Here is a 115343-nt window from a genome sequence, read left to right as displayed (position 1 = left end):
GTACTACGCAGCTCGATAAGACACGTGGGTGCTTGAGCCGGCCGAAGGCCCGCACGAGAGGCGTCGGGGTTTCCCCGGCGCCTCTCGTCGTAGGATGGAGCGATGAAGAGACTGTCCTGGTTCCTGCTCGGCGTGATCGGCGGTTTCGTCGCCGCACACTTCATGAACAGGGATCCCCGCGGACAGGAGATCTTCGCCGACCTCGACGCCAGGCTGTCGCAGGTCACCGCCGTCATCGGCGACGCGTATCGGCAGCAGGAAGCCCGCCTGTCCGAGCCCGCAGACGACTGATCCCGATTCCACCCGCCGCGCGCACCGATGCGGCGCACCCACGCAAGGAATGCCCCGAGCTCTATGAAAACTGCGGAGATCGCGCAGCGGTACCTCGACTACTTCGAGAAGAACGACCACCTCATCGTCCCGTCGGCATCCCTGGTCAGCGATGACCCGTCGCTGCTCTTCACCGTCGCCGGCATGGTGCCGATGATCCCGTACCTCACCGGGGTCGTTCCCGCTCCGCACCCGCGCATCGCCGACGTGCAGAAGTGCATCCGCACGAACGACATCGAAGAGGTCGGGCGCACCGCGCGCCACGGCACGTTCTTCCAGATGCTCGGCAACTGGTCGTTCGGCGACTACTTCAAGGAAGGCGCGATCCGCTACGCCTGGGAGCTGCTCACCTCGTCCGAGGCCGACGGCGGCCTCGGCTTCGACGAGAAAGACCTCTGGGTCACCGTCTACGAGACCGACGACGAGGCCGAGACCATCTGGCGCGACATCATCGGGCTCAAGCCCGAGCGCATCCAGCGACTGGGCCGTGCGGACAACTACTGGAACACCGGGCAGCCCGGCCCCGGTGGCCCGGACTCGGAGATCTTCTTCGACCGCGGACCGGCCTACGGCAGGGACGGCGGCCCGGCCGTCGACGACTCCCGCTTCCTCGAGATCTGGAACCTCGTGTTCATGCAGGACTTCGTCGAGAACGTCCGCAGCAAGACCGAGTTCGACATCGTCGGTGAGCTGCCGATGAAGAACATCGACACGGGCATGGGTCTCGAACGCGTCGCCTTCCTCAAGCAGGGCGTCGAGAACATGTACGAGACCGACCAGGTGCGTCCCGTTCTCGACCGCGCCGTCGAGCTCTCCGGCAGGAAGTACGGCGCCGTCCACGAAGACGACGTGCGGTTCCGCGTGATCGCCGACCATGTGCGCTCGTCGCTCATGCTGCTCTCCGATGGCGTGCGCCCCTCCAACGAGGGCCGCGGCTACATCCTGCGCCGCCTGATGCGCCGCACCGTGCGGTCGATGCGCCTGCTCGGCGTCGACGCGCCGTCGTTCCCCGAGCTCTTCGAGGCATCGAGGGATGCCATGAGGACGGCCTACCCCGTGCTCGAGACGGAGTGGTCGACGCTCTCGGCCGCCGCGTTCGCCGAAGAGGAGACCTTCCGCCGCACGCTCGCTCAGGGATCCACGATCCTCGACCTCGCGCTGGACGACACGAAGAAGAAGGGCGGCGCGACCCTCAGCGGTTCCGAGGCCTTCCTGCTGCACGACACGTACGGCTTCCCGATCGACCTCACGCTCGAGGTCGCCGAAGAGGCGGGGCTCGACGTCGACCGCCCCGCGTTCGACGCACTCATGAAGGAGCAGCGCGACCGCGCGAAGGCCGACGCCCGCAATCGCAAGCGCCAGCTCGCCGATGTGTCGGTGTACCGCGAATTCCGTGCGCTCGGCGAGACCGGTTTCGCCGGCTACACCGACCTGCAGACGGAATCCCGGGTGCTCGGACTGATCGTGGACGGCGCGCCCGCGCAGACCGCATCCGAGGGGCAGGTCGCCGAGGTCATCCTGGCCGAGACGACGCTGTACGCCGAGTCGGGTGGCCAGGTCGCCGACAAGGGCGCGATCGTGGGCGCCGGGTTCGAGCTCGAGGTGCTCGACGTGCAGCGTCCGGTGCCGGGCCTCATCAGCCACACCGTCCACGTGGCCACGGGATCGGTCTCGGTCGATGACCGCGCGACCACGGTGGTCGACGCCGCCAACCGGCGTGCGGCTCGGCAGGCGCATTCGGCCACGCACCTCGTGCACGCGGCTCTGCGCGACACGCTCGGCAAGACCGCGACCCAGGCGGGCTCGCTCAACCGCGCCGGCTACATGCGTTTCGACTTCTCGTGGTCGACGCCGCTGTCGCTCGAGACCCGGTCGGAGATCGAGGAGATCACCAACCGCGCGGTGAACGAGGCGCTCGAGGTGACCACGCGCATCGTCTCGCTCGACGAGGCCAAGGAAGCCGGCGCCATGGCGCTGTTCGGCGAGAAGTACGGCGACGTGGTGCGCATGGTCGACATCGGCGGCCCCTGGTCGCGTGAGCTCTGCGCCGGCACGCACGTCGCGACGAGTTCGGAGATCGGGCTGGTGAGCCTCGTCGGCGAGTCGTCGGTCGGGGCATCCAACCGCCGGATCGAGGCCCTGGTGGGGCAGGACGCCTTCCGCGAACTGGCCGCCGAGCGCACCGTCGTCTCGCAGCTGACCTCGGCTCTGAAGGCGCCGCGCGACCAGCTCGGCGCGCGCATCGAAGAGCTGCAGGCGAACCTGAAGGCCGCCGAGAAGCGCATCGCCCAGTTCGAGGCGAAGGAGCGCGAGGGCCGCGTCCCGGCTCTGGTCGAGGCCGCTTCGCAGGTCGGCGGCTACCGTGTGGCGTCCTCCTCGCTCGGTGAGGTCGGCTCGGCCGACGACATCCGCACCCTCGCTCTCAGCGTGCGCGAGCGTCTCGGCTCCGACGCGGCGGTCGTGGCATTCGGCGGCATCGTCGGCGGCCGGCCGATCGTCGTGGTCGCGACGAACGACGCCGCCCGTGCTGCCGGCGCGAAGGCAGGTGCCCTCGTGCGCATCGCCGCCGGCATGCTCGGCGGCGGCGGCGGCGGCAAGGACGACGTCGCTCAGGGTGGGGGGACGGATGCTTCGGCTCTGGACGCCGCACTCGCAGGGGTCGTCTCGGAGCTCTCGGGAGCGTGACCGGCTTCCGTCGCGGAACCCGCATCGGGATCGACGTCGGGAAGGCCCGCATCGGCGTCGCCCGGTGCGATCCCGACGGCATGCTGGCCGTGCCGGTGGAGACCGTGCCGCGCTCCGACGCGTCGATCGACCGCATCCTGCAGCTCATCGCCGAATGGGAGCCGGTCGAGATCGTGGTGGGCCTGCCGGTGAACATGCGCGGTGAGGAGACGCTGTCGACCGCGGATGCCCGTGGCTTCGCCGCGGAGCTGCAGCGGCGTTCCGGCCTCGACGTGCGCATGGTGGACGAGCGACTCAGCACCGTCAGCGCCCACACCGCCCTGCGTGCTTCAGCGCGAACCCAGAAGAAGTCTCGTAGCATTGTCGACCAAGTGGCCGCAGTGGTGCTGTTGCAGCATGCCGTGGACACCGAGAAGAGCACCGGGATGCCCGCCGGTGCGTTGATCCCCTCTGCCCAGGAGCCGCCCCGCGATGTCTGACCCGAACGATCGCAGATCCGACTCGCTCGGCGATTTCTTCGACAACGTTCCGACGGCCTCGACGCCGCTGCCCGAGCGTGCGGCCGACGACGAACCCGCCCCCGGTTCGCGCCGAGCGCTGCGTCAGGCGGCCGCTCGCGAAGCCGCGGAGCGCGGGTCGACGCCAGGGAAGACCGCTGAGCGCGGGAACCCCGTCGAACCGACCGCGACGGAGCTGACGGCTGCCGAGTCGGCAGCGACCGATCCCGCGGTGTCCGAATCCGCAGTGTCTGCACCGCCGACGACCGGATCGGCGCAGCCGGAACAGGATCACCCGTCCCTCGACGCTCTGTTCACTCCGGAGGCCGCGACCCCCGTGCCCCGCAAGCGGCGCGGCCGCGGCTGCCTGATCGCCCTGATCGTGATGCTGGTGATCGGCGGCATCATCGCGGGGGCGGGCGTGTGGGTCTACAACACGTACCAGAGCCAGATCGACGACATCATGGGCTGGGGCGAGCCGAAGGACTACGAATCGGGCATCGCCACGGGCGAGGCGTTCGTGACGATCAAGAAGGGTGACACCGGGTCGCCCGTGTCGACGGCGCTGTTCCAGGCGAAGGTCACCAAGACCGACCGGGTGTTCTACGACTACCTGATCGAGAACGATCCCAACGCCACCTTCTACCCCGGGGTGTACAAGCTCCAGCAGAAGATGACGGCCGCGGCGGCGTTGAAGGCGCTGGCGAATCCCGAGAACCGCATGGCCAACACCGTGCGTATCGCCGAGGGCAGCACCGTCGCCTCGTCGCTGCCGCAGATCGCGGAGGGCGTCGGCATCCCGATCGAGGATCTGCAGGCCGCCGTTCAGGATCCCGCCGCGTACGGCGTCTCCGCGCAGAACCTCGAGGGCTGGCTGTTCCCGGCCGTCTACACGTTCGATCCAGGCTCGACCGCGAACGACGTGATCGCCGCGATGGTCGATCGCACCCGCGAATCGCTGTCGAAGGCGGGCGTTCCCGCAGAGGATGTGCAGCGGGTGCTCACGATCGCCTCGATCATCGAGCGCGAGGCGCGCACCGCGGACTTCCCGAAGGTGTCGCGCGTCATCGCCAACCGCGTCGCAGACGGCATGATGCTGCAGATGGACTCGACCGCGCAGTACGGGTACGGCGAGCTGCACGCCGGCAAGGCGAGCACCTCGGAAGCCGCGCAGCACGACGACAACCCGTGGAACACGTACGTGATCACCGGACTTCCGGTGACACCGATCGCGAACCCGGGGGATGCCGCCATCGACGCGGCCATGCATCCGGTCGACGGTCCGTGGCTGTACTTCGTCACGATCGACATGTCGACCGGTGAGACCCAGTTCTCGGAGACGTACGAGGAGCATCAGCAGGGCATCAAGAAGATGCGCGCGTGGTGCTCGGCGCATCCCGACTACACGGGGTGCTGACGTGACCGGGCGCACCCGGCTCGCCGTCTGGGGCGACCCGATCGGTCACAGCCGCTCACCGCAGCTGCACACCGCCGCCTACCGGCATCTCGGCCTCGAGTGGACCTACGAGCGCCGTCAGGTCGACCGGGCCGGGTTCCTCCCCGCACTCACCTCGCTCGACGACTCGTGGCGCGGACTGTCGCTGACCATGCCGCTGAAGGAGGTCGCGCACGACGCCGTCGACGAGCTCGACCGTCATGCGGCACTCACCGGCGCGGTGAACACGCTGCTTCTCGGCGAGACCCTGCGCGGATTCAACACCGATGTGGGTGGCATCGTCGACGCCTTCACCCACGCCGGAGTCGCCGACGTGCGACGCGGGCGCATCCTCGGTGCCGGAGCCACCGCGGCATCCGCGCTGGTCGCGCTGAGCGACCTCGGTGCGACCGAGGTGGAGTTCCGCGCCCGGCGTCCGGAAGCCGCCGACCGGCTGCGCCCGACGGCCGACGCACTCGGGGTGCAGCTGCGCACCGTGGACTTCGCAGCTCCGGCATCCGACGTCGACGCGACGGTCGCGACGCTGCCGAGCGGCACCGTGCTGGACCCCGACATCGCGATGCCTCTCGCCGCCGTCGGCGGCACGCTCTTCGAGGCGGCATACGCGCCGTGGCCGTCGGCCCTGGCAGCCCTCTGGCCGTCGCCGAACGTCATCTCCGGGTTCGAGATGCTGCTGTTCCAGGCCGTCCGGCAGATCCGCATCTTCCGTGACGGCGACCAGCAGCGCGAGCTGCCCGACGAGGCCGTCACAGTCGACATCATGCGGTCGGCGGGCATGGGAGACTAGAGCAATGCTCCGCGTGCTCACTGCCGGCGAATCCCACGGCCCCGAACTCATCGCCATCGTCGAGGGTCTGCCCTCGGGTGTGACGGTCACGGCCGAGGCCATCCAGGCCGACCTCCAGCGTCGCAAGCTCGGCTATGGTCGCGGCTCTCGCATGAAGTTCGAGCAGGATGAGCTGACCATCTCCAGCGGTGTTCGGCACGGACTCACCCTCGGCAGCCCCATCGCTCTGCGCATCGGCAACACCGAGTGGCCGAAGTGGACCGAGGTGATGAACCCGGCGCCCACCGAGCTGACCGAGAAGTCCCGCGGACGGGGAGCGGCGCTGACCCGCCCTCGTCCCGGTCACGCCGACCTCGTCGGCATGCAGAAGTACGATTTCGATGAGGCGCGGCCGATCCTCGAGCGCGCGAGCGCCCGAGAGACCGCCGCACGCGTCGCGCTCGGCGCGGTGGCCCGCTCGTTCCTGTCGGAGCTGGGCATCCGCCTGGTCAGCCACACCCTCTCGATCGGTCCGGTGCAGGCGCCGGATGACGCCGCTCTGCCCACGCCCGACGACGTCGAGGCGCTCGACGCCGATCCGCTGCGCTGCTTCGACGCCGAGACGTCAACCCGCATGGTCGCCGAGGTCGACTCCGCCCGCAAGGACGGCGACACCCTCGGTGGCATCGTCGAGGTGCTTGCCTACGGCCTTCCGCCGGGGATCGGCTCGCACGTGCACTGGGACCGCCGGCTCGACGGCCGCCTCGCGCAGGCGCTGATGAGCATCCAGGCGATCAAGGCCGTCGAGGTCGGTGACGGTTTCGAGACGACGCGCCGCCGCGGATCTGCCGCCCACGACGAGCTGTTCGCCGCGAACGACGGCATCACCCGGGCATCCGACCGCGCGGGCGGCATCGAGGGCGGCATGAGCACCGGCACGGTGCTGCGCATCCGAGCCGGCATGAAGCCCATCGCCACGGTGCCCCGCGCCCTGCGCACGGTCGACGTCGCCTCCGGCGAGACCGCCACGGCGCACCACCAGCGTTCCGACGTCTGCGCCGTACCGGCGGCAGGCGTCGTCGCCGAGGCCATGGTCGCCATCGAGCTCGCGAATTCGCTGCTCGAGAAGTTCGGCGGCGACAGCATCCGCGAGACACGACGCAACCTCGAGTCCTACCTGGCCGCGATCCCCGAGTCGCTGCGCACCGCACCCGCATCCGAGGCGGCACTGCTCGCCCATGATGAGCTCGTCTGACCATCCGCTGACCCTCGTGCTGGTCGGCCCGATGGCAGCGGGCAAGACGAGCGTCGGTCGCAAGGTCGCCCGCCTGCTCGACGTGCCCTTCGTCGACACCGACAAGCGCATCGCGGCCGAGCACGGCCCGATCCCCGAGATCTTCGCCGCACAGGGAGAGGCGCGCTTCCGCGAACTCGAGCGCGAAGCCGTCGCGGCGGCGATCGCCGAGGGCGGCGTGGTGTCGCTGGGTGGGGGAGCGGTGACGGATGTCGACACCCGAGCCCTGCTGCACCGGCATCCGGTCGTCTTCCTCACCGTCACCGCAGAGGCCGTCGAACGACGCATCACCGGAAGCAGCCGCCCGCTGCTGGCAGGCGAGGAGAACCCCGTGGAGAGGTGGCGCACCATCTTCGATCAGCGGCGAAGCTGGTACGAGGAGGTCGCCGACCTCACCGTCGACACATCACGCAGACCCATGCGGGCATTGGCGGAGAAGATCGCCGCCTGGAGGAGGAAGCAGCCATGACCACCACCACGATCAGCGTCTCCGGACAGACCCCCTATGACATCACGGTGGGGCGAGGCATCCTCGACCGGGTGCAGGCGGCTCTCGATCCCGCCGTGCGCAAGGTGCTCGTCGTGCATCCGCCCACCCTCGGCAAGCGGGCGGCCGAGCTGCGGGAGCGGCTCATGTCGGACGGCGGTCTCGAGGTGCTGCTCGCCGAGATCCCGGATGCCGAGGCCGGCAAGCGCATCGAGGTCGCGGCGTTCTGCTGGCAGGTGATGGGCCAGGCCGACTTCACCCGCACCGATGCGGTCGTCGGCTACGGGGGCGGGTCGGTGACCGATGTCGCCGGCTTCGTCGCCGCCACGTGGCTGCGCGGCGTGCAGGTCGTGCAGGTGCCGACCACGGTGCTCGGGCTGGTCGACGCGGCCGTGGGCGGCAAGACGGGCGTGAACACGGCCGAGGGCAAGAACATGGTGGGCGCGTTCTGGGCGCCGCGCGCGGTCGTCGGCGATCTGGACGAGCTGCAGACCCTGAGCGCGAACGAGGCGACGGCGGGGTACGCGGAGGTCGTGAAGGCGGGATTCATCTGGGCGCCCGAGATCCTCGACATCATCGAGGCGTCTCCTGAGCGGGCGGTCGATCCGACGACCGACGAGTTCCGCCGCACGGTCGAGCTCGCGATCGACATGAAGGCGAAGGTCGTCTCGGATGACTTCCGCGAGGCGGGTCTGCGCGAGATCCTGAACTACGGCCACACGCTCGGACACGCGATCGAGCACGCCGAGCGGTACCAGTGGCGCCACGGCGCGGCGATCTCGATCGGCATGATGTACGCCGCCGAGCTGTCGCGTCTGGCCGGTCGGCTGTCGGATGCCGGCGCCGACCGGCACCGCTCGGTGCTCGAGTCGCTCGGGCTGCCCACCAGCTACCGCGCGGGCGCCTGGCAGCAGCTGCTGGCGACCATGCAGCGCGACAAGAAGGCGCGGGGCGGGATGCTGCGCTTCATCCTGCTCGACGACATCGCCAAGCCCACCGTGGTGCAGGCGCCCGACGAGTCGCTCATGTTCGCCGCCTACCAGGAGATCGTGGGATGACCGAGCCGCGCAGGATGATGCTGCTGAACGGTCCGAACCTCAACCTGCTGGGCACGCGCGAGCCCGACGTCTACGGCACCGCGACGCTGGCCGACGTCGAGCAGCTCACCGCGGCGGCAGCGGCGGACGCCGGGTACGAGCTGCGCGCGCTGCAGAGCAACCACGAGGGCGTGCTGATCGACGCGATCCACGCGGCCCGGGAGGATTGCGCGGCGATCATCATCAACCCCGGCGGGCTCACGCACACCTCGGTGTCGCTGCGTGACGCGCTGACCGGAGTCGGCCTGCCGTTCGCCGAGGTGCACATCTCGGACGTGTACGCGCGGGAGGAGTTCCGGCATTTCTCGTACCTCGACGACGTCGCCGCCGTGCGCGTCGTCGGCGAGGGCGTCGACGGCTACGCGCGCGCCGTGCGCGAGCTGGCCGCCCTGATCTGACCTCAGTCGGTCCAGAACGGACGAGCTCGCGCGCTCAGCTCGGACACCGAGCCGACGCCGACGGTCACGCGCGTCTCGCCGATGCCGAATGCCGGCCATTGCATGACCACCTCGATCGGCCCGTCCGGCGGCAGCGGCCACAGCCAGAGATGATCGGCCGACGAGTAGGCGTGCGTGCCACCGCCGCCACCCTGCTCGCGTCGGCTGAGTGTGAATCCTTCAGGCTCAGCCATCGGATCGCCGCCACCGGAGAATGGGGAGACGCCGGTCACTTTCGTGCCGTCGGCCAGCACCAGCCCGATGCGGAAGCGCCCCGCCGGATTGGCTGAGCCGAAACCCATATGCTCCATGAAGGCGGCGGTCAGCTCGTTCCAGTCCTCCATCGCGATGCCGTTGCGGCGCACGCGCCGCTGAATGCGGAGCTCGATCCCATCGGAGTAGACGGCGACGGCGACGAGGGCCACCGCGACATGGTCGGTCACAGCCAGGACCTCGGCCGCCGGCACGAGGATCGGCAGCTCATCCTCGGGAGCCTGCCACCACCGCGGCTGCGGGGACTCGACGTCGTCGTCGTGCTCGGGCATCGGAGGATCAGGTGGGAAGAAGCTCACGCGGCCAGTTCACCATGGGATCTATGCTGCTGTACAGAGTTGCGGAGCAGTGCGGGCGCGCGCCCGTCGTCGCGTCGATTCCGGTGCAGTTCGGTACGCAGCTCACCGTCTCCGGTGTCGCACCCGATCGTCAGAAGGGCGGGGGTGCGGTGCTGGTGTAGCCGGTGGGGGTGACGACCTGGACGGTGCGGTCGGGGCGGGTGCGGTATCGGATGCGGGTGCGATGTCGCATGGTGTGATCGCGCGGGCAGAGCGGTCGGAGTTGGGTGAGGTCGGTGGTGCCGCCCCGAGCCCAGGGCCGGTCGTGTTTCGACTCTCTCGGCTCCGCCGATTTCGCTCAACAACCGGTTGCGCTCACGCGCGGCGCGAGCGCTATGAGGCGTCGACGGCGAGGTGGGTGCACCCGTCGCGGGAGCAGGTGCCGTGCTGCAGAGTCTGCCAGTCGCGTTGCGCTTGGGTGGGGCGGTAGGTGCGGCGGTCCATGTCGATGATCACGGCTTTGATCGGGTCGGTGATCACGCGGCGGAACCCTTTTGCGTCGAGGAAGAGCTGTTTCGCGGTGAGCGGGTCGATGGTGTCGCCGCCCACGATCGACGCCTGCTCGACGGGGACGGGTTCGCCGGCGAGGAGCTGGACGGGCACGGTGACGAAGAGCTTCGTCTTCACCGCGGTCGGCGTGCCGACGCCGCGCAGCCATGCGCTGAACAGGTCGGCGCGGATCTGATCCCGCGTGCGCCCGTCGCGGGCTCAGCTCGGACACCGCGCCGACGCACCGCGGGATTGGCTAGAACAGCGAGTTCATCGCGGCGTAGTCCACGGCGGGAGCCAGAGAAGCGTGCGTGCCAGTGGTCAGCAGTTCAGCTGCGGCCCGATGCGCGATGGCGTAACACGCCTGGGCCACGCCGGATCCGGCGCTCACGCGGGCGACGCCGAGCCGAGACAGGGCTGCCGCGGTGGGCGCGCCCGGTCCCACCATGACGTTGACGGGGCCGTCGACCTCCTGCACGAGCACCCTGATCGTGTCGACATCGACCACGCCCGGAACGAACACGCCGTCCGCTCCGGCGTCGAGATAGCGGCGCGCGCGCCGCAGCGTCTCTGCCAAGCGCTCCGCGGGAGCGGCGACGCCCCCGAGAAACACGTCGGTGCGGGCGTTGATGAACAGCGGCACACCCGAGCGGGCGGCGGCGCGCCGGGCGGCGCTGATCCGGTCGGCCATGTCGCCGGGGTGCAGGAGTCCATCCTCGATGTTGATGCCCACCGCACCGCTCTCCACGACATCCGCCACCGTACGCTCGACGCCGGCTGCGCTGTCCGCGTATCCGGCCTCGACGTCGACGGTGACCGGCACCGTGACGGCGGCCACGATACGAGCCGCCGCGGCGATCGCTTCCTCGCGAGCGAGGACGTTACCGTCTGCGCAGCCCAGTGACCATGCCACCCCCGCACTGGTCGTCGCGATCGCCGGAGCGCCGGCACTCTCGATGAGCCGCGCGCTGGCAGCGTCCCACGCGTTGGCGAGGAGAAGTGGCTGTCCTGGGTTGAAGTGCAGAGCACGGAAGGTGATCGCCTGGGCATGTCTGTGTCTGTTGTCCATCTGCTCAGTCCATCGCGGCCGGATGCCGAATGCTGGCGGGTTTCGGACGACGCAGTGCGTGCCGCAGCCGATTCGACCGGAGGTCCGTGGGGGAGTGGTCCGGTCGCGATAGGTGGAGACGTGAAGTGCGCCTCGGATCTGATCGCCCGATCCGAGGCATCCGATAGAATCGGTTTTCGGCCACCTTCTTGCGCGCAACCGCGCCCGGCCCTCGAAGCTTCTGAATGAACGGACCCGCATCACCATGGCATCCACCGCAGACATCAAGAACGGCGTCGTCATCAAGATCGACGGACAGCTCTGGAGCGTCGTGGAGTTCCAGCACGTCAAGCCCGGCAAGGGCGGCGCCTTCGTCCGCACCAAGCTGAAGAACGTCGTGACGGGCAAGTCGGTCGACAAGACGTACAACGCCGGCACCAAGATCGAGATCGAGAACGTCGATCGTCGCGACTTCACCTACCTGTACACCGATGGCGACAGCTTCGTCTTCATGGACCAGGAGGACTACGACCAGATCAACGTCGCCGCGGCCACCGTCGGCGACGCCAAGAACTACATGCTCGAGAACCAGCAGGTGCAGATCGCGCTGAACAACGGCATCCCGCTCTACATCGAGCTGCCCGCCTCGGTCGTGCTCGAGGTCACCTACACCGAGCCGGGTCTGCAGGGCGACCGCTCGTCGGCCGGCACCAAGCCCGCCACGCTCGAGACCGGCTACGAGATCCAGGTCCCGCTGTTCCTCGAGCAGGGCACGAAGGTCAAGGTCGACACCCGCACGGGTGACTACCTCGGCCGGGTCAACGACTGACCTTGAGCGCTCGCACCAAGGCGCGCAAGCGCGCCCTCGACATCCTCTTCTCGGCCGACGTGCGCGGCGAAGAGCTCTCGGTCGTGCTCGCCGCAGCCGCCAAGCGCGCTGCCAGCGAGCCCGCACGTGAGGCCTCATGGCTGTATGCCCGCGACATCGTCGACGGCATTCTCGACAACCGCGATGAGATCGACGAGCACATCACCACGCACAGCAACGACTGGAAGCTCGAGCGGATGCCCGCCGTCGACCGGGCTCTGCTGCGCATCGGCACCTGGGAGATCGTCTACAACGACGAGGTCCCCACGGCCGTCGCGATCGACGAGGCCGTGGAGCTCGCCAAGGAGCTCTCGACCGAGGACTCCGGCGCGTTCGTGCACGGGGTGCTGGCCCGCATCGCCCGATCGATCTGAATCGCAACCGGCGCTGAGCGAGTGTCGGTGGTGACGGGGAGGATGCTGTCATGAGCTCTCCCCGCCCGCCTGCGACGGCGCTGCGCGCCCTCGCGGGCGACGGCGGGTACCAGCGCGGGCTCGACTACGCTCGTCGCGGTCGCGTCGTAGAGGCGCGGTGGGATGCCGGATCGCAGACGCTCACGGCCGACGTGGCGGGCAGCGAACGCGCCCCGTACCGGTGCCGGGTGCGCTTCGACGAGCAGCGGATCATGACGACCAGCTGCACGTGCCCGGTCGCCGCGGCCTGCAAGCATGCGATCGCGGCGATCCTCATCGGTGCCGACGCGGATGAGACGCCCGGCACCGCAAGCGAGCCGCCCGTCGCGGTGCCTCCCGCGCCGCCACCGCCGCGCGAGCCGTGGGAGCAGTTCGGGGCGTTCGCCCGCCCCGTTCCGCCGCCGGCATGGCGTGCGCTGCTGAACGCTCCGCCCGCGGCGACGTCCGCGCTGCCGCTCGCTCTCGGTATCGAGCTGCGGGTGCGTCCGCGCCAGTCGTTCGACCGGTGGGGGCCCGCCGCCCTGCAGACGGCGACACCCCGCGACCTCGCCGGCGATCACGGTGAGATCCTGCTCTGCGTCCGCCCGCTCATGCGCAGCGCATCGACCGGCCGATGGATCCACGGCGACGCCTCGTGGGACTCCGTGCGACGCTCGTCGGGCCGCTTCGACCCGGATCAGGCGCGGTGGTTCACCGACTTCCTCAACATCGCGCGTGATTCCCTGCTGTCGGGCACCGCGGGCGACTGGATCGCGCTCGACCGTGTCGAGACGCCGTTGCTGTGGCAGCACGTCGACGCGCTGGCCGGCCTGGGCATCCCGATCATTCCGACGCAGAAGCACACCGCTGTGCACGTCGCCCAGGATGCGACGATCGGTCTGCGCATCGATCCCGCAGACAGCGGGGGCCTCACAGTCGGCGTCGAGGCGGTGCTCGACGGGCGGCCCGCGCCGGCCGAGCAGCTGCGCCCGATCGGGCGCATCGGACTCTACCGGTGGGAACTGGTGGGATCGGGCGTCGTCGTGACCATCGCGCGCATCGCGCTCGCACCCGCCGTGCTGAACGCCCTCAACACGCCGGCGTCGATCGACGTGCCGCCGAACGACCGGGAGAGGTTCCTCGCCGAGGCGTACCCCGTGCTCGCCAGGCAGACGCTGGTGACGGCCCCCGACCACCTCGCTCTGCCCTCGCTCGCCGTGCCCCAGCCGGTGCTGCGGGTGGCGTTCCGCGACGGGCACCGCGTCACGTATCGATTCGAGTGGGAGTACGCCGGGCACGGCTCGGTCGCCGTCGGCGAGGGCGCGGAGCCGTTCCGCGATCCGGATGCCGAGCGCCGGCGCCTCCGCGAGATCGAGACGATCTGGGCCGGTGCGACCCGCGACGAGTTCCGCCGTCGCGCGGACCTCGAGCAGATCGTCGCGGCGGAGTGGGCCGCGCACGTGCTGCCCGCGTTCGAATCGAGCGACGTGAAGGTCGTCGTCACGGGCCGCCGAACCCGGTACAGAGAGCTGACCGGGACGCCCGAGATCTCGGTGTCGACGGTCGAGTCGACCGACGCCGACTGGTTCGACCTCGGAGTGCTCGTGAAGATCGACGGGCACTCCATCCCGTTCACCCCGCTGTTCACCGCGCTGAGCATGCGACGCACCAAGCTCATGCTCGTCGACGGCACGTACTTCTCGCTCGCGCACCCCGCCCTGCAGCAGCTGCGTGATCTCATCGACGAGGCGGGCGCACTCACCGAATGGGAGACGGGGCCGCGGATCAGCCGCTATCAGACCGCGCTCTGGGAGGATTTCGAAGACCTGGCCGACGAATCCGAGCAGGCGGTCAGCTGGCGCGCCACGGCCGAGGGCCTGCGCGGCATCGAGCGCGTGCCCCGCACAGTGCCGCCTGCGGGGCTGCAGGCACAGCTGCGCCCCTACCAGCAGCAGGGACTCGACTGGCTGGCGTTCCTGTGGCAGCACCGGCTCGGAGGCATCCTCGCCGACGACATGGGCCTGGGAAAGACCCTGCAGCTGCTCGCGCTCGTCGCACACGCGGTGGAGGCGGGGGAGCGGCGGCCCTTCCTCGTGATCGCACCCACCTCGGTGCTCGGCACATGGCGCAGCGAGTCGAGCCGGTTCACCCCTGACCTGCGCGTTCGCGTCGTCGACGGCACCGGATCGCGTCGAGCAGACGAGATCTCCGCGATGGCCGCCGGGGCCGACATCATCGTCACCTCGTACACGCTGCTGCGACTGGATGCCGAGGAATACCGGGGCATCGACTGGGCGGGTGTGATCATCGACGAAGCCCAATTCGCGAAGAACCCCGCCACGAAGGTGCACCAGGCGATCGCGCAGCTGCGATCCGACGTCACGATCGCCGTCACCGGCACGCCGCTCGAGAACAGCCTGACCGACCTGTGGGCGCTGTTCTCGCTGACCGCGCCGGGGCTGTTCCCCTCGAAGCGTCGCTTCCGCGAGGAGTACGTGCAGCCGATCGAGCAGGGAAAGGTTCCGGAGAACGAGGAAGGGGCGCCGTACCGCCAGCGACGGCTCGAGCGCCTGCGCCATCGCATCCGACCGCTCATGCTGCGACGCACGAAGGAACTGGTCGCGAGCGACCTGCCCGAGAAGCAGGTGCAGGAGCTGTTCGTCGACCTGAGCCCCGCGCACCGAGCGGTCTACGACACCGTCCTGCAGCGAGAGCGTCAGAAGGTGCTCGGCCTGCTCGCCGACCTCGACCGCAATCGCTTCATCGTGTTCCGCTCGCTCACGATGCTGCGGATGCTTGCGCTGTCGCCGCGGCTGATCGATCCGGATGCCCATGACGCGACCTCCGCGAAACTGGACGTGCTGCTCGAGCACGTGCAGGAGCTGCGCGCCGAAGGGCACCGGGCGCTCGTCTTCAGCCAGTTCACGTCGTACCTCGACATGGCCGCAGATCGGTTGCGCGCCGCGGGCATCGCCTACGACTACCTCGACGGGTCGACGCGCCGCAGAGACGAGGTCATCGACGGGTTCCGCTCGGGTGACGCTCCGGTGTTCCTGATCAGCCTCAAAGCAGGCGGGTTCGGCCTCACTCTCACCGAGGCCGACTACGTGCTGCTGCTCGACCCGTGGTGGAACCCCGCGGCCGAAGCGCAGGCCATCGATCGCACGCACCGGATCGGGCAGACGCAGCGCGTGTTCGTGTACCGGCTGATCGCTGCGGGCACCATCGAGGAGAAGGTGCTGGCGCTGCAGCAGCGCAAGGCTCGACTGTTCACCGCGGTGATGGACGACGAGGCGCTGTTCTCGCAGGCGCTCACCGCCGACGACATCCGCGGGCTGCTGGAGCCGTGAGCGGCGCGCTGCGCGCATCCGGATAGCCACGGCCGGTCATCGGACGCGCTCAGCGAGCGCTCGGTAGAATCGACGTCGTCCAACCCTGAGGAGAGACATGCGGATCACGGGACTCGGCCACGCCGGGATGTTCATCGAGACGGTCGGCGGCAACATCATCTGCGACCCCGTTCTCGGGCCCTCCTTCTACGGCTCGTGGTTCCCGTTCCCCGACAACCGCGGCCTCGACTGGGAGCGCCTCGGACGCGAGGCGGACTTCCTGTACATCTCGCACCGTCACCGCGACCACTTCGACCCGAACCTGCTCGAGAAGTACATCTCGAAGGACATCGAGGTGCTGCTGCCCGAGTACGTCACCGATGACCTCGAAGTCGACATCCGGGCGCTCGGCTACAACAACATCACCTACGCGCCCGCCGGCCAGGTGATCGAACGCGGTGATCTGAAGATCATGATCACGCCGCTGCGTGCCCCGAGCGACGGCCCGATCGGCGACTCGTCGCTGAGCGTCGACGACGGCACGGCATCCATCCTCAACCAGAACGACTCGCACCCGCTGGATCTGGAGGCGCTGCTGTCGTTCGGCAAGCCCGAGGCGTACTTCACCCAGGTGTCGGGCGCGATCTGGTGGCCGATGGTCTACGACCTGCCTCAGGATGCCAAGCAGAAGTTCGCCGCTCTGAAGCGCGACGCGCAGAACAAGCGCGCCATGTACTACATCGAGAAGGTCGACGCGCCGCACGTCTTCCCGATGGCAGGGCCACCCATGTTCCTGCGCGACGAGCTGTTCCGCTTCAACGGCACCGGCCAGGACGACGACTCGATCTTCACCGATCAGAAGGAGTTCCTGGCGCACATGAAGCAGCTCGCGCCGCAGTACGACGGCCACCTCTTCATCCCGGGCACCGTCGTGGAGATGAACCACGGTGAGCTGACCGTCTCGCAGAGCCTGTACTCTCAGGACGAGATCGACCACATCTTCGACGAGAAGTGGGAGTACCTCGAAGAGCAGCGCGCGTCGCGCCAGCAGGAGATCCTCGACGAGGAGGCCACCCGTGCCGAGGTTCTCCCGCCGGCTGAGATGCTCGCCGCGATCAAGGAGTGGTGGGAGCCGCTGCTGAAGAAATCGCGCACCATCCGCCTCGGCGTCGGCGGCAAGGTGCGCTTCAAGATCGGCGAGCTGGACATGGTCGTCGACTTCCCGAAGGCGAAGGTCCGCGAATACGCGGGCGAGGAGTGCATCTACTGGTACACGATCCCCGCCGACCTCGTCTCGACGAACATCCGCGACCACGAGATCGACTGGTCGAACTCGATCTTCCTCTCGATGCAGTTCTCGGTCGGACGCAGCGGCAAGTTCAACGAGTTCCTCACCACGTTCCTCAAGTGCCTCTCAGTCGACCGCATCGAGTACGTCGAGAACTGGTACCAGGAGCAGACCGACCAGACCGAGGACACCGAGATCGACGACTGGGTCGTGCAGCGCCGCTGCCCGCACCTGCGCGCCGACCTCACCCGCACCGGCACGATCGAGGACGGCGTCCTCACCTGCTCGATGCACGACTGGAAGTGGGACCTGAAGACCGGCAAGTGCCTGTCGACGGCAGGTCATGAGATCCGTGCCACGAAGCTCGACCCCGTCACCGACGAGGCGCTCCGTATCGGGGCCTGAGCAGAAGCTCCTTCAGCGAGTTCGGGCGCAGATCTAGGGCGTTCAGTTCGTCACGCATGACGCGCTCCACGTCGTACCGACCGCGTGACGGGCCGTCGTATTCCGGGCCGTCGGCGCGCGTCGGATCGATGGACATGAGCGTCGCGGCATAGAACACCTCGGAGCGGGTGCTGTCGAGCTGGCGCTCGTGGAGCACTCCGCCGAGTTCAGCCGCAGCACCCAGCTCTTCGCGGAGCTCACGGCGCAGGGCATCCTCGTGCGATCGGTCGCTAAGCATCACCCCGCCGCCGGGCGTCGTCCAGTACGGCGCCTGCCCGGGGTGCGTGCGCTTGATGAGGACGAACCGACCATCGCCATCCGTCAGCACCGCGCGCACGCGCACCAGCGGGAGGGTGAGCTCGATCACCTCTGGGAACCGCAGCTGCTCCCAGAACTCGACCGCCGCGTCGCCGGACGGGATCAAGCCCTGGCCGACCATCCAAGCCGTCAGCACCATGCCATGGGTACCCACAATGAGGTGCTCGGCCTGATGCGTGAGCAGACCTTCGTGGAAACGCCGTGCCGCGGCATTTGGAGTCTCCCATCCTTCGTGACGCTCGTCGAGCCGCCCGCCGATCCAGGCGCGACGAGCGTCACGGAACCCGTCATGCACGCTCTCGACGCGGTCGACCTCGCGGAAGCGAGGATCCACCAGCATCCGCTCTGATCGAACGGCCGCCATGACAGTATCCGCAGCCTTCCGTTCGGGACTCGTCGAGATCACCGTGCACGGTCCCGCGTTCAGATCGAGAGCCGCTGCGGCAGTGGCGCCAGACGACGACAGCGGCCACGCCGAAGGATCCAGCGAAGGATCGACGTCGGGCTGAGCATGCCGAACGAAGGTGATCCGGGACATGCTGATCAGCCTAAGTGCGAGGAGCGCACCCCTCTGTACCACCCTGAGCCACAGCGGTACACCAGTGGCATGGCGACGACACTGCCGCGGATCCAGGTGACTCAGATGCCCTAACCGGCCGCGGGACTCGAACTGGCGGCGAAGGAGTGGCCCGGCGCCTCCCGCTCCGAGCTCTTCGTCCGATGAGCCCGTGCCGATCGCTCGACTCCGCGCGAAAACTCGACTCCGCGCGAAAACTCGAGTGAAGCCGCCTGACGTCTGTGTGCCGGCGGCCGCGATCCAGCACGAGGCGACGCTCGCCACCTTCGACAAGCGCCTCGCTGATGTCGGCCGCGCCCGCGGTGTCGACGTCCTCGGAGCATGACTCGAGTCGCTCGAACAGAACCATCAGATGGACCGCCGATGACCGCTCCGCGCCGCGGGGGAGTGCCCCTCCGATCGGCTAGACTCGATCGAAAGCAACCTTTAACACCGTCCGGAGAGGCGGAGAAGGGAGCGGCCGTTGTCTGCACGCACTGTGCTGCACGAAGCCGATATCGCGCGCGCTCTGACGCGCATCGCCCACGAGATCCTCGAGTCCAACAGAGGAGCCGACGGGCTCGTGCTCCTCGGCATCCCGACCAGGGGAGTGACGCTCGCCGATCGACTCGGCTCGGTCATCTCCGGCATCGCCGAGACCGACATCCCCGTCGGATCGCTCGACATCACGCTGTTCCGCGATGATCTGGCGAAGCACCCGACACGTGCCCCGAAGCGCACCGAGATCCCCGCCGGCGGCATCGACGGCAAGACCGTGGTGCTCGTCGACGACGTGCTGTTCTCGGGCCGCAGCATCCGCGCAGCGCTCGACGCTTTGCAGTCGATCGGCCGCCCGTCGGCGGTACGCCTGGCGATCCTCGTCGATCGCGGCCACCGCGAGCTGCCCATCCGACCCGACTTCGTCGGCAAGAACATCCCGTCGTCCCGCGCGGAGCGCGTCAACCTCCGCCTGCGCGAACTCGACGGAGCCGACGAGGTGACGATCGAATCATGAGGCACCTGCTCGACATCCGCACTCTCGATCGCGCGCAGGCGCTGCGCATCCTCGACGTCGCCGAGGACATGGCCGACACCCAGTCGCGCGAGGTCAAGAAGCTCCCGACGCTGCTCGGCAAGACCGTCGTCAACCTCTTCTTCGAGGACTCCACCCGCACCCGCATCTCGTTCGAGGCGGCGGCGAAGCGGCTCTCCGCCGATGTGATCAACTTCTCCGCGAAAGGCTCCAGCCTCTCGAAGGGCGAGAGCCTGAAGGACACCGCCCAGACCCTGGAGGCCATGGGGGCGGATGCCGTGGTCGTGCGCCACTCGGCATCCGGCGCACCGCGCACCCTGGCCACCAGCGGCTGGATCTCGGCCGGCGTGATCAATGCCGGCGACGGGACGCACGAGCACCCGACCCAGGCGCTGCTCGACGCGTTCACGATCCGCAAGCGCCGCCACGGCGGTGACAGTCGAGGCCGCGACCTGTCCGGTCTGCGCGTCGTCATCGTCGGCGACGTGCTGCACTCGCGCGTGGCCCGCTCGAACGTGTGGCTGCTGTCGCTGCTCGGTGCCGACGTCACGCTGGTGACACCGCCGACGCTCGTGCCGCAGAACGTGTCGCAGTGGCCGGTGCGGGTGCTCTACGACCTCGACGCCGCTCTCGCCGACGGTCCGGACGCCGTCATGATGCTGCGTATCCAGGCAGAGCGCATGCACGCCGCGTATTTCCCGACTGAACGGGAGTATTCCCGGCTGTGGGGGCTGGACGCCGTGCGCGCGGCGACGCTGCCGGACGATAGCATTGTGATGCACCCGGGGCCGATGAACCGTGGGCTCGAGATCTCATCCGAAGCCGCAGATTCCCCCCGTTCCACCGTGCTGGAGCAGGTCACCAACGGGGTCTCGGTGCGCATGGCCGTGCTCTACCTGCTGCTTGCAGGCGAGCGCAACGACGAAGAGGGGAAGTGAAGTGAGCCAGACCCTCGTCATCGAAGGCGTCCAGCTGCTCGGGCGCGAGAGCGCCGACATCGTGATCGAGAACGGTGTCGTCACCGAGATCGGCTCCGGGCTCAGCCGATCGGGTGCGCGCGTCATCGACGCCGCAGGCCTGATCGCGCTGCCGGGTCTCGTCGACCTGCACACACATCTGCGTGAGCCCGGGTTCGAGGCATCTGAGACCGTGCTCACGGGCACGCAGGCCGCGGCGGCCGGTGGCTTCACCGCGGTGTTCGCCATGCCGAACACCCAGCCCGTCGCCGACACCGCCGGTGTCGTCGAGCAGGAGCTCGCGCTCGGCGAGGCTGCGGGATACGCGACCGTGCAGCCGATCGGCGCCGTGACCGTCGGGCAGAAGGGCGAGCGCCTCGCCGAACTCGGCGCCATGGCCGGATCCCGCGCCCGCGTGCGCGTGTTCAGCGACGACGGCTTCTGCGTGTGGGACCCGCTGATCATGCGGCGTGCGCTGGAGTACGTGAAGTCGTTCGACGGCGTCATCGCCCAGCATGCGCAGGATCCGCGGCTGACCGAGGGCGCCCAGATGAACGAGGGCGTCGTGTCGGCCGAGCTCGGCCTCGCCGGCTGGCCGGCCGTCGCCGAGGAGTCGATCATCGCCCGCGACGTGCTCCTCGCCGAGCACGTCGGCTCCCGTCTGCACGTCTGCCACCTCTCGACCGCCGGGTCGGTCGACATCATCCGGTGGGCCAAGAAGCGCGGCATCCACGTCACCGCCGAGGTCACCCCGCACCACCTGCTGCTGACCGACGACCTCGTGCGCGACTACGACGCCCGGTACAAGGTCAACCCGCCGCTGCGCACCGCGGAGGACGTCTCGGCCGTGCGCGAGGGGCTCGCCGACGGGACGATCGACATCGTCGCGACCGACCACGCCCCGCACCCGGCCGAGAACAAGGCGTGCGAATGGCAGGCTGCCGCGAACGGCATGGTCGGGCTCGAGAGCGCGCTGCGGGTGGTGCATCAAGCGATGGTGCAGACCGGGCAGCTCGACTGGGCCGACGTCGCGCGCGTGATGAGCGCGACTCCCGCGCGGATCGGACGCCTCGACGGCTTCGGTGCGCTCGAGGTAGGGCGCCCTGCGCACGTGACGCTGTACGACCCGAGCGTGCCCGGTGTGTTCACCGAGGCCGACCTGCACGGGCGCAGCCACAACTCCCCGTACCTCGGCCGAGAGCTTCCCGGCCGCGTGCAGTGGACGATCCACGGCGGCGTCGTGACCGTCGACGGGGGAGCGCTCGTCGAGCAGCTCCCCGGCGGCGAGCAGAGCGGGACGAAGTGAGCCGTGAGCTCGCGGTGCTCGTCATCGCCGCAGTCGCCGCGCTCATCCTGCTCGCGATGTTCGTCGGCTGGCGCCGGCGACTCCGCCGCGACGCCGGGCTGACCGCCCCGCTCGGCGTGCCCGAGCACGCCGAGGTGACCGGCAGATACGAGATCCTGTACGTCGCCACCACCAAGCACGATCAGCCTCTCGAGCGGCTCGCCGTCAGCCCGCTGACGTACCGGGCTCGAGGCGAGCTCGTGCTCACGGATCGGGGCGTCGCCCTCAGCCTCGATGGCGCGCCGACCGTGTTCCTGTCATCCGCGCGGCTGCTCGCCGCCGACCGCGCGACCGTCGCCATCGACCGCGTCGTGGAGCGCGACGGTCTCATCCGCCTCGTCTGGCGGGCGACCGACGACATCCACGTCGATTCCTTCATCCGGCCCATCTCAGGTGGGCCCTCAGAAATCCTGCCGCAGCTCGAGCGCCTCTGCGCCGGCGCGGAGAACGGAGACAACTCGTGACATCGACCAACCAGGCGCCCCAGGGCCCTTCGACAGGCTCAGGGGCCCAGGGAACGCAGCACCCTGCTGTGCTCGTGCTCGAGGACGGCACCCGCTTCGAGGGGCGCGCATACGGCGCACGCGGCACCACGCTCGGCGAGGTCGTCTTCGCCACCGGCATGTCCGGCTACCAGGAGACGCTGACCGACCCGTCGTACGCCGGCCAGATCGTGCTGCAGACCGCGCCGCACATCGGCAACACCGGCATGAACCGTGAGGACCAGGAGTCGTCGCGCATCTGGGTCGCCGGCTACATCGTGCGCGACCCCGCGCGACGGGTGTCGAACTGGCGCTCGGAGGAATCGCTCGACGATGCCCTCGTGCGCGAGGAGATCATCGGCATCAGCGGCATCGACACGCGCGCTGTCACGCGCCGCATCCGCGATACGGGATCGATGCGCGGCGGCATCTTCTCGGGTGACGCCGCGGCGCTGCCCGCCGACGAGCAGCTGCGCCAGGTGACCGCCGCGCCCGAGATGGCCGGTCAGAACCTGTCGGCTGTGGTCTCGGTCACCGAGCCCGTCGTGATCGCCGCGACCACCGAGCGCATCGGGAACCTGGCCGTGGTCGACCTGGGCATCAAGCAGTCCACGATCGACAACCTCGCCGCGCTGGGCTTCGACGTGCACGTGCTGCCGCAGTCCGCCTCCTTCGACGAGATCGTGTCGACCTCGCCCGACGCCGTGTTCTACTCGAACGGCCCGGGCGACCCCTCGGCATCCGACGAGCAGGTCGCCGTGCTGCGACAGGTGCTCGACGCGCGCATCCCGTACTTCGGCATCTGCTTCGGCAACCAGCTGTTCGGACGGGCGCTGGGGCTCGACACCTACAAGCTGACCTTCGGCCACCGGGGCATCAACCAGCCGGTCATCGACAAGGCCACCGGCCGCGTCGAGATCACGGCTCACAACCACGGCTTCGCGGTCGAGGCCCCGATCGAGGGTGAATTCGACAGCCCGCACGGCTACGGGAAGGTCGAGGTGAGCCACGTGGGCCTCAACGACCAGGTCGTCGAGGGGCTTCGTGCGCTCGACATTCCAGCCTTCTCGGTGCAGTACCACCCGGAGGCGGCGGCGGGTCCGCACGACGCCCACTACCTGTTCAGCAGATTCCGCGAACTCGTCGTCGCAACCCTTCGACAAGCTCAGGGACCCAATCAGGAAGGCGGCAACTGATGCCGAAGCGTGAAGACATCAACTCCGTCCTGGTCATCGGCTCCGGCCCGATCGTGATCGGCCAGGCCTGCGAGTTCGACTACTCGGGAACCCAGGCGTGCCGTGTGCTGCGCGAGGAGGGCGTGCGCGTCATCCTGGTCAACTCGAACCCGGCGACGATCATGACCGATCCCGACTTCGCCGACGCGACGTACATCGAGCCGATCACCCCAGAGGTCATCGAGACGATCATCGCGAAGGAGAAGCCGGATGCCATCCTGCCGACCCTCGGTGGTCAGACCGCACTGAACGCGGCCATGGCGCTGCACGAGCGCGGCATCCTCGAGAAGTACGACGTCGAGCTCATCGGCGCGAAGGTCGACGCGATCCGTCGCGGCGAGGACCGCCAGATCTTCAAGGAGCTCGTCCTCGAGGCGGGCGCAGACGTCGCGAAGTCGGTCATCTGCCACACCATGGACGAGCTGATCGCCGGTGCGGCAGAGCTCGGCTACCCGCTGGTCGTGCGCCCGTCGTTCACGATGGGCGGCCTGGGCTCGGGCTTCGCCTACGACGAGACCGACCTTCGCCGCATCGGCGGCGCGGGCCTGCACGACTCGCCGACGAACGAGGTGCTGCTCGAGGAGTCGATCCTCGGGTGGAAGGAGTACGAGCTCGAGCTCATGCGCGACACCTCCGACAACACGGTGGTCGTGTGCTCGATCGAGAACGTCGACCCGGTCGGCGTGCACACGGGCGACTCGATCACCGTGGCCCCGGCGCTCACGCTCACCGACCGCGAGTACCAGAAGATGCGCGACATCTCGATCGACATCATCCGCTCGGTCGGCGTCGACACCGGCGGCTGCAACATCCAGTTCGCCGTCGACCCGAGCAACGGGCGCATCATCGTCATCGAGATGAACCCGCGTGTCTCGCGCTCGTCGGCGCTGGCGTCGAAGGCGACCGGATTCCCGATCGCGAAGCTCGCCGCCAAGCTGGCGCTCGGCTACCGCCTCGACGAGATCCCGAACGACATCACCGGCGTCACCCCGGCGAGCTTCGAGCCGACCCTCGACTACGTCGTGGTCAAGGTGCCCCGGTTCGCGTTCGAGAAGTTCCCCGCCGCCGACGCCACGCTCACCACCACCATGAAGTCCGTGGGTGAGGCGATGGCCATCGGTCGCAATTACACGACCGCGCTGCAGAAGGCGCTGCGCTCGCTCGAGAAGCGCGGCTCCAGCTTCCATTGGGGCGACGAGAGCCGCTCGGTCGACGAGCTGCTCGAGGTCGCGAAGACCCCGACCGACGGCCGCATCGTCGTGCTGCAGCAGGCGCTGCGCAAGGGCGCGACGATCGAGCAGGCTTTCGACGCCACCGCGATGGACCCGTGGTTCCTCGACCAGATCGTGCTGATCAACGAAGTTGCAGACAGCGTCGCCTCGGCGGGCGAGCTCGATCGCGCCACCCTGCGCCTCGCCAAGGAGCACGGCTTCAGCGACGCCCAGATCGCGCAGCTGCGCGGTCTCGACGAGGCCGAGGTGCGCGGCATCCGCCACGGTCTGGACGTGCGCCCGGTGTTCAAGACGGTCGACACCTGCGCCGGCGAGTTCCCGGCCCTGACCCCGTACCACTACTCGAGCTACGACTTCGAGACCGAGGTCGCGCCGAGCGAGCGCACCAAGATCGTCATCATCGGCTCGGGCCCCAACCGGATCGGACAGGGCGTCGAGTTCGACTACTCGTGCGTGCACGCCTCGTTCGCGCTGTCGGATGCCGGGTACGAGACGGTCATGGTCAACTGCAACCCCGAGACGGTCTCGACCGACTACGACACCTCCGACCGCCTGTACTTCGAGCCGCTGACGCTCGAGGACGTGCTCGAGGTGCTCGACGCGGAGGCGCGCAGCGGCACCATCCTCGGCGTCGTCTGCCAGCTCGGCGGCCAGACGCCGCTGGGACTCGCGAAGGGCATCGAGGCGGCCGGGTACACCGTGCTCGGCACCAGCCCCGCCGCGATCGACCTGGCTGAGGAGCGCGAGCTGTTCGCCCGGCTGCTCGACGACGCCGGCCTCATCGCCCCGCGCAACGGCACGGCGATCGACGTCGACGGCGCGGTGCGCATCGCCGAGGACATCGGCTACCCCGTGCTGGTGCGTCCCAGCTTCGTGCTGGGCGGTCGGGGCATGGAGATCGTCTACGACACCCCGTCGCTGCGCGACTACTTCGTGCGCACCGCGGGCGAGGTCATCATCGAGGAGGGCAAGCCGCTGCTCGTCGACCGATTCCTCGACGACGCGATCGAGCTCGACGTCGACGCGCTGTACGACGGCACCGACCTGTATATCGGCGGCGTCATGGAGCACCTCGAAGAGGCCGGCATCCACTCCGGCGACTCGAGCTGTACCCTCCCGCCGGTGTCGCTGGGCCGCACCGACATCGACCGGGTGCGCACCGCCACCCTGGCCATCGCTGAGGGCGTGGGCGTGCGCGGCCTGCTGAACGTGCAGTTCGCGATCAGCGCCGGCGTGCTCTACGTCATCGAGGCCAACCCGCGTGCGAGCCGCACGGTGCCGTTCGTGTCGAAGGCCCTGGGCATCCCGATGGCGAAGGCCGCGAGCCGCCTCATGGCGGGCGCGACGATCGCCGAGCTGATCGACGAGGGCATGCTGCCCGCGCAGGACGGTTCGCGGGTGCCGCTGGGCGCCCCCGTCGCCGTGAAGGAGGCGGTGCTGCCGTTCAAGCGCTTCCGCACCCACGACGGCAAGGTGGTCGACTCGGTGCTCGGCCCCGAGATGCGCTCGACGGGTGAGGTCATGGGCATCGACCGTGACTTCCCGACCGCTTTCGCGAAGAGCCAGTCCGCCGCGTACGGCGGGATGCCGACGTCGGGCACCGTGTTCATCTCGGTCGCCGACGCCGACAAGCGCGAGGTCATCCTGCCGGCGCACCGCCTGCAGCAGCTGGGATTCACCCTGGTCGCGACCGAGGGCACGGCCGAGATCCTCGGCCGCAACGGCATCACGGCGCAGGTCGTGGCGAAGTACAGCGAGACCAGGGAGAGCGGCGAGCGGAACATCGTCGATCTGATCAACGACGGGGAGATCGACATCGTCGTGAACACCCCGTCGGGCGGTTCGGCGCGCGCCGACGGGTACGAGATCCGTGCCGCGGCGGTCGCCGCCGACAAGGCGCTGTTCACCACCATGGCCGTGCTCGGCGCCGCGGTGACCGGCATGGATGCGACGCAGTCGGGCTTCGAGGTGCGCAGCCTGCAGGAGTACGCCGCCGACCGCGAGGCCGCCCTATGACCGACTCGTTCGGAGCGCGCCTGCGCACGGCGATGGAACGCTTCGGTCCGCTGTGCGTGGGCATCGACCCGCACGCGGCTCTGCTCGACCAGTGGGGTCTCGCGCAGGACGCCGACGGACTGCGCTCGTTCGGCCTCGCCGTGGTGGATGCCGCGGCGGGCCGAGCGGCCGTCGTGAAGCCGCAGGTCGCGTTCTTCGAGCGGTTCGGCTCGCGGGGGTTCGCCGCGCTGGAGGACGTCATGTCGGCCGCGCGGGATGCCGGCCTGATCGTCATCGCCGACGCCAAACGGGGTGACATCGGCTCGACCATGGCCGGCTATGCGGCGGCCTGGCTGGAGGCGGGGTCGCCGCTGGAGGCCGATGCCGTCACGATCAGCCCGTACCTCGGACCGGACTCGCTGCGCGACACGCTCACCACCGCGGTCCGTGCCGACAAAGGCGTGTTCGTGCTCGCGGCGACCAGCAACCCCGAGGCGGCGGCGCTGCAGACCGCGCGCACGGTCGACGTGGCCGGTGGCGACGAGCAGACCGTGGCCGCCCGGGTCACCCGGGACGTCACCTGGGTCAACCGCTCCGCGGCTTTCGCGGGGACGCTCGGCCCGATCGGCGTCGTGATCGGCGCGACGGTCGACCGCGCGGAGGTCGGCCTCGACGACGGTATCCTCGAGGGCACGCCGATCCTCGCACCCGGCTTCGGAGCCCAGGGCGCCACCGAGACGGATCTCGCAGGTCGATTCGGCGCGGTGGCGGTGAACGTGCTCGCGAGCGAGAGCCGCAGCATCCTGGCAACCGGAGCAGCCGGGATCGCCGAGACGATCAGCACCCGCAATGCGCGATACCAGGAGGTACTCCGTGGCTGAACGACCCGCTGTCCCTGACGTCGACCGCGTCGCCGCCTCCCGCCGCGCCCTCGAGCGCCGACGAGCGCGCGCCGCACTCAAGCGCGACCTCAGCACCCGGGTCGTCGCCCCGCAGGCCGTGCTGCGGCAGGCGACCGAGGACGGGGACTCCGACGCCGCCACCATGCGGGTCACCGACTTCCTGATGGCCCTTCCCGCGATCGGCGCGGGCAAGCGCGACCGGGTGCTCGAAGAGCTGCACATCGCGCCCGTCAAGCGGCTGGGCGGGCTCGGCGTGCGCCAGCGCACCGCGCTCGGGGACTGGCTCGACGAGCGGTTCCCGCCGCACCGCCCGCGCCCCGCCCGCAGTCGTCTGCTCGTGCTCGCCGGCCCGACCGCGGTCGGCAAGGGCACGGTCGCGGCACGCATCCGCGAGACCCACCCGGAGATCCACCTGTCGGTGTCGGCGACCACGCGCGCGCCGCGCCCGGGCGAGGTCGACGGGGTGCACTACTACTTCGTCGACGATGCCGAATTCGACCGCCTCATCGCCGACCAGCAGCTTCTCGAGTACGCGGTGGTGCACAACAGGCACCGCTACGGCACGCCGCGCGGCCCCGTCGACAGCGCGCTGGCCGAGGGCCGGACGGTGCTGCTCGAGATCGATCTGCAGGGCGCCAGGCAGGTTCGCGCGGCCGAGCCGTCGGCATCCCTCGTCTTCCTGCTGCCGCCCAGCTGGGACGAACTCGTGCAGCGACTCGTCGGCCGCGGCACCGAGGATGCCGAGGAGCGCTCCCGCCGGCTGCGCACCGCCCGGGTCGAACTGGCCGCGCAGAACGAGTTCGATTACCTCGTCGTGAACGCCGACGTCGCCACCGCGGCCGAAGAGGTCGTAGAATTGTCCACAGACTCTGCGCGTCGCTCGGCTTCCTGAGCCCTTCCGACCGCGTGCCGCATCGATTTCGCGACAGCTCGTCACTCCCGACGTCCGTCGCCAGACCAGGAGGTCCACCATGGCCGGACACAACAACGGCATCATCGACCCGCCCATCGACAACCTTCTCGAGCGCGTCGACTCGAAGTACGAGCTCGTGATCTACGCGTCGAAGCGCGCACGCCAGATCAACGACTACTACTCCGACCTGCACGAGGGCAACCTCTTCGACAACGTCGGGCCGCTCGTCGACTCCTCGGTCGAGGACAAGCCCCTCACGATCGCCCTGCACGAGATCAACGAGGACAAGCTGCGCATCCGTCACGCTGAGTGATCGCCTTCGCACTGTGAGCCGCCGACGTCCTCATCAGGATGTCGGCGGCTTCATGCACACTGGCGTCGAGCCGTCACCGGCTCCGCCCCACGACCCCGCTTTGGAGCCCCGATGAGCGCGCTGCGCCTGTTCACGTCCGAGTCCGTCACCGAAGGACACCCCGACAAGATCTGCGACCAGATCTCCGACAGCATCCTCGACGGGCTGCTCACGGTGGATCGGGACTCGCGCGTGGCCGTCGAGACGCTCGTCACGACCGGGCTGGTGCACGTCGCCGGTGAGATCCGCACCGAGGGCTACGTCGACATCCCGACCATCGTGCGCGACGTGGTGAACGGCATCGGCTACACCTCGAGCGACACCGGGTTCGACGGCTCGTCGTGCGGTGTCAGCATCTCGGTCGGCGAGCAGTCGGCCGACATCGCGAACGGCGTCGACCAGGCGCAGGAGCAGCGCGACGGCGGATCCACCGACCCCCGCGACCTGCTCGGTGCGGGCGACCAGGGCATCATGTTCGGCTTCGCGACCAACGAGACCCCGCAGCTCATGCCGATGGCCGCGTGGACGGCGCATCGCATCGCCGAGCGCCTCACCGAGGTGCGCCGCTCGGGCGAGCTGGCGTTCCTGCGCCCCGACGGCAAGACGCAGGTCACGCTGGGCTACGACGGCTTCACGCCGAAGACCATCGACGCGGTCGTGCTCTCGACACAGCACCACCCCGACATCTCGCAGGACGAGCTGAAGCAGCTCGTGCGCGCCGTCGTCATCGACCCGGTTCTCGAGCAGACCGGCCTCGACCTGGCCGACGACCTGAAGTACTACATCAACCCGGCCGGCCCCTTCGTCACCGGCGGGCCGAAGGGCGACGCCGGCCTCACCGGCCGCAAGATCATCATCGACACGTACGGCGGAGCCGCCCGTCACGGCGGCGGCGCGTTCAGCGGCAAGGACCCGTCGAAGGTCGACCGCTCGGGCGCCTACGCGATGCGCTGGGTCGCGAAGAACGTGGTCGCGGCGGGGCTCGCCGACCGCGCCGAGGTGCAGGTCGCGTACGCCATCGGCGTGGCGCGCCCGGTCGGGCTGTACGTCGAGACGTTCGGCACCGGCCGCGTCTCGGAGGAGACCATCACCGAGGCGATCTCGCAGGTGTTCGACCTGCGCCCGCAGGCCATCATCGAAGAGCTCGACCTGCTGCGTCCGATCTACGCGCAGACCGCCGCCTACGGGCACTTCGGCCGCGAGCTGCCCGACTTCACCTGGGAGCGCACCGACCGCGCCGACGACCTGCGTCGCGCAGCCGGCCTCTGAGGGCCCGGTGTCCGAGGCTCGTCCCGAGCGGGCGACGCTCAGCCCGGGGGAGGGGCGCCGCATCGCGCGGGTGCTGATCGACTCACCGCTGCCGCAGCTGGACAGGCTGTTCGACTACGCGCTCCCCGACGAGCTCGGCGAGGTCGTGCCCGGCGTGCGCATCAAGGCGCCGCTGCGCACCGCCGGCCGCGTCGTCGACGGGTTCATCGTCGAGATCGACGTGGAGCCGGATGCTTCCCGCCCGCTCTCCGAGATCGACAGCGTCGTCTCGCCCACGGTCGTGATGCCCGACAGCCTGTACCGTCTCGCGCGGCGCGCGGCGGACCGCGCCGCGGGGTCGGCATCCGACGTGCTGCGTCTCGCCATCCCGAAGCGGCAGGTGCGGGTCGAGAAGGCGTGGACGCCGTCCGACGAGACGATCGAGATCGATCCGGATGCCGTGACCCGAGCGCACGAGATCATCGACCGCTACCAGGGACTCGCCGAGGTGATCGCGCAGTCGGGTCGAGCGGCGGTCGAGGCCATCCCCATCCAGATCGGCTCCGAGCCCGGCTGGGCGGCGCTGCTGGCCGCCGCTGCCGCCGCGGAGCTCGCGGAGGGCCGCTCGAGCATCCTCGTGGTGCCCGACTACCGTGACCAGGATCTGCTGCTCACCGCGCTCGAGCGACTCGTGCCGGCAGCGGCTGTCGCACGCCATGACGCCAGGCAGGCGAACCCTGACAGGTATCGCGCCTTCCTGCGCATGCTCGACGACGCGCCCTGCATCGTGGTCGGCAATCGCTCGGCGGTCTACTCGCCGGTGCGGGCATCGCTCGTCGCCATCTGGGACGACTCCGACCCGCTGCTCGCCGAGCCCCTCGCGCCCTACGTGCACGCGCGCGACGCGGCGCTGATCCGGCAGGAGCAGGAGGGCAGCGCGCTGCTGCTCGTCGCGCACACCCGCTCGACCGACGTGGAGCGTCTCGTGCAGCGCTCCTGGCTGCGCGACATCACCGCCGCGCGGCGCGTCATCCCGAATGTGCGCCTGAGCACGCCGCAGGAGCTCGAGCGCACGATGGGCCAGCGGGTGCCGTCGAGCGCGTTCGCCACGGCACGCGCCGCGGCGGCAGACGGCCCCGTGCTCGTGCAGGTCGCACGCCCCGGGTTCGCGCCGACGCTCGTGTGCGCCTCCTGCCGGCATCCCGCCCGGTGCCGGGAGTGCGGCGGGCCGCTCGGCGCCCGGCGTCGCGGCGCCGTGCCGGTGTGCGGGTGGTGCGGTCGCTCGGCGCACTCGTGGCGGTGCGTGGAGTGCTCGTCGGATCAGGTGCGACTGGCGTCGTCGGGCACCGAGCGCACGGCCGATGAGATGGGCCGTGCCTTCCCCGGCGTGCGGGTGATCGTCTCGGACGGCGCGCACCCGGTGCAGCACGTCGACGATCGCCCCGCCCTGGTCGTCGCCACCCGCGGTGCCGAGCCGATCGCCGAAGGCGGCTACCGGGCGGTGATCCTGCTCGACGGCGCGCGCATGCTGCAGGCTCCCGAGCTGCGAATCGGCGAGTCGTGCCTGCGCTGGTGGGCGAATGCCGCCGCCCTCGCCGCCCCCACAGCCCCCGTGCACCTGGTGGGCGTCGACGGTCCCGTCGCCCGCGCTCTCGCGACCTGGTCAGCGGCCGCGTACGCCCGTTCCGAGCTGGAGGCCCGGATGCCGCTGCACATGCCGCCCACGGCGCGCTTCGCGCAGCTGGAGGGCATTCCGGCCTCGGTGGGCGCGGCGCTCGAAGCGCTCACCGGCGTCGGCATCCCCGGAGACGCCGTCCTCGGGCCCGTGCCGCTCGACGACGACGGCCGCGTGCGCGCTCTCGTCCGCTTCCCGTACGCCGCCGGCCAGGAGGTGGCCGACACGCTGCGCGCGAGCGTCGTCGCGGACGCCGCGCAGAGCCGGCGTGGCCGAGGACGAGCGCGGATCCCGCTCTCGGTGCACCTCGATATCCTCGAACCCGAGATCTGATCACCCGAACCCGCCCGACCGACCGGAGAACCTTCCATGCGCCTCGTCTTCGCAGGCACCCCCGCCGTCGCCGTTCCCACGCTGCGCGCCCTCGCCGCAGAGCACGAGATCGCGGCGGTGATCACGCGCCCGGATGCCCCGCTCGGACGCAGGCGCGTGCTGACCCCGTCACCGGTCGCGGCGGCCGCCGAGCAGCTCGGACTGCCCGTCATCAAGGCGGCGCGCCTCGAAGACGAGGTGACGGAGCAGGTCCGGGCGCTCGACGCCGAGCTCGGCGTGATCGTCGCGTACGGCGGCATCGTGCGCGAACCGCTGCTGTCGACGCCGGGGAAGGGGTGGATCAACCTGCACTTCTCGCTGCTGCCGCGCTGGCGCGGCGCGGCACCGGTGCAGCGAGCGCTGATCAACGGCGACGCCGACCTGGGTGTCGCCGTGTTCCAGCTCGTGCCCGCGCTCGACGCCGGCGACGTGTTCGCCATGCGCTCGGTCGCCGTGCCCGACGACGCCACGGCGGACGTCGCTCTCGAGGTGCTCGCGAAGGACGGCGCCTCGCTCACCGTCGACGTCGTGGCCGGCATCGCCGCGGGCACCGCGCGGGCCCAGCCGCAGCAGGGCGAGCCGACCCTGGCGCCGAAGCTCACGCTCGACGACGGCGTGATCGACTGGAGCGCACCCCTCGACGAGGTGTACGCGCGCTACCGGGGCGTGACGCCCGAGCCCGGCGCGCACACGACCGTCGCCGGCGCCCGGCTGAAGATCCTCGGTGCCGCCCCCGCGACGCCCGACGTGCCGCCCCTCGACCCCGGATCGCTGCACGGCACGAAGACGGCCGTGCTGATCGGCACCGGCACGAGGCCGCTCGCGGTCACCCGCGTGCAGCCTGCCGGCAAGGGCCCGATGAACGCCGCCGACTGGTGGCGCGGTCTGCGCGACGCCGGATCGGTGAGGGTCGGATCGTGAGCGCCCCGAAGATCCAGGCCGCCCGGTGGGTCGCCTACGACGTGCTCAGAGCCGTGTCGGACGACGACGCGTACGCCAACCTGCTGCTGCCGAAGCTGATCGTCGAGGCGAACCTGAACCCGCAGGATGCGGGTCTCGCGACCGAGCTGGCGTACGGCACGCTGCGGCGCCGCGGAACCTACGACGCCATCATCGCCGAAGCGGCCGGCCGGCCCGTCGCGCAGATCGATCCTGCGGTGCTGGATGCCCTGCGCCTCGGTGCCCACCAGCTGCTCTCGACCCGCGTCGCCGCGCATGCCGCGGTGAACGAATCGGTGTCGCTGGTCGCGGCCGAGGCCGGACGCGGGGCATCCGGATTCGCGAACGCCGTGCTGCGCCGGATCGGCCGAGACGACGCAGAAACCTGGCAGCAGCGGATCGAAGCCGGCGCGCGCTCGGATGACGAGCGCCTCGCGCTGCGCACCGCGCACCCCGTGTGGGTGATCCGCGCCCTCAGGCGCGCCCTCGTCGCCGAGGGCCGCGCCGACGAGCTCGACGCTCTGCTGGCATCCGACAACGACGCGCCCGAGGTCACCCTCGCCGCTCTCCCGGGTCTCGCCGAGCCGGGCACGCCGCGGCGGCCGTACGCGTCCACCGCGTTCGGGTCGCCCGGCGGCGACCCCCGCCGGGTCATCGCCGATGCGAACGGCACCATCCGCGTGCAGGACGAGGGATCGCAGCTCGTCGCTCTGGCATTGGCCGCCGCCGCGCCCGTGCGGGAGGGGGAGCGCTGGCTGGATCTGTGCGCAGGGCCCGGCGGCAAGACGGCCATGCTCGCCGCGCTCGCCCTCGACTCCGGTGCCGACCTCGAGGCGAACGAGGTCGTTCCGGCGCGCGCCCGGCTCGTCCGGCACGCCGTGCGCCCGCTGCCGATCGAGGTGCCCGTGCACGAAGAGGACGGACGGGTGTTCGCGGCACAGCATCCGGCGTCGTTCGATCGCATCCTCGTCGACGCACCCTGCACCGGCCTCGGCGCGCTGCGCCGGCGCCCGGAGGCGCGCTGGCGCAAATCCCCGGAGGACGTCGCCGAGCTCGAGCAGCTGCAGATGCAGCTGCTCGAGGCCGCGATCGACGCGCTCACTCCCGGCGGGATCGTCGGCTACGCGACCTGCTCTCCGCATCTCGCCGAGACGACCGGCATCATCGCCGAGGTCCTGCGCCGTCGGGACGACATCGTCGAGCTCGACGCCCGCTCGGTGATGGCCGGCATCGCCCGGTCGCCCATCGACCTGGCCCCGCGCACGGGCGACGGCGCGGGCAGCGGCAGCGCGCAGCTGTGGCCGCACCGTCACGGCACCGACGCCATGTTCCTCGCGCTGCTGCAGCGCACCGCCCCGGAAAGGACCACCTCGTGACCCTCCCCGCCGCACCGCGCATCAACCCGAGCATCCTCGCCGCGGATTTCGCGAACATGCAGGCCGAGCTCGCCCGCATCGCGACCGCCGACTTCGCGCACGTCGATGTGATGGACAACCACTTCGTGCCCAACCTCACCTTCGGGCCGCAGATGGTCGAGCGGATCCAGGCGACCAGCCCCGTCCCGCTCGACGTGCACCTGATGATCACCGACCCCGACCGGTGGGCGCCCGGGTACGCAGAGCTGGGAGCCGCCAGCGTCACCTTCCACCTCGAGGCCGCCGCCGACCCCGTGGCGCTCGCCCGGCGTCTGCGGGCGATCGGATCGCGCGCGGGCATCGCGATCAAGCCGGCCACCGGAGGCGAGGCGCTCTACGACATCCTCGACGAATTCGACCAGATCCTCGTGATGACCGTCGAGCCGGGCTTCGGCGGGCAGGGCTTCATGCCCGAGACGATGCCGAAGCTGCGGGCGCTGCACGACGAGGCGCGGCGGCGCGGATCCGATGTCTGGCTGCAGGTCGACGGCGGGATCTCCGACGACACGATCGCACAGGCCGCCGCGGCCGGTGCCGACACGTTCGTCGCCGGCTCCGCGGTGTACGGCGCGGCCGACATCGAGGCAGCGGTCATCCGTCTTCGCGAGCGCGCACGAGCGGCTAGCCTGGAATCGTGAAGACATTCGACGAACTGTTCGCCGAGCTCAGCGCCACCGCGCTCGAGCGTCCCGAGGGATCGGGCACCGTCGCACAGCTGGATCGCGGAGTGCATGCGATCGGCAAGAAGATCGTCGAGGAGGCGGCCGAGGTCTGGATGGCCGCCGAGTACGAGTCGACCGACGAGGCCGCTGAGGAGATCTCCCAGCTGCTCTACCACCTGCAGGTCATGATGCTCGCCAAGGGCCTGACCCTGGAGGACGTCTACCGACATCTGTGAGCGAGTCTCAGACCACCGTTCACCAGATACGAAAGACATCCATGCTGCGCATCGCCGTTCCGAACAAGGGCTCGCTCTCCGAGACAGCCGCCGAGATGCTGGCGGAAGCCGGGTACGCCGGCCGCCGCGACCCCAAGACCCTGCACGTGATCGACTCCGACAGCGGCGTCGAGTTCTTCTACCTGCGTCCCCGCGACATCGCGACCTACGTCGCATCCGGCGCCCTCGACGTCGGCATCACCGGCCGTGACCTGCTCTGCGACGTCCGTCAGGACGACGCCAGAGAGATCGAGCAGCTGGGCTTCGCCCGCTCGACCTTCCGATTCGCGGCCCCTCCCGGCCGCTACTCGACCATCGAGGATCTCGAGGGCGTGCGCGTGGCCTCCGCCTACCCCGGACTGGTCGACGACTTCCTGCGCGAGAACGGCGTGACCGCTCAGCTCGTCCCCCTGGACGGCGCGGTCGAATCGGCCGTGCGTCTCGGTGTCGCCGATGTGATCGCCGACGTGGTCGAGACGGGCACGACGCTTCGTCAGGCGGGACTGGAGATCTTCGGCCCGGTCATCATCCGCTCCGAGGCGGTGCTGATCAGCCGGCCGGGTGACGTGCCTGGAACCGAGCGGCTGCTGCGTCGCCTGCGCGGCGTCATGGTCGCGCGGCAGTACGTGCTGCTCGACTACGACCTCCCCGCCCACCTCGTCGACCAGGCCGTCGAGATCGCCGGGGGCCGCGAGTCGCCGACCATCTCTCCGCTGCGCGACCCCGAATGGGTCGCGGTGCGGGTCATGGTGCCCCGCAAGGGCGTGAACCAGGTGATGGACGACCTGTACGCGCTGGGCGCGCGGGCCATCCTCGTCACCGCGATCGACGCGGCGAGGCTCTGATGACACTCGCCGCCCGCGTGATCCCCTGCCTCGACGTCGCCGCCGGTCGCGTCGTGAAGGGCGTCAACTTCCAGAATCTGCGCGACATGGGAGACCCCGTCGAGCTGGCCGCGCACTACGCCGCCCAGGGCGCCGACGAGATCACCTTCCTCGACGTCACCGCCACGGTCGATGCGAGAGCGACGACCTACGACGTCGTGCAGCGCACCGCCGAGAACGTGTTCGTGCCGCTCACCGTGGGCGGCGGTGTGCGCAGCGTGGAAGACGTGGCCCGCCTGCTCTCGGTCGGCGCCGACAAGATCGGCGTCAACTCCGCCGCGATCGCCCGTCCCGCGCTCATCGACGAGATCGCCGACCGGTTCGGCGCTCAGGTGCTCGTGCTCTCGCTCGACGTCAAGCGCACGACGTCGACGCGCTCGGGTTTCGCCGTCACCACCCACGGCGGGCGCACCGAGACCACCCTCGACGCGCTCGACTGGGCGCGCGAGGCCATCGAGCGCGGTGCCGGGGAGCTGCTGGTCAACTCGATCGACGCCGACGGCACGAAGGACGGTTTCGATCTCGAGCTGGTTCGCCTGATGCGCGAGGTGTCCGCCGTGCCGGTGATCGCCTCCGGCGGGGCGGGCGATGTCGGCGATTTCGCGCCGGCCATCGCAGCGGGGGCGGATGCCGTGCTCGCGGCCAGCGTGTTCCACAGCGGGCAGCTCTCGATCGGCGACGTCAAGGACGCGCTGCGAGCCGAGGGCGTGGTCGTGCGATGACACCGGACGATCTCACGCGGATCGCGTGGAACGACGCCGGACTCGCTCCCGTGATCGTGCAGCAGCACGACACCCGCGAGGTGCTCATGCTCGCGTGGATGGATGCCGAGGCGCTGGGCCGCACGCTGAGCGGCGGCCGCGCGGTGTACTGGTCGCGCTCACGCCAGGAGTACTGGCGCAAGGGCGACACCTCGGGCAACACGCAACGGGTGATCAGCGTGGCCGTCGACTGCGACGCCGACACGATCCTGCTGCAGGTCGACCAGCAGGGCCCTGCCTGCCACACCGGCACCCGCACCTGCTTCGACGGACGCGAGCTGTCTTCGAGCGGGGTGGCCTGACGTGCTGCGCCGCGCCCGGATGCTCGGGGTCCTCGCATTCCTGCTCACCGGAGGCATCGGGATCATCTCCTCGACCCAGGTGTGGGCGACGGTGCAGCGCGCCGATGCGGGGGAGACCCTCACGGTCACCGGGGCCGTGCTCTTCCCGCTGCTCGCCCCACTGTCGCTGGCGGTGCTCGCGATGGGCGCCGCCCTCTCGATCGCCGGCCCCGTGCTGCGCCACATCCTCGCCGTGCTCGGCGTCGGCGCCGCGGTCGCTCTGATCCTCGGCACCGTGCCGCTGGTCGGATCGGCGCCGCTCGCGGCGGTCGCACCGGCGGTCACCGAGGTCACCGGCCTGGGTGGCGCGGAGTCGGTGGGCGAGGTGGTGGCCGGTGTGACGTCGACTCCGTGGCCTGCGATCGCCCTGCTGTGCTGGGTCGTGCTCGGCCTGGCATCCGTCTTCGTGCTCGTCACCGCACGCCGCTGGCCGGCCGGCGGGCGTCGCTACCGTTCCACCGCCGAGAGCACCCACCACGGCTCGGGTCCGCTCGACTCGGTCGATTCGTGGGACGAGCTGTCGCACGGCACCGATCCGACGGACTCGGCCCGATAGACTGTCAGCATCGCCTAGCCACCCGGAGGAGAACATGACCAACCCGATCGCCGATCCCGGCCACGGACACTCGCCTGCTGCCTGGACCGCCGTCGTGATCATGCTCGTCGGCTTCACCGCCGGCACGGTCTTCTTCTGCCTCGAGCAGCCCGTCGGCGTCTGGGTCAGCGCCGTCATCGTGGTGATCGGTGCGATCGTCGGCTGGGTGATGGCGAAGGCCGGCTGGGGTGTGAAGGGCCCGAAGTACGCACCGAAGGCGCACTGATGGTCCTCGCCGACCTGACGGCCGGCGCCGTGGAGGATGCCGAGCGTCGCGCGCTGTCGCGTCCGCTCGCCGTGGTCGAGCGCGACGCCGCCGCGCGTCCCGCCGCCCTCGATGCCCTCTCGGCACTCGCCCCGGCGGACCGGGTGAAGATCATCGCCGAGGTCAAGCGCGCCAGCCCGTCGCGCGGTGCGCTTGCCGAGATCCCCGACCCTGCGCTGCAGGCCTCGCTGTACGAGCAGGGCGGCGCATCGGCGATCAGCGTGCTCACCGAGGAACGCCGTTTCGGCGGCAGCCTCGCCGACCTCGAGGCGGTCACCGCCCGGGTCTCGGTGCCCGTGCTGCGCAAGGACTTCATCGCCACCCCGTACCAGGTGTTCGAGGCGCGCGCCGCCGGCGCCGACCTCGTGCTGCTCATCGTCGCCGGGCTGTCACGGGCCGTCCTCACCGAGCTGCACAGCCTCATCATCGAACTCGGGATGACCCCGCTCGTCGAGACGCACTCCGCCGAGGAGCTGGAGGTCGCCATCGATCTGGGCGCCGACCTCATCGGAGTCAACGCCCGCAACCTGCACACCCTCGAGCTCGACCGCGACCTGTTCGCCCGGCTCTCCGACCGGATCCCCGATTCGGCGATCCGCATCGCCGAGTCCGCCGTGCTGCACCCCGACGACGTCACCCGGTACCGGCAGGCCGGTGCCGACGTGGTGCTCATCGGCGAGGCGCTCGTCACGGGCGACCCGGTCGACACCCTCAACGCATTCCTCGCCGCCGGAGACACACCGGTGCGCGACAGAACGGAGACGAAGTGAGTCTGCGCGATCAGCACGGGCCGTTCTTCGGCGACTTCGGCGGCAGGTACATGCCCGAGTCGCTCGTCGCCGCGATCGACGAGCTCACCGCCGCCTACGAGGACGCGGTCGCCGACCCCGCCTTCCGCTCCGAGCTCGCGACGCTTCTGCACTCGTACGCCGGGCGCCCCTCGCCGATCACGGAGGTGCCGCGATTCGCCGAGCACGCCGGCGGTGCACGCGTGTTCCTCAAGCGGGAGGATCTCAACCACACCGGTTCGCACAAGATCAACAACGTGCTCGGGCAGGCGCTGCTGACGAAGCGTCTCGGCAAGACCCGCGTGATCGCCGAGACCGGCGCCGGTCAGCACGGTGTCGCGACCGCGACGGCCGCCGCGCTGTTCGGCCTGGACTGCACGATCTACATGGGCGAGGTCGACACCGAACGTCAGGCGCTGAACGTCGCCCGCATGCGTCTGCTCGGCGCCGAGGTGGTGGCGGTGACCACCGGCTCCCGCACCCTGAAGGATGCCATCAACGACGCGTACCGCGACTGGGTCGCGAGCGTCGAGACGACCAACTACATCTTCGGCACGGCGGCGGGACCGCATCCGTTCCCCGCCATGGTGCGCGACTTCCAGAAGATCATCGGCGAAGAGGCCCGCGAGCAGCTGCTCGCCGAGGCCGGTCGGCTGCCCGATGCGGTCGTCGCCTGCGTCGGCGGCGGCTCGAACGCCATCGGCATGTTCGACGCGTTCCTCGACGATCAGGACGTGAAGCTCTACGGCGTCGAGGCGGCCGGCGACGGCGTCGACACGCCGCGCCACGCGGCGTCGATCGGACGCGGGCGCCCGGGTGTGCTGCACGGCGCGAAGACGTACGTCCTGCAGGACGAAGACGGACAGACCACCGAGTCCCACTCGATCTCCGCAGGTCTCGACTATCCCGGCGTCGGGCCCGAGCACTCGTGGCTCAGCGCCATCGGCCGCGCCGAGTACATCCCCGCGACCGACGACGAGGCCATGCAGGCTCTCCGGCTGCTCAGCAGGACCGAGGGCATCATCCCGGCGATCGAGTCGGCGCACGCCCTCGCGGGTGCCCTGCGCATCGGTCGCGAGCTCGGCCCTGACGGACTCATCGCGATCTGCCTCTCGGGCCGTGGCGACAAGGACATGGACACCGCGGCACGGTACTTCGAGCTGTACGACGCCACGGCGCGCGACGCTGAGGAGGGCACGGAGTGAGCCGGGTCGAGGATGCCATCCGCAAGGCGCACGAGGCGGGACGAGGCGCATTCATCGGCTACCTGCCGGTGGGCTTCCCGGATCTCGACACGAGCATCCAGGCCGCTCTCACCCTCGCCCGCAACGGCGTCGACATCATCGAACTCGGTCCGCCCTACTCCGACCCGGTGATGGACGGCGCGGTGATCCAGGAGGCGACGCAGCACGCGCTCGCGAACGGCTTCCGGATGCGCGATCTCTTCACGGCCGTCAAGGCGATCACCGACGAGACCGACGTGCCCGTCGTCGTCATGACGTACTGGAACCCCGTGATGCAGTACGGCGTCGACCGCTACGCCGACGACCTGCTCGCCGCCGGCGGCGCGGGTCTGATCACCCCCGACATCACGCCGGAGTCGGCGGGCGAGTGGATCGAGGCGAGCAAGCGCACCGGCCTGGACCGGATCTTCCTCGCAGCCCCGACCTCGAGCGACGAGCGTCTCGACCTGGTGATCTCGTCGTCGACCGGCTTCGTGTACACCGTCTCGACGATGGGCATCACGGGGGAGCGCGCGGCGCTCGACCTGGCCGCCCGCACCCTCGTCGAGCGCATGCGCGCCCGCGGTGACGTGCGCGCCTGCGTCGGCATCGGAATCTCGAACGCCGAGCAGGTCGCGGGCGTCGTCGAGTACGCCGACGGCGCCATCGTCGGCACCGCGCTCGTCAAGGCGCTCCGCGACGGCGGGCTCGACGCCCTCGCCGAAACCACCAGAACCCTCGCCGGCGGCACGCCGACGCGATACTAGGATCTCTCTCATGCCCTTCGCGCCCTTCAGCAGCCTGTCCGTCGTGCCTGCGAGCATCCCGAGCCCGCCGGAGAGCAGCTTCCAGATCGGCCCGCTGACGATCCACTTCTACGCGCTGTGCATCATCGCGGGCATCATCGCCGCCGTGCTGCTGACCAACCACCGGCTCACGAAGCGCGGCGCCGAGAAGTGGGTCGTGATCGACATCGCGATCATCGCCGTGCCGCTCGGCATCATCGGCGCGCGCATCTTCCACGTGCTCACCCACCCGAACTTCTACTTCGGTCCGGGCAGGAACCCGTGGAACCCGTTCGAGTACGGCTCGGTGTGGGCGATCTGGGAGGGCGGCATCGCCATCTTCGGCTCGCTGCTCGGCGGCGCGGTCGGCGCCTGGCTCGGCTGCAAGTGGACCGGCATCCGGTTCTGGACGTTCGCCGACGCTCTCGCCCCCGGCATCCTGCTCGCGCAGGCGATGGGCCGCTTCGGCAACTGGTTCAACCACGAGCTCTTCGGCCTGCCCACCGACGTGCCGTGGGGACTCGAGATCGAGTCCACCAACCCGTCGTTCCCCGCCGGCCTCGCCGAGGGCACGCTGTTCCACCCCACGTTCCTCTACGAGGTGCTCTGGAACGGACTCGGCGTGCTCGTGCTGCTCTGGGCCGGTCACCGCTTCCGCCTGCAGTGGGGCAAGCTGTTCGCGCTCTACCTGATCTGGTACAGCGCCGGCCGCATCGTGTGGGAGTCCATCCGGATCGACCCGAGCGAGGTCCTGCTCGGGCTGCGCAGCAACGTCTGGGCTGCGATCATCGGCGTCATCGTCGGCATCGTCATCTTCATCGTGCAGACCCGTCGCCACACCGGAGTCGAGCCGTCGCCGTACGTGCGCGGTCGGGAACCCGAGACCGCGGATGTAGAATCGCAGGACAATTCCTCCGACTTCGTCGACGTGAGCGAGCCTCCCGTCTCGACCGAAGCCAACTAGGAGCCATCGCCACAAGCACTGCTCCCGTCACGTGGGGGTCCGCCCGGACCCTCCTTCCGCGCGAGAGATCGCACTGAACGCACGGGCCGATGATGTCCCCGGGTTCACTTGAAATCTGAGGACGGTGACTGGTGTACTTCCAGCCTCCCTACGGCGCCTCCGGCGCCTACCCCCCGAAGCAGGGTCTGTACAACCCCGCCCACGAGAAGGATGCCTGCGGCCTGGCCATGGTCGCGACGCTCCGCGGGGAACCCGGCCATGACATCATCGCGCTGGCGCTCGAGGCGCTGCGCAACCTGGAACACCGCGGTGCGATCGGCTCTGATGCCGGCACCGGCGACGGCGCGGGCATCCTCACCCAGATGCCCGACGCGTTCCTCCGAGAGGTCGTCTCCTTCGATCTCCCCCCTGCAGGCGAGTACGCCGCAGGACTCGCGTTCCTCCCTCGGGAGTCGAGCGCCCGCCGCGAGCAGAAGGCCGGCATCGAGCGCATCGCCGCCGCCGAAGGCCTGGACGTGCTCGGATGGCGAGTGGTCCCCACCGCCAATGAGCACCTCGGCACGCTCGCCGACGAGGCCCGCCCGGCGTTCGAGCAGCTGTTCGTCAGCATCCCCGGCGCGAGCGCCGGCTCGCCGCTGACCCTCGACCGGTTCGCCTACCGGCTGCGCAAGCGCGCCGAACACGAGCTCGGCGCCTACTTCGTCTCGCTGTCGTGCCGCACGCTCGGCTACAAGGGCATGCTCACCACGCTGCAGCTCGAGCCGTTCTACCCCGACCTGCACGACGAGCGCTTCGCGTCCGAACTCGCGGTCGTGCACTCGCGCTACTCGACGAACACGTTCCCGTCGTGGCCACTCGCGCAGCCGCTGCGCATGCTGGCGCACAACGGCGAGATCAACACGGTCGGCGGCAACCGCAACTGGATGCGGGCCCGGCAGTCCCAACTGCGCTCCGACCTGCTCGGCGACATCCGCCCGCTGCTGCCGATCTGCAGTGACAGCGCGAGCGACTCGGCGTCGTTCGACGAAGTCCTCGAGCTGCTCACCCTCACCGGGCGCAGCCTGCCGCACGCGATCATGATGATGGTCCCGGAGGCGTGGGAGAAGCAGGCCGACATCGATCCCGACCTGCGCGCGTTCTACGAGTTCCACGACATCCAGATGGAGCCGTGGGACGGCCCCGCCGCGCTCATCTTCACCGACGGCACCCAGGTGGGCGCGACTCTGGACCGCAACGGCCTGCGCCCGGGCCGATGGACCGAGACGGTCGACGGACTGGTCGTCATCGGCAGCGAGACCGGGGTGCTCGAGTTCGCACCGGAGCGGATCAAGCGGCGCGGCCGGCTGCGGCCCGGTCACCTGTTCCTCGTCGACACCGCGCAGCGCCGGATCGTCGAGGATGCCGAGATCAAGCATGAGCTCGCGACCCTGCATCCGTGGCAGGAGTGGCTGGATGCCGGCGCGGTGCGCCTCGCGGATCTGCCGGAGCGCGAGCACATCGTGCATCCCGCGGCATCCATCACCCGCCGCCAGCGCACCTTCGGCTACACCGAGGAGGAGGTGAAGGTGCTGCTCACCCCGATGGGGCAGACCGGCGCCGAGCCGCTCGGCGCGATGGGCAGCGACACGCCGATCGCGGTGCTCAGCGAGCGCCCGCGGCTGCTGTTCGACTACTTCGTGCAGCAGTTCGCGCAGGTCACCAACCCGCCGCTCGACGCCATCCGCGAAGAGGTCGTCACCAGTCTGCGGCTCGGCCTCGGGCCGCAGCTGAACCTGCTGGAGTGGGGTCCCGAGCACGCGCGCACCGTCAGCCTCGACTTCCCGGTGATCGACAACGACGAGCTCGCCAAGATCAAGCACGTCGGCCGCGCCCTTCCCGGTCGCTCGAGTGCGACGATCTCCGGGCTGTACCACTTCGACGCCGGCCCGCAGTCGCTGCCCGAGCGGCTCGCGGCGATGTGCGCCGAGGCGGATGCCGCGATCGAGCGCGGCGCCGAGTTCCTCATCCTCTCCGACCGCGACTCCGACAAGGATCGCGTGCCGATCCCGTCGCTGCTGATGCTCTCGGCCGTGCACCACCACCTCATCCGCCGGGAGACGCGCATGCGCGTCGGCCTGATCGTCGAGGCCGGCGACGTGCGCGAGGTGCACCACGTCGCCACGCTGATCGGGTACGGCGCCGCCGCGGTGAACCCGTATCTCGCGATGGAGACGGTGGAGCATCTCGCGCGCACCGGATTCATCACCGGGATCGCCCCCGACGAGGCCGTGCACAACCTGATCCACGCGCTCGGCAAGGGCGTGCTGAAGATCATGTCGAAGATGGGCATCTCGACGGTCTCGTCGTACGCCGGCGCGCAGGTGTTCGAGGCCATCGGCCTCAGCCAGGGGTTCGTCGACCGCTACTTCACCGGCACCGAGACCAAGCTCGGCGGCATCGGCATCGACGACGTCTTCGCCGAGAACCAGAAGCGTCACGACCACGCCTACCCGCAGGACGCCGCGCCGCGTGCGCACGAGCGCCTGTGGACCGGCGGCGAGTACCAGTGGCGGCGCGACGGCTCACCGCACCTGTTCAACCCGGAGACGGTGTTCCGGCTGCAGCACGCCACCCGCACCCGCCGGTACGACATCTTCCGCGAGTACACCCGCCTGGTCGACGACCAGGCACGCGAGTTGAAGACCCTGCGCGGACTGTTCGAGCTGCGCACCGGCGAGCGGCCCCCGGTGCCCCTCGACGAGGTCGAGCCGGTCAGCGCGATCGTGAAGCGGTTCTCGACCGGCGCGATGAGCTACGGGTCGATATCGCAGGAGGCGCACGAGACGCTCGCCATCGCGATGAACCGCCTCGGAGCGAAGTCGAACACGGGGGAGGGCGGTGAGGACCCCGAGCGCCTCACGGATCCCGAGCGGCGCAGCGCCATCAAGCAGGTCGCGTCGGGTCGGTTCGGCGTGACCAGCCAGTACCTCACCGAGGCCGACGACCTGCAGATCAAGCTCGCGCAGGGAGCCAAACCGGGCGAGGGCGGGCAGCTGCCGCCGCAGAAGGTGTACCCGTGGGTGGCTCGCACCCGCCACGCGACCCCGGGTGTGGGGCTCATCTCCCCGCCGCCGCATCACGACATCTACTCGATCGAAGATCTCAAGCAGCTGATCTTCGACCTGAAACGCGCCAACCCGAAGGCGCGCATCCACACCAAGCTCGTCAGCCAATCGGGCATCGGGGCGGTCGCGGCAGGCGTCGCGAAGGCGCTCAGCGACGTCGTGCTCGTGTCGGGCCACGACGGCGGCACCGGCGCGAGCCCGCTGAACTCGCTGAAGCACGCCGGCACGCCGTGGGAGCTGGGCCTGGCCGAGGTGCAGCAGACGCTCATGCTCAACGGCATGCGCGATCGCGTGGTGGTGCAGGTCGACGGGCAGCTGAAGACCGGCCGCGACGTGATCATCGGCGCGCTGCTGGGAGCGGAGGAGTTCGGCTTCGCGACGGCGCCCCTGGTCGTCAGCGGCTGCATCCTGATGCGGGTGTGCCACCTCGACACCTGCCCGGTCGGCGTGGCGACCCAGAATCCGGTGCTGCGTCAGCGCTTCACCGGCAAGCCGGAGTTCGTGGTGAACTTCATGGAGTTCATCGCCGAGGAGGTGCGTGAGCTGCTCGCCGCCCTCGGGTTCCGCTCGATCGACGAGATCATCGGCCGGCACGATCTGCTGCGCACCGATCCGGCCGTGCGGCACTGGAAGGCCGACGGACTCGATCTCACCCCGATCCTCGAGGGGCCGGCGTTCCCCGCCGGAGAGCCCAGGCGCAGCGCGAGAGCGCAGGACCACGAGCTCGAGAAGCACTTCGACGCGGCGCTGCTCGCCCACGCGACCGACGCCCTCGACAGCGCGCTGCCGGTCGTCATCGAGCTGCCCATCCGCAACACCGAGCGCGCCGTCGGCACGATGCTCGGTCACCATGTCACGGCGCGTCACGGCGCGGCGGGTCTTCCGCGCGGAACGATCGACATCACCCTGCACGGCACGGCCGGCCAGTCGCTCGGAGCGTTCCTGCCGCCGGGCATCGTGCTTCGTCTCGAGGGCGACGCCAACGACTACGTCGGCAAAGGTCTGTCGGGCGGCGACATCACGATCCGTCCGGATCGGGATGCCCGGTTCGAGCCGCACCGCAACGTCATCGCGGGCAACGTGATCGGCTACGGCGCGACCAGCGGCAGCATGTACATCTCGGGTGTGGTGGGGGAGCGGTTCCTCGTGCGCAACTCCGGAGCGACCGCGGTCGTCGAGGCGGTCGGAGACCACGCGCTGGAGTACATGACCGGCGGCGTCGCGGTCATCCTCGGCGACACCGGCCGCAACCTCGGCGCCGGGATGTCCGGCGGGGTCGCGTATGTGCGCGGGCTGAGCGAGGCGCGGGTGAACAGCCAGGCGCTGCAGAGCGGAGAGCTGCTGCTCACCGCTCTCGAACGCGACGACGCCGAGGTGCTGCGCGAACTGCTCGTCGAGCACGTCGAACGGACGGCGTCGCCGCTGGCATCCGCTCTGCTGGACGACTTCGAGAGCGTCATCAACGAATTCACGAAGGTGCTGCCGCGCGACTACGCGGCGGTTCGCACCATGCGCCAGGAGGCGGCCGCCGCGGGGCTCGACCCCGACGGCGACGTCATCTGGGACCGGATCCTGGAGGTGACCGGTGGCTGACCCCAAGGGCTTTCTGAAGACGACCGAACGCGAGCTGCCGGCCCGTCGGCCGGTGCCCGTTCGGATCATGGACTGGAAAGAGGTCTACGAGCCGGGCGACCGGGCCGTGCTGAAGCGCCAGGCGGGCCGCTGCATGGACTGCGGTGTGCCGTTCTGCCATTCCGGGTGCCCGCTGGGCAACCTCATCCCGGAGTGGAACGACCTGACCTGGCGCGGTGCCGACCGCGCGGCGATCGAACGGCTGCACGCCACCAACAACTTCCCGGAGTTCACCGGCAGGCTGTGCCCGGCGCCGTGCGAGAGCGCGTGCGTGCTCGGGATCAACCAGCCCGCGGTCACGATCAAGCAGATCGAGGTCTCGATCATCGACGAGGCGTTCGAGCAGGGCTGGGTCGAGCCGCAGCCGCCGCAGCGTCTCACCGGCCGCACGGTCGCCGTCGTCGGGTCGGGACCCGCCGGTCTCGCCGCGGCCCAGCAGCTGACCAGAGCGGGGCACACCGTGGTGGTGTTCGAGCGCGACGACCGCATCGGCGGACTGCTGCGCTACGGCATCCCGGACTTCAAGATGGAGAAGCGCCACCTCGACATCCGCCTGCGACAGATGGAGGAGGAGGGCACCCGCTTCCGCCCCGGTGTGGAGATCGGCCGGGACCTGTCGTGGGACGAGCTGCGCGGCCGCTACGACGCCGTGCTGATCGCCACGGGTGCGACGGTGCCGCGCGACCTCCCGATCCCCGGACGGGACCTCGACGGCGTGCACTTCGCCATGGACTACCTCGTGCCCTCGAACCGCGTCGGGGCCGGAGACGAGGTCGCCGACCAGATCACCGCGGCCGGCAAGCACGTCATCGTGATCGGCGGCGGTGACACCGGTGCCGACTGCATCGGAACCGCGCACCGGCACGGTGCCCGCAGCGTGACCAACCTCGCGATCGGAAAGCAGCCCGGCACGGTGAGGTCCGACGAGCAGCCGTGGCCGACCATGCCCACGCTGTTCGAAGTGCAGTCCGCGCACGAGGAGGGCGGGGAGCGCACCTACCTCGCATCCACCGTGGAGTTCCTCGGCGACGCGGACGGCCGCGTGCGCGCGGTGCGGGTCGCGGAGACCGAGTACGTCGACGGGCGTCGCGTGCCGCGCGGCGGCACCGAGCGCGAGATCCCCGCCGAGCTCGTGCTCATCGCCATGGGGTTCACCGGCCCCGAGACCGCATCGTACGGCGGCGACACCGCGCCCGTGGTCACCGAGCGCGGCGGCCTGCAGCGAGACGGCGAGTACGCGACCGCGATCCCCGGCCTGTTCGTGGCAGGTGATGCCGGACGAGGGCAGTCCCTCATCGTCTGGGCGATCGCCGAAGGCCGCTCGGCGGCCGCGGCGATCGACCGGCACCTGATGGGTGCAACCGTGCTGCCCGCGCCGGTGGCGGTCACAGATGTCGCGTTCAGCGTTCAGCCCGCGTAGGCTGAGCGCGGCAACGTCGCCATGTTGATTTATGCCCTCTTACCCTGGAGATGATGTTGAGACGCGCGAAGATCGTCGCCACACTCGGCCCTGCAACCTCGACCTATGAGAAGGTCCGTGCCCTGATCGAAGCCGGTGTGGACGTCGCACGCCTGAACCTCAGCCACGGTGACTACTCGGTGCACGAGGCCAACTACTCGAACGTCCGTCGGGCGGCCGAGGACTCCGGGCGTGCTGTCGCGATCCTGGTCGACCTGCAGGGGCCGAAGATCCGGCTCGGTCGCTTCGAGGACGGACCGTACGAGCTCGAGGTCGGCGACATCTTCAAGATCACCACCGAAGACATCATCGGCAACCGCGAGATCTGCGGCACGACGTTCAAGGGCCTGCCGCACGACGTCAAGCCGGGCGACTTCCTGCTGATCGACGACGGCAAGGTGCGTGTGGAGGTCGTCGAGACCGACGGCACCGTCGTCACCACGAAGGTCATCGTCGCCGGTGCGGTGTCGAACAACAAGGGCATCAACCTGCCGGGTGTCGCCGTCAACGTCCCCGCTCTGAGCGAGAAGGACGAGGACGACCTGCGCTGGGGTCTGCGCATCGGCGCCGACGTCATCGCCCTGTCGTTCGTGCGCAACGCCACCGACGTGGAGCGCGTGCACGAGATCATGGCGGAAGAGGGTGTGCGCATCCCCGTCATCGCCAAGATCGAGAAGCCGCAGGCCGTCGAAGCCCTCGAGGAGATCGTCGACGCGTTCGACGGGATCATGGTGGCCCGTGGCGACCTGGGTGTCGAGCTGCCCCTCGAGGCCGTCCCGATCGTGCAGAAGCGCGCGGTCGAGCTCGCCCGCCGCAACGCGAAGCCGGTCATCGTGGCGACGCAGATGCTCGAATCGATGATCTCGAGCCCGGTGCCCACCCGCGCCGAGACCTCCGACGTCGCCAACGCCGTCCTCGACGGCGCGGACGCGGTCATGCTCTCGGGCGAGACGAGCGTGGGGGAGTACCCCATCGTCGTCGTGGAGACGATGGCGCGGATCATCGAGTCGACCGAGGAGCACGGTCTCGAGCGCATCTCGCCGCTGAACACGAAGCCCCGCACCCAGGGTGGCGCGATCACGCTCGCGGCGCTGGAGGTGGCGGAGTTCGTCGGGGCGAAGTACCTGTGCGTCTTCACGCAGTCGGGTGACTCGGCACGCCGTCTGTCGCGGCTGCGGCCGCGCATCCCGATGATCGCGTTCACGCCCGAGCCGGGCATCCGCCGCCGCATGGCCATGACCTGGGGCATCCAGTCGAACCTGGTCGAGATGGTGCAGCACACCGACTCGATGTACCGCCAGGCCGACGAGTACCTGCTCGGCAGCGGGCTCGCGAAGGAAGGCGATCAGATCGTCGTCATCTCCGGATCCCCTCCCGGGATCATCGGCTCGACCAACGACATCCGCGTCCACAAGGTCGGGGATGCCGTCGGCGGGGCGGCCCCGGTCTACAAGTCCGGAGTCTGAGCAGCTTTTCGAACGCCGAGGGGCGGGCCCGACGGGTCCGCCCCTCGGCGCTCGTGTGTGTGAGACGCGATACGGTGCGAGGATGACGTCGAAAACGCGGATGCGGGAAGACGGATGCGGGTGACCGGGCTGCTGCACAGGGCGATCTGGTGGGCGCAGGACTACGCCTACGCCGTGCTGTGGCAGCTGCGCGCGTTCGGCGATCGCAACAGGGCCGAGACGTACGGGGGCGGCGCCGGGGTGCCGATCGTGGTGCTCCCCGGCATCTACGAGAGCTGGCGGTTCATGCGACCGCTGATCGAGCACGCACATCGCGACGGGCATCCCGTGCACGTGGTCGAGCAGCTTTCGCGCAACCTGAGCCCGATATCCGAGATGGCTGACCGGGTGGGAGCGTATCTCGCCGAGCACGATCTGCGTGACGTGGTGCTGCTCGCCCACAGCAAGGGCGGTCTCGCAGGCAAGCTCGCGATGCTCGGTCCGGAGGGCTCGCGGGTGCGCGGGATGCTGGCCGTCGCGACCCCGTTCGGCGGATCGCGCTACGCCCGCCTGATGCTCACCCGCAGCCTGCGCGCGCTGTCACCGCGAGACCCCTCGATCGCGGCTCTTGCGGCGCAGCGCGACGCCGACGCGCGGATCGTGTCGGTCTACGCACGCTTCGACCCGCACATCCCCGAGGGCAGCGAGCTGCCCGGCGCGAAGAACGTGCGGCTCGACACCGGAGGCCACTTCCGTGTGCTCGCCCACCCGAGGGTGATGGCCGAGCTCGCCGCGCTGGCCGGCTGACGGGGCCTTCCGGCACCCGTCGCCGGCCCTGTCGTAAAGACGTCATGGCGGGCACCGACGTTGCCCCGTTGGCATAATCGAGTGATATTCCACAGACGAAGGCGTGCCGATGGATGTTCTCGAGCTCTTGGATCGAATCGAAGCCGTCCTGCGTACGGCTCGCGCGAACGGCGACCCGGCCTTTGCGCCGCCCCTCCTCGGCCCGGCTGGCGGTTCATTGGGGACGGCGCTCCGGTCGCATGCCGAGGTGACCGAGCTGTTCGGCGAACTGCAGCTCGCCGCCACGGATTCGATCGACGCCCTCGACAACGGCGACTACTGCGCTGAGACGCTGGGTCAGAGTCCCTCGCAGTCGGTGGCTCTCGCCACCGGCGTGCGATACCGCGTGGTGTACACGACCTGGATCTTCGACGAGGACGCCCATCTGGAGGCCACGCTCAGCGCCATCGCGCAGGGCGAGGACGCGCGTGTGGCCGACCACGTCCCCTCTCGGGTACTCATCCGCGACCGCAGCGAGGTACTCGTGATCGCGAAAGGCTACCCCGACAGCGAGCACCTCGGATTCCGCTCGGCGCATCCCGCGGTGGTGTCCTACTTCTGCGACCTGTTCGACACCGTGTGGGAGCGCGCTCTGCCGGTGACCGAGTCGAGACCTCATGCTGTCGGTCTGCTCAGCGCCGAGCAGATCCAGATCCTCCGCTACCTCGTGCTGGGCCGCACCGATGCCAGCATCGCGCGCTCGCTGGGCGTGAGCGCCCGCACTGTGCAGCGTCAGATCCACGCGATGCAGCTGCGGCTGAGTGCGCGTGGTCGTTTCCAGCTCGGCCTGCGGGTCGCACGGCTGCTTCCTGCTTTCAACCAAGACGCGGTGGACGGCGACGGCGCGGACCTCGACGATCTCTCGCCGGGATCCGCGCCGCGGTGATCCTCACGCCCGGAACAGGGCGCGTGGTTCAGTAGTGGGCGACCGCGCTCACGTTCGCGAAGTCCTTGACTCCGTGCAGCGCGACGTAGTTCCAGCCCGATGCCGGCCACTCGACCACGACCTGTTCGCCGTTGCCCGAGTTGGTCGAGCGCGCCACGTGGCTCTGCGGGCTCGGCCAGCCGTAGTGGCTGACGTACAGGTTGGCGTCACCGCTCCCGCCACCCGACGTGATGGTCAGGCGGGGAGTGCCGGCGGGCACCCAGACCATGAGGTAGCGGGATTCACCCTTCTTGGCCGTCAGTCCCATCCGTCCACACGCCTGACCGAGCAAGCGGGTGTCTGCGTCGGCGCACACCGGTACGGTCCAGGTGTCGCCACCGGGGTCAGGATTGCCGGTGTCGGGCATCTTCACGGTGACCGTGCGCGTCGTCGTGGCGGTCGCGCCCTTGTCATCCTTCACGGTCAAGGCGACGGTGAATGATCCGGCCTGCGCGTAGGTCACCGACGGGTTCTTCTCAGTCGACGTCCTGCCGTTGCCGAAGTCCCAGGCGCGGCTCGCGATCTGACCGTCCGGGTCGCTCGACCCGTCCGTGAAGGTCGCAGTGAGGCCGTTGGTCGCGACGGTGAACGCCGCCGTCGGCGCCTGGTTCCGGGGCGGCTCACCGCCGCCGCCGAGGTCAGCAGAGCAGTTGCCCTGCGCGCACTCGGCGAGGAAGGCGGTGAACTCGGCGTCGTACGTGGTGCCGATGCTGTTCTTCAGGTAGCTGCGAGCTGCATTCCAGTTTCCCGACCGGTAGTTGCCCAGCACCGCCTGCATCTCGATCGGGTGCTTGTTCAGCATGAAGCTCACCGCCAGGTAGCCCCACCGGTAGATGCGATCGGTGTCGTGGTCGTACGTGGTGTCGAACAGCTGGCTGAGCTTGTACTGCCCTGTTGCTGCCAGCTGCTGCGCCGCCGTATACGGCATCTGACGGTAGTGGTACGAGATGTACTCGGCGAAGCCCTCGACCCACCAGATCGTGGGAGTCGAGATGTTCTCGGTGAAGTCGCCGTGCATGTTGAAGCGACCGTCGAGGTAGTGCGTGTACTCGTGGTTCAGGTTCCAGATCGCGAACTCAGGGCGCAGCCACTCGGCCTCGTAGGCGATGAAGCGGGCCTTGTTGTTCGTCTTGGTCGGGTCACCCTCGAGGTACATGCCGCCATTGTTCGTGTCGATGCCGAACAGCGTGCCCGCGTAGGTCTGGTAGTCGGTGCTCGAATCGAACACGACGACCTCGATCTTCGTGTTCACGTCTCCAGGCACAGGGCCTGGGTCCTTGGCAACGGCGTGGAAGTACGCGTCCTGAGCGTTCAGGCTCGCGCAGCTGGCGGACAGCTGCTGCGCGTTCATGTCCTGGGCGCGGATCGTGATGCTCGGGCTGCACACGTGGGTGATCGGCAGCACCTTGGCTTCGATACGCTCCTGCAGGTTGCAGGTGCCGTAGTAGCCGCAGTCGGTCTTGTCGTACCAGTCCGCCATCTCGGCGAGCGCCACCCACAGACCCGAGGTGGGTCCGTCGAGCGAGGTCCGGTCGAGCACCGCCCTCACGAGCGGCTTCGCCGCAGCCTTGATGGGCGCGTCGCCGAGGAACCGGCCGAGTTCGCGGCCGGCGTTGGTGACCAGGTAAGCGTTCTCACCGGCCAGCAGATCGGTGTGTCCCAGGGCGAAGTCCTTGAGCGTGGTGAGAAGCGAGGTGTCCGAGGCGACCTTCTGCACGAAGGCGGGCACCTGGTGGCCGCGGAACAGCACGGTGAACGTGCCGTTGACCGCGTTCAGCATCCACCACGACGAGTTGTAGCCGGCGCTGTAGTCGGTGAGCAGTCGCTTGACGACGTGGATGTACCGGTCGTTGAGCTCCGCCGAGTCGATCAGGGTGATCGCCTCAGACAGGGTCTCGCCGTTGGCGTCGGTGACGTCCTTCGACCGCGGGTGGTCGAAGAACTGGTCCAGCGCCGCGCTGACCGCGGTGCGCAGGGCGGTCCCGAAGGCGGGGACGCTCGAGGAGTTGTAGTACTGCACGTAGTACCCGGCGCGCAGGAACAGCACGAGCTGGGCCGCCGAGGCGGAGTTGTCGCCGGTGTAGGACTGGGCGACGGTGCGTAGGCCGTTCGCCGCCGCGACCATCTTCGACTCCGTGAATATGGACGCCGCCTGCGAGCCCTTGACCGAGAACAGCGTGTTGACGCAGTCGGTCGTGCTGCCCTTGATTAAAGTGACCAGAGCCTGTCCTGAGGCCTGCGCGAAGTCGGCTGCGGTGCAGACAGCCGCGATACCCTTCGCGGTCGCGCGCGTCTGCATCGAGGGACGCTCCGGTTGGGCATCCGCCTCGCCGACCACGCTGCGCAGCGCATCGGTGTTCGCCGAGACCGGCGGGACGGCGGAGGTCTGCTCTGCGCTCTGCGGGTCGACGAGTCCTGAGATGTATGACGGCGCCGTGTCGGAGTCGTCTGGGGTAGGGGCTGCGGCAGGTGTGCTGCCGAACGCGGCCGCCGGCGCGGTGAGGGCGAGCCCCGCGCAGACCGCGATGCTGAGGAGCATCGTCGCTCCCCGGTGCATCATTCGTTGTGTCATCGTGTCCTTCTTCCTGCCATCGTGGGGAGACCGGAGACCCCTGGCACCTGGTCTCATCGGGGAGGAGGTGCACGCGAGTCCGCTCCGGTATGGGACGGAGCGTGGTGCAGCCGCCTCCCGCCGACACTGTGACACAGCGGGAAATGCGTGCTCAACGTCCGAAAAGCGCCACCGTCAGGGGGTCGACGGCTGTCGCGAAATCGCCAGCGGACGACGAGAATGCAGGAGGGCCGCCCTTCCGGGACGGCCCTCCTGCGCATGTGCCGGCGGTGGGACTCGAACCCACACGCCCTCTCGGACAGAGCATTTTGAGTGCTCCGCGTCTGCCATTCCGCCACGCCGGCCGGCACACTGCGCATACGACTGTAGCGCAGCCGGTGCGCCGTGCCGTGCGCGCGCATCCGCCGCCAGGTCGCAGTTCGACTAGGATGGACGGGTGACTGAGCAAGAGCAGCCTGAGCAGCCCACGGCATCCGCCCCGCGTCGCGTCGTCGTCGCTGAGGATGAGTCGCTGATCCGCCTCGACATCGTCGAGATCCTGCGCGACAACGGATTCGACGTCGTCGGTGAGGCAGGCGACGGCGAGACCGCCGTGCAGCTGGCCACCGAGCTGCGACCCGACCTCGTCGTCATGGACGTGAAGATGCCCCAGCTCGACGGCATCAGCGCCGCCGAGAAGCTGCACAAGGCGAACATCGCGCCCGTCGTGCTGCTCACCGCGTTCAGCCAGAAGGAGCTCGTCGAGCGTGCGAGCGAGGCTGGAGCCCTCGCGTACGTCGTCAAGCCGTTCACGCCGAACGACCTGCTGCCCGCCATCGAGATCGCGCTGGCCCGTCACGAGCAGATCATCACGCTCGAGGCCGAGGTCGCCGACATGGTCGAGCGCTTCGAGACCCGCAAGCTCGTCGACCGTGCCAAGGGACTGCTGAACGAGAAGATGGGGCTGAGTGAGCCCGAGGCGTTCCGCTGGATCCAGAAGGCGTCGATGGATCGCCGGCTCACCATGCAGGACGTCGCCAAGGCGATCATCGAGCAGCTCGCTCCCAAGAAATGACTTCTGTCTGAGCCGCATCGGCCCGCACAGCGAAACGGCCCCCGACGTGACGTCGGGGGCCGTTTCAGCGTTTCGCCGTCTCAGCGCTTCTCCGTCAGGCGTCGACGGTCTTGATCAGGTTCGTGATGCGGATGGTCGAGCAGCGCCGGCCCTGGTCGTCGGTGACGACGATCTCGTGCACGGTCATGCTCCGTCCGAGGTGGATCGGAGTGCAGACGCCGGTGACGGTTCCCGAGGTCGCAGACCTGGTGTGTGTCGCGTTGATGTCGATGCCGACCGCGAGACGGCCGGGCCCGGCGTGCAGGTTCGCCGACATCGATCCGAGGGACTCGCCCAGTACGACGTAGGCACCGCCGTGCAGCAGGCCGACCGGCTGGGTGTTGCCCTCCACCGGCATCGTGGCGACACTGCGCTGCACCGAGAACTCGGTGAACTCGATGCCCATCTTCTCTGCCAGCGCCCCCATGCCGCGGTGCGTGGCCCACTCCAGGCCGGTCATCTCGGTCTGCTCGCTCAATGCTCCTCCTCAGCACGTGTCCGTCGCCCTCGTTAGGCTTGCAGGGTGACGGACTCCGCAAAGCCTACCCTCATGGTCGTCGACGGCCATTCACTCGCGTACCGGGCATTCTTCGCCCTCCCGGTCGAGAATTTCACCACGAAGGACAACCAGCACACGAACGCCATCTACGGTTTCCTCTCGATGCTGGTCAACCTGATCAAGGCCGAGAAGCCGACGCACATGGCGATCGCCTTCGACACGTCACGCCACTCGTTCCGCACCGAGGAGTACCCCGAGTACAAGGCGACGCGCTCCGAGACGCCGAGTGAGTTCAAGGGCCAGATCCCCCTGCTGCAGGACTGCCTGGCCGCGATGTCGATCCCCGTGCTCACGCAGGAGGGCGTCGAAGCCGACGACATCCTCGCCACGCTCGCGAAGCAGGGGTCCGAGCAGGGGTACGACGTGCTGGTGGTCTCGGGCGACCGCGACACGATCCAGCTCGTGAACGACGACGTCACGCTGCTGTACCCGTCGGTGCAGGGCGTGTCGCAGCTCAAGCGGTACGACCCCGTCACCGTGCACGAGCGCTACGGCGTGCGGCCCGAGCAGTACCCCGACATCGCCGCGCTCGTCGGCGAGACGAGCGACAACCTGCCCGGCGTTCCGAAGGTCGGTGAGAAGACGGCCGTCAAGTGGCTCACGCAGTTCGGCAGCCTCGACGAGCTGCTGGCCCGCGCCGACGAGATCAAGGGCGTCGTCGGCGGCAACCTGCGCGAGCACCTCGACGTCGTGCGCCGCAACCGCAAGCTCAACCGCCTGCTCGACGACGTCGAGCTGCCCGTCGCTCCGGCCGAGCTGGTCGTCAAGCCGATCGACGCGCAGGCGGTGCGAGACATCTTCGCGCGCCTCGAGTTCCGCACGCTGCTGCCCCGCGTCTTCGAGGCTGCGGGTGCTCCCGACGAGCCGGTTCACGACGAGCCCGCCGTCGACGTGCCGGCGCCGACCGAAGCATCCGCCGCCGAGCTCGCCGCCTGGCTCGGAGAGCAGAAGGCCGAGGTGGGTCTGCTGCTCACGCTCGTCAGCGGGGCGATCACCCGCGTCGGCGTGGCCACCGAGACCGAGCTGCGCGAATGCAGCTGGAGCCCCGAGACGGCTGAGGCTCTCACCGCCTGGCTCGAATCCGACGCGCCGAAGGTGCTGAACGACGCGAAGCCGCAGGTCAAGGCGCTGCTGCGCAACGGCATCCGGCTGGGCGGACTCGCCCACGACACCCTGCTCGCCGGCTGGCTCATGCGCCCGAGCTTCCCCGACAAGACGCTCGCGCACCTCGTCGGTCGCTACCTCGATGAGAAGCTCCCCGAGGCCGACCCCACCCAGCTGGTGCCCGAGACCGACGGGGCCACCCCCGCGCAGGAGGCGTGGTTCACGCTGCGCACGGCGGTCGCGATCCGCGAGGCGATGCCCGGATCGGTCGCGACCGTGCTGACCGACATCGAGCTGCCCGCGGTCATCGCCCTGGCCGACATGGAGTCCGCGGGTGTGTCGGTGTCGCACGACGTGCTCTCGACCTTCTCGGGCGAGCTGCTCGCCCGCACCGACGTGCTCGCCGCCGAGGCGTTCGCGCTCGTCGGGCGCGAGTTCAACCTCGGCTCACCGAAGCAGCTGCAGGAGGTGCTGTTCGAAGACCTGCAGCTGCCGAAGACCCGCAAGACCAAGACGGGGTATTCGACGGATGCCGCGGTGCTGGCCGATCTGCAGGAGACGAACCCGCACCCCTTCCTCGCGCTGCTGCTGCAGCACCGCGAGGCGACCAAGCTGCGTCAGATCATCGAGACGCTCGACACGGCGATCGGCGACGATCACCGCATCCACACCACCTACGTGCAGACCGGCAGCCAGACCGGACGCCTGTCGAGCACCGATCCGAATCTGCAGAACATCCCCGTGCGCACCGAGGAATCCCGTCGCATCCGCAGCGCGTTCCAGGTCGGCGAGGGGTACGAGACGCTGCTGACCGCCGACTACTCGCAGATCGAGATGCGCATCATGGCGCACCTGTCGGGTGATCCTGGTCTCATCGAGGCGTTCAACTCGGGTGAGGATCTGCACCGGTTCGTCGGCGCGCGGGTGTTCGGTGTGGAGCCCGAAGAGGTGACCTCGGCGATGCGCACGAAGGTGAAGGCCATGTCGTACGGTCTCGTCTACGGCCTCAGCGCGTTCGGACTGTCGAAGCAGCTGCGCATCGAGCAGTCCGAGGCGAAGCAGCTGATGCTCGAGTACTTCGCCCGCTTCGGAGCCGTGCGCGACTACCTGCGCGCATCGGTTATGCAGGCGAAGGAAGACGGCTACACCGAGACGATCTTCGGGCGCCGGCGCCCGTTCCCCGACCTCGCGAGCCCCAACCGCGTACTGCGCGAGAACGCCGAGCGCGCGGCGCTGAACGCGCCGATCCAGGGCAGCGCCGCCGACATCATGAAGATCGCCCTGAACCGGATCCACGCAGACCTGCGCGAGCGCGAGCTCGCCTCGCGCGCCCTGCTGCAGATCCACGACGAACTCGTCGTCGAGGTCGCCGCGGGGGAGTGGGACGCTGTCGAGAGCATCGTGCGCGACCGCATGGCCGGCGCGGCAGAGCTGACCGTGCCGCTGGACGTGCAGGTCGGACGCGGCCGCGACTGGAACGAAGCCGCGCACTGATCTCCTGCGCAGAGGGGGTGCGGGGTTAGGCTCGAGACCATGAGTTCAGCGCCGCGCACTCCCTCTGCCATCGACCGGATCGCCGAGAACTGGGTCGACACCCTGGTCGACCTCTCGCCCATCCTCGGCACCTACATCGGACGCAACGAGGCAGGTGCCCGCCTCGACGATGTGAGCCCGGAAGGGCACGAGCGCAGCATCGCCGCCACACGCGAGACGCTGGCCGCGCTGGATGCCGCGACCCCCGTCGACAGCGTCGACGAGATCACGAAGACGGACCTCTCGGCCGAGCTTCGCCTGCAGCTCGAGCTGCACGACGCGCAATGGCACCTGCGCGACCTGAACGTGATCGCCTCGGCGCCGCAGGACTTCCGCCAGGCGTTCGATCTCATGCCCACCGAGACGATCGACGACTGGGCGGTCGTCAGCGAGCGGCTCGCCGCCGTGCCGACAGCGCTCAAGGGGTACGTCGAGACGCTGCGCGAGGGCATCAAGCGCGGCGTCGTCCCCGCTCGTCGCCAGGTCGCCGAAGTCGCCACGCAGATCGCCCGGTACAGCGCCGACGAGGGCTTCTTCGCGTCATTCGCGGCGACAGCGGCACCGGCTGACGGCCAACTGCCGGCATCCCTCGCCCGCGATATCGCCGACCACGCCGCCGCGGCGCGCGTGGCCTACGACGACCTGCGCCAGTTCCTGTCCGGCGAGCTGGCACCGGTCGCCGGCGAGCAGGACGCCGTCGGGCGCGACCTGTACGCCTTGAACTCCCGCCGGTTCCTCGGTGCGACCATCGATCTCGACGAGACCTACGAGTGGGGCCGCGACGAGCTGCAGCGGATGATCACCGAGCAGGAGGCGATCGCGAACGAGATCCTGCCCGGCGCGAGCGTCGACGAGGCCGTGGCGCACCTCGAGGCCGACCCCTCGCGCAAGCTGCACGGCACCGAAGCGCTGCAGAGGTGGATGCAGCAGACGAGCGATCGGGCGATCGCCGAGCTCGGCGCCAGCCACTTCGACATCCCCGAGCAGATCCGCGAGCTCGAGTGCATGATCGCCCCCACTCAGGAGGGCGGGATCTACTACACCGGCCCGACCGACGACTTCTCGAGGCCCGGCCGCATGTGGTGGTCGGTGCCCGAGGGCGTGACCGAGTTCGACACGTGGCGCGAGCTGACCACCGTGTACCACGAGGGTGTTCCCGGCCACCACCTGCAGATCGCGCAGGCGACATACAACCGCGCCGAGTTGAACACCTGGCGGCGGGTGCTCGCCGGCACCTCGGGTCACGCCGAGGGCTGGGCGCTGTACGCCGAACGGCTGATGGAGCAGCTCGGCTACCTCGACGACCCGGCAGACCGCCTCGGCATGCTCGACGGCCAGCGCATGCGCGCGCTGCGCGTGGTACTCGACATCGGTGTGCACCTCGGCAAGCCGCGCCTGTCGGGCGAGGGGATCTGGGACCACGATTACGCGCTCGAGGAGATGCGCCGCAACGTGAACATGCCGGACGAGTTCCGCCGATTCGAGGTCAACCGGTACCTCGGATGGCCGGGACAGGCGCCGTCGTACAAGGTGGGCCAGCGCATCTGGGAACAGGTGCGCGACGCCGTGCAGCAGAAGCAGGGCGAGGCGTTCTCGTTCAAGGACTTCCACAAGCGCGCGCTCGACATCGGCGGCGTCGGCCTCGACACGCTCCGCACCGCGGTCACCGGCTGAGGGGATTGCGCAGAGCGCGTGACGCGACCTCGTCCGCGCCGCAATAGGCTGAGAACATGGCGGCTGTGCGGTTCGTGGCGATCGGAGACTCCTTCACCGAGGGGGTCGGCGACGAGCTGCCCGACGGCAGCGTGCGCGGCTGGGCCGACCTGGCCGCGCAGGGCTGGGCGCACGCCATCGGTGAGCCGATCCAGTACGCCAACCTCGCGATCCGCGGTCGTCTGATCTGGCCGATCGTCGAAGAGCAGCTCGAGCCGGCGCTCGCGCTGCGCCCGACGCACCTGTCGTTCAACGGCGGCGGCAACGACATCCTCCGCCCGAACGCCGACACCGAGCACATCGCCGATGCGTTCTCCCGCGTCCTGCGGCGCTGCGACAAGGAGGGCGTCACGCTGATCCTGCTCTCGGGTGCCAACCCGAGCGCTCAGCTGCCGCTGGGCCCGGTCTTCCAGCGTCGCGGCGATGCGCTGTCGGCCGCGGTGCTGCGCCGCGTCGAGGACCGCCCCGACGTGATCCGCGCGCTGAACTGGCCGGATGCCGAGCTCTCCCGCCCTCGCTACTGGTCACAGGACCGCCTGCACATGAACGCGAACGGCCACCACCGCGTCGCTGCCCGCGTGCTGCACGCGCTGGGTCTGGAGCCGCCGGAGGACTGGTGGTCGCTGAGCACCGATCACCCTGCCGGCCCCGCGGGGCTCGCGTACTACCGGCAGTTCGTCGGCCCCTGGGTGCGACGACGCGTGACACGCACGTCGTCCGGCGACGGGGGGGTGGCGAAGTTCCCCGCCTGGGTCGAGATGGTGCCGCGGTGATCTCTTCCCGCCGTTCACGGATGCCACGCCGCATCACCCAGCTGCTCGTCGGGGTGTTCCTGTACGGCATCGGCATCGCCTTCCTCGTGCGCAGCGCTCTGGGCGCTGCGCCGTGGGACGTGCTGACGCAGGGCGTCACCCGCCACGTCCCGCTGAGCTTCGGAATCGTGACGACCATCGTCAGCGGCATCGTGCTGCTGCTGTGGATTCCGATCCGGCAGAAGCCCGGGGCGGGCACGGTGATCAACGCGCTTCTGGTCGGCCCGTCGGCCGACGTGGGCTTCCTCTTCATCCCGGTCGGGGAGCAGCTGTGGTAGCAGGCGCTGCTCTTCACGATCGGGCTGCTCGTGCTCTCCGCCGCCACCGGGCTCTACATCGGAGCACACTTCGGCCCGGGCCCTCGCGACGGGCTGATGACCGGTCTGCATGTGCGGCTGCGCCGCCCGATCTGGCTGGTGCGCACCTGCCTCGAGGTGACGGTCGTGCTCATCGGCTGGGCGCTCGGCGGCGTCGTGGGCATCGGCACCCTGCTGTTCGCCCTGCTCGTCGGCCCGCTCTGCCAGTTCTTCCTGCGCGTGTTCGCCGTTCCGCTGACGCCGCAGACAGGCGCCGCGTCGAGCACCGGACCCGTGACCGTTCAAGGGTGACGGTGGATCTCTGGGAGATGCGGGCGCTGCCCGGCGGCCGCGTCGCATTGCACGATGCACGCCGCAAGGAGCACCGGACCGTCGAGCTCGAACCCTTCGAGATCGGCGCGTTCGCCGTCACCGAGAGTCAGTTCGCCGAGGTGCTGGGTATCGCCGCCCAGCATCCGCGACGCCCGGCCAGGGATCTCAGCTGGTACCGCGCCATCCGGTTCTGCAACGCAGCCTCCGAGTGGGAGGGGCTCGACCGGGCCTATTCCTTCGACGGCGAGGAGGTCACCTGGCACGTCGACAGCGACGGCTATCGCCTGCCGACCGAAGCCGAATGGGAGTACGCCTGCCGAGCCGGATCGGTCGGGCCGCAGTACGGTCCGCTGGATGAGATCGCCTGGACGTCACTCGACGGCGTCGGAGCGCCGCGGGATGTCGGCATGAAGCTGCCGAACCTGAACGGACTCTTCGACACACTCGGCAACGTGTGGGAGTGGTGCTGGGACTTCCTCGACCCTGAACGCTACGACGACTACCGCGTGTTCCGCGGCGGCGGATTCGCCGACGACACCTGGAGCGTTCGGGCATCCGTGCGCCGCGGAGGGGCTCCGCGCATGCACCACGACGACCTCGGCATGCGGCTCGCGCGCGGCGGCTTCGACGGCCCGGATGCCGCGCAGGGCTGGTCTGCGCATGCCGATGTCGAACGTGGCGGGCGCGGGGGAGCGCGGCCGATCGGCTGGACCCCGCGCCGCTGACCCGCCGCCCGCGCCCCGGGTTCAGCGGCGTCGCTTGCGCTCGGGATCGAGGCCCATCCGGATGCGGGTGCTCTTGCGCTCACGGATGATGAACGACGCGCCCAGCAGCCAGAGCGGGATCTGCGTGGCGAACGCCCAGCGGAATGCGTCGAGCGAGTAGGTGTCGGGGGTGCCGGCGCCCTGCAGGTCGAGCGTGAGTCCGATGAAGAAGATCGCGATGAGCGCGGCGAGGAACCCGCCGGAGTTGGTCACGCCGGTCGCGGTGCTCAGGCGGTGGGCGGGGTTGTGCGTGCGGGCGTGGTCGAAGGCGATCATCGATGCCGGGCCGCCCGCGGCCAGGCACACCACCAGCACGATGAGCAGCCAGATCGGCGCGGGCCCCGGCCAGAGGATCACCGTGGTCCATGCGGCCACCTGAACGGCGATGCTCGGCAGCACGAGGGCGAGCGACCGGCGGGTGGGGATGCGCCGCGACAGCATGCCGAGCACCGGGCTCAGTGCCATGCTGACGAGGACGGTGATCGACAGGATGCCGGCGGCGCCGGCGGGTGTGAGCCCTTGACCTGCCGTGAGGAACGGCATGCCCCACAGCAGCAGGAACGCCGTGCTGGCGAACGGGGTGGTGAAGTGCGACCAGAATGCCAGACGGGTGCCGGGGTGCGCCCAGGCCGCGCGGATGCCGACACCGGTGTCGATCGCCGAGGTGATCACCTGCACGACACCCGTCTCGGTGTTCACCGTCACGTCGGCGCTGCGCTCGGGCGGGTGGTTGCGCACCAGCATCCAGACGAGGATGGCGAAGAGCAGGCCGAGCCCGGCGACGCTGCCGAAGGTGATCGTCCAGTTCGTGGAGTGCAGCAGCACGGCCAGGGGAGTGAGCGCGATGAGCTGGCCGGTCTGGCCGACGAGGCCCGTCAGCTGCCCCATCACGGGTCCGCGCTGGGCGGGGAACCATGTGGCGACGAGGCGCAGCACGGCGGGGAAGATCGCCGCATCTCCCGCGCCGAGCAGAACACGCGCGATGAGGGCGATGCCGATGCTGGGTGACACCGCCATCACGAACTGCCCGAGCGCCATGAGCAGCATCCCGATCACCATGATCGGACGCGAGCCGTACCTGTCGAGCAGCACCCCGATGGGGATCTGCAGCCCGCCGTACACGGCGAGCTGCACGACCGCGAACAGGGAGAGCGTCGCGGCGTCGGCCTGAAAGCGCTCGGCCGCGTCCACGCCCACCGCGCTGAGCGAGCTGCGGTTCGTGATCGCGAGCACGTACGCGGCAACCGCCACGCCCCACACCACCCAGCCCCGCCATCCGGGAGTCGTGCGGGGGAGGGGAGTGTGGCTCACCCGTCAAGGCTAGCCCCGGTGGGGACGTGACACGACGCAGCGGGCGGCGCAGACTCGAGGCATGAGGTCGTGGGTGCTGCAAACGGCTCGCCGGTCACGGCATCCGCACCGTGCGGGAGCTGGCGGACGCCGACCGCGCAGAGCTCATCGCGGAGTTCGGACCGAGGATGGCGTCTGGTACGCAGACCTCGGCTACGGGCGCGGACCGGCGGTCGTCGACGACACCCCCATCTGATCGACGACGGGCTCGTCGGCTGTCAAGGCCATCGGGCTGCGCCCCTCGTCGGCTTAGAGTGATCTCGTCGCTGAGCCCCGAACAGGCGACGGGAGGACTCGATGACCGACGACGATTCGCTGCCCCCTTCCGGCCTGATCGACGGTCGCTATCAGGTCCTCGAATGCGTCGGCCAGGGCGGGATGGCGCGGGTCTATCGGGCGAAGGACACCCTCCTCGGACGCATCGTCGCGATCAAGGTGCTGCGAACCGAGCTGCAGGGCGACGACGCATCGGCTGCGCGTGCACGGGGCGAGATGACGGCGCTCGCGTCGCTCAATCATCCCGCCCTCGTCACTCTCTACGACGCGCAGCTGGTTCCGGGACGCCCCGAGTACCTGGTGATGGAGTACGTCGACGGCCCCACGCTGGCCGATCGCATCGCGCAAGGGCCCCTGCCCGCCGCCGAGGTCGGGGCGCTCGGGGCCGACCTGGCAGAGGCGCTGCACGTCGTGCACAGTGCCGGCATCGTGCATCGCGACATCAAGCCGTCGAATGTGCTCATGTCGCAGGCGCCGTTTCCTGCCAGCAGATCGGGCGCGAAGCTCGCCGACTTCGGCATCTCGGCTCTGGTGGATGCCACTCGCCTGACCTCGCCCGGCATCGTGATCGGAACGGCCGCCTACATCGCGCCTGAGCAGCTGCAGGGCGCGATGCCCGCGCCCGGGGCAGACATCTACTCGCTCGGGCTGATGATGCTCGAGGCGCTCACCGGCGTGCGCGCCTTCCCCCAGTCAGACGGCATCGGCGCCGCGATGGCGCGGTTGACCTCGGCACCCGACGTGCCCGCAGATCTCGGGCCCGCCTGGACGCACCTGCTGACGGGGATGACGGCGACCGATCCGAGCGATCGCCCGATCGCATCGGAGGTCTTCGCTGCAGCATCCGAACTCGCGGCCGTCTCGGCGCCGCCGCCGCGACCCACGATGCCCGCAGCTGTCGCCGCCGCCGCGCTGGCCGCTCGCGGGGCTGCGGCCTCGCCAGAGGGCGCGACTGCCGCGATGACCACACCGACGCGCCTGCTCACCGCCGAGACGGCGACTCCGGGGCCGACCCGTGTGCTGCCGGAGAAGTCCGGAGCCACGAGCCGCGCGAAGCGCCGCCGAGCCGGGGCCATCGGCGCCGTCGCCGCGGCAGCCGTCGTCGCTGCCGGCCTCGCGGGAGCGTGGATGCTGGGCAGCGACGGGCCTGAACCTGTGGCACCCGATCCGGCCGCCACCCGGCCATCCGCACCAGTGACGCCGCCGTCGCCCTCGAGCGCGCCCGGCGATGAGGCCGACACCACGCAGACGGACACGGGGACGAAGGAAGACCGCAAAACGCAGGAGAAGGCGGCGAAAGAAGCCGAGAAGGCCGCCGAAGAGCAGCGGAAGGCGACTGAGAAGGCCGAGAAGGAAGCCGAAAAGGCGCGTGAGAGGGCCGAGAAGGAGGCCGAAAAGGCGCGTGAGGAGGCCGAGGACGTGGAGGAGCAATGAGAGCCCCAGGCGGGCACAGCAGTCGTGCGGGAGCGACTCGTCTCACTCGTGTCGTGCGGCGAGCGGGGTTGCCCGCCCGCCCCTCGGTCGCGATGCGACGCGTGCGTCTGCTGCCGCGGTGGGTGCGCCGGATGGATGCGCGCACGGCGCGGAGGATCAACGGGCACCGGCACCTCCCCGAACTCGATGTCGCCCTTGCCCGTCTCTCGCAGCGTGCGGATCGCAGCAGGCTCTGGTTCGCGATCGCCGGCGTGCTGTACGCGATCGGCGGATCGCCGCGCCGGGGTGCCGTGCGCGGGATCGCGTCGCTGATCATCGGCAGCGCTCTCGCCAACCTGGTCGGCAAACGGCTCTTCGGCGGGGACCGGCCGCTGCTCAAGGACGTGCCGATGCCGCGACGACTGGCGAGGACGCCGACTTCCGGATCCTTCCCGTCGGGCCATTCCGCATCTGCCGCCGCCTTCGTCACCGGCGTCGCTCTCGAGTCGGGCCGATCGGGTGCGGTGCTCGCGCCTCTCGGCGCCGCGGTGGCGTACTCACGGTTGCACACCGGAGCGCACTGGCTGTCGGACGTGATCGGGGGAGCGGCGCTGGGCTCGGCAGTTGCGATCGTCGGGCGGATGCTGGTGCCTGCACGTCCGCAGCCCGAGCCGACACACCGAGGGGCGACGATCGATCTGCCGTCACTGCCCGACGGTTCCGGGGCGCTGATCTTCGTGAACTCCGCGTCGGGGATCGATCCGCTGCGCCCCGAGCCGGTCGCCTTCCTCTCCGAGGAGCTGCCGTCGGCGCAGGTGCACGTGCTGGGGGAGGGGGAGGAGGTCGCCCTGCTCGTGCGCGACGCGGTGGCCTCCGAGAGCCCGCCCCGGGTGATCGGCGTCTGGGGTGGTGACGGCACGGTGGCCAGCACCGCCGACGCAGCCCGCCACGCGCACCTGCCGCTGGTGATCTTCCCCGGCGGCACCTTCAACCATTTCGCGCGCACGGCAGGGGCGGCAACGCTCGAAGACGCCGTGCAGGCACTGCGCGACGGAGTCGGCAGCCGCGTCGATGTCGCCGAGCTCACGATCGACGACGGGCCGCCGATGACGGTGATGAACGTCGCCTCCATCGGGGTGTATCCCGGCTTCGTCGCGGAGCGGGAACAGATGGAGGAGGCGCTGGGCAAGCCGGTCGCCGCGCTGATCGCCGCAGTGCGCGTGCTGGCGCGAGCGCACACGCTGCACGTGCGGATCGACGGGCGCTCAGCGCGGGTGTGGTCGATCGCGGTCGCCGCGGGTCAGAACTCCTCGGCGTCGATGGTTCCACTGCAGCGGCGTCGCCTCGACGACGGCGTTCTCGACGTGCGGGTGCTGCACGCGCGCGGGCGGAGGCCGCGTCTGCGTGGACTGGTGGCGCTGGCGTTCGGCGTCCGCGCATCCGCCCTTCTCGACCGCGTGCCGGGGCGCGCCACGCTCGCGACGATCGAGGCGTTCACCGCCGATGAGGTGCGGATCGAAGCGAGATCGTCGACGGGCGAGGCGGTGAACGTGGCGCACGACGGAGAGGTCTCCGTGCTCGAAGAGGGCAGCACCGTCGCCACGGTGCGGATCGTTCCCGGCGGCCTCGAGGTCTATGGCGCACCGGTCCCACCCGGTGAATAAGTCGGGGTCTCGACCATCTCGAAAAGTTCTGCTGACCTGCAGATACTCAGCCCGGTCAATGTCGACCGCAGCAGTGCTCGATCGGGTCGTCGCCAACCTTGATCTGCTGCTGACGGATGATGCGCGCGAGCGGTCACAGGCAAGAGGGAGAGGTGTCGAGATCGCCTTTCTGACATAATGTGCATTATCGGTTATTCCGCATAGGAGGACCGAGGTCAGGTGTCAGCAGGCGAATCCGCCCTCAAGTCCCTGTTGCGGGTGGCTCGCGCTGAGTAGGCTCACCACCGTGAACGGGAGCGACGTCAGCATCGATTGGGAATCCGCGCGGCAGGCGAACCACGAGAACTGGAACGATCGCGTTCCGCTGCACGAGGTCGCGTACGGTCTCGAGCTCTATGACGATCCTGCCCATCTGAGCGATGTCGTCCGCGAGGATCTGCCGGTGCTGCAGCGGTTCCTACCCGATCGAAGCCTGCAGGGACTGGATCTCTGTCACCTGCAGTGCCACATCGGCACAGACACCGTCTCACTGGCGCGGGCCGGCGCGAACGTGACCGGGGTGGACTTCTCCGGACCGGCGCTGGCGGCAGGATTCGCACTGGCTGCCCGCGCCGGTGTGCAGGCTCGCTGGGTGGAGACCGACGTGCTCGATGCGCGACGTGCCGTCGACGGGGATTTCGACGTCGTCTACACCAGCATCGGAACGATCACGTGGCTCGAAGACCTGCATCGCTGGGCTCAGCAGATCCACGCGCTGCTGCGACCCGGCGGGATCTTCTACATCCGCGACGGGCATCCCGCGCTGTATGCACTCGACGAGGAAGCCTCCGATCTGACGACCCGGTACCGCTACTTCGGCGACGGGCGCGCGCAGCTGTGGGACGACCCGTCGACCTACATCGGAGACGGCACGGTCGAGCACTCGCGCACCTACGAGTGGCCGCATCCGCTCTCGGAGATCCTCGGCGCTCTGCTGGCCGCCGGGTTGCGCCTCGTGCACTTCGATGAGGGGCGCACGCTGCCGTGGCAGTTCAGCCCGCGGATGGTCGGGGTTCCCGGTGGATACGCCTGGCCGGAGTCCGAGCGCGATCTCATCCCGTGCACGTACACGATCGTCGCCCAGCGCGACTCATGACCGAACGCGCGCGACCGCGATGAGGTGCGCGCTCATGTCGCGCACACCGGGAACAGAGGCCGCAGCGCGGGCCACCGTCAGCGCTGCCTGCACGAGCTCCTCCCCTGCCCCCTCCAGCGACTCCAGCAGTGAACCGGCGGGACCCTCCACGCCCAGCACCGCCTCGACCTCCAGTCCGGCTGAGCGCACCTCCTCGTCGAGCTCTTCGGCAGTGTGGAAGTGACCTGCGGGGAACCGCATCCCGGCGGCAGGCTCTCCACGGGCTGCCACCGCGACCCACTCATCGGGGTATGGGTGCGGGATGCCGCGGGCCAGAGTCGCCTTCCCGAATGCGATGAATCGCGAGAGCCCCGCAGCGAAGACCAGACCATCGGGACGCACGACGCGCGCCGCCTCGCGCAGCGCAAGCTGACGGTCTTCACGAGCGGCGAGGTGGTACAGGGGGCCGAGCACGAGTGCCGCGTCGAATTCGCCATCCTGGAACGGCAGAGCGCGGGCGTCGCCGATCCGGGCGCTCACGCCGACGGCCCGCGCCTGATCGACGTGCCGCGGCACGGGGTCGAGCAACTCCACCTCAAGGCCGGCGGATTGCAGCGCCCGCGCGTGCACACCGGCGCCGCCGCCGATGTCCAGCACACGCCCGGCGGAGAGGCTCTCGAGGATGATCTCCTGCGTGCGCGCGAACTCGACAGGGCCCTGCGCAGACCTGGTCGTCAGACGCGCGCCTTCATCGAACAGCTCGCCGTAGTAGCTCAGGATGCGGGCGTCTATGGATTCCTGCGACGTCACGCGACGTACTCCGCGAGGTGCTCGCCGGTGAGTGTCGACCTCGTCGCGACGAGATCAGCCGGGGTCCCTTCGAACACCACCCGACCTCCGTCGTGACCGGCACCGGGCCCGATGTCGATGATCCAGTCAGCGTGCGCCATCACCGCCTGATGATGCTCGATGACGACCACCGTCTTGCCCGAGTCGACGAGGCGGTCGAGCAGCCCCAGCAGGTTGTCGACATCCGCGAGGTGCAGGCCCGTGGTGGGCTCGTCGAGCACGTAGATGTCGGCCTTCTCCCCCATCTGGATCGCGAGCTTGAGACGTTGCCGTTCACCGCCGGACAGGGTGGAGAGCGGCTGCCCGAGGGTCAGGTAGCCGAGTCCCACGTCCTCCATCCGCGACAGGATCGAGACGACGGCAGGAAGCCTGGTCTCGGGTGCGGAGAAGAACGCGTGCGCCTCGGCGACCGGCAGGTCGAGCACCTCGGTGATGTCGAGTCCGCCGAGCTTGTACTCGAGAACGCCCAGCTGGAAGCGCTTGCCGCCGCAGTCCTCGCAGGGCGTCTCGATCGTGTCCATGAACCCGAGCTCGGTGATGATCACACCCGAGCCCTTACAGCTCGGGCAGGCACCCTCGCTGTTCGCGCTGAACAGGGCCGGCTTCACGCCGTTGGCCTTGGCGAACGCCTTGCGGATCGGCTCCAGCATTCCCGTGTACGTCGCGGGGTTGCTGCGACGCGAGCCCTTGATGGCCGTCTGATCGATCGCGACCACGCCGTCCATCGGACTGATGGAGCCGTGCACGAGCGAGCTCTTCCCCGACCCCGCCACCCCCGTCACGACGGTGAGCACGCCGGTGGGCACGTCGACGTCCACGTCCTTCAGATTGTTGGCATCCGCTCCCCTCACCTGCAGAGCGCCGGACGGCGTGCGCACCGTATCCTTCAGCGTCGCACGGTCGTGCAGGTGACGCCCGGTCAGCGTGCCGCTCGTGGTGAGCTCGTCGACGGTGCCCTCGAAGCACACCTCTCCCCCGCTGCTGCCGGCTCCCGGCCCGAGGTCGACGACTCGGTCGGCGATAGCGATCGTCTCGGGCTTGTGCTCGACGACGAGCACGGTGTTGCCCTTGTCGCGCAGCTGCAGCAGCAGGGTGTTCATCCGCTGGATGTCGTGCGGATGCAGGCCGATCGTCGGCTCGTCGAACACGTAGGTCACGTCGGTGAGAGACGAGCCGAGGTGGCGCAGCAGCTTGATGCGCTGCGCCTCTCCCCCGCTCAGCGTTCCCGATGGACGATCCAGGCTCAGATAGCCCAGCCCGAGGGTGACGAACGAGTCGAGGTTCGCGCGCAGCGCGTCGAGCAGGGGCCCTGCCCCGCTCACCGACAGGCCGCGCACCCACGCCGCCAGATCGGTGATCTGCATGCGACAGGCGTCGGCGATGCTCGTCCCGTCGATCTTCGACGACCGTGCGCCTTCGGTGAGCCGCGTGCCGTCGCACTCCGGGCAGGTCTTGAACGTCGCCACCCGCTCGACGAACGCACGGATATGCGGCTGCAGGGCGTCGATGTCCTTCGACAGCATCGACTTCGTGATCTTCGGAATCAGACCTTCGTAGGTCATGTTGATGCCCGATATCTTCACCTTGGTGACCTCACCGTAGAGGAACATCTGGCGCTGCTTCTCGGTGAACTCTGCGATGGGCTTGTCGGCCGGATAGAAGCCCGACTGCGAGAAGCCCTTCACCATCCAGCCGTCGGCCGTGTAGCCGGGCACCATGATCGCGCCGCCGTCGAGCGACTTCGTCTCGTCTACGACCTGCGTCAGATCGATGTCCGACACCACTCCCCTGCCCTCGCAGCGCGGGCACATGCCGCCGAGGTAGACGGCGTCCTTGACGATCTTCTTCTCGCCCTTCGGCCCGGTCATCACGCCGCTGGCCTTCTGCGTCGGAATGTTGAACGAGAACGCCGTCGGCCCGCCGATGTACGGCTCGCCGAACTTCGAGAACAGGATGCGGAGCATCGCGTTGGCATCCGTCACCGTGCCGACCGTCGACCGCGGGTTCGCGCCGAGGCGCTCCTGGTCGACGATGATGGCCGTCGTGAGTCCGTCCAGCACATCGACGTCGGGCCGCGGCACCGAGGGCATGAATCCCTGCACGAATGCGCTGTAGGTCTCATCGATCATCCGGCGGGACTCTGCGGCGATCGTGTCGAACACCAGCGAGCTCTTGCCCGAGCCGGAGACGCCGGTGAACACCGTCAGGCGTCGCTTCGGCAGGCTGACCGAGACATCCTTGAGATTGTTCTCGCGTGCACCCTCGACGCGGATGACGTCGTGGCTGTCGGCGGGGTGGTCCTGTGGCACGGTGCTTCCTTCGATGGGATGGATTCGGATGCCGGGCGGCGCACGCGTCAGGCGATGGACTGATTGATACGGACGAAATTACCGGCAGGATCGCGGAACGCGCAGTCGCGCACGCCGTAGGGCTGGTCGATGGGCTCCTGCACGACATCCGCGCCCTTCGCCTCGATCTCGGCGAACGCCGCGTCGACGTCGTCGGCGGTGAGCACGACCCCTGCGTAGCTGCCCTTCGCCATGAGTTCGAGGATGGTGCGACGCTCATCGTCGCTGATGCCGGGGTCGACGGCAGGAGGGGTGAGCACGATCGACGTGTCGGGCTGCCCGGCCGGTCCCACGGTGATCCACCGCATGTCCCCGTACCCGACGTCCTTGCGGACCTCGAATCCGAGGACGTCGCGGTAGAACGCGAGGGATGCCTCCGGGTCGATGTGCGGGAGGAAGCTGACGCTGATGGTGATGTTGTTCATGGCGTTGACGCTACTCACGCCCGTGCGATGTCGCTTCTCGATTCCTGATCGGTCTGGTCGCCTGCTTCTCGACCCACGACGGGATGCCCGGGCCCAGTCCCGGATCCCGCCGGTAGGCGCTCGGAGAGACGCCGACCAGTTCGCTGAAGCGGGTGCTGAACGTTCCGAGCGATGAGAAGCCGACGGCGAAGCACGCCTCGGTCACCCCCACGTCTCCGCGGCGCAGCAGCGCCATGGCCCGCTCGATGCGGCGCGTCATCAGATACGAGTACGGGGACTCACCGAACACCTGACGAAATCTGCGGCTGAGGTGACCGGCCGACATGTGCTCCCCTCGCGCGAGCGTCTCGACGTCCAGCGGGCGAGCGTACTCGCGATCTATCCGGTCGCGCACCCGACGCAGTCTGGTCAGCTCGGCGAGTCGATACGAGTCCTCAGCACTCTGTCCCACATCCCGATCCTCGCATCCGATAGCGTGTGCGCGAAGGGTCCGCTCCACGAAAGGATCATCATGACCGCTCTCCGCTTCACCGACCCGGGGTTCCTGCGCTCCGTGCGTCTGTTCCTCGGCATCTCCGGCGCGATCACACTCATCGCCGGCATCGTGATGCTCGTCTGGCCCGCCAAGTCGGCGGTGATCGTCACCGGCATCTTCGCCGGCTACCTCATCATCGGCGGGCTCGTCTACCTCGGTCTCGCCGTGTTCTCCGGCAAGGGTGGCGGATGGGTGCGAGCCGGCCATGTCGTCCTCGGACTGCTGTACATCGCCACCGGCATCATCGCCTTCGCGAATCTCGGTGCCGCAACCGTCACCCTCGCGATCATCGTGGCGATCTTCATCGGCGTGAGCTGGATCGCCGACGGGGTCGTCGCGCTGAGCCTGATGGGACACGATGCGTCCCGTGTGTGGACGCTGCTCTACGCACTGCTCGGCATCATCGCCGGCATCGCCGTGCTGTTCTCACCGCTCTACGCCGCGACGGTGCTCTGGCTGATCCTCGGCATCTCGCTGGTGGCTCTGGGTGTCGTTCAGCTCGTGCGCGCGTTCACCCTCAAGCAGGTCGAGTCTGCGCAGACGCCGGACGTCGTCGTCTGAGCCGACGCCGTGACGTGAAGAGGGAGGCCACCGGCGGGTGGCCTCCCTCTTCACATTCGTGTCACTCGGTGATGAAGTCCGAGGTGTCGCCGACGAGGCGCGTGTTGTCGGCGGGCACGGGGTCGACGGCGGCCTTGGCCACCTCGGCGGCGAACTCCGAGACGTTGTAGAGCTTGCCCGCAGACTCACGGCGCCCGGCGATCGCTCCGGGGTTGGCGCGCTCGAGCAGAGTCGCCGTGATGGTGCCCTCGATCATGTCGCCCGAGACGACCGTGAATCCGATGCCCTTCTCGGCGAGGCCCGGGATCAGCTCGCGCAGAGCATCTTCACCGGCGCGCTTCGAGCGGGCGACGGGCTCGTACTCGGGCATGGTCGGGGTGGTGCGGATGAAGTGCGCCTGGTGGCTGGTGACGAACACGACACGTGCGCCGTCGCCCAGCAGCGGCTCAGCGCTCTGCAGCACGTTCACCTGGGCGTCGCGGTTGAGCGTCAGGGCGTAGTCCTCTGCCATGCCCGACTCCATGCCGCCCGAGGCGTTGAGCACGAGCACGTCGAGGCGACCGAACTCCTTGCGCACGCGGTCGAACATCGCCGACACGGAGTCGGGATCGGTGAGGTCGGCGCCGACGACCAGAGCGCGGCGGCCGAGGGCGCGCAGCTCGTTCGCGAGCTTCTCGGCGCGGGGGGCCTTGTTGCGGAAGTTGATGACCACGTCGGCGCCCGCTTCAGCGAAGTAGCGGACGGTATCGGCGCCGATGCCACGCGACGATCCGGTGACGAGGGCCACCTTGCCGTCGAGGGATCCGGCGGGAAGGACCTGGGTCATCTGTGCTCCTCGGGATGCGCGTGATCGCCCGGATGGCGACATTTCACCCTACAACGGGGGCTTGTCCCGACCGGGCCGCGAGTCGCGTGGTAGGTTGACGCCAGGAGGGCGAATGGACGGTCTGGCGACATTCTTAGCCGACATCGGGCAGTGGGCGTGGATCGCGTGGCTGGTGCTGATCGCCGTCTTCCTGGTGATCGAGATGCTCACCCTCGACTTCACCTTCCTCATGCTGTCGTTCGGCGGCGTCCTCGGGCTCGTGGCGGGTCTGCTGGGTCTGCCCTGGTGGGCGCAGCTGATCATCGCGGCCGTCGCCGCAGCCATGTTCATCTTCTTCCTCCGTCCTCCTCTGCTGCACCGCCTGCGCCGTGGCGAGGATCCCGCGAAATCGAACGTCGACGCCCTGAAGGGCCTCCGCGGCACCGCGCTGCTCGACATCACCCAGATCACCGGTCAGGTCAAGCTCAGCAACGGCGACATCTGGACCGCGCGCAGCGCCGACGGCACGCCGATCATCACCGGCACCCGCATCGCGGTCGTCGACATCAGCGGCGCCACCGCCATCGTCCGTCCCGTCACCGAATAGGAGCATGATGAACGACTCCTCGTTCATTCCGACCGCCATCGCGTGGATCCTCGCCATCGCGGTCATCATCTTCGTGCTGGTCACGATCGCCCGGGCGATCCGGATCATCCCGCAGGCCACGGCCGGCGTCGTCGAGCGACTCGGTCGCTATCACAAGACCCTGCAGCCGGGACTGAACATCCTCGTGCCGTTCATCGACCGGCTGCGTCCCCTGATCGACATGCGCGAGCAGGTCGTCTCGTTCCCGCCGCAGCCCGTCATCACCGAAGACAACCTGGTGGTGTCGATCGACACCGTCGTCTACTTCCAGGTGACGGATGCCCGTGCCGCGACCTACGAGATCGCGAACTACCTCGGTGCGGTCGAGCAGCTCACCACCACGACGCTGCGCAACGTGGTGGGTGGGCTGAACCTCGAGGAGGCGCTCACCAGCCGCGACGAGATCAACGGCCAGCTGCGCGTCGTGCTCGACGAGGCGACCGGCAAGTGGGGCATCCGCGTCTCGCGGGTGGAGCTGAAGGCGATCGACCCGCCCGTCTCGATCCAGGATTCGATGGAGAAGCAGATGCGCGCCGAGCGCGAGCGCCGTGCCACGATCCTGACCGCGGAAGGATCGAAGCAGTCGCAGATCCTCGAGGCCGAGGGGCAGCGCCAGGCGGCCATCCTCAAGGCCGAGGGCGACAAGCAGGCGGCCGTGCTGCGCGCTCAGGGTGAAGCCGAGGCGATCCAGAACGTGTTCAGCGCGATCCACCAGGGGCGACCCGACGACAAGCTGCTCGCCTATCAGTACCTGCAGATGCTGCCCAAGATCAGCGAGAGCGAGTCGAGCAAGCTGTGGATCATCCCGAGCGAGCTGACGGAGGCTCTCAAGGGCATCGGCTCGGCGTTCACTCCTCGCGGCGACGGCGCGGGCGAGCCACCGCGCAGCACGTGACGCACCCGTTCTTCGCGGGCAGCAGGAATCCTCGCGTCTTCGCGCACCGCGGACTGATCCCCGCCGACGGCGGACCGGAGACGGTCTGGGAGAACACGGCGGCGTCGTTCGCAGCCGCTCACGCGGCCGGTGCGGAGTACATCGAGACGGATTGCCGGGTCACCGCCGACGGTGACGTCGTGCTCGTCCATGACGAGACGCTGCAGCGCATCGCGGGCGACCCGCGCCCTGTCCGCTCGGTGCGCACCAGAGAGCTCGAGCGTCTCTTCGCCGCGCACGGCGGACTGCTCACCGTGGCCGCGGCTCTGGATGCCTTCCCCGACACCAGGTTCAACATCGACGTGAAGACCGCCGAGGCATCCGTCCCGCTCGGCACCGTGGTGGCGTCGCACGCGCACCGGGTTCTGGTCACGAGCTTCTCGGACCGGCACCGGATCACGGCGCTGCGAGCGACGATGCAGGCGGGAGCGGAGATCACGCCCGCCACCTCGGGTGGGCGATCGGTGATCGCCCAGCTGCGCGCTCTCTCGGCAGCCCGTCTCTCCCCCGCCCGGGTGCTGCGTGATGTCGATGCCGTGCAGATCCCGGAGTCGCACGCCGGCATCCGTCTGTTCACTCCTTCGCTTCTGCGGGCTGCTCGCAGACACGGGGTCGAGGTGCACGTCTGGACGGTGAACGACCCTGCGGACATGACGCGACTGGTGGCCGACGGTGCAGACGGCATCGTCACCGATCGTGCCGATGTGGCGGTGCGCGCCCTATCCTGACCCGCCTGCGCCCCGGCGGAAGCCCTGGGATTCCCCTGTGAGTCGGCGCGGGTTCTCGTCGCCGTGGATGATTCGCACAGGCGCGAGCGTTATACCTGACAGCGACGAGAGGACCACACAATGGCAGATCGCAGCCTTCGCGGCATCCGGCTGGGTGCCCAGAGCCTTCAGAGCGAGGAGGGCGTCGTCTTCATGGAGCGACGCTCCACCGCGTACAAGTGCGACACGTGCGGCCAGGAGACCACACTGATGTTCGCGGCCGATGCCGAAGCACCGCAGACCTGGGAGTGCCGTCACTGCGGCGCCGAGGCGGTGCTGCAGGTCGACGGCGCGTCCGTCAAGGTCGAGGACAACGACCAGAAGGTGGCACGCACCCACTGGGACATGCTGCTCGAGCGCCGCACCCGCGACGAGCTCGAAGAGCTGCTCGCAGAGCGGCTCGCCTACGTCCGCGCCCGCCGCGGCGCAGGAGACGACCCCACGCGCCACCGCATCGGCGCCTGATCAGGCTCGTCGTCGCGACAGCAGTCCGGCGACGACCAGCACGGCCGGAGAGATCAGCATCCCCAGCTGAATCCACGGCCCGAGTACGACCCCAGCCGTGAGGCCGGAACGCAGTTCGACATCCTCGATCAGCGCTCCGGCCTCATCGGCGTCCAGGGCGGAGACGGTCGACCCGTCAGGCCGAATGATCTGGCTGGTGCCCACGGTCGAGACGTTCACCACACTGCGACCGGTCTCGATCGCCCGCATGCGGGCGAAGGCGAGCTGCTGCAGATTCTCGTCCGTGCCACGGAAGTCCGCGTTGTTCGTCTGGAAGACCAGCACCTCGGCTCCCCCGGTCACGCTTTCGCGGATGACCTCGTCGTAGATCACGTCGAAGCAGATCGCGAGGCCGACTCCCGTTCCGTCCACCCGCACGAGCGGCGGGTTGCTGCCCGGGGTGTACTCGCGGCCGATGAGCCCGATGAGGTCGGGGGCGAGCGCGTAGTAGAAATCGCGGTCGGGGACGTACTCGCCGAAGGGCACCGGATGCCGCTTGTCGTGCAGCTGCGAGGCGTCGCCCTGCTGCGTCCACAGGAACGACGTGTTGAAGATCTGCTCGCCGCGCTCGGTGGCGGTGTTGGCGAGCAGCGGCGCGTCGAACTCGTTGACGAGGCGGGTGAGCCGCCGTGCGGTCGTCTCGTCTTGGAACGGGTCGTAGTCGACGCCGCCCTCCGGCCAGACGAGCAGATCGACGTCCGCCTCGCCGATCGTCCGGGTGGCGTCGGTCTGAGCGCTGATCACCCCGTACGGCTCGCGCTCGTCGAAGTACCCCGTCGGGCCGTCGCCCTGCACCGCCGCGATGCGCATCTCCCCGGATCGAGCCGTCGGGAACAGCGGAGTCAGAAGCAGCACGAGAAGGGTCACCGCCGGCGCGATGAGGTCGGTCGCACGGCTCCATCCCCGCATCCGGAACAGCTCGATCAGCAGCGCGACGAACGCGACCATCAGGAACGTCAGCCCGCTCACCCCCAGCCAGGAGGCGACCGGCGCGAACGGTCCCTGCGCCTGCGACATCCCCAGCCGGGCCCACGGGAAGCCTCCGTACGGCCAGTTGCCGAGGAACAGCTCGTGCGTCGTCCACAGACCCGCCACGACGACGGGCAGCGCCACACGCGTGCCGCGCGGCCAGACGCGGGGCAGCCAGCGGTAGGCCAGAGTGATCGGGATCAGCGCGACGGCGGTGAGCACGCCCTCCACGACGGTCAGCGCGATCCACGGCACCGGACCGAGATAGCGCGCCGTGAACGAGACCTGCAGGGCGAAGAACACCAGTCCGTACGCGAGGCCGACCAGCAGAGCCCCGCCGACGCGTCGCCCGCGCAGAGCGGGCAGCAGCAGGGCCAGCGCCACGAACACGAGCGGCCAGATCGCCGCCGCGGGGAAGGCCAGTGCCATGAGGACCCCGGCGGCCGCCGCCATGCCGGCAGCGGCCCACAGGGGCAGGCCGGGGCGCGCCGACGGCGGGTTGGTGACGCTCATCCGGTCACACCGCGGTGTAGACGACGATGCCGCGCCGCACGCCGTCGAGCGCCCGGCGAGCCGTCCGGGCGAGGTCCCCGTCCTCGGCGACGATCGAGAGCTGGTCGAGCAGATCGATGGTCTGCTTGGCCCAGCGCACGAAGTCGCCGGCCGCCATGTCGGCGTCGATCAGCACGCGATCCAGCGAGCCTCCGCGCGCCCAGGCGTGCATCGCTGCGGCGAGCCCCGGCGCGAGCGGCTCGGTGCGCGGCAGCGAGTAGTCGTGCTCGAGGTCGTCGAGCTCGGCCCACAACCTCGTGGTCGCGTCGTAGGCGATGCGGAACGCGCCGCGAGGCAGGCCCCGCTCCCCCATGTTCTGCTCGTCGCGTCGCGGTTCGTAGACCAGGCAGCTGGCCATCGCGGCCAGCGACGGCGCATCCAGTGTGCGCCACAGCCCCTGCCGCAGCGACTCGGCGACGAGCAGGTCGCGCTCACCGTAGATGCGGCGCATCGTGCGGCCGGCGTCGGTCAGCGACAGGCGATCACCCTCGCCGTCGAGATAGCCGACCACCTGCAGCACATCGATCACCCGGTCGAAGATCCGGGCCACCGTGCCGGTGCGCGTCTCGATCTGACGGCGGATGCGGTCGGTGTCGCGCTTGAGCGAGAAGTACCGCTCTGCCCAGCGCGCATGCGCCTCCCGATCGGGGCAGCTGTGGCAGGCGTGCCGCCGCATTCGGGTGCGCAGCCCCTGGATCTTCTTGAGGCGCTTGTCGCGTGCGGCGCGCCCGCCGGCATCCCGTCGATCCTTCTTCTCGAGATCGCTGAGCTCGCGCCGCATCGCGGCGTACTCGAGGAAGTCACCGTGCTCGCACGTCATCGCCTCGCGGTAGCCGGCCAGAGAGTCCTCCGCCTCGCGCACCTTACGGGCGAGCCCGACGACCGACCGGTCGGCCTGGAACTGCGCGAACGACGTCTCGAGGATCTCGCGCGCCCTCGACCTGCCGAACCGGTCGATGAGGTTGACGGCCATGTTGTAGGTCGGGCGGAAGCTCGAGTTGAGCGGATAGGTGCGGCGGGATGCCAGTGCCGCGACGGCCTGCGGATCCATGCCCTCGGTCCACTGGACCACGGCGTGACCTTCGATGTCGATCCCGCGGCGGCCGGCACGGCCGGTGAGCTGGGTGTACTCCCCCGACGTGATCGCGACCCTCGCCTCGCCGTTGAACTTCTCCATCTTCTCGAGCACCACCGTGCGGGCGGGCATGTTGATGCCGAGGGCCAGTGTCTCGGTGGCGAAGACCGCCTTGACGAGCTTGCGCTGGAAGAGCTCTTCGACGACCTCCTTGAACGCGGGCAGCATGCCGGCGTGATGAGCGGCGACACCGCGCTCGAGGTCGTCGCGCCACTGCCAGAATCCCAGCACGTCGAGGTCCTCGTCGAGCAGTGCCCGGGTGCGGTCGGTGACGATCTCGCGGATCAGCGCGCGCTCCTCCTGAGTCGTCAGACGCACGCCGGAACGACGCACCTGCTGCACGGCGGCGTCGCACCCGACCCGGCTGAAGATGAAGAAGATCGCCGGCAGCAGGTTCGCCCGCTCGAGCAGGCGCACCACCTCGGGCCGGTCCATCCGCTCGATCCGGCGCATGTTCGACGCCCGCACGGGGCGCTTGCCGCCGCGCGGCGGACGGTGCGCCTCCCGCCCGGCGTGCCGGGCGCTGCGGTAGTCCTGCGCGCGACTGTTGCTCTCGTGGCGTGAGCCGGTGAAGGAGCGGATGCGCAGCAGCTCCTGATTCACCTGAGCGGTCGCGATGCCCGCACGCTCGTCGAACAGCGGGAGCAGATCGTCGCGCACGAGGACGTGCTGCTCGAGCGGCACCGGGCGGATCTCCGACACGATAACATCGGTGTCGCCGCGCACGGTGTCGAGCCAGTCGCCGAACTCCTCGGCGTTCGACACGGTCGCGCTCAGCGAGACGAGCCGCACGTGCTCGGGCAGGTGCAGGATGACCTCTTCCCACACCGGGCCGCGGAACCGGTCGGCGAGGTAGTGCACCTCGTCCATCACGACGTAGCGCAGCCCGCGCAGCGCGTCGGAGTCGGCATACAGCATGTTGCGCAGCACCTCGGTGGTCATCACCACGATGCGCGCGTTGCCGTTGATGTTGGTGTCGCCCGTGAGCAGGCCGACCTGATCTGCGCCGTACACGTCGACGAGCTCACGGAACTTCTGGTTCGACAGCGCCTTCATCGGCGTGGTGTAGAACGCCTTGTCGGTGCCGGTCTGCATGGCGAGGTGGATCGCGAACTCGCCGACGATCGTCTTCCCCGCACCCGTGGGAGCGGCGACCAGAACGCTGCGGCCGCGCTCGAGCGCGTAGCAGGCGTCGACCTGGAACGGGTCGAGCGCGAAGCGCTGCCGGTCGGCGAAAGCCTGCGTGTGCGGGTGCTCGGCCGCCGCGCGGGCGGCCGCGTAACGCTCGGCGGGTGAACTCATGCTGTGGGCAGGTCCGGGTCGAGGCCTTCGGCGACACGTCGCTTGCGACGCCGCTTGTCGAGCAGCACGGTGAGGCCGGCCGCAGCGAAGTAGAGCACGACGAGCATCCCCGCCAGCATCAGCATGCTCACGACATCTGCGGCGGGAGTCGCGAGCGCTGCGAAGGTCGTCGCGACGAGCACCGCGACCCGCCAGCCCTTGAGGATCGCCGCGCCGGAGATGATGCCGGCGAAGTTCAGCGCCACGAGGAAGACCGGAAGCACGAAGGCCACGCCGATGACGAGCATCATCTTGAAGACGAAATCGTAGTACTCTTTCGCGCTGTACAGCAGCGGAGAGCCGTCCGGCGTGAAACTCGCCATGAGCTCGATCACGTGCGGAACGATCAGCGTGCCGACGTAGCACCCGGCGAAGAACAGCGGGAGCGCCGCCCCGAGGAAGCCGAGCGCATACTTGATCTCCTTGCGGGTCAGCCCCGGGACGATGAACGCCCAGATCTGCCACATCCAGAACGGCGCCGACAGGAAGATGCCGATGGAGAACGCCATGCGCATGCGCAGATCGAACGGCGAGGTAACCGAGGTGAACGTGAGAGCCATCAGCGTCTCACTGTCCTCGGCCATCCGGTTGATCGGCTCGGAGATGAAGGCGATGATCGGGTCGGTGATGACGAACGCGATGATCATGCCGACCAGCAGGCCGGCAGCCGCGAGCATCAGCCGCTTGCGGAACTCGAGTAGATGAGCTCCCAGCGACATGCGCCGTTCACCGCGTGGCTGACTGTCCTTCGCGGCGTGGGAATCTACCGCAGCCACGGTGATCAGATTGTGCGATCAGGACCGGCGGGCGCGTCGGGATCGACGTCTCCCACGGCATCCTTCTTCTTGGCGGTGTCGGCGGCGTCTTCCTCGCGCATCGCCTTCATCTCGCCCTTGAAGACGCGAGCCGACTGGCCCATGCTCTTGGCCAGCGCCGGCAGCTTCGCCGCACCGAAGAGAAGAAGGATGACGACGAGCAGGATAACCAGGTGCCATCCGTTGAGGTTGCCGAGCATGCAGGACTCCTAGATCGAGATTACGGTCAGTCTAACCTGGCGAGTGTTCACTCAGGCGCCTTGTAAAGGTCGAGTCCCGCGGCGGCCCAGTCGCGGGTCGTCGTGCGCGCGAGAGGCGGGTCGAGCACCTCGAGTGCGCCGCCGAAGCGTGCGGCGACGCGCTTGATGCCTCGAGGGTCGGCCATCCGGATGCGGAGCGTGACGAGCCCGCCGCCCCGCTCGACCTCCTCCTGCGGGAACGATCCGATCAGCGGCACGAGCCGCTCGGGGATCCGCACGACCACCGCGTCCTCCGGCCCGTCGCCGTCGCCGAACTCGGCGGGCACGGCGGTGTCGGCGTGGGTGATCGGGATGTCGGTGATCCGGGCGTCGCTGACCCGGTCGAGATGGAACGTGCGCATGGCGGTGCGCAGGTGGCACCAGCCCTGCAGGTACCACTGGCCGTTGTCGATGCGGATCTGCGTCGGGTCGACCGTGCGGGTGGTCGGCTGCGCATCGGGCGCCTGGTAGCGGAACGACACGGCCACACCGTCGTGCAGCGCCTGCGAGACCACCCGCTGCACCTCGGTGACCGCGGCCGGTGCGACGACGAGATCGGGCGGGGCATCTGCCGATCCCCGCGACAGCTTGGCCATCAGCCCGGCGACCAGGCCCGAATCCGCGACCGCCGGCACGGATGCCACCATCTGCAGCCCGGCGAGCAGCGCGGCCGCCTCGCGGGCGGTCAGGCGCGGCACCCGCCGCAGCGCGACGTCGTTGGTGATCTCGATGATGTCGTGTTCGTCGAGCAGCTCCCAGTCGATGTCGAACATCTCCTGCGGCAGCTGCCAGTAGCCGGAGTCCCCGGGCAGGCCGATGACCGTCAGCTTCTCGACCATCCCGCGCAGGGCCTCGCGGGTCACTCCGAAGTCGGCCGCCGCCTCGTCGAGCGTGACCTGTCCCCGCTCGAGCAGATACGGCACGAGGGTGAGGTAGAGCCGCACGCGGTCGGCGGCGAGAAGCGGTGCACCTGCGGTGCTCATGAGTCCTCCCGATCGACGTCGGCGGGGTCGGCCGCATGACGCTCGGCGATCGCCTGAAGACGCTGGATGACGGCATCCCGCAGGTCGGCCGGGCTCACGACCCGCACTTCGGGTCCGTACGATGCCAGCTCGTCGGCGAAGATGTGTCGGTCGACGTACCCGACGGCGATGCCCTGCGGTCGCGGCGTCGCGCGCCGGCCGAGCCGCAGCGCGGCCTCTGTGCCGGGGGTGACCTCGAGCAGGGCGCTCTGCGCAGCCGCGAACTGCTCGAGACCCGCCAGCGCGCGGGCTGCGGCACCCTCGCGCAGGGCGACGTCGAAGGTCTGCGCCGTCACCTTGACGTCGCTGACGATGCGGCTGAGCAGGAACGTGCGCTCGGCGTCGGCGTCGATGTCGATCCCGAACAGATGCCAGCGTGCCTCGTACTCCACCTGCGCGAGCGGACGCACGCGTCGTCGCGTGGGTGCCTTCTCGCCGGGCTTGAGGTAGTCGAAGACGACGACCCGGTTGCGCTCGATCCCTTCCTGCAGCGCGGGGAACGCCGCATCGCGAGCGGCGATGCGCGGGGCGAAGCCGATGATCGGCTCGTCGCCGTCGATGCCGAGTGCGCGGATCTTGCGCACTCCCGAACGGGCATCCATCGACACCGATTCGGTGCTCCAGACGCTTCCCGCCAGACGCAGCACCGCGAGTTCCGCCGGAGTGAACTCGATGTCGGCGGGCAGGTCGTACTCGGCCTGCGGGATGCGGTAGCGCGCCTCGCGCAGATCCTGCGGGTCGGCGGGGTCGCCGATCGTCTCGATCGGCACGCCGAGCGAACGCAGCTCGTCCTTGTCGCGCTCGAACATCTTCTCCAGCGCATCGGTCTTGGCGCCCGCCTCGACGCGCTGCCGGTAGCCGGAGACGTTCTCGATGATCTGCTGTTTGGTGAGCCCGATCTCCGTGGCCATGAGCGCCACGACGAGATTCGTCAGGCGCTCCTCTGCGGGGATCCGGGCGGTCGTCACCGCGCCATCAGCTCCGCGGGGATGACACCGAGCACGTCGACCACGTACACGGTCGCGTCGTCGCCGGCCTGCGTCGGCACGACGACCATCAGCTGCGATCCGACACGCGACGCGGAGACCGCCTCGGTCACCTCTGCAGGCAGCCCGTCGGTGCCGGTGAGCGTGCTGTCCCAGGTGGTCTGACCGACGCTGCGGCTCGACCAGCCGACAGAGGTCGTGCGGATGAGGGCGGTTCCCTTGCCGACCTTCTCGTGCTCGCCCTGCAGCAGCGTCTCGGTGACCGCCTTCTTCGGTGCGGCGGTGTCGGGGATGATCACGCCGGGGCGCCCGTCGGGCGCCCGGACCACAGAGGGAAGGCCGGACGCGTCGTTGAAGACGTCGGCGCCGTCGGCCTTGGCCAGCGCCGTGTAGCGCACGTCGTAGACGGCGACGAGGCTGTCCTTCGCATCGAGTCCGATCTGCTGCGCTGCCCCTTCGGGAAGCTCAGCAGCGGGGATCGACGCGACGATGCGGCTGCCTTCGGTCGCGCACCTCAGCGCCTCGTCGACTCCCGCGAGCTCTGCGCCGGCGGAGTCGGGGCTCCACAGCTTCAGCTGCGCGTCGAGTACCTGCCCGGTCGTGCCGTTGACGAGCACGCGGGCGAGGATCGCCTCCTGACGGCCGTCGGTGATCGCGCGGCCGTCGCCCGTGATGATGTCGGCGTATGCGGCCTTGCCGGTGTGCACGGGCAGCTCGATCTTGACCCGCGGTGAGCCGAAATCACCGCTCACCGTCACCGACCTCTCCAGCGCCGCCGAGCTGTCGCGCTCACACGCGGCTCCCTCGAATGTCGGCGCCGCAGCCGAGCATCCGGTCAGGACGATGGTCGAGAGGGCGAGGGCCGAGAGGGCAGCGGTCGTTTTACGCACGCGCCCCAGTCTATTCGGATGCCTGCTCGCCCTCGCGCGACGCCGCCGCGACCCGCGCGCCGCCCGCAGCCTTCTGGGCCTCGCGCACGCGCTTGCGCAGATTCTTGTCGGTGATCTGACGGTCGCCGACCGCACCGGGCGTCCACAGCTCGACGTCCTCGTCGCCGTAGCTGGACTTCGATGCGCGACGACGCACCTCGGGCGGCACGGCCCCCGGCGCCAGCCGGCGTGCGGTGAGCAGGAAGCCGGTGTGGGCGACCATGCGGTGGTCGGGGCGCACGGCGAGGCCTTCGACGTGCCAGCCGCGCACCATCGTCTCGGACGCGTCCGGATCGGTGAACAGACCGGTGCCTCGGATGTACTCGGCGACACGCGACAGCTGAGTGGCGGTCGCGATGTAGCAGATCACCACGCCACCCGGCGTGAGCGCCTCGGCCACGGCATCCATGCACTCCCACGGTGCGAGCATGTCGAGCACCACGCGATCCACGGTGCCCGCCTGGTGCCGGGCACCCAGCTCCTCGGCCAGGTCGCCGACCACGACATCCCACGTCTCGGGCGTCTCGCCGAAGAACGTCTCGACGTTCGCCTTCGCCACCTCGGCGAAGTCCTCGCGGCGCTCGAACGAGGTGAGGGTGCCCTCGGATCCGATCGCCCGCAGCAGGGCGAGCGACAGCGCACCCGAGCCGACGCCCGCCTCGACGACCACCGCGCCCGGGAAGATGTCGGCCTGCATGACGATCTGCGCGGCATCCTTCGGATAGACGATCGCCGCACCGCGCGGCATCGACATCGCGAAGTCGCGCAGCAGCGGACGCAGCGCCAGGTAGTCGTGGCCCGAGCTGTTCGTCGCGACCGACCCGTCGGGCTGGCCGATCAGGTCGGCGTGACGCAGCACACCGTGGTGGGTGTGCAGTTCGCCGTCGGCACGCAGCGTGATGGTGTGCAGCCGGCCCTTCGGGCCGGTGAGCTGAACGCGGTCTCCTTCGCGGAAGGGACCGCTGGGACGCGCGGCGCTCATCGGGCGCTCTCCTTCGCGAGGCGGGTGTGCAGGTCGGCGAGATCGGCCGTCGTGCGGCCTTCGAGGGTGGGCCACAGCTCGTCGGCTCCGCACCCGTCGAGGGGGATGAGGTGCGGCACGCCGAGGGTGACCGCACCGGATGCCGCGCCCGAGGCCACGCCCGTCGGCGAGTCTTCGATCACGACGGCGTCGACGATGTCGATGCCGAGCTGTGCGGCAGCGGCCAGGTACGGGTCGGGGAACGGCTTGGGTCGCTCGACCTCGTCGCCGGCGATCACCAGGTCGAATGCGGTGAAGTCGATCTGATCCACCACGTCGAGCGCCATGCGGCGCAGCGACATGGTGACGAGCGCCGTCGGGATGCCCTGCTTCCGAAGATCCGCGAGCAGCTCGCGCGCCCCCGGCCGGAACGGCACGCCCTGCGTGCGCAGGCGCTCGGCGACGCGATCGGTCAGCAGGTCGACGATCTGCTGCGGCTCGAGGTCGACACCCGCCTGCTGCAGCACGCGGCCGCTCTCGAGCAGGCCGCTGCCGATCAGCTGCATGGCGTCGTCGTGCGTCCACGTGCCGCCGTACGACTCGACCAGCTCGGTCTCGACGGACATCCAGTAGGGCTCGGTGTTGACGACGGTTCCGTCCATGTCCCACAGGACTGCGGCGGGCTTTCTGCTCATTGCACCCATGCTAGCCCGGGTCTCCGCCCCACGCTTCACGAGGCGGTCTAGCCTGGAGGGGATCGATTCGGCTCCCGGAAGGAGAGGGATGGACGTCCTCGGCTCTCGCATCGTCGTCGCCGCGTTCGACGGCTGGAACGACGCCGGCGAGGCGGCGAGCGGTGCCATCGCCGCTCTGCGCGCGGCCGGCGAGTACGAACAGGTGCACGCCGTCGATCCCGAGCTGTACTTCGACTACCAGTACACGCGCCCGTCGTCGCGCGTGGACGCCGACGGTCGCCGAGAGCTGCATTGGCCGGAGGCCACGCTGTGGCGGCCCACCCGCCGTGTCGCCGAGGGTCCTGAGCTGTGGCTGCTGAGCGGCTCGGAGCCGGCGCGGGCATGGCAGGCGTTCGTGAACGAGTTCGTCGATGTCGCGCTCCGCGACGACGTCACCGGTCTGGTCACGATCGGGGCGATGCTCTCGGACGTGCCGCACACCCGCCCGATCTCGGTCTTCGCCTCGAGTCAGGATGAGCGGGTGCGTCAGGTGCACGGGCTGGAGAAGTCCAGCTACGAGGGCCCCGTCGGCATCCTCAGCGTGTTCGACCAGTTCTTCAGCCGGGCGGAGATCCCGTCGGCCAGTCTGTGGGCCAGCGTGCCGCACTACGTCGCGTCGGCAGCGCCGTCTCCGAAGGCGACTCTGGCGCTGCTCGACCGCCTCGAGGAGCTGACGGGCGTGGGGCCGACGCGTGAGCACATGCGCACCGAGGCCGCGGCATGGGAGGCGTCGATCGACGCGGCGGCCGCCGAAGACGAGGACATGGCCGAGTACATCCGGCAGCTCGAGCGCACCCGCGACACGTGGGACTCTCCGGATGCGTCGGGGGATGCCATCGCGCAGGCGTTCGAGCGCTACCTGCGTCGCCGCGGCGACGGCTACGACAAGCGCTGAACGGGTCCGGGCCGCTGCGGGCGGGTCAGGCCGGGATGACCCCGGTGGCGAGCAGCACGATGAGCGCGACGCCGAGCAGCACCCGGTAGATCACGAACGGCAGGAAGCTGCGCTTCGAGATCCAGTTCATGAAGAACGCGATCACGCCGAGCGCGACGACGAACGCGATGCCGGTGGCGGCGAAGGTCTCGCCGAGCCCGAAGTGCTGGTTCGGGTCTCCCCCGTGCTTGAACAGCTGATAGAAGCCGCTGCCGAAGACAGCGGGGATCGCGAGCAGGAACGCGTACCGTGCGGCGGCGGCGCGCTCGTACCCGAGGAACAGCCCCATCGTGATCGTGCCGCCGGAGCGCGAGACGCCGGGCACGAGGGCGAGCGCCTGCGCGAATCCGAATGCCGCGCCGTGGCCGTAGGTGAGCTGGTCGAGCCTGCGACGCTTCGCCCCGACGTAGTCGGCGATGCCGAGCAGAACGCCGAAGACGATCAGCATGATCGCGACGATCCACAGCGACCGGAACACCGTCTCGATGGAGTCCTGGAACAGCAGCCCCAGTACGACGATCGGGATGCTGCCGAGGATGATCAGCCAGCCCATGCGCGCGTCGGGGTCGTTGCGCGGCGCCTTACCGGTGAGAGAGCGGAACCACTGCGCGATGATGCGCACGATGTCGCGCCAGAAGAACACCACGACCGCGGCTTCGGTGCCGATCTGCGTGATCGCCGTGAACGCGGCGCCCGGGTCCTCCCCCGAGGGCAGGAATGTGCCGACGATGCGCAGGTGCGCGCTGGAGGAGATGGGCAGGAACTCCGTGAGTCCCTGCACGATGCCGAGGATGAGCGCTTCGAGCAGGTTCATGCGTCGCTTTCTGACAGGGGCTTCATGGGTGTCGGCGCGAGCGGGGGCTGATCAGCAGCTGCGCAGCAGATCGGCCAGCACGCGCTGGCCGAAGACAAGCGATTCTACGGGTACGCGCTCGTCGACTCCGTGGAACATCCCGGTGAAGTCCAGATCGGCGGGCAGGCGCAGCGGGGCGAACCCGTAGCCGGCGATACCCAGCGACGCGAGAGCCTTGTTGTCGGTCCCCGCCCCCAGGAGGTACGGGATCACGGGCACACCGGGGTCGTGTCGCCCGAGCGCGGCGACCATCGCATCGACCAGGTCGCCCTCGAAGGGCGTCTCCATGCCGATGTCCCGGACGACCGTCTGGATCTCGATGTCGTCGCCGACGATGCGCTGCAGCTCGGCGAGCACGTCGTCTTCGGTGCCTGGGATCACGCGGACGTCGATGAGCGCCTCGGCCGTCTCGGGAATCACGTTGTGCTTGTACCCCGCGGTCAGCGCCGTCGGGTTGGTCGTGGTGCGGAAGGTCGAGCGCAGGAACGCCTCGGCGGGACCGGCCGCGGCGGCCAGGGCATCCGGGTCGTCGACCGGACGGCCCGTGAGCTCGCTCAGCCCGTCGAGCAGCGCCCGGGTCGTCGGCGTGAGCCGGATCGGCCAGCGGGTGCGTCCGATCGCCGCCACCGCCTCGGCCAGCCGCGTCACGGCGTTGTCGTCGTGATAGCGGCTGCCGTGCCCGGCGCGGCCCTTCGCGACCAGACGAAGCCAGAGCAGCGCCTTCTCCCCCACCTGCAGCAGATAGGCGCGACGGTCGTCGACCGTGATCGAGTAGCCGCCCACCTCGCTGATCGCCTCGGTGGCACCGGCGAACCAGTCGGGGCGATCCTTCACGACGAGAGCGGACCCCTCGACGCCCCCGTTCTCCTCGTCGGCGAAGAAGGCGAGGATCAGGTCGCGTTCCGGCCGTTCCCCCGCGCGCAGCATGTCGGCGACCGCGGTCAGGATCATGGCGTTCATGTTCTTCATGTCGACCGCGCCGCGCCCCCACAGCATCCCGTCGCGCAGCACGCCCTCGAACGGGTCGACGCTCCAGTCGGCGGCGACCGCCGGCACGACGTCGAGATGACCGTGCACGACGAGAGCCGGACGCTCGGGGTCGCGGCCGGGTACCCGGGCCATCACGTTGGTGCGTCGGTCGATGGGCTCGTAGTACTCGGGCTCGAGACCGAGTGTCTGCAGGTACGCGCCGACGTACTCGGCCGCCTCCCGCTCGCCGTTCGCCCGGCCGCCGCCGAAGTTCGACGTGTCGATGCGGATCAGGTCGCGGGCGATGCGGACGACCTCGGGCAGCTCAGTCTCGGGCATGTGCCCAGGCTACCCAACCGGGGTGGCGCGCCCGGGAGACGAGCTGGTTCGAACAGCCGCGCGGGCCGTGCTAGAGTCGATCTTCGTTCGGCAGCGAACATTCATCACCTGCGCGGGTGGCGGAATAGGTAGACGCGCTAGCTTGAGGTGCTAGTGCCCGCATAGGGCGTGGGGGTTCAAGTCCCCCCTCGCGCACAGAACGACGAAGGCCCGGGTCCCGAGGATCCGGGCCTTCGTCGTCTCAGCCCTTCGTCGTCTCAGCTTCGCGCTCTCAGCCGACGCCACCGGTACGGCGGGAAGTCCCCGGGCCAGTGCATCCGCACGGTGCGGAATCCGCGCCGCACCCGGCGTGCGAAGCCACGACCCGGCCAGAGCGGGCGCATCGAGATTCCCATCCGCTTGCCCGCGATCCGGCCGATGGGGCCGATCGCTCCCAGATGGAACGACAGGTCCAGATCGTCGTGCGTCTCGGGGTCGTCGCGGTGCACCTCGGCGCGCACCGCGCCCCAGGCATCCGTCGTCATCGCCAGATTCGACCCGAACACGGGGCGATGACCGAGCGCCGACCCCGCCACAACGGCGTACGCGCCGAGGTAGACCCTGGCGGTCCAGCGCAGCGCACGCGGACCATCGATGAACCGCGCGCCGCCCGTTGCCGCGACGATCCGGGGATTGCGGGAGAACGTCGCCGCGGCATCCTGCACCCACGTCGACGGTGGCACGCAGTCGGCGTCCAACCGCAGGATGAGGTCCCCGGTCGCCGCGTCGTATCCAGTCGCCGCAGCCGCCGGGATGCCGACCTGGGGGCACTCGACCACCAGCGCACCGGCAGACGCGGCGATCGCCGCCGACGCATCCGAGGATGCGTTGTCGACGACGATCACCTCATCGGCCCGCCGTGTCTGCCCGTTCAGGGCGGTGAGGCAGCGGATCAGCAGCTCTGCGTCATCCCGCACCGGGATGACGACCGACACACGCAACGATGCTCAGGCGTCGACGTCGCCGCGCCACGCGCCGGTCTCGCCGCCGCGTGCCTCGATGAACTTCTTGAAGTTGTCGAGATCCTTCTTGACCGCGTGCGAGCCTGCGCCGACGACCGCACCGACCTTCTCGAGCAGACCCTGCGGGTCCCAGTCGATCTGCGCCGTGACGCGCGTGGTGTTCTCGTCGAGCTTGTGGAACGTGACGACGCCGGCGTGCTCGGTCTCGCCGCCCACGCTCTTCCAGGCGACACGCTCGTCGGGGTGCTGCTCGGTGATCTCGGCGTCGAACTCCCGTTCCGCTCCGGCGACCTTGACGACCCAGTGGTTGTGCGTGTCGTCGATCTGGGTGATCGAGACGACCTCGTCGAGGAAGTGCGGGAAGCTCTCGAACTGCGTCCACTGGTTGTAGGCGACGGTGACCGGAACGTTCACGTCGACGGTCTCGATGATCTGGGGCATCTTCAGCTCCTCGCTTCGGGGATGGAGATTCCAGTCAGCCGGACGAGCGCACATTTGCGCGAGGGGGTTGACGGCGCGGGCGGCGAGAGTCGATCAGACCGCGCCGACGCCGAACGCCAGGCCGAGCCCGTAGGTGATGGCCGCCGCGCCGACGCCGATCGCCAGCTGGCGCAGCGCGCGCTTCAGGGGCGGCCCGCCGGAGAGGATGCCCACCATCGCGCCGGTGGCGAGCAGAGCGATCCCCACCAGCACGAGCGCGAGGATGATCGCCGTCGTGCCGCTGAGCCCGAAGATCCAGGGCAGCACGGGGATGATCGCGCCCGACGAGAACAGCAGGAAGCTCGAGATCGCCGCGGCCCAGTCGCTGCCGATCACCTCGTGGTCGGCGTGCGTGCCGATCGGCCCTGTCGTGTCACGCCGGATGCCCGCCTGCGCCGCCGAGACGACGCGCTGCGCGCGGATCAGCGACTCGTCCTGCGCCATGCCGCGGGCACGGTAGACGAGGGCGAGTTCGTTGGCGTCGATGTCGAGGTCGCCGGCGGTGGCGTCGGCGTCGCTGTTCTCTTCCGTGGATGCCAGCAGCTCGCGCTGGGAGCGCACCGACACGAACTCCCCCGCCCCCATCGACAGGGCGCCCGCCAGCAGCCCTGCGATGCCGCTGAAGAGCACGAAGCCGGCGCTCACGCCGGTGGCGCCGATACCCAGCACGAGCGCCAGGTTCGAGACGAGGCCGTCGTTCATGCCGAACACGGCCGCGCGGAACGACCCCGACAGCCGGCGGCGGCCGCGCGCTGCCAGCCCGCGGACGACTTCGTGGTGGACCTTCTCGTCGGCCCGCATCGCCGCCGTCGCGAACTTCTCGGTGTCGTAGGGCGAGCGCGCTTCGGCGCTCTGCGCGAGGGCGAGCACGAAGATCGATCCGAAGCGGGATGCCATCCAGCCGAGCATCCGCGAACGCAGGCCCGCCTTCGGCAGCCGCTGCGGCTCTCCGCCGAGCAGGTCGAGCCAGTGCTGCTCGTGACGGCGCTCGGCTTCTGCGAGGGAGAGCAGGATCTCGCGCTCCTCCCCGTGGCGGCGTGCCGCGAGGTTGGCGTAGACGGCGCCTTCCGCGCGCTCCTCGACGAGATAGCGTGCCCACTGCCGGCGATCGGCGGGGGTGGGCTGTGCGGGCGCGTTCATGCATCCTCCGTGCTGTGGGGAACAGTCAACGCTATCGACGCGAACCCGCGCAGGCCGCGTCAGGACGCCGATTGACAGGATTTCGGATGCCCGAAGCGGATGCTGCTCAGGAGCGCACGCGCTTGCGCAGCACATCGATCCGCGACTGCAGCTGGGTGACGGTCGCCTGTGCGACGGCGGGGCCGCCGCACACCCGCCGCAGCTCGGCGTGCACGGCACCGTGCGGCTCGCCGCTCTGCCGGGCGTACAGCCCCACCAGGCTGTTGAGCAGCTGCCGCTGCTCGCGCAGGGTGCGGTGCAGCGGTGCGGGCAGGGTCGACTCCTGCTCAGGCGGAGCGGCGGCCTCGCGCGCCTGACGCAGCTTGCTCTGCCTGGCCTGGCGCTGCATGAGCAGGTCGTGCACGTGCTCGGGCTCGAGCAGCCCGGGGATTCCGATGAACTCCTCCTCCTCCGGCGTGCCGGGCTCGGCCAGCTGACCGAACTCCTTGCCGTCGAAGACGACCCGATCGAAGTGCGCGAGCGAGGAGATCGCCTGATAGGTGAACTCCTGGGTCAGGGCATCCGACGCATCGTCCTCGCGGTTGGCGCTCTCCAGAAGCGAATCCTCGAGACCGTCGTCATCCTTGGTCTGACGGTCGAGCGCATGGTCGCGCTGCTTCTCCATCTCGTTCGCGAGCGTCATCAGCACGGGCACGTTGGGCAGGAACACACTGGCGGCCTCGCCGCGACGGCGGGCGCGCACGAAGCGACCGATCGCCTGGGCGAAGAACAGCGGCGTCGAGGACGAGGTCGCGTACACGCCGACGGCGAGACGCGGGACGTCGACGCCCTCCGACACCATGCGCACCGCGACCATCCACCGCCGGTCGTCGGAGCTGAACCTCTCGATGCGCTCTGATGCCGATGCGTCATCGCTGAGCACCACGGTGGGCTGCTGCCCGGTGATGCTGTGCAGGATCTTCGCGTACGCGCGGGCGACGGTCTGGTCTGTGGCGAGCACGAGCCCGCCGGCGTCGGGCACGTGGTGGCGGATCTCGGAGAGACGGCGGTCGGCGGCGCGCAGCACCGCGGGCATCCACTCCCCCTCCGGATCCAGCGCCGTGCGCCAGGCCTGCGAGGTGACGTCCTTGGTGTTGTCCTGGCCGAGGTGCGCCTCGAGCTCGTCGCCCGCGCTCGTGCGCCAGCGCATCTTGCCGGAGTACATGTGGAACAGCACCGGGCGCACGACGCCGTCTTCCAGCGCCCGCCCGTAGCCGTACGCGTAGTCGGTGCTCGACACCCGCGCACCCGACTCGTCGGGCAGGTACTCGACGAACGGGATCGGCGCCGTGTCGCTGCGGAAGGGCGTTCCCGAGAGCAGCAGGCGCCGCTTCGCCGGCGCGTAGGCGTCGCGGATCGCGTCGCCCCAGCTGAGCGCGTCGCCCCCGTGGTGCACCTCGTCGAGGATCACCAGTGTGTTCGCGTCTTCCGTCAGGTGCCGATGCACCGACGACTTCGCGGCCACCTGCGCGTACGTCACGACGACGCCGTGGTACTGACGTGACGGGGCCCAGTGGCTGTTGCGGAACCGCGGGTCGAGGCGGATGTGCACACGTGCGGCGGCGTCGGCCCACTGCGTCTTGAGGTGCTCGGTCGGCGCGACGACGATGATCCGGTTCACCTCGCCCATCCGCAGCAGCTCGACTGCCAAGGTCAGAGCGAACGTGGTCTTGCCGGCGCCCGGTGTGGCGGCGACGAGAAAGTCGCGCTGATCGGCCTGGAAGTACTGCTCGAGCGCCTCGCGCTGCCACGCCCTCAGCTTGTCGGCGGTGCCCCACGGGGCGCGCTGAGGGAAGGACGGAGAGAGCATCGCATCTACGATAATCCAGGCCGCCGACAGTTCGGTTCGAGGCCGGGGGTAGGCTCGGATGCTGTGCTGCGGGCGCCGCCGCGGCACTTCCTGTCGAAGGAGAGACGATGGTCGATCAGGATTCGTCGCGCACCCCGTACGTCGCCAACGAGGGCCCGCACCCGTGGCGGCGCTTCGTGGCGGTCGGCGACTCGTTCACCGAGGGTATCGGCGACCCCGACGACAGGGCTCCGGGCGGTCACCGGGGCTGGGCTGATCGGGTCGCGGAGGTGCTGTCGCAGAAGGCCGACGAATTCGCGTACGCGAACCTCGCCGTGCGCGGAAAGCTGATCGCGCAGATCGTCGCCGAGCAGATCGAACCCGCGATCGCCCTGAAGCCCGATCTCGTGTCGATCTGCGCCGGGGGCAATGACGTGATCCGTCCGCGCACCGACCCGGATGACATCGCCGCACAGCTCGACGAGGCCGTCGCCCGTCTGGCGTCCACGGGCGCCGCGGTCGTGCTGTTCACCGGCATCGACACGCACTTCACGCCGGTGTTCCGCCCGTTCCGCGGCAAGGTCGCGATCTACAACGAGAACGTCCGCGCGATCGCCGACCGTCACGACTGCATCGTCGCCGACCAGTGGGCGCTCAAGGTCATCCAGGACACCCGGTTCTTCGCCGACGACCGGCTGCACCTGAACGCCCTCGGTCACCACGAGGTCGCACGGATGGTGCTGCGCGCGCTCAACGTGCCCAACGACCTGCAGCCGATGCAGCCCGACCCGATGCCCGTGCGCACCTGGCGCGCGGCGCGCACCGAAGACATCGGCTGGGCGCGCGAGCACCTCGTCCCGTGGGTGCTGCGGCGCCTGCGCCACCAGTCGTCGGGCGACACCATCGCCGCGAAGCGCCCCGAGGCGATGCCTTACCTGAGCCGCGACCTCGACTGATCCGGCAGTCCGGACGGAACCGGCCCGCTGCGCGGCTCAGCGCGTCGCGTAGAACGCCACCGCCGACGCCGCCGCGACATTGAGCGAGTCCACCCCGCCCATCATCGCGATGGTGACCCGTCGATCGAGCAGACGGTCGGTCTCGGGCCGGATGCCGTCGCCCTCGGTGCCGAAGATCAGCGCGAGTCGCTCCGGTGACTCCGCCACGAGAGCGTCGAGCGTGATCGCGTCGTCTGCAAGCGTCATCCCGGCGACGAGGTACCCGGCCGAGCGCAGATCGTCGATCGCCGCGGGCCAGCTCTCGATCCGCGTCCACGGCACCTGGAACACCGTGCCCATCGACACGCGCACCGAACGCCGGTACAGCGGGTCGGCGCAGGTCGGGCTCACCAGAACCGCATCGACCCCGAGCGCGGCCGCCGAGCGGAAGATCGCGCCGACGTTGAGAAGTGCGCCAATATCCTGCAGCCCGCATTTGGGTGAATCACTTCGTGCTCGAAGCATTGGTTGGTTCTGCAGTCGTCGGTGAATTCCCAGGTCAGTTGACCGTTTCGAACGACCGAGCTCGAGACACCCGGTGAACCGTGTTCAATAAGGGTATGACGTCCGCGCCCTTCTCGAGCTCCCCTTGGTGAGGTTCGTTGGTCTGGTTCGTGTGACGGAGGCCGCGGGATGAGGTCGAGCATCAGCGGGCGACGCTGAACGCGGTTTGCTCCCAGGTCTTCGAGGAAGAAGCGAGCCGGCGATTGCTGATCAGTAGCCGCCCTGCACTCCAGGCAGCTGTGGGGGCGATCGGGATGGACGACGTGCTCGTGATCGTGCGCGTCAAGCACCTCGCGCCGAACTTCGTCGATGGGTGGCGCGTCCTGCTCGACCTGCTTCGGCACGGCACGCCAGTTCGAGTGCTAGAGGGAAGCGACGCAGGCAGTTACCGGACGGAGTCGGAGTTCAACGCCAATGTGCGAGAGATCACGCGGATGGAGGCGAAGATGCGAAGCGACGAGATCAAGAGGGGGATGGAAGCCGCTCGACAGCACGGTTCCGTGATCGGCCGTCCGCGAGTCGTGAACGAGGAGATCCGGCTGGCGATCCTGTCCCGACGAAACGAAGGGGCGTCACTTCGCTCGATCGCGCAGGACGTCGGTGTCTCTGTCGGCACCGTTCACGCCGTCGTTACTCACGGTACTCAGGAGGCATCGCATCGACAGAGACGGTCACCGTAGAGTTCCGTCACGAGAGGGACTCCGGAACGACGAATCCGTAACACGACGATGTCGGCGCGCTGCCTCGCCTTCGGTGAGGAGCTGCGCACAATGCGTCTTGGAGTGGCGTCGGAGGCCGCTTTGCTGGCCGAGGCGGATACGATCGCCGGCGGGCAGCAGTCGCCGGCTCGGTGCAGGCCACTTCCGGAGCATGATCGGAGCGCTGCGACCGACCGGTCCGAGACCGGCTACACGAGAGGGGCTCACGTGAAACGCGCGTACGAGAACGAGCGGGACATCGTCGACCACGCTGCGCATGTCGAAGACGCTGAAGTGCTCTTCTACCCGGCGGAGAGCGATCTGGCCCACCGATTCCTGGCCTCACTCAGAGGCAGCGGCTTCGACCAGCGAGAGCGCCCCGATTTCGAGGACACCGAGGCGATGCTCCTGTTGGAGGCGATGGTCGTGGACGATCATCCGCGGCCGGGCAGGAAGGACAGGACGCGGATGCGGGAAAGCGAGGTGATCCGCGAGCGCGAGACGTCTGGGCTCGAGGTCCATCGCGACGCAAAGGTCATCGCAGCGGTCAGCAGCGGTCTCCCGACGGACCAGGACCACAACTACCGGGCCTACGCCGATCACTTCAGGCGAACGGTGCTCAAGCACACTCGGAACTCGGAGATCTACCGCGCTGAAAGACCGGGGCACGAGTTGGGCTTCATTGTGTTCGACGAATCCACCGCGTACATCGAAGGCATGGGCGAAGGAGATGTGGTGACAGGTAGACCGCACGCATGGTTCGCCGACTCCGCCTTCGTGGACACGATCCAGAAGTCCGGAGCGGACTGCTTCGTGTGGGTGACTCCGTACAAGCGCCTCGAAACAGACGCCGACGTCATCCCGCTTCCGGCGATGACGATCATCGACGTCGCCCTCCTGGGCAAAGCCGAGCACTGCGTCTACGACGCAGGTCGGATGGTCTCGTCGGAGAGATGATGCCGCAGGCGCGGGCACAAGAGCCCGCTAATGGAGTCTTGGACCGACCCCCTCCCTCTGCCAGTCGGTAAGGAGCGCCTGATGGCAATGAGTCTGAACGAGTTCCTGGTCGATCATCCGATCGACCGGGCTGCCGTTGACGCGCACAAGCAGCGCTTGCTCGAAGCGATCGAGGAAGCGCGGTATGGCGACGCCGAACAAGCAGAGGGCTAGCACCAGCCGATGATGCGACTGGCACGTGCGTACTCCGAGCCCGAACCGGAGCGCGGATCCGACTCCGTTAGAGGTCGACGACGAGCAACGAAAGACACGACTCCAGTCCGGCGGGGCTCGCGCGGGCCTTCGTCCGTCGGCCCGGTATATTCATCTCCGCGATTCGTGGACGAGGAGGTCCGGCTGGCGATGCTGTCCCAAGGGCACGAAGGACAATCACTTCGCTCGATCGCGCGGAACGTCGGCGTCTCCGTCGGCACCGTTCACGCGGTCTTAGCGAACGCATAGCGACAAGCCATTCAGAGTAAGCGTTCGACACCAACAGTCGTGGCCAACCCCGCGCTGGTCCGTGGTCCCGGCCTTCGACACATCACGCGAATACTCCGAGCAGGGTGAAGTCCTACGTCAAGGTCGCGCAACACTAGCGTCAGCGTCAGCCCAGCTGCCGGGCGGTCGCGTCTCGGCCTCCGGTGATCCGGAGCGGATGCAGCCGGGCGAGCAACCACGCACCGCGACGACGATCACCTTGCTGCGCCCACGCCCGGATCGTCGCGCGAGCGTCGCGTCGGGATGCGACCAGCGCCAGGTGCAGCGGGCCGAGGCTCACATGGGTGCTTGTCATGTCCTTATCTTCGCAGAGTGGATACGTCCTCGACCTCGGCGTCGATCAGCTCGCGCACGCGCCGCACCTGGACGGCGGGGAGGCCGATCACGACCCGGCGTGCCCAGTGCCCGTCGGGGACGATCGGCGGATCGTCGTCAATCGGTCCCTTCGGCCAGAGCGCGCGGAGCCGCTGCCACTGACCGTCGCGCGGGGCTGCGTTGACCACGCCGTCTGCGTGCGGCACCGGCAGGCGCATTCACGCGAGCCGGCCACGGCGGACATGGACGACGATCCGAGTCTCGTGCACGGTCGTGAGCTCGTGCACCCGCTCCCAGCCGATCGCGATCGCCGTGCCGTCGGACAGGGCGTCGGGATGATGGTCGGCATGGAGCGAGTCTGCCGGCAGGGTGCGATCCGGGGACGCTCAGCGCTCCCCTCGCCCCTCAACCTCCTCGACGCCATCCACGACGAGCGCGAGCTCCTCGCTCGACGAGGCCGAGAAGGAGCCGCTCAGGGCGAACCGCACGCGATGACGTTCCATAGCGCGCACCACGTAGCGGTTCTCCTCCTCGACGTAGGTGAACCCGAAGTCGCCGCCTTCGAGGTACGCGCTGCGGTCGATGTATCCCTCGATGTCGCAGTCGGCTTCGACGGTCACCCGAACGACTCGCTCGTTGCCCTCGCCGGTCCTGAGCACGTCGTACGCGATCGTCTCCATGTCCGGCGCGATGTCGTTGAACCCGGTGTCGTGGAGCGCGCTCGGGAGCGGGCTGTCGGAGATCACGTCGCCGTCCCAGACGCCCACCACCGTCACCAGATCACGGCCGGAGAGGTCGGACAGGGTCTCGTTGACGAGCTCCGCGATGCGCGCCCGCGCGGGCTCGCGACCGTCGAGCGTCCTCAGCGACTCGATGAGCGGAGCGATCAGCGGGTGGCCCGTCACGGCCCGCAGGTCCTCGACGATCGTGAACGACCGGTCCGCGTCGAGCTCGTCGCGCAGATGCGGATGCAGCTCCATCTTGGTCTTGCTCGCACCGAAATCATCCGAGTTGTTCGTGACGAAGAGCACGGGGGTCGCTGGATCCTCCTCGGCACAGAGGTCCCGGATCGTCGCCCAGATGAGTGCGTCCCTGAACCCCTTGCCCGTCTCGCTGAACGGCTTCCGACGGTCGAGATCCCGTTCGAGCAGCTCCGCGACGGACATCTCGGGATACCGCGCGATCCATACACGCTTGCCCCCGAGGAACGTCTCGAGTGCCTCGTACACGGCGGAGCGCACGAGTGGCTCGGGCCCGTCCGCAGCCGCGCTCGGCCGGGCGATGACGTCCACGGACCGCGCGGCTCCGATCACGTCGTTGAGCTCCTTGACGGCGTTGCGGAGCTTGGAGTGCTTGTCGTTGAACTCCTTGGCCCCTTGCCGTGCGAGCTCGTGCACGACGACCTCGGGGACGACGAGGCGAATCACGCGAAGCCTCGCGAGCGCGAGGAGGCTGCCGAAGCTGGCACCGGACAGCGTCCGCAACCCGTAGAGCGGGTTGGCATCGAAGATCACGACGGGCTTCATGACTCCACCGTATCGACGTGCGATATCTGTATTGCTTCGACAACGACGCACGTGCGTTCGACTAACAGTCACGCGAACCGCTCATATGTCGAGTGGCATCACCAAGGTTCGCGCTGGGCATAGATATTCTGCAGAGAAGTCTCCGCAACTGCGCCGAGGCGTCGGGGGAACCTCTGGAGAAGTCATGGTTGACGAGGCGACAATCGTCGAAGAGTTCGTTGCATTGGTCCGCGGCAAGGCGAGCGCTCTGATCGACTTCTTGCCCGCCTTTGAAGAAGCCGTCACAGTGCCCGATACTTCGACACTTGTTCGAACCCACTTCATCGCCCACGACGCCAACGGAGCTCCCGCAGTCGACCAGCTCGCCGGAGCTATGGCGGCCGCAGCCTTGGACTTTTGCATCCCTCGGTCGAAGATCGAGCGAGCCATCGCAGACTTTGAAGAGACACGATCGACCGCGGCCATCGCGAGCCTGCAGGAGCAGGCCCGAAACCTGTTCGTGAAGTCCGAAAGCTCGGGAGAGGGAGGCGAACTCCTCCTGTTTCTACTCATGGAACGGGTGCTCCAACGTCCGCAGCTGATCTCCAAGATGGCGCTGAAGACGAGCACGGAGATGCACGTCCACGGCTCCGACGGCATCCACGCGAGTCTGGCGCAAGATGGAGTGCTTGATGTGTATTGGGGCGAGTCCAAGCTCTACAAGTCGAGCTCAGACGCGTTCCGAGATTGTTTCGAGAGCATCGCCCCATACCTTCGCGCGAGCGGAGACTCCCCTCGCAAGCAGGATCTGCTTCTTGTTCGCGATCACCTCAATGTCACGCAAGTCGAGCTGGCGGCCCATCTACTCGAGTACTTCGACGAAACGAATCCGAAATCGATGAAAGCGCGATGGAATGGCGTCTGTCTGGTCGGCTTCGACCACGACAAGTACCCGAACATCGTTGCCCTGGACGAAGCCCAGAGGATGGCGGTGTCAAAGGCAGTCAGGCGATGGCACAAGACCGTTGGAAGCCGCCTCAAGGAGTTTGACATCGTAGGCGTGAACATCGATCTCTTCTGCATCCCAATGCCGGATGTGGCCGACCTGCGCACGCGTGTTCTGAAGCGGATGGGTGCAAAATGACCACGACCAATGCGCTGGAAGACATCGTCTTCGCCTCACAGAAGTTCAGAGACGTGCTCGAATCCGCTCGCAGACTGACAGTGCGTTCAGAATTCCCGACGGTGGAATGGTACGAAGACCTGCCCCCGATCGACTGGGGGTTTGCTCTGCTCTACGCCAGCGCAATCACTTCGGCGCAGTCAGAGCGCGCTCAATCCGCGGTTCTACGGATCGCCACGGCATGCATGCTGGCCTCGGATGTGGAGCCTGCTCATCTCGCGGCGGCTGCCGCGCTACTCGAACGCAGCGGCAACCACATGGCTGTTGAGCTGGCGGAGTCCCGTCAGCGGCTGGCGGCAGACGCATGGCTCCAACTGCCAGGAGCGCTGAGGATGGAGGTCGTGCGGAGCCGCATCGAGTACTCAGTCCGCCTCTCCGACGGCCGAGTGTTGCCGGTCAACCCCTTTCAGGGGAAGTTTTGGGACGCGGTCGAGACCAGCGATTGGCTGAGCGTGTCCGCACCGACGTCAGCTGGGAAGTCACGCATCATCAGAGAGCATTTCCTCGAGATCGCCCGCCAGGCCGGATCGTTCACGCTCGTCTACCTGGTGCCAACGCGCGCTCTCATCGAGGAAGTCTCCCGCGACTTGAGACGAGAAGTTCCTTCCGACGTCGGCGTCTTCACGATGCCCTGGGACCCGGATCTCGCCGACTCTTCCAGAACTGTCCTGGTGGTCACCCAGGAGAGGCTCCACCTCGTATTGGAGTTGCTGCCCTCTCTCAGCGTGGACCTTCTGTTCGTCGACGAAGCACAGTCACTCGCCGGAGACGCGCGGGGGGTTCTTCTCCAGCATGCGGTCGAGCGCACGATTCGTCGCAGCCCGCACGCCCAGGTGCTCTTTGCAAGTCCATTGAGCTCGAATCCGGAGCTCCTGATCGAGGACGCGCCCTCGAATCGGCGCTCGAGTTCCTTCGTCTCCGAGACTGTAACCGTCAACCAGAACCTCATCTGGGTCGAGCACATTGACCGAAAGCCCCAACGCAGATCCGTATCCCTGGTTGCGGACGGGAACCGTCACAGACTCGGCGATCTGGTGCTCGCGCAGCGGGCGACGAGCGTGCCGATGCGCGTCGCGCTGGTAGCTCATGCGTTGGCCGGGAACTCCCCCGGGAACGTCATCTACGTCAACGGTCCCGGCGAGGCCGAGAAGGTCGCAAAGGCCGTCTTTGAGCAGCTGCCGGCGTTGGCGGAACCAGATCCGGAGCTCGACGACTTACGGGACCTGATCAAGACCGCGGTCCACAGCAAGTACCTGCTCGCGGATGTCCTGGCGCGCCGCGTGGCTTTCCACTACGGAAACATGCCGCTCGTCATCAGGACAGAGATTGAGCGACTCTTCGGTGAGGGCAAGATCCACTATCTGGTGTGCACGTCGACGTTGCTGGAAGGCGTCAACCTCCCCTGCCGAACCATCTTCATGCGCAACCCGCAGAAAGGCTCCGGCCGCCCGCTCAAGGAAGGTGATTTCTGGAATCTGGCCGGGCGGGCGGGCCGCTGGGGCAAAGAGTTCGAGGGCAACGTCGTCTGCATCGACACCGATGCAGACGGTCTGTGGCCCAACCTTCCGCGAGTGCGAAAGCGATCACAGATCACCCGAGCGGTCAGCACTGGCCTCGATGACGCCTCAGGCTTGCTCGCCTTCGTCCGCTCTGCTGATGAAGTGCATGACGACAGCACAGCCGAAAGCCTGTTCGCGTACTTGTTCTCGCGACACCTTGGAACCGAATCCATCGAGGCGCTACTCGATCGCGTCCCTCTTGAGTCCGAACGAAATGAGATCGCATCTGCCATCACCCATGCGGCGATGGATCTGTCGATCCCCGTTGAGATCGTGACTCGTCATACCGGCATCGCCCCGGTCTCGATGGAACGACTTCTCGACAGCTTTCGTCGCTCCGGAAAGTCACCGTCAGACCTTGAGCTCCCTCTCCCCGAAGAACCAGATTCGAGGGCGCGGTTCCAAGAGGCACTGGTACGGATCGGCGCGACCATGACGAGCGTCTTCGGTGCGCCGCGGTCAGGCGATGATCGCCGGAAGTGGCAACTCGCCAATCTCATCGTGAACTGGATGAAGGGCATGCCTCTGGCGCGTCTGATCGATCAGCGGCTCGCGTTCAACGCTTCACTCACTTCGGCGGTCGCGATTCGAGACGTGATGCGAGACATCGAATCGATCGCACGCTTCCACGCACCCAAATACCTCGCATGCTACGCCGACTTGCTCGCCGTCTACTCCGCTGAGCTCGGGTTGGAGGCCGCGGACCGGCCAGACTACGCGATGATGCTTGAACTCGGAGTCTCCCGCACCAGCGAGGTCGTGCTCATGTCACTGGGGCTCTCCCGGACGGCGACCGTCGCACTCGCCGGCTTCATCGGCGTCGACGAATGGTCCCGCGCGGAAGCCCTGGCGTGGCTTGCGGACCAAAACCTCGATGGACTCGGTGTGCCGGTGCTGCTCCAGCGCGAGATCACCGACGTGCTCGAAATCGCGTTGCGCCGCGCGGGGAGCGAGAGTGCCTAATCGGCAGGTAGCCAATCGAGATTGCTGGCCTGACGGCGTTGCGAAGCCTCGGAGGCTGTCGCGAGGCCGAGGTTCGCATGGCGTGTGTGAAACTCCAGCCATCGGCCCGCCTGGCTCCGGTCAGCAAGTCTTGAGCCGACCGCTGCTATCCCGCTCGATGCAGGGGCTACTACGAGTTCGTCCCAACCGCCTTCGTCATCCGCAAAACGCGAGGCGAGTTGCCCCCACGTTGGGGCCAAGTAGACAACCTGAGCATCTCGAAGCTCGTTGATCCGTTCTCTGGAAAGGTCGCTCAGCACTTCCTCACGCGACGCGAAACGTGCCTCACGGTACGCCCGACGACGATCGTCCACCTCGGCCCGCAACGCCTCCTTGGCGTCGGACATCGCCGATGTCTGGCGTATCGCGGTGAGATAGCTGAAGTCCACTTCGTCGCCATCGACACGGCGAATCCAGATGCCGATCGCGTTCGCACCGACGAACACACCGTTCGCGTCGCGCGTTCTGCCGATGTAGAACTCCTTGACGCCGGGGCCGACTTTCTCGACGTAGTCCGGGTGACGCTCGAGAAGCTCCAGAAGCATGCGGTGGTGAACCAGGTCCGAGACGACGTCGCCGACCGAGTAGCCCGAACTCCGCAGAATTCCACGGAACGCAGCCTCCGCCGCGGATCGCGTCGGCCAGCTGAACGTCTCGAGGAGAACCGGGATACCTGCCATATAGACACCGTAGAGCTTGACGTTCCCCACCGCCCAGCGATCATGGCCTCGTGCCCCGTGTACTCAGCACCAAATCACCGGAATCCAGATTGACTCGCGAAGCTCTCGCCGAATCAGCATCACTCGAAGAACTTGGCAACCGTTACCGTCTCCGCACTCCGGCCTTCGTCAGCTCCGCCCGAGTAGGTCGATTCCTGGGCTGCGGAGAGTCGGCTTAACCTTGGCGTTCATCGGGCATAATCCACAGCACCCTCGGAAGCCTCGCCCAGCGCAGTCGCCGGCGAGGCTGCGATGTTCTGCCAGATGGCGCTGTCCGCGCTGCGGACCTGCTCTTCGACAGCCGCCACGCCTCAGCCCTCGTCGCCGACGAGGCGCAGCACAGGCCGCTGATCGGGCTCGCCGAGCAGGTCGCGGATCTGCGCCGGAGCCAGCCGCAGGATCTCAGCGAGCGCGGGCACCGTCGCGCCCTCGTCAGCGGCGAGCTCCGCGGCCTTGCGAAGCAGCGTCGGCATCTCCCCCGGGTACGCGCTCGTCGGATCCGCCGACGGATCGTCGACCATCGCGAGGCGCTGGTAGGCGCGTCGCGCCGAGGAATCGGTGGTCCGTCCGCGCTCGACCATCCGTCGGATGAGCGAGTGCGGCGACACGCCCCAGGTCCGCCCGAGTCGATCAAGGGCCGCGAGGTCGAGACGCTGCGGCAGAGCCGCGTCCATCGACGCCGCCGGCGTGAGGAACGCCGCCGCGAACTCATCGGCCTCCCTCTCGATGGCAGTGCTCTGCTCCCCCGACTCGGCGTGCAACAGCAAGTGCCCGATCTCGTGAGCGATCGAGAACCTGTGCCGGAACACGTTCTCACTGCGGCGCGGCGTCGTGACCATGATCGGTCGATCCACGATCACCGACGAGAACGCGTCCACCGCATCGATCTCCCCCAGCGGACGCACGACGACCACGATCCCCCGCGACTCCGCGGTGGCGACCAGATGTCGCACCGGCCCGTCCGGGAGACCCCAGTGCCGGCGCAGCGCCGCCGCCGCTTCGCCCGGGCTCGTCCCCTGCGGCAGCTTCGGAAGATCCGCCTCGGGGAGCTTGACGTACCGCTCGAGCGCGAACGTCAGCTCCCACACCAGCGTTGCGGTCGACAGCGCTCGCTGGCGGTCGCCGACCCGCGCCGAGCGCAGGCTGCGGAAGTGCGCGTGCACGGTGTCGATGCGCGCGAGCGGCCTGCCCACGCTGAAGAATCCGGGACGCACCTTCAACGTCGTGGCCATCCGCTCGACCACATCTGCGCGAGGAGAGTTCACCCCTGCCTCGTATTGGCCGATCGCGGCAGCGGAGACCCCGACCGCGGCTGCGAGTTCCGTCTTGCTCAGGCTCTGGCGCACGCGAGCCTGGGTCAGCCGCGCAGGCTCGAACCTCCCCTGGCCATCCGAGGAACCTGGGAGATCGAACAGCCCAGGGTGTTTGTCACGCATCCGACGACCGTTCCTGCTTCTGCGGCTCGAGCGAAGGCACGACCGGGGTGCCGCTGTCGAACGACTCGACCTCGGCCGTCGCGTCGCCGCCCTCGGCCGGGTGCTCCCAGATGGTCTCCAGACCGAGCGGGCGCACCGTGCCGTTGACGTACTCGGCGACGGCCCACTCGATCGAGGTGAGCTGATGCGGGGTGGAGTGGACCATGACGAGCACCACGGGCATGACCTCGCCCGCCGCGCGCACGGCACGCTCGAACTCCGCCTGCTCGCTCGCGTTCCGGACTTCGTCGCCGCCCTCGACGAAGCTTGTGCCGAACAGCCCCATCGGCTCCTGCGCGAAGAACCCGTTCATGCGCGTCTTGCTCGACGCGAACCCGCCCACCGCATCCGGCGTCGCCGGCACTCGCCAGACGAACAGCAGGCACCCGTTGACGATCGGCAGCCGGTATCCGGCAGGCTTGAGCTTGTACGGCAGGTAGCCGCGCTCCTTGAACGCGTCGACCGTGTCCTCCTGGAGATCCCGCCACTGCCCGCCGAAGCCGATCGTGTACCGCGTCGCGGCCGCCTGGTGCGCATCAGCCGCCAGCGCATGACGCGACTGCACGACCTCGACGACGAGATCACGCGCATCCGCAGCATGAGAGCCAAGCGCTTCGAAGGGAGAATTCGGGACCATCACGACCTCCAGAAAGTCAAACCCCGGAGCGCACGGTCACCCACCGGATCGACTTTATTCTGACATACCGATCGCGCATCTATGCTTTAGCCAGCTCCGGCGTGTCGCATTCGTCGGCGCGGGCAACCATCAAGCGCGTCTAGAGGTATCTGAATCCGCCGGAGCAGAAGTCGGGCGACGCTGCGGCCGCGGCGAGGATCGCGGGTCGCCAGTGGTTCACTCCGACACGCCGCGCCGCGCTTCTTGCATCTCGGTCCAAGTACTTCATCACGTCGGCCGCGCCACCATCGCCGAAGTACTCTTCAAGAGCTTCGCGGCGCTCAAGAAGGAGCTCAACCGACGCCCCAGAGTAGGCGGTGTCCAATTCGAACAGCTCGAACTGTTGCGCAATGACGGTGAACAGCGATGCCGACATTCCTGCGGGTTGGACTACGTGAAACGACGGGGTCACCGTTGGCGCATCACTGAGTGACGCGCGGAGGAAGGGAAGCGAGTCCGGGAGGTCATCGAGATAGGCATGAATGAACGCCTGCTCCCCCCTCTCGTTGCGAAAGTCCTGTCGTTTCTTGTTGTTGCACACTGAGCAAGCAGGGACGAGGTTCAAGCTGAGGGCCGCAAACTCGGGGAAGTCCTCCTTCGGCAAGTAGTGATCGAGTTCACTCGAATCCCGGAGGGCGCAAAGACAGCAGAGACTGCTGCGCGCGAGGAGTTCCGACCCTATCTCCTTGAGCGCGCCAGACCGCAGGACCCCGTAATTGGACCGAAGCACCTCCGCGACCGGCTTGTCCCCGAACGACGAATCAAGTTTCCACACCTCGCCGTCGACGTAGTTGTCGTACGCCTCCATCACCTCTCGTCGTGCCGCCTCGAGCAGTGCCCTTCCCGAAGAGTTGCGACGTTGCGACAGTTGATCGTAGAGCTCAGGTTCGTCCGTCGAAGGCAGATCTATTGTGCGCATTACTAGTCGGACTCTCGACTCATTCTCAAGGCGAGGGCTCGGGCCTGGCTGCTTGCCCCATCGACGAAGAGTCGCTCGAATTCTTCAACCTCCATGCGGGAGATTAAGTCGCGAATGACGCCCCTGTGGCCCGAGATCGAGTTGTCCAGTCCGAAGGCTTCGGTCGTGAGCTCTCCCAAGCCTGCTGCGAACGTCTCGAGCTTCGGGGGCGAGGCTTGCACAATATCGCCGAATCGCTCGACCACCAGCACGTCCTTGGCGGCCACCTCTTGAAGCACGACGGGGCTGTGGGTGGCGACAACTGCGTACGAATCGAAGGCGTCGAGCAACTGATGGACGCCGCGAAGGAGCGCCGCGAGCAGTGGCGGATGAAGATGCGTCTCGGGTTCATCGAGCAGCACGAGCGAGCGCTTCCGCAAATGCGCCGCGAGTTGGACAAGGATGTTCATCACGATTTTCTGTCCCGAACTCAGGCGGGAAGGATACTCGGCAGGGATCCCCGCGGACGCCACCCACGTCGACAAGCTAATTCCAGATCGACCAAAGGAAGGATCGGACTCGATCGTCTCCATAACCTGCGTAAGCAGTGCCGAATCTCTCGTGCATGCTTTGGCGAATGCGGTGACCAGCTCATCGTCGAGCTCTCGAATCGACTTGAGACGCGTGGTCTGGGGATCTGCCTGCACCTGGCGAAGGCCGCAATAGGTGTATCCGAAGCGCGTCGTTGACGAAGCCTCCTCTAGCTTGAGGTCATCCTCGCTCGCGTTCAGGATCGGCGGCAGTTCAAAGTGATCGAAGGCGCTGTAGGAGACAGCCACCACGGAACTGAACGATCGGCTGGCTCCAGATTTCGGATCTGCAGCGGCCAGTCCCACCCGGCTGACATCGCGCGCCATCTCTGCGAGCAATCTGGTCTTGCCGACGCCGTTGTAGCCGATCAGGACCTTGCACCTCCCCGGAAGCGCACGGGTGTCGTCGAAGCGGAATTCAAGGTTGAGCCCGAGCTCGCGGCTCTGGTGGGAAAGCGTCGCAACTCCACCCGCGTTTGTTGCGGGCTCAAAGAGGGCGCTTGCCATGGCGAGCGTGTGCTCAGCCTGTCCGAACCTTGTGAGTGAGGTCGTCCACCCCTCCTCGTGCTCGAACTCGCGGGCGATGGTGCTGTCTACTGCAGCATCTCGCATAGCCAAAAGAAAGGCATCTCTGACCTTAGGAGGAAGCTGTGCCAGCTTCTCGTAGTACTCGATGTCCTGCCCTAGCGAGCAGTAGCTCTCGTCGAGCGAGCGGAAGACAGGCTTGTCGAACTGAGTTCGACCTCCCGTCTGTCCAGCCTTCAGGATTTTCACCAATCCGAGGTCGATGGTCTCGCCACGCGCAGGAGTGAACTCGGCGTGGAAGAGAGTCTTGAACCCGAAATCGTCCCACCCGTCACGACGCAACACCACCAGGTCCTCGCGACCTCCCGTGTGCGAAGCAAACCTCTCGACGACCCGTATCTTCACTTGCTCTCTCCCAACGAAGGGCCTGACAGCCACCCATGACGCGAATCGTGCGGACTACGCGTCAGCATCCCCTTGTAACTAAGCGCAGTTTGCCACGCCCAGGGCGTAGTCCCCGAACAGATCTCACTTCGTCGCATAGAACGTGACAGCCGAAGCCGCTGCGACATTGAGTGAATCCACGCCACTCATCATCGGAATCGTCACTCGACGATCGAGCAGCGCGTCGGTGCGAGCCGTGATACCGAAGCCCTCGGAGCCGAAGACAAGAGCGAGCTTCTCATGGTCCTCAGCGACGAGCTCGTCGAGCGTGATCGCGCCCTCCCCCAGCGTCATCCCGGCGACGACGTACCCGGCATCCTTGAGCACGTCCATGCCCGCGGGCCACTCAGGGATGCGCGTCCATGGCACCTGGAAGACGGTGCCCATCGACACCCGGACAGAGCGGCGATAGAGCGGGTCGGCACAGTCCGGCGTGACGAGGACAGCATCCACGCCCAGCGCGGCGGCCGATCTGAACAGCGCTCCGACGTTCGTATGATCGGTCACCCCTTCCAAGATCGCGATGCGAGATCGATTCTTAGCTTTCTGTGTTTTGGAACACCTCACGTTGGTGTGGTCGGTGAGCCCTTCCAGGACGGCGATCCGCGGGCGCCGCGCAGCGATCTGCGACAGCAGATCCGGCAGCCGTGCAGGCTCGGGTCGGTGCATGGCCGCCATCACCCCGCGGTGCACCGCGAAGCCGGTGAGCTGCTCGGCGACCTCGTCGGCCACCACGTACACGGGAGCGTCGATCCGGCCCAGCATGTCGGCCACGGCATCCGTCCACTTCTGCTGGGTCAGGATCGACCGGGGCCGGTGCCCTGCCCGAAATGCGCGCTCGATCACCTTCGCCGACTCCGCGATGTACAGCCCCCCGGCCGGTTCCTGAACTCGCCGCAACGCCGTGTCGGTGAGCGAGCGGTAGTCGTCGAGGATCGGGTCGAGCGGGTCGCTCACGTGCTGAAGCTGCATCCGACCATGCTGTCAGGTGGAATCGGCCCGATGCGCCGCCCGCGCGAATAGACTTCCCGGGTGCAGTCGGTCGAGCTCTCGAACACGGTCTCCCATGCCGTCGAGCGCGCGACTGGAGTCCTGCAGGGTCGGCCGTTCGCCGTGCTGACCGGAGCGGGCATCTCTACCGACTCGGGCATCCCCGCCTACCGCGGTGCCGGCGCACCGCCACGCTCGAAGCCGATGACGATCCAGACCTACCTCTCTGATGAGGCCGCGCGGCGGCGGTACTGGCTCGGCGGCCATCTCGGATACCGGGCGTTCACGACGCCCGACCCGAACGGCGGCCATCTTGCGCTCGCAGCACTGGAGCGCGCAGGCGCGTCGACCGGGGTGGTCACGCAGAACGTCGACGGGCTGCACCTGCGCGCCGGAAGTCGGCGGGTCGTCGAACTGCACGGCACCATGCATCGCACGTTCTGCCTGGACTGCCGCCAGGTGTACGACCGCAGGGCCATCGCCGAGCGCATCGAGCAGCTGAACCCGTGGATCCTCGTTCCCGAGAACATCGCGCTCAACCCCGACGGAGACGTGTCGCCGGAGAGCACGGCCGGATTCGTCATCCCGACCTGCGAGATCTGCGGCGGGATGCTGAAGCCCGATGTGGTGTACTTCGGCGAGTTCGTGCCGACCGCGCGATTCGCGCTGGCCGAATCGCTCGTGCACGCCTCCGAGGCGCTGCTGGTGGCGGGCACCTCTCTCACGGTGAACTCCGGCATCCGGGTGATCGAGCGCGCCCGCCGCCGTGACATGCCGATCGTGATCGTCAACCACGAGCCGACGAGAGCGGATGCCTGGGCAGACGCCGTGATCGGGGGCGGCACCACCGAGGTGCTCACTGCCCTGGCATCCCGCCTCGGTGCACTCTGAGCGCCGCTCACCGGCGCCTCGCCTAGGCTCGAGTGGTGACCCTGCTGACACTCGTACGCCACGGACAGACCGACTGGAACCTCGCACGTCGCATCCAGGGCGCCACCGACATCCCGCTCAACGACACCGGTCGCGACGATGCCCGCCGCGCCGCCGCCGCCCTTGCCGGTGAGCCGTACGACGCAATCTACGCCAGCCCGCTGGTGCGGGCGCAGCAGACCGCGCAGATCATCGCCGACGAGCTCGGACTCGGCAGGCCGGCGCTCACGCGCGGGCTGCGCGAGCGCACCTTCGGCGACGGCGAGGGCATGCTCGTCGAGGACTACCTGAATACCTGGGGCGACTGGACCTCGGCCGTGCCCGGTGCGGAGACCCTCGACGAGGTGCGCGACCGCGCCCTGGACTCCCTCGAGCGGATCGTCCGCGATGCGCGTCGACGGTCCGCGCCGCGCGCGGAGTCGATCATCGTCGTCAGCCACGGCGGGGTCATCCGCTCGCTGCTCATGCACGTGTCCGGCGGCTCACTGCCGCGGGTGGGTGATTCGCTGCACAACGGGTCGGTGCACCGCTTCGTCGCCGAGCGCGGCACGCTGCGGCTGCTCGAGGCGATTCCGATCTGACCCTTCGACAGGCTCAGGGACCCATCGACAGGCTCAGGGACCCTTCGACAGGCTCAGGGACGCATCGGGGTTCACCGCCGGCTCAGCACCGCACGAGCGTGACGCAGCACGGGCTCGTCGATCATCCGCCCCTCGAAGCGGAACACGCCCCGCTCCCCCTCTGCTGCGGCGAGCACGGCCTCAGCCCAGGCGATCGTCGCCGGGTCGGGTCGATAGGCGTCGCGGATCACCGTGACCTGCTTCGGGTGGATGCATGCGGTCGCCCCGAATCCCGATGCCACCGCATCCGCGGCCTCGGCGGCGAGACCGTCCAGATCGTCGATGTCGAGGTGCACCGCGTCGAGGGCCGTCCGGCCGCACGCGCCGGCTGCGAGCAGCACCTGTGCCCGCGCCGTGCGGGCCACGTCGCGGTAGCGCCCGTCCGGGAAGCGGCTCGACATGCCGCCGAGGGATGCCACGAGATCCTCGGCGCCCCACATCATCCCGATGGTGTGCTCGTGCGCTGCCAACTCGCCCGCCCGGTGCACACCGCGCGCCGTCTCGCACAGGGCGATCAAGCCGAACTCGGCGCCGAAGGCGTCGAACGCCGCCGGGTCCTCGCTCTTCGCCACCATCACCGTGCGGAACGGCGTGCGCCGCACCGCCTCGACGTCCCGGGCGAACTCCGCGGTCTCGGGTGCGTTCACCCGCACGATGACGCGGTCGGGATCCAGATCGGCGGCGATGACGTTCTCACGCGCCTGCGCCTTGGCATCCGGAAGCACGGCATCTTCGAGATCGAGGATCACGGCATCCGCCTTCTGCAGCGCCCCCGCGAACCGTTCAGGGCGGTCTGCCGGGCAGAACAGCAGCGCCGGGCCCATGCCGAGGGTCATCGCTCGCCGTCCGGCAGGCAGCGCATCAGCGCGGTGCGGGTGGCCTTCGCCACGACCACGCCGTCCTGATTGCGGCCGGTGTGCTCGATCGTGCAGATGCCCTGACCGGGCCGGGAGGCCGAGAGGCGCTTGTCGACGATCACGCTCTCGGTGTACAGCGTGTCGCCGTGGAAGAGCGGGTGCGGGAACGAGATATCGCCGAGCCCCAGCTGCGCGACCAGGGTGCCCTGGGTGAGCTGTGTCACCGACGCGCCGACCATCGTCGAGAGCGTCCACATCGAGTTCATCAGCCGCTGGCCGAACGGCTGCTGCGCGTCGGCGAACGCCGCATCGAGGTGCAGCGCCTGCGTGTTCATCGTGAGGGTGGTGAAGAGCACGTTGTCGGCCTCGGTGGCCGTGCGTCCTGGTCGGTGCAGGTAGCGCGCGCCCACCTCGAACTCCTCGAAGTACAGTCCGCGCTGAACGATGTCGGTCATGCTCGAACGCTATCCGACCAGGCCCAGCGATCGGGCGATGACGAGGAGCTGAACCTCGGTGGTGCCCTCGCCGATCTCGAGGATCTTCGAGTCGCGGTAGTGCCGCGCGACGGAGTACTCGTTCATGAAGCCGTTGCCGCCGAAGATCTGCGTCGCATCGCGGGCGTTGTCCATCGCCGCCTCGCCCGACACGAGCTTGGCGATCGCGGCCTCCTCGGCGAACGGGCGGCCCGCGTCGCGCAGCCGGGCGGCGTGGTGCCAGGCCAGGCGGGCGGTGTGCACGCGGGCGCGCATGCGGGCCAGGGTGAACTGCGCGTTCTGCCTCGTGCTCAGCGCCGCGCCGAACACGGTGCGCTTGTGGGCGTAGTCGACGGCCGCCTCCAGGCATCCCTCCGCGGCGCCCGTCGCGAGAGCGGCGATCGCGATGCGCCCCTCGTCGAGGATGCTGAGGAAGTTCTTGAAGCCGAGCCCGCGCTCGCCGAGCAGGTTCTCCTCCGGCACTCGGACGTCGTTCAGGGTGAGCGGGTGCGTGTCGGAGGCGTTCCAGCCCACCTTGTCGTACGGCGGCTCGACGGTGAACCCCACCGTGCCGTTCGGGACGATGATCGTGGAGATCTCCTTGCGCCCCTCGCGCTCGCCGGTGACCGCGGTCATGGTCACGAAGCGGGTGATCGCGGTGCCCGAGTTGGTGATGAACTGCTTGCTGCCGTTGAGCACCCACTCGCCGCCTTCGAGACGCGCCGTCGTGCGCGTGGCACCGGCATCGCTTCCCGCCTCCGGTTCGGTGAGGCCGAAGCCCGCCAGAGCCTCGCCGGCGAGCAGCGCGGGCAGGTGCTCCTGCTTCTGCGCCTCGGTGCCGAAGCGGTAGACCGGCATCGCGCCCAGGCTCACGCCGGCCTCGAGGGTGATCGCGAGCGACTGATCGACGCGGGCGATGCCTTCGATCGCGAGGCCGAGCGCGAGGTAGTCGCCGCCCTGCCCGCCGTACTCCTCCGAGAAGGGCAGCCCGAACAGGCCCATCTCGCCCATCTGCCGTACGACGTCGAGGTTGAGCGTGTGCGTGCGGTCGGCCTCGTACGCCTGCGGCGCGACGACCTCGTCCGCGAACTCGCGCACCATCGCGGCGAGCTCACGCTGCTCTTCGGTGAGTTCGACACCGGTCAGTTCGGTCTGGGCGCTCATGCTGTCTCCTGTTCGCTGACTCGTGCCACGGGCTGGTCCCGTCGCACCTGGTCGCCGAGGGCGACCAGCAGGTGCACCGTGCCGTCGTGCGGCGCGAGCACCGGATGCTCCATCTTCATCGCCTCGATCGAGACGAGCGGATCTCCCGCGCGCACCACGTCGCCGTCGGCGACGTGAACGGCCACGATGCTGCCCGGCATGGGGGCGCGGCCCTCGGGCCGGCTCGGCCCGGATGCGCGCTCCCGCTCGGCGAGGCGGCGCTGCATGCGCCCTCGACGGGAGAGCGGACGCAGACGCGCGGTCCGGCCGTCGGCGAAGACCCACACGGCGCCGTCGTCGTCGGTCGCCGTCGGGACGCCGCGCGTGTACGCTGCCGGCGCCTCGACGATCGTGTCGTCGTCGGTCACGAACTCGGTGCGCGGCGGCGCCGCGGCGCCGCCGATCCGCCAGCCCGGCAGCTCGTGCCAGACGTCGGCGGAGGCCCTCGGGCGACTGCTCGGACGGGCCTGCGCGACAGCGTGCGCGGCCGCGGCCAGCATCGCCGGCGTCGGCGGCGCGGCGGCGAACGGCAGCATCGTCTCGATCAGACCTGTGTCGAGGTCGCCCCGCCGCACGCGCTCGTCGCGGAGCAGGGCACGCAGGAAGGCGATGTTCGTCTCGACTCCCAGCACGACGGTGCGGGCGAGAGCGGCGTCCAGACGGCGCAGCGCCGTCGCACGATCCGCGCCGTACGCGATGACCTTCGCGATCATCGGATCGTAGAACCCGCTGATCTCAGAACCCGTCTCGATCGCGGCATCCACCCGCACGTCGCGGGGAGGATCGAACAGCAGGACGCGCCCGGTGGACGGCAGGAACCCGCGCTCCGGCGATTCCGCGTAGACGCGGGCCTCGACGGCGTGCCCGCGCACGGCCGGGGCCGGGTCGATCGCACCCCCGGCGGCGATGTGCAGCTGCAGGGCGACGAGGTCGAGACCGGTGACCTCCTCGGTGACCGGATGCTCGACCTGCAGCCGCGTGTTCATCTCGATGAAGAACACCTCGTCGACGGCGTCGGCGTCGACGAGGAACTCCACGGTGCCGGCGCCGACGTAGTCGACGCTCTTCGCCGCGGCCACCGCGGCGTCGAGCAGCCGACGGCGCACCGCGTCGGGAAGATGTGCCGCGGGTGCTTCCTCGATCACCTTCTGGTGGCGACGCTGCAGAGTGCATTCGCGCTCGCCGAGGGCGATGACCGTGCCGTGCGTGTCGCCGAAGACCTGCACCTCGATGTGCCGCGGCCGCTGCACGAGCCGCTCGAGCACCATCGAGTCGTCGCCGAACGCCGCGGTCGCGACGCGCCGCGCGGTCGCGAGCGCGCCGGCGAGCTCGTCACCGGCGCGGACGATCTCCATTCCCTTGCCGCCGCCGCCCGCGCTGGGCTTGACCAGCAGCGGGTAGCCGACCTCGTCGGCACGGGCGCGGATCTGATCGTCGTCGAGGCCTGCGGCCGTGAAGCCGGGCACCACGGGCACGCCGTGGCGCGCCACGTGGTCGCGCGCCGTCGCCTTGTCACCCATGATCTCGAGGGCGCGCTCGCCGGGTCCGATGAAGGTCACACCGGCTCCCGCGCAGACGCGTGCCAGCTGCACGCTCTCGGAGAGGAATCCGTATCCGGGGTGGATGGCCTGGGCACCGGATGCCTGTGCGGCGGCCAGGATGGCATCCACGTTCAGGTACGAATCCGACGCAGCCGATCCGCCGATGTGCACGGCCTGGTCTGCTTCGCGCACATGCGGCGCGTGCGCGTCGGCGTCGCTGTACACGGCGACGCTGCGCATTCCCAGGTCGCGCAGGGTGCGGATGATGCGGCGGGCGATCTCGCCGCGGTTGGCGACGAGGACGGTGTCGATGGTCATGATGCTCACATCCGGAAGAGGCCGAAGCGCGGGTCGGGCAGGGGCGTCCGGGAGACGACGTCGAGCGCGAGTCCGAGCAGGTCGCGGGTCTGGTCGGGGTCGACGATCCCGTCGTCCCACAGCCGCGCGGTGGCGTAGTACGGCTCACCCTGCGCCTCGTACTGACTGCGGACGGGCGCCTCGAACTCG

General features: G+C 68.9%; 109 protein-coding genes, 2 tRNA genes and 3 pseudogenes (2 of these 114 cut by a window edge). 70 read left to right on the top strand and 44 right to left on the bottom strand.

Annotated features, from left to right (window positions below):
- The 10 genes from rpsD to ACWIDW_RS02450 form a co-directional block, all read left to right on the top strand.
- Positions 1-19 carry the 3' end of a 30S ribosomal protein S4 gene (gene rpsD / locus ACWIDW_RS02495; RefSeq protein ID WP_204937314.1) on the top strand. Its footprint begins 611 nt before the window's first position, so 19 of the gene's 630 nt are visible here — the last part of the coding sequence; its start codon lies off the left edge, out of view; the stop codon is at positions 17-19.
- Between the two features lie 83 nt (positions 20-102).
- Positions 103-291, top strand: a complete 189-nt coding sequence (locus tag ACWIDW_RS02490; protein ID WP_454122687.1) for a hypothetical protein — start codon at positions 103-105, stop codon at positions 289-291.
- Between the two features lie 63 nt (positions 292-354).
- Entirely contained in the window at positions 355-3015 is a 2661-nt protein-coding gene (gene alaS / locus ACWIDW_RS02485; protein ID WP_454122685.1) for an alanine--tRNA ligase, read from the top strand.
- Positions 3012-3494: a Holliday junction resolvase RuvX gene (gene ruvX, locus ACWIDW_RS02480; protein WP_454122683.1), complete on the top strand. Its 483-nt coding sequence runs from the start codon at positions 3012-3014 to the stop codon at positions 3492-3494. Before alaS ends, ruvX begins: the two co-directional genes overlap by 4 nt.
- Positions 3487-4929 (top strand): endolytic transglycosylase MltG, encoded by a 1443-nt coding sequence (gene mltG / locus ACWIDW_RS02475; RefSeq protein ID WP_454122681.1) that lies wholly within the window; start codon positions 3487-3489, stop codon positions 4927-4929. The genes ruvX and mltG overlap by 8 nt, the downstream gene beginning before the upstream one ends.
- Position 4930: 1 nt before the next feature.
- Complete coding sequence (locus ACWIDW_RS02470; RefSeq protein WP_454122680.1) at positions 4931-5755, top strand: shikimate dehydrogenase family protein; 825 nt, start codon at positions 4931-4933, stop codon at positions 5753-5755.
- 4 nt (positions 5756-5759) lie between these two features.
- Positions 5760-6989 carry a chorismate synthase gene (aroC, locus tag ACWIDW_RS02465; RefSeq protein WP_454122678.1) on the top strand — a complete coding sequence of 410 codons (1230 nt, stop codon included), beginning with the start codon at positions 5760-5762 and terminating at the stop codon, positions 6987-6989.
- A complete protein-coding gene (locus ACWIDW_RS02460; protein ID WP_454122677.1) occupies positions 6976-7497 on the top strand; it encodes a shikimate kinase in 522 nt (173 codons plus the stop codon). The genes aroC and ACWIDW_RS02460 overlap by 14 nt, the downstream gene beginning before the upstream one ends.
- A complete protein-coding gene (aroB, locus tag ACWIDW_RS02455) occupies positions 7494-8573 on the top strand; it encodes a 3-dehydroquinate synthase (RefSeq protein WP_454122675.1) in 1080 nt (359 codons plus the stop codon). The genes ACWIDW_RS02460 and aroB overlap by 4 nt, the downstream gene beginning before the upstream one ends.
- Entirely contained in the window at positions 8570-9010 is a 441-nt protein-coding gene (locus ACWIDW_RS02450) for a type II 3-dehydroquinate dehydratase (RefSeq protein WP_454122673.1), read from the top strand. The genes aroB and ACWIDW_RS02450 overlap by 4 nt, the downstream gene beginning before the upstream one ends.
- 2 nt (positions 9011-9012) lie before the next feature.
- On the opposite strand, the gene ACWIDW_RS02445 is transcribed toward ACWIDW_RS02450, so the two are convergent.
- Positions 9013-9594: a hypothetical protein gene (locus ACWIDW_RS02445; protein WP_454122671.1), complete on the bottom strand. Its 582-nt coding sequence runs from the start codon at positions 9592-9594 to the stop codon at positions 9013-9015.
- Positions 9595-9644: 50 nt separating this feature from the next.
- Here ACWIDW_RS02445 and ACWIDW_RS02440 point away from each other — a divergent pair, with 50 nt between their 5' ends.
- Entirely contained in the window at positions 9645-9782 is a 138-nt protein-coding gene (locus tag ACWIDW_RS02440; protein WP_454122669.1) for a hypothetical protein, read from the top strand.
- Here the strand turns inward: ACWIDW_RS02440 and ACWIDW_RS02435 are convergent.
- From ACWIDW_RS02435 to ACWIDW_RS02425, 3 genes and pseudogenes are all read right to left on the bottom strand, one after another.
- Positions 9752-9916 (bottom strand): annotated as a pseudogene (locus ACWIDW_RS02435) (HNH endonuclease signature motif containing protein); the annotation flags it as partial. The gene ACWIDW_RS02440 and the pseudogene ACWIDW_RS02435 overlap by 31 nt on opposite strands.
- A 77-nt stretch (positions 9917-9993) precedes the next feature.
- The gene (locus ACWIDW_RS02430; RefSeq protein WP_454122667.1) at positions 9994-10287 is read right to left on the bottom strand and encodes a hypothetical protein; all 294 of its coding nucleotides are present in this window, start codon (positions 10285-10287) and stop codon (positions 9994-9996) included.
- Positions 10288-10405: 118 nt separating this feature from the next.
- On the bottom strand, positions 10406-11218 hold the full coding sequence (locus ACWIDW_RS02425; RefSeq protein WP_454122665.1) for an isocitrate lyase/PEP mutase family protein: 813 nt from the start codon (positions 11216-11218) through the stop codon (positions 10406-10408).
- Positions 11219-11462: 244 nt separating this feature from the next.
- Here ACWIDW_RS02425 and efp point away from each other — a divergent pair, with 244 nt between their 5' ends.
- The 4 genes from efp to ACWIDW_RS02405 all read left to right on the top strand — a co-directional run bounded on the left by efp (position 11463) and on the right by ACWIDW_RS02405 (position 17479).
- Positions 11463-12026, top strand: coding sequence for an elongation factor P (efp, locus tag ACWIDW_RS02420; RefSeq protein WP_454122663.1), 564 nt, complete (start codon positions 11463-11465; stop codon positions 12024-12026).
- 2 nt (positions 12027-12028) lie between these two features.
- Positions 12029-12439, top strand: coding sequence for a transcription antitermination factor NusB (nusB, locus tag ACWIDW_RS02415; RefSeq protein ID WP_454122661.1), 411 nt, complete (start codon positions 12029-12031; stop codon positions 12437-12439).
- Positions 12440-12489: 50 nt separating this feature from the next.
- Positions 12490-15807 carry a DEAD/DEAH box helicase gene (locus ACWIDW_RS02410; protein ID WP_454122659.1) on the top strand — a complete coding sequence of 1106 codons (3318 nt, stop codon included), beginning with the start codon at positions 12490-12492 and terminating at the stop codon, positions 15805-15807.
- A gap of 97 nt (positions 15808-15904) precedes the next feature.
- Positions 15905-17479, top strand: coding sequence for a Rieske 2Fe-2S domain-containing protein (locus ACWIDW_RS02405; protein ID WP_454122657.1), 1575 nt, complete (start codon positions 15905-15907; stop codon positions 17477-17479).
- Here ACWIDW_RS02405 and ACWIDW_RS02400 read toward each other — a convergent pair.
- The gene (locus ACWIDW_RS02400) at positions 17448-18374 is read right to left on the bottom strand and encodes an NUDIX domain-containing protein (protein WP_454123240.1); all 927 of its coding nucleotides are present in this window, start codon (positions 18372-18374) and stop codon (positions 17448-17450) included. The two genes, ACWIDW_RS02405 and ACWIDW_RS02400, sit on opposite strands and share 32 nt — an antisense overlap.
- Before the next feature lie 241 nt (positions 18375-18615).
- Here ACWIDW_RS02400 and ACWIDW_RS02395 point away from each other — a divergent pair, with 241 nt between their 5' ends.
- The 30 genes from ACWIDW_RS02395 to ACWIDW_RS02250 all read left to right on the top strand — a co-directional run bounded on the left by ACWIDW_RS02395 (position 18616) and on the right by ACWIDW_RS02250 (position 51401).
- A complete protein-coding gene (locus ACWIDW_RS02395; RefSeq protein ID WP_454123260.1) occupies positions 18616-18738 on the top strand; it encodes a hypothetical protein in 123 nt (40 codons plus the stop codon).
- A 138-nt stretch (positions 18739-18876) separates the two neighbouring features.
- Positions 18877-19407, top strand: coding sequence for a bifunctional pyr operon transcriptional regulator/uracil phosphoribosyltransferase PyrR (pyrR, locus tag ACWIDW_RS02390; RefSeq protein WP_452320986.1), 531 nt, complete (start codon positions 18877-18879; stop codon positions 19405-19407).
- Complete coding sequence (locus tag ACWIDW_RS02385; protein ID WP_454122655.1) at positions 19404-20363, top strand: aspartate carbamoyltransferase catalytic subunit; 960 nt, start codon at positions 19404-19406, stop codon at positions 20361-20363. Before pyrR ends, ACWIDW_RS02385 begins: the two co-directional genes overlap by 4 nt.
- 1 nt (position 20364) lies before the next feature.
- Positions 20365-21687 carry a dihydroorotase gene (locus tag ACWIDW_RS02380; RefSeq protein ID WP_454122653.1) on the top strand — a complete coding sequence of 441 codons (1323 nt, stop codon included), beginning with the start codon at positions 20365-20367 and terminating at the stop codon, positions 21685-21687.
- Positions 21684-22190 carry a PH-like domain-containing protein gene (locus tag ACWIDW_RS02375; RefSeq protein ID WP_454122651.1) on the top strand — a complete coding sequence of 169 codons (507 nt, stop codon included), beginning with the start codon at positions 21684-21686 and terminating at the stop codon, positions 22188-22190. The genes ACWIDW_RS02380 and ACWIDW_RS02375 overlap by 4 nt, the downstream gene beginning before the upstream one ends.
- A 68-nt stretch (positions 22191-22258) precedes the next feature.
- A complete protein-coding gene (carA, locus tag ACWIDW_RS02370) occupies positions 22259-23404 on the top strand; it encodes a glutamine-hydrolyzing carbamoyl-phosphate synthase small subunit (protein ID WP_454123238.1) in 1146 nt (381 codons plus the stop codon).
- On the top strand, positions 23404-26691 hold the full coding sequence (gene carB / locus ACWIDW_RS02365; protein WP_454122649.1) for a carbamoyl-phosphate synthase large subunit: 3288 nt from the start codon (positions 23404-23406) through the stop codon (positions 26689-26691). The genes carA and carB overlap by 1 nt, the downstream gene beginning before the upstream one ends.
- Entirely contained in the window at positions 26688-27551 is an 864-nt protein-coding gene (gene pyrF, locus ACWIDW_RS02360; RefSeq protein WP_454122647.1) for an orotidine-5'-phosphate decarboxylase, read from the top strand. Before carB ends, pyrF begins: the two co-directional genes overlap by 4 nt.
- Positions 27520-28464, top strand: a complete 945-nt coding sequence (gene gmk, locus ACWIDW_RS02355) for a guanylate kinase (RefSeq protein WP_454122645.1) — start codon at positions 27520-27522, stop codon at positions 28462-28464. The genes pyrF and gmk overlap by 32 nt, the downstream gene beginning before the upstream one ends.
- A 79-nt stretch (positions 28465-28543) precedes the next feature.
- Entirely contained in the window at positions 28544-28798 is a 255-nt protein-coding gene (gene rpoZ, locus ACWIDW_RS02350; protein WP_313358129.1) for a DNA-directed RNA polymerase subunit omega, read from the top strand.
- A 111-nt stretch (positions 28799-28909) separates the two neighbouring features.
- Entirely contained in the window at positions 28910-30106 is a 1197-nt protein-coding gene (gene metK / locus ACWIDW_RS02345) for a methionine adenosyltransferase (protein ID WP_454122643.1), read from the top strand.
- Between the two features lie 7 nt (positions 30107-30113).
- Complete coding sequence (locus ACWIDW_RS02340) at positions 30114-32093, top strand: primosomal protein N' family DNA-binding protein (RefSeq protein ID WP_454122641.1); 1980 nt, start codon at positions 30114-30116, stop codon at positions 32091-32093.
- Between the two features lie 36 nt (positions 32094-32129).
- The gene (gene fmt, locus ACWIDW_RS02335) at positions 32130-33053 is read left to right on the top strand and encodes a methionyl-tRNA formyltransferase (protein WP_454122639.1); all 924 of its coding nucleotides are present in this window, start codon (positions 32130-32132) and stop codon (positions 33051-33053) included.
- Positions 33050-34447 carry an RsmB/NOP family class I SAM-dependent RNA methyltransferase gene (locus ACWIDW_RS02330; protein ID WP_454122637.1) on the top strand — a complete coding sequence of 466 codons (1398 nt, stop codon included), beginning with the start codon at positions 33050-33052 and terminating at the stop codon, positions 34445-34447. The genes fmt and ACWIDW_RS02330 overlap by 4 nt, the downstream gene beginning before the upstream one ends.
- Positions 34444-35124 carry a ribulose-phosphate 3-epimerase gene (rpe, locus tag ACWIDW_RS02325; RefSeq protein WP_454122635.1) on the top strand — a complete coding sequence of 227 codons (681 nt, stop codon included), beginning with the start codon at positions 34444-34446 and terminating at the stop codon, positions 35122-35124. The genes ACWIDW_RS02330 and rpe overlap by 4 nt, the downstream gene beginning before the upstream one ends.
- Entirely contained in the window at positions 35121-35384 is a 264-nt protein-coding gene (locus ACWIDW_RS02320) for a phosphoribosyl-ATP diphosphatase (RefSeq protein WP_454122633.1), read from the top strand. The genes rpe and ACWIDW_RS02320 overlap by 4 nt, the downstream gene beginning before the upstream one ends.
- A 41-nt stretch (positions 35385-35425) precedes the next feature.
- On the top strand, positions 35426-36268 hold the full coding sequence (hisG, locus tag ACWIDW_RS02315; RefSeq protein ID WP_454122632.1) for an ATP phosphoribosyltransferase: 843 nt from the start codon (positions 35426-35428) through the stop codon (positions 36266-36268).
- Complete coding sequence (gene hisF / locus ACWIDW_RS02310) at positions 36268-37029, top strand: imidazole glycerol phosphate synthase subunit HisF (protein WP_454122630.1); 762 nt, start codon at positions 36268-36270, stop codon at positions 37027-37029. Before hisG ends, hisF begins: the two co-directional genes overlap by 1 nt.
- The gene (gene hisI / locus ACWIDW_RS02305; protein WP_454122629.1) at positions 37026-37370 is read left to right on the top strand and encodes a phosphoribosyl-AMP cyclohydrolase; all 345 of its coding nucleotides are present in this window, start codon (positions 37026-37028) and stop codon (positions 37368-37370) included. The genes hisF and hisI overlap by 4 nt, the downstream gene beginning before the upstream one ends.
- 1 nt (position 37371) lies before the next feature.
- Positions 37372-37965 (top strand): Trp biosynthesis-associated membrane protein, encoded by a 594-nt coding sequence (locus tag ACWIDW_RS02300; protein WP_454122627.1) that lies wholly within the window; start codon positions 37372-37374, stop codon positions 37963-37965.
- Between the two features lie 34 nt (positions 37966-37999).
- A complete protein-coding gene (locus ACWIDW_RS02295; protein ID WP_454122625.1) occupies positions 38000-38230 on the top strand; it encodes an HGxxPAAW family protein in 231 nt (76 codons plus the stop codon).
- Positions 38230-39039 (top strand): indole-3-glycerol phosphate synthase TrpC, encoded by an 810-nt coding sequence (gene trpC / locus ACWIDW_RS02290; RefSeq protein ID WP_454122623.1) that lies wholly within the window; start codon positions 38230-38232, stop codon positions 39037-39039. Before ACWIDW_RS02295 ends, trpC begins: the two co-directional genes overlap by 1 nt.
- Positions 39036-40262: a tryptophan synthase subunit beta gene (trpB, locus tag ACWIDW_RS02285; RefSeq protein WP_454122621.1), complete on the top strand. Its 1227-nt coding sequence runs from the start codon at positions 39036-39038 to the stop codon at positions 40260-40262. The genes trpC and trpB overlap by 4 nt, the downstream gene beginning before the upstream one ends.
- Entirely contained in the window at positions 40259-41047 is a 789-nt protein-coding gene (trpA, locus tag ACWIDW_RS02280; protein WP_454122619.1) for a tryptophan synthase subunit alpha, read from the top strand. Before trpB ends, trpA begins: the two co-directional genes overlap by 4 nt.
- A 10-nt stretch (positions 41048-41057) precedes the next feature.
- A complete protein-coding gene (gene lgt, locus ACWIDW_RS02275; protein ID WP_454122617.1) occupies positions 41058-42029 on the top strand; it encodes a prolipoprotein diacylglyceryl transferase in 972 nt (323 codons plus the stop codon).
- 131 nt (positions 42030-42160) lie between these two features.
- The gene (gene gltB, locus ACWIDW_RS02270) at positions 42161-46726 is read left to right on the top strand and encodes a glutamate synthase large subunit (RefSeq protein ID WP_454122616.1); all 4566 of its coding nucleotides are present in this window, start codon (positions 42161-42163) and stop codon (positions 46724-46726) included.
- A complete protein-coding gene (locus tag ACWIDW_RS02265) occupies positions 46719-48185 on the top strand; it encodes a glutamate synthase subunit beta (RefSeq protein ID WP_454122614.1) in 1467 nt (488 codons plus the stop codon). The genes gltB and ACWIDW_RS02265 overlap by 8 nt, the downstream gene beginning before the upstream one ends.
- A 56-nt stretch (positions 48186-48241) precedes the next feature.
- Positions 48242-49690 carry a pyruvate kinase gene (pyk, locus tag ACWIDW_RS02260; protein WP_454123236.1) on the top strand — a complete coding sequence of 483 codons (1449 nt, stop codon included), beginning with the start codon at positions 48242-48244 and terminating at the stop codon, positions 49688-49690.
- Between the two features lie 114 nt (positions 49691-49804).
- Positions 49805-50476 carry an esterase/lipase family protein gene (locus ACWIDW_RS02255; protein ID WP_454122612.1) on the top strand — a complete coding sequence of 224 codons (672 nt, stop codon included), beginning with the start codon at positions 49805-49807 and terminating at the stop codon, positions 50474-50476.
- A gap of 247 nt (positions 50477-50723) precedes the next feature.
- Positions 50724-51401, top strand: coding sequence for a LuxR C-terminal-related transcriptional regulator (locus tag ACWIDW_RS02250; protein ID WP_454122610.1), 678 nt, complete (start codon positions 50724-50726; stop codon positions 51399-51401).
- Positions 51402-51429: 28 nt separating this feature from the next.
- Here ACWIDW_RS02250 and ACWIDW_RS02245 read toward each other — a convergent pair whose 3' ends face one another.
- Both ACWIDW_RS02245 and ACWIDW_RS02240 read right to left on the bottom strand, forming a co-directional pair.
- Positions 51430-54012 carry a collagenase gene (locus ACWIDW_RS02245; RefSeq protein WP_454122608.1) on the bottom strand — a complete coding sequence of 861 codons (2583 nt, stop codon included), beginning with the start codon at positions 54010-54012 and terminating at the stop codon, positions 51430-51432.
- Between the two features lie 261 nt (positions 54013-54273).
- Positions 54274-54356: transfer RNA gene (locus tag ACWIDW_RS02240), tRNA-Leu, on the bottom strand.
- A 92-nt stretch (positions 54357-54448) separates the two neighbouring features.
- On the opposite strand from ACWIDW_RS02240, the gene ACWIDW_RS02235 reads away from it, so the two are divergent.
- Positions 54449-55066, top strand: a complete 618-nt coding sequence (locus tag ACWIDW_RS02235) for an ANTAR domain-containing response regulator (protein ID WP_071644465.1) — start codon at positions 54449-54451, stop codon at positions 55064-55066.
- A gap of 94 nt (positions 55067-55160) precedes the next feature.
- On the opposite strand, the gene ACWIDW_RS02230 is transcribed toward ACWIDW_RS02235, so the two are convergent.
- Positions 55161-55565, bottom strand: a complete 405-nt coding sequence (locus ACWIDW_RS02230) for a hotdog fold thioesterase (RefSeq protein WP_454123234.1) — start codon at positions 55563-55565, stop codon at positions 55161-55163.
- A gap of 90 nt (positions 55566-55655) precedes the next feature.
- Between ACWIDW_RS02230 and polA the strand changes: the two genes are divergently transcribed.
- From polA to ACWIDW_RS02200, 6 genes are read left to right on the top strand one after another with little or no spacing between them, the layout of a single operon-like run.
- Positions 55656-58262, top strand: a complete 2607-nt coding sequence (gene polA, locus ACWIDW_RS02225) for a DNA polymerase I (RefSeq protein ID WP_454123232.1) — start codon at positions 55656-55658, stop codon at positions 58260-58262.
- Positions 58263-58301: 39 nt separating this feature from the next.
- Complete coding sequence (locus tag ACWIDW_RS02220) at positions 58302-59975, top strand: DUF885 domain-containing protein (protein ID WP_454122606.1); 1674 nt, start codon at positions 58302-58304, stop codon at positions 59973-59975.
- A 56-nt stretch (positions 59976-60031) separates the two neighbouring features.
- Positions 60032-60787 (top strand): SGNH/GDSL hydrolase family protein, encoded by a 756-nt coding sequence (locus ACWIDW_RS02215; RefSeq protein WP_454122604.1) that lies wholly within the window; start codon positions 60032-60034, stop codon positions 60785-60787.
- Positions 60788-60807: 20 nt separating this feature from the next.
- Complete coding sequence (locus ACWIDW_RS02210) at positions 60808-61104, top strand: YczE/YyaS/YitT family protein (protein WP_454122602.1); 297 nt, start codon at positions 60808-60810, stop codon at positions 61102-61104.
- Positions 61105-61134: 30 nt separating this feature from the next.
- Complete coding sequence (locus tag ACWIDW_RS02205) at positions 61135-61434, top strand: YczE/YyaS/YitT family protein (protein WP_454122600.1); 300 nt, start codon at positions 61135-61137, stop codon at positions 61432-61434.
- 17 nt (positions 61435-61451) lie between these two features.
- On the top strand, positions 61452-62180 hold the full coding sequence (locus tag ACWIDW_RS02200) for a formylglycine-generating enzyme family protein (RefSeq protein WP_452323263.1): 729 nt from the start codon (positions 61452-61454) through the stop codon (positions 62178-62180).
- 21 nt (positions 62181-62201) lie between these two features.
- Here ACWIDW_RS02200 and ACWIDW_RS02195 read toward each other — a convergent pair whose 3' ends face one another.
- Complete coding sequence (locus ACWIDW_RS02195; protein WP_454122598.1) at positions 62202-63530, bottom strand: MFS transporter; 1329 nt, start codon at positions 63528-63530, stop codon at positions 62202-62204.
- 336 nt (positions 63531-63866) lie between these two features.
- On the opposite strand from ACWIDW_RS02195, the gene ACWIDW_RS02190 reads away from it, so the two are divergent.
- The 3 genes from ACWIDW_RS02190 (at position 63867) to ACWIDW_RS02180 (ending at position 68057) form a co-directional block, all read left to right on the top strand.
- Complete coding sequence (locus tag ACWIDW_RS02190; protein ID WP_454122596.1) at positions 63867-65279, top strand: protein kinase domain-containing protein; 1413 nt, start codon at positions 63867-63869, stop codon at positions 65277-65279.
- A 68-nt stretch (positions 65280-65347) separates the two neighbouring features.
- The gene (locus ACWIDW_RS02185) at positions 65348-66922 is read left to right on the top strand and encodes a phosphatase PAP2 family protein (RefSeq protein WP_454122594.1); all 1575 of its coding nucleotides are present in this window, start codon (positions 65348-65350) and stop codon (positions 66920-66922) included.
- A gap of 286 nt (positions 66923-67208) precedes the next feature.
- Positions 67209-68057, top strand: coding sequence for a class I SAM-dependent methyltransferase (locus ACWIDW_RS02180; protein ID WP_454122592.1), 849 nt, complete (start codon positions 67209-67211; stop codon positions 68055-68057).
- Here the strand turns inward: ACWIDW_RS02180 and ACWIDW_RS02175 are convergent.
- From ACWIDW_RS02175 to ACWIDW_RS02160, 4 genes are read right to left on the bottom strand one after another with little or no spacing between them, the layout of a single operon-like run.
- Entirely contained in the window at positions 68052-68846 is a 795-nt protein-coding gene (locus tag ACWIDW_RS02175; protein ID WP_454122590.1) for a class I SAM-dependent methyltransferase, read from the bottom strand. The genes ACWIDW_RS02180 and ACWIDW_RS02175 overlap by 6 nt on opposite strands.
- A complete protein-coding gene (locus tag ACWIDW_RS02170) occupies positions 68843-71194 on the bottom strand; it encodes an ATP-binding cassette domain-containing protein (RefSeq protein ID WP_454122588.1) in 2352 nt (783 codons plus the stop codon). Before ACWIDW_RS02170 ends, ACWIDW_RS02175 begins: the two co-directional genes overlap by 4 nt.
- A gap of 47 nt (positions 71195-71241) precedes the next feature.
- Positions 71242-71658, bottom strand: coding sequence for a VOC family protein (locus ACWIDW_RS02165; RefSeq protein ID WP_454122586.1), 417 nt, complete (start codon positions 71656-71658; stop codon positions 71242-71244).
- Between the two features lie 10 nt (positions 71659-71668).
- The gene (locus ACWIDW_RS02160) at positions 71669-72109 is read right to left on the bottom strand and encodes a helix-turn-helix transcriptional regulator (RefSeq protein ID WP_313355566.1); all 441 of its coding nucleotides are present in this window, start codon (positions 72107-72109) and stop codon (positions 71669-71671) included.
- A 60-nt stretch (positions 72110-72169) separates the two neighbouring features.
- Here ACWIDW_RS02160 and ACWIDW_RS02155 point away from each other — a divergent pair, with 60 nt between their 5' ends.
- Positions 72170-72754, top strand: coding sequence for an HdeD family acid-resistance protein (locus ACWIDW_RS02155; RefSeq protein WP_454122585.1), 585 nt, complete (start codon positions 72170-72172; stop codon positions 72752-72754).
- Positions 72755-72815: 61 nt separating this feature from the next.
- On the opposite strand, the gene ACWIDW_RS02150 is transcribed toward ACWIDW_RS02155, so the two are convergent.
- A complete protein-coding gene (locus tag ACWIDW_RS02150; RefSeq protein ID WP_454122583.1) occupies positions 72816-73580 on the bottom strand; it encodes an SDR family oxidoreductase in 765 nt (254 codons plus the stop codon).
- Between the two features lie 112 nt (positions 73581-73692).
- On the opposite strand from ACWIDW_RS02150, the gene ACWIDW_RS02145 reads away from it, so the two are divergent.
- The 4 genes from ACWIDW_RS02145 (at position 73693) to ACWIDW_RS02130 (ending at position 76371) form a co-directional block, all read left to right on the top strand.
- Positions 73693-74166 (top strand): NfeD family protein, encoded by a 474-nt coding sequence (locus ACWIDW_RS02145; protein WP_454122581.1) that lies wholly within the window; start codon positions 73693-73695, stop codon positions 74164-74166.
- 7 nt (positions 74167-74173) lie between these two features.
- Positions 74174-75100, top strand: a complete 927-nt coding sequence (locus ACWIDW_RS02140; protein WP_454123231.1) for an SPFH domain-containing protein — start codon at positions 74174-74176, stop codon at positions 75098-75100.
- Positions 75097-75867, top strand: coding sequence for a glycerophosphodiester phosphodiesterase family protein (locus tag ACWIDW_RS02135; protein WP_454122579.1), 771 nt, complete (start codon positions 75097-75099; stop codon positions 75865-75867). The genes ACWIDW_RS02140 and ACWIDW_RS02135 overlap by 4 nt, the downstream gene beginning before the upstream one ends.
- Before the next feature lie 120 nt (positions 75868-75987).
- Positions 75988-76371: an RNA polymerase-binding protein RbpA gene (locus ACWIDW_RS02130; protein WP_454122577.1), complete on the top strand. Its 384-nt coding sequence runs from the start codon at positions 75988-75990 to the stop codon at positions 76369-76371.
- Here ACWIDW_RS02130 and lnt read toward each other — a convergent pair whose 3' ends face one another.
- The 9 genes from lnt to ACWIDW_RS02085 all read right to left on the bottom strand — a co-directional run bounded on the left by lnt (position 76372) and on the right by ACWIDW_RS02085 (position 86054).
- The gene (gene lnt, locus ACWIDW_RS02125) at positions 76372-77892 is read right to left on the bottom strand and encodes an apolipoprotein N-acyltransferase (protein ID WP_454122575.1); all 1521 of its coding nucleotides are present in this window, start codon (positions 77890-77892) and stop codon (positions 76372-76374) included. It abuts the gene before it with no gap.
- 4 nt (positions 77893-77896) lie between these two features.
- Positions 77897-80368: a DEAD/DEAH box helicase gene (locus tag ACWIDW_RS02120; protein ID WP_454122573.1), complete on the bottom strand. Its 2472-nt coding sequence runs from the start codon at positions 80366-80368 to the stop codon at positions 77897-77899.
- Positions 80365-81126, bottom strand: coding sequence for a twin-arginine translocase subunit TatC (gene tatC / locus ACWIDW_RS02115; protein WP_454122571.1), 762 nt, complete (start codon positions 81124-81126; stop codon positions 80365-80367). Before tatC ends, ACWIDW_RS02120 begins: the two co-directional genes overlap by 4 nt.
- A gap of 62 nt (positions 81127-81188) precedes the next feature.
- A complete protein-coding gene (gene tatA, locus ACWIDW_RS02110; protein ID WP_454122569.1) occupies positions 81189-81422 on the bottom strand; it encodes a Sec-independent protein translocase subunit TatA in 234 nt (77 codons plus the stop codon).
- A 47-nt stretch (positions 81423-81469) separates the two neighbouring features.
- Positions 81470-82444: a helix-turn-helix transcriptional regulator gene (locus tag ACWIDW_RS02105; RefSeq protein WP_454122567.1), complete on the bottom strand. Its 975-nt coding sequence runs from the start codon at positions 82442-82444 to the stop codon at positions 81470-81472.
- A complete protein-coding gene (locus ACWIDW_RS02100) occupies positions 82441-83394 on the bottom strand; it encodes a helix-turn-helix transcriptional regulator (RefSeq protein ID WP_454123230.1) in 954 nt (317 codons plus the stop codon). Before ACWIDW_RS02100 ends, ACWIDW_RS02105 begins: the two co-directional genes overlap by 4 nt.
- A 53-nt stretch (positions 83395-83447) precedes the next feature.
- Positions 83448-84359, bottom strand: coding sequence for a hypothetical protein (locus tag ACWIDW_RS02095; protein WP_454122565.1), 912 nt, complete (start codon positions 84357-84359; stop codon positions 83448-83450).
- Positions 84360-84369: 10 nt separating this feature from the next.
- Positions 84370-85380, bottom strand: coding sequence for a tRNA (adenine-N1)-methyltransferase (locus ACWIDW_RS02090; protein WP_313355587.1), 1011 nt, complete (start codon positions 85378-85380; stop codon positions 84370-84372).
- Positions 85377-86054, bottom strand: a complete 678-nt coding sequence (locus ACWIDW_RS02085) for an HAD family hydrolase (RefSeq protein ID WP_454122563.1) — start codon at positions 86052-86054, stop codon at positions 85377-85379. Before ACWIDW_RS02085 ends, ACWIDW_RS02090 begins: the two co-directional genes overlap by 4 nt.
- Before the next feature lie 88 nt (positions 86055-86142).
- Between ACWIDW_RS02085 and ACWIDW_RS02080 the strand changes: the two genes are divergently transcribed.
- Positions 86143-86988, top strand: a complete 846-nt coding sequence (locus tag ACWIDW_RS02080; protein WP_454122561.1) for a PAC2 family protein — start codon at positions 86143-86145, stop codon at positions 86986-86988.
- A gap of 25 nt (positions 86989-87013) precedes the next feature.
- Here ACWIDW_RS02080 and ACWIDW_RS02075 read toward each other — a convergent pair whose 3' ends face one another.
- Together ACWIDW_RS02075 and ACWIDW_RS02070 are read right to left on the bottom strand one after the other, a co-directional pair.
- Entirely contained in the window at positions 87014-87841 is an 828-nt protein-coding gene (locus tag ACWIDW_RS02075; RefSeq protein WP_454122559.1) for an undecaprenyl-diphosphate phosphatase, read from the bottom strand.
- A 51-nt stretch (positions 87842-87892) separates the two neighbouring features.
- Complete coding sequence (locus ACWIDW_RS02070) at positions 87893-89188, bottom strand: M20/M25/M40 family metallo-hydrolase (protein WP_454122557.1); 1296 nt, start codon at positions 89186-89188, stop codon at positions 87893-87895.
- 110 nt (positions 89189-89298) lie between these two features.
- Between ACWIDW_RS02070 and ACWIDW_RS02065 the strand changes: the two genes are divergently transcribed.
- Positions 89299-89383: transfer RNA gene (locus tag ACWIDW_RS02065), tRNA-Leu, on the top strand.
- A gap of 62 nt (positions 89384-89445) precedes the next feature.
- Here the strand turns inward: ACWIDW_RS02065 and ACWIDW_RS02060 are convergent.
- From ACWIDW_RS02060 to ACWIDW_RS02045, 4 genes are all read right to left on the bottom strand, one after another.
- A complete protein-coding gene (locus tag ACWIDW_RS02060; RefSeq protein WP_454122556.1) occupies positions 89446-90162 on the bottom strand; it encodes a glycosyltransferase family A protein in 717 nt (238 codons plus the stop codon).
- Positions 90163-90174: 12 nt separating this feature from the next.
- Positions 90175-90630, bottom strand: coding sequence for an SRPBCC family protein (locus ACWIDW_RS02055; RefSeq protein WP_454122554.1), 456 nt, complete (start codon positions 90628-90630; stop codon positions 90175-90177).
- A gap of 93 nt (positions 90631-90723) precedes the next feature.
- Complete coding sequence (locus ACWIDW_RS02050; protein ID WP_454122552.1) at positions 90724-91809, bottom strand: VIT1/CCC1 transporter family protein; 1086 nt, start codon at positions 91807-91809, stop codon at positions 90724-90726.
- Between the two features lie 106 nt (positions 91810-91915).
- Entirely contained in the window at positions 91916-93658 is a 1743-nt protein-coding gene (locus ACWIDW_RS02045) for a DEAD/DEAH box helicase (protein WP_454122550.1), read from the bottom strand.
- A 107-nt stretch (positions 93659-93765) separates the two neighbouring features.
- Between ACWIDW_RS02045 and ACWIDW_RS02040 the strand changes: the two genes are divergently transcribed.
- On the top strand, positions 93766-94593 hold the full coding sequence (locus tag ACWIDW_RS02040) for an SGNH/GDSL hydrolase family protein (protein WP_454122549.1): 828 nt from the start codon (positions 93766-93768) through the stop codon (positions 94591-94593).
- Between the two features lie 36 nt (positions 94594-94629).
- Here the strand turns inward: ACWIDW_RS02040 and ACWIDW_RS02035 are convergent.
- A pseudogene (locus ACWIDW_RS02035) lies at positions 94630-95061 on the bottom strand (TrmH family RNA methyltransferase); the annotation flags it as partial.
- Positions 95062-95276: 215 nt separating this feature from the next.
- Here ACWIDW_RS02035 and ACWIDW_RS02030 point away from each other — a divergent pair.
- The 3 genes and pseudogenes from ACWIDW_RS02030 to ACWIDW_RS02020 all read left to right on the top strand — a co-directional run.
- Positions 95277-95816: pseudogene (locus ACWIDW_RS02030) on the top strand (recombinase family protein); the annotation flags it as partial.
- 246 nt (positions 95817-96062) lie between these two features.
- Positions 96063-96791 carry a hypothetical protein gene (locus tag ACWIDW_RS02025; RefSeq protein ID WP_454122547.1) on the top strand — a complete coding sequence of 243 codons (729 nt, stop codon included), beginning with the start codon at positions 96063-96065 and terminating at the stop codon, positions 96789-96791.
- 81 nt (positions 96792-96872) lie between these two features.
- Complete coding sequence (locus ACWIDW_RS02020) at positions 96873-97004, top strand: hypothetical protein (protein WP_454122545.1); 132 nt, start codon at positions 96873-96875, stop codon at positions 97002-97004.
- A gap of 433 nt (positions 97005-97437) precedes the next feature.
- Here ACWIDW_RS02020 and ACWIDW_RS02015 read toward each other — a convergent pair whose 3' ends face one another.
- The 3 genes from ACWIDW_RS02015 to ACWIDW_RS02005 form a co-directional block, all read right to left on the bottom strand.
- Positions 97438-97626, bottom strand: a complete 189-nt coding sequence (locus ACWIDW_RS02015; RefSeq protein ID WP_454122544.1) for a hypothetical protein — start codon at positions 97624-97626, stop codon at positions 97438-97440.
- A gap of 4 nt (positions 97627-97630) precedes the next feature.
- Entirely contained in the window at positions 97631-97852 is a 222-nt protein-coding gene (locus tag ACWIDW_RS02010; RefSeq protein WP_454122542.1) for a hypothetical protein, read from the bottom strand.
- 180 nt (positions 97853-98032) lie between these two features.
- Positions 98033-99172, bottom strand: coding sequence for a PIN domain-containing protein (locus tag ACWIDW_RS02005; protein ID WP_454122540.1), 1140 nt, complete (start codon positions 99170-99172; stop codon positions 98033-98035).
- A 184-nt stretch (positions 99173-99356) separates the two neighbouring features.
- Between ACWIDW_RS02005 and ACWIDW_RS02000 the strand changes: the two genes are divergently transcribed.
- Both ACWIDW_RS02000 and ACWIDW_RS01995 read left to right on the top strand, forming a co-directional pair.
- Positions 99357-100295 carry a HamA C-terminal domain-containing protein gene (locus tag ACWIDW_RS02000; protein ID WP_454122538.1) on the top strand — a complete coding sequence of 313 codons (939 nt, stop codon included), beginning with the start codon at positions 99357-99359 and terminating at the stop codon, positions 100293-100295.
- Complete coding sequence (locus tag ACWIDW_RS01995) at positions 100292-102856, top strand: DEAD/DEAH box helicase (protein ID WP_454122536.1); 2565 nt, start codon at positions 100292-100294, stop codon at positions 102854-102856. The genes ACWIDW_RS02000 and ACWIDW_RS01995 overlap by 4 nt, the downstream gene beginning before the upstream one ends.
- On the opposite strand, the gene ACWIDW_RS01990 is transcribed toward ACWIDW_RS01995, so the two are convergent.
- The 6 genes from ACWIDW_RS01990 to ACWIDW_RS01965 form a co-directional block, all read right to left on the bottom strand.
- A complete protein-coding gene (locus tag ACWIDW_RS01990; RefSeq protein ID WP_454122534.1) occupies positions 102853-103575 on the bottom strand; it encodes a DCL family protein in 723 nt (240 codons plus the stop codon). The genes ACWIDW_RS01995 and ACWIDW_RS01990 overlap by 4 nt on opposite strands.
- 350 nt (positions 103576-103925) lie before the next feature.
- On the bottom strand, positions 103926-105050 hold the full coding sequence (locus ACWIDW_RS01985; protein ID WP_454122533.1) for an ImmA/IrrE family metallo-endopeptidase: 1125 nt from the start codon (positions 105048-105050) through the stop codon (positions 103926-103928).
- Positions 105043-105726 (bottom strand): hypothetical protein, encoded by a 684-nt coding sequence (locus tag ACWIDW_RS01980; RefSeq protein WP_454122531.1) that lies wholly within the window; start codon positions 105724-105726, stop codon positions 105043-105045. Before ACWIDW_RS01980 ends, ACWIDW_RS01985 begins: the two co-directional genes overlap by 8 nt.
- 139 nt (positions 105727-105865) lie before the next feature.
- Positions 105866-106573 carry an HNH endonuclease gene (locus tag ACWIDW_RS01975; RefSeq protein ID WP_454122529.1) on the bottom strand — a complete coding sequence of 236 codons (708 nt, stop codon included), beginning with the start codon at positions 106571-106573 and terminating at the stop codon, positions 105866-105868.
- A 113-nt stretch (positions 106574-106686) separates the two neighbouring features.
- Positions 106687-108183, bottom strand: coding sequence for an AAA family ATPase (locus ACWIDW_RS01970; RefSeq protein WP_454122527.1), 1497 nt, complete (start codon positions 108181-108183; stop codon positions 106687-106689).
- A gap of 123 nt (positions 108184-108306) precedes the next feature.
- Entirely contained in the window at positions 108307-109194 is an 888-nt protein-coding gene (locus ACWIDW_RS01965) for a TrmH family RNA methyltransferase (protein WP_454122525.1), read from the bottom strand.
- A gap of 60 nt (positions 109195-109254) precedes the next feature.
- On the opposite strand from ACWIDW_RS01965, the gene ACWIDW_RS01960 reads away from it, so the two are divergent.
- Together ACWIDW_RS01960 and ACWIDW_RS01955 are read left to right on the top strand one after the other, a co-directional pair.
- Positions 109255-110103, top strand: a complete 849-nt coding sequence (locus ACWIDW_RS01960) for a Sir2 family NAD-dependent protein deacetylase (protein ID WP_454122523.1) — start codon at positions 109255-109257, stop codon at positions 110101-110103.
- A 35-nt stretch (positions 110104-110138) separates the two neighbouring features.
- Positions 110139-110723 (top strand): histidine phosphatase family protein, encoded by a 585-nt coding sequence (locus ACWIDW_RS01955; RefSeq protein ID WP_454122521.1) that lies wholly within the window; start codon positions 110139-110141, stop codon positions 110721-110723.
- A 71-nt stretch (positions 110724-110794) separates the two neighbouring features.
- Here ACWIDW_RS01955 and ACWIDW_RS01950 read toward each other — a convergent pair whose 3' ends face one another.
- The 5 genes in view from ACWIDW_RS01950 to ACWIDW_RS01930 are tightly spaced (at most 9 nt apart) and all read right to left on the bottom strand, a layout consistent with a single transcriptional unit that may run on beyond the window.
- On the bottom strand, positions 110795-111598 hold the full coding sequence (locus ACWIDW_RS01950; RefSeq protein WP_454122520.1) for an HpcH/HpaI aldolase/citrate lyase family protein: 804 nt from the start codon (positions 111596-111598) through the stop codon (positions 110795-110797).
- Positions 111595-112074 (bottom strand): MaoC family dehydratase, encoded by a 480-nt coding sequence (locus tag ACWIDW_RS01945; RefSeq protein WP_454122518.1) that lies wholly within the window; start codon positions 112072-112074, stop codon positions 111595-111597. Before ACWIDW_RS01945 ends, ACWIDW_RS01950 begins: the two co-directional genes overlap by 4 nt.
- A 9-nt stretch (positions 112075-112083) precedes the next feature.
- Positions 112084-113256, bottom strand: coding sequence for an acyl-CoA dehydrogenase family protein (locus tag ACWIDW_RS01940; protein ID WP_454122516.1), 1173 nt, complete (start codon positions 113254-113256; stop codon positions 112084-112086).
- The gene (locus ACWIDW_RS01935; protein ID WP_454122515.1) at positions 113253-115154 is read right to left on the bottom strand and encodes an acetyl/propionyl/methylcrotonyl-CoA carboxylase subunit alpha; all 1902 of its coding nucleotides are present in this window, start codon (positions 115152-115154) and stop codon (positions 113253-113255) included. The genes ACWIDW_RS01940 and ACWIDW_RS01935 overlap by 4 nt, the downstream gene beginning before the upstream one ends.
- A gap of 5 nt (positions 115155-115159) precedes the next feature.
- A protein-coding gene (locus tag ACWIDW_RS01930; protein ID WP_454122513.1) for a carboxyl transferase domain-containing protein crosses the window boundary here: on the bottom strand, positions 115160-115343 show its final stretch. The gene runs 1370 nt beyond the window's last position; 184 of the gene's 1554 nt are visible here — the last part of the coding sequence; its start codon lies beyond the right edge, outside the window; the stop codon is at positions 115160-115162.

Source organism: Microbacterium sp. NPDC055312 (assembly GCF_053645675.1).
Note: the sequence above shows the minus strand (reverse complement) of the source record. Positions and strands in the feature narration are given on the sequence as shown.

Bases quoted from the DNA above. Each gene is read 5' to 3' on its own strand.
- ACWIDW_RS02490 (WP_454122687.1), top strand. From the start codon at position 103: ATGAAGAGACTGTCCTGGTTCCTGCTCGGCGTGATCGGCGGTTTCGTC.
- alaS (WP_454122685.1), top strand. From the start codon at position 355: ATGAAAACTGCGGAGATCGCGCAGCGGTACCTCGACTACTTCGAGAAG.
- mltG (WP_454122681.1), top strand. From the start codon at position 3,487: ATGTCTGACCCGAACGATCGCAGATCCGACTCGCTCGGCGATTTCTTC.
- aroC (WP_454122678.1), top strand. From the start codon at position 5,760: ATGCTCCGCGTGCTCACTGCCGGCGAATCCCACGGCCCCGAACTCATC.
- ACWIDW_RS02460 (WP_454122677.1), top strand. From the start codon at position 6,976: ATGAGCTCGTCTGACCATCCGCTGACCCTCGTGCTGGTCGGCCCGATG.
- aroB (WP_454122675.1), top strand. From the start codon at position 7,494: ATGACCACCACCACGATCAGCGTCTCCGGACAGACCCCCTATGACATC.
- ACWIDW_RS02450 (WP_454122673.1), top strand. From the start codon at position 8,570: ATGACCGAGCCGCGCAGGATGATGCTGCTGAACGGTCCGAACCTCAAC.
- ACWIDW_RS02445 (WP_454122671.1), bottom strand. From the start codon at position 9,594: ATGCCCGAGCACGACGACGACGTCGAGTCCCCGCAGCCGCGGTGGTGG.
- ACWIDW_RS02440 (WP_454122669.1), top strand. From the start codon at position 9,645: ATGCTGCTGTACAGAGTTGCGGAGCAGTGCGGGCGCGCGCCCGTCGTC.
- ACWIDW_RS02425 (WP_454122665.1), bottom strand. From the start codon at position 11,218: ATGGACAACAGACACAGACATGCCCAGGCGATCACCTTCCGTGCTCTG.
- efp (WP_454122663.1), top strand. From the start codon at position 11,463: ATGGCATCCACCGCAGACATCAAGAACGGCGTCGTCATCAAGATCGAC.
- ACWIDW_RS02410 (WP_454122659.1), top strand. From the start codon at position 12,490: ATGAGCTCTCCCCGCCCGCCTGCGACGGCGCTGCGCGCCCTCGCGGGC.
- ACWIDW_RS02405 (WP_454122657.1), top strand. From the start codon at position 15,905: ATGCGGATCACGGGACTCGGCCACGCCGGGATGTTCATCGAGACGGTC.
- ACWIDW_RS02400 (WP_454123240.1), bottom strand. From the start codon at position 18,374: ATGTCCCGGATCACCTTCGTTCGGCATGCTCAGCCCGACGTCGATCCT.
- ACWIDW_RS02385 (WP_454122655.1), top strand. From the start codon at position 19,404: ATGAGGCACCTGCTCGACATCCGCACTCTCGATCGCGCGCAGGCGCTG.
- carB (WP_454122649.1), top strand. From the start codon at position 23,404: ATGCCGAAGCGTGAAGACATCAACTCCGTCCTGGTCATCGGCTCCGGC.
- pyrF (WP_454122647.1), top strand. From the start codon at position 26,688: ATGACCGACTCGTTCGGAGCGCGCCTGCGCACGGCGATGGAACGCTTC.
- gmk (WP_454122645.1), top strand. From the start codon at position 27,520: ATGCGCGATACCAGGAGGTACTCCGTGGCTGAACGACCCGCTGTCCCT.
- rpoZ (WP_313358129.1), top strand. From the start codon at position 28,544: ATGGCCGGACACAACAACGGCATCATCGACCCGCCCATCGACAACCTT.
- metK (WP_454122643.1), top strand. From the start codon at position 28,910: ATGAGCGCGCTGCGCCTGTTCACGTCCGAGTCCGTCACCGAAGGACAC.
- fmt (WP_454122639.1), top strand. From the start codon at position 32,130: ATGCGCCTCGTCTTCGCAGGCACCCCCGCCGTCGCCGTTCCCACGCTG.
- hisG (WP_454122632.1), top strand. From the start codon at position 35,426: ATGCTGCGCATCGCCGTTCCGAACAAGGGCTCGCTCTCCGAGACAGCC.
- hisF (WP_454122630.1), top strand. From the start codon at position 36,268: ATGACACTCGCCGCCCGCGTGATCCCCTGCCTCGACGTCGCCGCCGGT.
- hisI (WP_454122629.1), top strand. From the start codon at position 37,026: ATGACACCGGACGATCTCACGCGGATCGCGTGGAACGACGCCGGACTC.
- ACWIDW_RS02295 (WP_454122625.1), top strand. From the start codon at position 38,000: ATGACCAACCCGATCGCCGATCCCGGCCACGGACACTCGCCTGCTGCC.
- trpC (WP_454122623.1), top strand. From the start codon at position 38,230: ATGGTCCTCGCCGACCTGACGGCCGGCGCCGTGGAGGATGCCGAGCGT.
- lgt (WP_454122617.1), top strand. From the start codon at position 41,058: ATGCCCTTCGCGCCCTTCAGCAGCCTGTCCGTCGTGCCTGCGAGCATC.
- ACWIDW_RS02255 (WP_454122612.1), top strand. From the start codon at position 49,805: ATGCGGGTGACCGGGCTGCTGCACAGGGCGATCTGGTGGGCGCAGGAC.
- ACWIDW_RS02245 (WP_454122608.1), bottom strand. From the start codon at position 54,012: ATGACACAACGAATGATGCACCGGGGAGCGACGATGCTCCTCAGCATC.
- ACWIDW_RS02230 (WP_454123234.1), bottom strand. From the start codon at position 55,565: ATGACCGGCCTGGAGTGGGCCACGCACCGCGGCATGGGGGCGCTGGCA.
- polA (WP_454123232.1), top strand. From the start codon at position 55,656: ATGGTCGTCGACGGCCATTCACTCGCGTACCGGGCATTCTTCGCCCTC.
- ACWIDW_RS02220 (WP_454122606.1), top strand. From the start codon at position 58,302: ATGAGTTCAGCGCCGCGCACTCCCTCTGCCATCGACCGGATCGCCGAG.
- ACWIDW_RS02215 (WP_454122604.1), top strand. From the start codon at position 60,032: ATGGCGGCTGTGCGGTTCGTGGCGATCGGAGACTCCTTCACCGAGGGG.
- ACWIDW_RS02210 (WP_454122602.1), top strand. From the start codon at position 60,808: ATGCCACGCCGCATCACCCAGCTGCTCGTCGGGGTGTTCCTGTACGGC.
- ACWIDW_RS02200 (WP_452323263.1), top strand. From the start codon at position 61,452: ATGCGGGCGCTGCCCGGCGGCCGCGTCGCATTGCACGATGCACGCCGC.
- ACWIDW_RS02190 (WP_454122596.1), top strand. From the start codon at position 63,867: ATGACCGACGACGATTCGCTGCCCCCTTCCGGCCTGATCGACGGTCGC.
- ACWIDW_RS02165 (WP_454122586.1), bottom strand. From the start codon at position 71,658: ATGAACAACATCACCATCAGCGTCAGCTTCCTCCCGCACATCGACCCG.
- ACWIDW_RS02155 (WP_454122585.1), top strand. From the start codon at position 72,170: ATGACCGCTCTCCGCTTCACCGACCCGGGGTTCCTGCGCTCCGTGCGT.
- ACWIDW_RS02150 (WP_454122583.1), bottom strand. From the start codon at position 73,580: ATGACCCAGGTCCTTCCCGCCGGATCCCTCGACGGCAAGGTGGCCCTC.
- ACWIDW_RS02145 (WP_454122581.1), top strand. From the start codon at position 73,693: ATGGACGGTCTGGCGACATTCTTAGCCGACATCGGGCAGTGGGCGTGG.
- ACWIDW_RS02140 (WP_454123231.1), top strand. From the start codon at position 74,174: ATGAACGACTCCTCGTTCATTCCGACCGCCATCGCGTGGATCCTCGCC.
- ACWIDW_RS02130 (WP_454122577.1), top strand. From the start codon at position 75,988: ATGGCAGATCGCAGCCTTCGCGGCATCCGGCTGGGTGCCCAGAGCCTT.
- lnt (WP_454122575.1), bottom strand. From the start codon at position 77,892: ATGAGCGTCACCAACCCGCCGTCGGCGCGCCCCGGCCTGCCCCTGTGG.
- ACWIDW_RS02120 (WP_454122573.1), bottom strand. From the start codon at position 80,368: ATGAGTTCACCCGCCGAGCGTTACGCGGCCGCCCGCGCGGCGGCCGAG.
- tatC (WP_454122571.1), bottom strand. From the start codon at position 81,126: ATGTCGCTGGGAGCTCATCTACTCGAGTTCCGCAAGCGGCTGATGCTC.
- tatA (WP_454122569.1), bottom strand. From the start codon at position 81,422: ATGCTCGGCAACCTCAACGGATGGCACCTGGTTATCCTGCTCGTCGTC.
- ACWIDW_RS02105 (WP_454122567.1), bottom strand. From the start codon at position 82,444: ATGAGCACCGCAGGTGCACCGCTTCTCGCCGCCGACCGCGTGCGGCTC.
- ACWIDW_RS02100 (WP_454123230.1), bottom strand. From the start codon at position 83,394: ATGGCCACGGAGATCGGGCTCACCAAACAGCAGATCATCGAGAACGTC.
- ACWIDW_RS02090 (WP_313355587.1), bottom strand. From the start codon at position 85,380: ATGAGCGCCGCGCGTCCCAGCGGTCCCTTCCGCGAAGGAGACCGCGTT.
- ACWIDW_RS02085 (WP_454122563.1), bottom strand. From the start codon at position 86,054: ATGAGCAGAAAGCCCGCCGCAGTCCTGTGGGACATGGACGGAACCGTC.
- ACWIDW_RS02080 (WP_454122561.1), top strand. From the start codon at position 86,143: ATGGACGTCCTCGGCTCTCGCATCGTCGTCGCCGCGTTCGACGGCTGG.
- ACWIDW_RS02075 (WP_454122559.1), bottom strand. From the start codon at position 87,841: ATGAACCTGCTCGAAGCGCTCATCCTCGGCATCGTGCAGGGACTCACG.
- ACWIDW_RS02070 (WP_454122557.1), bottom strand. From the start codon at position 89,188: ATGCCCGAGACTGAGCTGCCCGAGGTCGTCCGCATCGCCCGCGACCTG.
- ACWIDW_RS02055 (WP_454122554.1), bottom strand. From the start codon at position 90,630: ATGCCCCAGATCATCGAGACCGTCGACGTGAACGTTCCGGTCACCGTC.
- ACWIDW_RS02050 (WP_454122552.1), bottom strand. From the start codon at position 91,809: ATGAACGCGCCCGCACAGCCCACCCCCGCCGATCGCCGGCAGTGGGCA.
- ACWIDW_RS02045 (WP_454122550.1), bottom strand. From the start codon at position 93,658: ATGCTCTCTCCGTCCTTCCCTCAGCGCGCCCCGTGGGGCACCGCCGAC.
- ACWIDW_RS02040 (WP_454122549.1), top strand. From the start codon at position 93,766: ATGGTCGATCAGGATTCGTCGCGCACCCCGTACGTCGCCAACGAGGGC.
- ACWIDW_RS02020 (WP_454122545.1), top strand. From the start codon at position 96,873: ATGGCAATGAGTCTGAACGAGTTCCTGGTCGATCATCCGATCGACCGG.
- ACWIDW_RS02015 (WP_454122544.1), bottom strand. From the start codon at position 97,626: ATGACAAGCACCCATGTGAGCCTCGGCCCGCTGCACCTGGCGCTGGTC.
- ACWIDW_RS02005 (WP_454122540.1), bottom strand. From the start codon at position 99,172: ATGAAGCCCGTCGTGATCTTCGATGCCAACCCGCTCTACGGGTTGCGG.
- ACWIDW_RS02000 (WP_454122538.1), top strand. From the start codon at position 99,357: ATGGTTGACGAGGCGACAATCGTCGAAGAGTTCGTTGCATTGGTCCGC.
- ACWIDW_RS01995 (WP_454122536.1), top strand. From the start codon at position 100,292: ATGACCACGACCAATGCGCTGGAAGACATCGTCTTCGCCTCACAGAAG.
- ACWIDW_RS01990 (WP_454122534.1), bottom strand. From the start codon at position 103,575: ATGGCAGGTATCCCGGTTCTCCTCGAGACGTTCAGCTGGCCGACGCGA.
- ACWIDW_RS01985 (WP_454122533.1), bottom strand. From the start codon at position 105,050: ATGCGTGACAAACACCCTGGGCTGTTCGATCTCCCAGGTTCCTCGGAT.
- ACWIDW_RS01980 (WP_454122531.1), bottom strand. From the start codon at position 105,726: ATGGTCCCGAATTCTCCCTTCGAAGCGCTTGGCTCTCATGCTGCGGAT.
- ACWIDW_RS01975 (WP_454122529.1), bottom strand. From the start codon at position 106,573: ATGGAGGCGTACGACAACTACGTCGACGGCGAGGTGTGGAAACTTGAT.
- ACWIDW_RS01965 (WP_454122525.1), bottom strand. From the start codon at position 109,194: ATGCAGCTTCAGCACGTGAGCGACCCGCTCGACCCGATCCTCGACGAC.
- ACWIDW_RS01950 (WP_454122520.1), bottom strand. From the start codon at position 111,598: ATGACCCTCGGCATGGGCCCGGCGCTGCTGTTCTGCCCGGCAGACCGC.
- ACWIDW_RS01945 (WP_454122518.1), bottom strand. From the start codon at position 112,074: ATGACCGACATCGTTCAGCGCGGACTGTACTTCGAGGAGTTCGAGGTG.
- ACWIDW_RS01940 (WP_454122516.1), bottom strand. From the start codon at position 113,256: ATGAGCGCCCAGACCGAACTGACCGGTGTCGAACTCACCGAAGAGCAG.
- ACWIDW_RS01935 (WP_454122515.1), bottom strand. From the start codon at position 115,154: ATGACCATCGACACCGTCCTCGTCGCCAACCGCGGCGAGATCGCCCGC.